We start from the raw sequence: 115343 nt of genomic DNA on the forward strand, positions 1-115343 counted from the left end.
AAAGTCTTCAACAATGACAGCGGGACCATTGGGTGTATCGTAGGTTTTTCCCAAACGATACATTTCGACGTAGCCAGCCATGGAGCTCAGTTTTGGATAGTGTTGGGGATGGTTCTCTCACACGATTGTTTAATTGAGAGCCGAAACTTACGTGCGTTACTTCGCTGCGGTCAAACTGGACACATGCGGCAATTTCATGGCGAGTGGTTCCAGATCCGGCAGTTCCACTTTGGGCGCGGTCGTTGTTGCGGCCTCGTCTTCGCGACTCTTTTGTCGCACAGCCACCAGATAATTGGTCACTGCATTGCGAAGTCCCTTGAATGCATCGCTATGATTCAGCTCCGATGATTTGCGAGGCCGATCCAATTCCACGGTGAACGCCGGTCCCAGTGATGCATTGGGGCCCGGATTGAGCGGCACAATTCGATCCGCCACCAAAATCGCCTCGTCGACGTCATTGGTGATCATCACGCACGTTTGGCGTTCTTCCTCCCAGATTTTCAGAATCTCTTCTTGCAGCACGCTGCGTGTCATCGCATCGAGTGCCGATAGCGGTTCATCCAGTAGCAGGACCTTGGGCTTCATCGCCAGAGTTCGGGCCAGCGAAACGCGTTGACGCATACCGCCAGATAATTCGTGGGGTCGTCGATGGGCTGCGTGAGTCAGCCCGACCATTTCGATAAACTTCTCCACATGATCGGCTCGTTCCCCGCGTCCCCATTTGCGAAAGACACTGTTGACCGACAACGCGATATTTCCTCGGACGGTCAGCCAAGGCAGCAGCGAGTAGTTCTGAAACACCAAACCACGTTCGGGGTTGGGCCCTGTGATTGTTTGACCGTCCATCGTCAGCGTGCCACTGTCGATGGTTTCCAAGCCCGCCAAAAGTTTCATGAACGTGCTCTTTCCGCTTCCTGAAAATCCGACGATCGCTAGAAACTCACCTTCACGAACGTTCAAGTTGATGTTCGTGAGGACTTCATTACGGGTCACACCACTACCAAATCCCTTGCAGACTTCTCGCATCTGAATGATCGGTTGCGGTGCGGAGGATTGCGAAACACGAATCTTTGTCTTTGGGTCGGTTAAAACGGCAGTAGACATGGCGGTGACCCTAGGGTGTAACGAAGCGAATAGAGGTTGTCGAAACTTGTGGCAGGCAATTAGGCCGGAGCGGTGTCTCCAAAACTGACCAGGTTGCGAAGGCAGATCATGATGCGATCAAACACCAACCCGATGGCGCCGATCACGATCACACTGAATGTGATGCGTGCGTAAGAAACCGACGAACCGTTCTGGTACGTATCCCAAACGAACTTTCCCAGACCCGGGTTTTGAGCCAGCATGTCGGCGGCGATTAAAACCATCCAACCAACCCCCAGACTGATGCGGAGCCCGGCGAACATCAGAGGCAGGGAAGCCGGCAAAATGATTTTGTAAAGCTGCTGTGCCCAGGAAAGTTTCAACACGCGAGCAACGTTCAGGTAGTCTTGGTTAACACTAGCGACGCCAAACGTGGTGTTCACCAGAGTGGGCCACAGCGAACATAGACTGACGGTTGCCGCTGAGGTCAAAAACGCTTTGCTGAACAACGCATCCTCAGGATCGGTCCCGGAATACGCCCAAATAATCACAACCGCAGCGATTGGCAACCAAGCCAGTGGACTAACGGGTTTGAAGACTTGAATGAAAGGAGTCATTGCCGCATTCACCCAGGGGCTCATCCCACACATCACACCGATAGGAATCGCGATCGCCGTTGCAATCAAGAATCCGAAAGCCACAGTGACTAGGCTATTGATGATCTGGTCGATAAACGTCGGCGCACTTGATGGCGTGTAGTTCGCTGCCAATACGGCTCGTTTTCGATTCTTCTGTGCTTCAGCGGCATACAAACTCTTCTTTTCTTCGGTCGCTTTGGCAGCCAGTTCATCGAACCCGCGAGCCATTGCCAAACTCTCTACCGCTTCGGTCAACTTCTCTTTTTTCGCATCACGATCAGCTTGGCGTTGGTCGGCGTGCATTTCAAAAAGCTCGATGCCGGCATTCCATGTGGCGGTTGGACTGGGCAATTGAGCGCTGTCGCTAACAATCGTTTTTGCGGCAGCGGACCAGAGGCCGATAAAAAGGGCGATCGCCAAAGCAGGCAGAAGGACAAATTTGGAAATTCCAACCAACTGTTCTTTAACGTCTTCGCCAGCGGCCAAACGGACGAACGGCTCCAGCACGGGCATGCCCGTTACTTTGCAAAACGTCAGTAGTTTTCCGCGCCAGTTCATAGAGTTTCTTGGGGAAAAGGTGTTTCATTCAGTGCAAAAAATAAATCCACGGCTGGGCCGGGCGCAGGTAACCGGACCGTGACGCCCGACCCGTAGCAGCCGCTTCACCTGGTGTGATTGGCCTGAGGCGGTCAGGCAAACCACGGGGTGCGAGGGCTCGCGTTCGACCGGCGCCGGGCTCAGGAAGCACCGGCGTATCGGTCCAGTTACTTCTCTTTGTTGCCGATTTCAAACCCATTGATGTAGGCAATGGGATCTTTAGCGTCGTACGTTTTCCCGTCGATAAAGTCGCTAGTCACTTCACGGTAACCGTCGTAGTCGTCGGCGGGGATTTCGTCCTCAGCCAACAACCCTTCATCAATCAACAACTTGGCTGCTTGCCGATAGATCTCTGGCTGGTAGACCTTTTTGGCTGTTTCGGAATACCATTCAGCAGGCTTGGACTCGGTGACTTGCCCCCATCGCCGCATCTGTGTCAGGAACCAAATGCAATCGCTGTAATGTGGAAAACTGGCGTTGTATTTGAAGAAAACATTGAAATCAGGCATCTCGCGGACGTCGGTCTTTTGGAAGACAAATGTGCCGGTCATCGAGTTGTCGATCACGTCCACATCGGCGCCGACGTAGTTGGGATTGCTCAGAATTTCGCAAGCTTCTTGACGATTGACCAAGACGCCTTTGTCGTCAGTCTCGTCCAACCACTTGCCTGCGCGGATGAGCGCTTTGACAACAGCGAGGTGAGTTTTCGGGTTCTTTTCGTTCCACTGCTTGGTGACGCCAAAGACTTTCTCTGGATTGTTTTTCCAAATGTCGTAGTTTGTCGTCACGGGCACACCGATGCCGGTCACAACCGCTTTTTGGTTCCACGGTTCGCCAACGCAGTAACCCAAAATGGTGCCCTGTTCCATGGTCGAAGGCATTTGCGGCGGCGGCGTCACCGACAGCAGAACGTCGGCGTCCTTGGTTCCGTCCAAGTTGCGATCGTCGTAAAAACCAGGATTGATTCCTGACGCCGCCAACCAATATCGAATCTCATAATTGTGCGTGCTGACGGGGAACACCATCCCCATATTGAAGTCTTTGCCGGCTTGTTTGTATTCGTCGACGATCGGCTTGAGCGACGCAGCCGTAATCGGATGCTCAGGTTTTTCGGCCTTCAACGCAGGGTCGTTTTCCTGCATTTTCTCCCAAATAGCATTGGAAACAGTGATCCCGTTACCGTTGTAGTCCAAGCTGTAAGCGGTGATCACATCGGCTTTGGTGCCAATCCCGATCGTGGCGCCAATCGGCTGCCCCGCCAGCATGTGTGCGCCATCGAGCGAGCGGTTGATGACGGCGTCCAGCAAGTCCTTCCAGTTGGACTGAGCGGCCAGTTCGACATTCAGCCCTTCGTCCTCGAAATAGCCCTTCTCTTTGGCGATCACGAGCGGAGCGCAGTCCGTTAGCTTAATAAATCCAAACTTCAGATCAGGTTTTTCCACGTCCAAACGAACTGTCTTGGAAGCGGATTCGCTATCGAGGCTCTTGGCTAATGAGTCCGTGTCAATTTCGACACTGGCAGCGGCTTTTTCGAGATCTTCCAGCGTGATGTCATCACTACTGCATCCGAGGGCAGTTGCAAACATTGCCACAAACGCGGCACCCAAGAGAAAGCGGAACTTTGCAAGAGTGTGCATCAAAACTTGTCACCTGAATAAGGTCGTGTGAGATAAGAAGGGAGAAAAATCACTTAGTCGACGCGCCTGATTTCGACGAATTGGCTGAACGCAATCCAAGTGCCAAGTTGTCACACTCTTTGCAAATAAATTCGCTAGGTATGCTGCTTTGCTCACTTGCCGATTGCGCGGGGCACGATTTCGCCTTTAGTCAACTTTTGTATTAAAAGAGAAACTTCACAGAACCGTCCGGTTTATTCCGCAGGTGCCTGGATCCCGTGCAGGCATCTGGATCCATTGCCCAAGTTTCTTGCGGGGGGTCCGGATTCAGTGGCCCCCGTCGCAGGCTGAGCCGGTTAAGCGGTAACGACCCTAACGATCATTCGATTCGACGCTTTTTTTAGTGCACAGCCCTCCGAACAGGCCGATGAATGGACCAGCCTCGGGATTGGTGTACCGGCACCAGAACGCGGCATTCCGTTGAAGGATTGACGGAAAGATGTGCGACGAACTTGGCGGGTTCACTACCAGATTCCCCTTCGCCTTCGACCCAACAACTTCGCCAACAAGTTGGCACTTCACTATCGAAAGGATTCGATTCATATGTCCGCCCTCATTACATTGAGACGTCGCGCCTTAGCCGCGGCAATCGTGGCAGCCTCTTTTAGTGGCTCCCACCTTTTCGCTGACCAACCCATCACGGAGTTGTCTGTTGGGCAGCTTCCAAGCGATACTTCTGTTCAACAAGTCGTGCTGCAGGAAGCCGTAGACGTCGCTGCGGAATCGGTTGCTGCCGAGGCAGGCATTCCCCAACCCATCAGCGATGCGACCCCAGTTGCGGTCGAAGCCGAAGCTGTTCAAGCGGCACCTGCACCGCCGCCAGCTTACTACCAGAACAATCCCGTCAACGCGGTGGTGACAGCGGCTCCATCATGTAATTGCTGTACCACCAAGTGCTGTACCAAGAAGAAAAAGGAAGCCGCGACCGCTGCGATGAAAGCGGCTTATGGTGGTCTTTTCTACGGCAATAACTTCAGCTACCTGAACGATCCTTGCTACGATGGCCCGTCGTTCTTGGGTGATTCGCTCAAGGGACTTGCTGGTGGCAAACTGGACATCGGCGGCGAAGCTCGCGTTCGCTACCACAGCGAAAACAACATCCGTGCTCGCGTTCCCGGACTTCGCGGTACAGGCCCCAGCGGCCTTGGGCTGACCAACAACGATGACGAGTTCTTTCTGACTCGTGTTCGTCTGTTTGCCAACTACCGCATGACTGACAACATTCGCGTTTACGGCGAATACTTGTACGCGGACTCCGGCGGTGAAGATTTTGGCAATCGTCCAATCGAAGAGAACCGTGGCGAAATCCAGAACCTGTTCATCGACGCCAAGTTGACGGACAACCTGACCGCACGCGTCGGACGCCAAGAATTGCTCTACGGATCACAGCGTCTGATCAGCCCATTGGACTGGGCCAATACACGCCGAACATTTGATGGTGCGCGTGGTCTGTACTCCAACGGCGACTTTAGCCTTGATGGTTTCTTCGTTCATCCGGTAAATCGAAATACAGCCACCGAATCCAAAATCGACGATGCTGACGAAAACCAAGACTTCTACGGCGTCTATGGTTCGCAGAAGGGCTTGGGAATCGGAAACGTCGATGCCTACTATCTTGGTTACGAAAACCAAACAGTGGACTTCAGCTATCACACCATCGGGTCCCGCGTTTATGGAAAGACCGATGGCGGTATGCTTTATGAAACCGAAGGTGGCTTTCAGTTTGGCGACAACGCCCCCGGCTTAGGCAGTCACTCAGCCAATTTCTTTACGGCCGGTTTAGGTCGTCAGCTCGAAATCGGTGACTGGAAACCAACGGTTTGGATGTGGTACGACACCGCATCTGGTGAGAAAGACTTCGCCGACGTAAATCGCGGTGACGACGGATTTGATCACTTGCAACCGTTGGCACACAAAGTCCTTGGATTCATGGACTTGTTCGGTCGCCGAAATATCCAAGACATCAACATGCAGTTCATTACTCCTGTGATGGGCCCGAAAGTCAAGCTGCTGTTGTGGTACCACTACCTGCGACTGAACGAGGCAACCACGCCTTACGACGTTGTCTTGCAGCCGTACAACACTAACACCGCTGCAGGCGACAAGGAGTTGGGTCACGAAATCGATGTGCTGTTCAATATCAACTTGAATCCGCGCAACAACGTGCTCTTGGGATACTCACACTTTGCAGCCGGTGACTACTACGACACCACCGCGGGCGTTCCCAACAACGACGCGGATTTCTTCTATGCTCAGTTCCAAACTCGTTTTTAAACCAAACGTGATTTGAATCGAAAACGTCGCGGCCCGGTTGCATTGCAATCGGGCCGTGTTTCATAGCGTTACGCCGCTTGGCTTCGTTGGCTCATGGCTTCACTAACGTTGATCGCTTGGTCGGCGCTTTGCATAAAGACCAAGGGAACGTTGCCATAGAAAGATGCCCAATGTGTGTAGGTGCTAGGCGGTCCGATCAACAGATCCGCCTGTGCAAAGCTGTACATGTCTTCGACGATGTGACCAGGGCCGTAGTGAACGTTCAGGCCATCGAAATCATTGGGATGAATCTTGGCGTTGCTGCAAACCAGGAACGCAACTCGCTGGGCCGGAAACTGAGCTTCGATGCTTCGCATCGCCGCAGCATACTGCGAAACAGGGTAGAAATATTTGCCACCCAAGTAAGTCGCGTAATCACCGTGGCGGATGTGAACTCCCACGACAATGTCGACGCCCTGTCGCGCTTTGGAAATGACTTGGTCGACGTTCTGCTGATGCGCTGGCTGAATCTGAAAATGCTCGCGAACAACAGCGGCGTGCTTGTGCAACAACGGCTCACTTCGAAAGAGCCAACCGTCCGCCAAGATCGTGCGACCGCTACGCAGCGAGTTGCCGAAACGGCCACCTTCCAGATCGCATGCCTCGGAACCTCGCAAACGAATCACTTCGTAGCGAGATTTCATCGCGCCGGTCACGCCCAACAACCGGCCGCCCAAGTACGCTGCCTGCGAGAGATAACGTCGGCGCCTTGCCGATGGCTGGGATGCGTCGGATTCAACGACGGGATAACGGCACCACAGATCACTGGCCGTGGAAGGGAAGAGGTGCGCGTATTCGGCAAAGCAAGGATTGGCGAGCGAAACACCGTATTCATGTGCTGCCGCAATGAAGTGCGCGTACAAAAACAGGCGGTTGCCTAGCTGTCCGTAGCTGCGTGCAATGATGATTTGCGAAGATGACATAAGGCTGTCCATAGCCAAACCGTGGAATTTCGCACGAGAGACAGGGGGTCTGAGAGTCGAGCGATCCCACAGAGTAGCGAAAGAGGGAGTCTGGAATCAAGATCGCCCCGAAAACCTGCCTTTTGTAGTCTCCCATGTCGTTGCGTTTGGCGGCCTGTCCAGGTGTGCCTGCCAGATGCTGTCAGCTCCAGTGATTGCCATCCGCTCCACGGAACCCCCTCGGCATGTTCCCGACAGAGACCTCATCTATAGTAAGCGGTTGTTGGCGATCAACCTGCCGAGGAAACAAGATGAAAACAATTAGCCCGATCGACGATAGCATTGTTTGGAAAGGGAGTGAAACCGATGCCGCCGATGTGCCGCAAATCATGCAGCGAGCGGATCAGGCGGGCCGGCTTTGGAGACGCGTCGGCGTTGAACGTCGGATCGAGATTGTCCAAAAGTACGCGTCTTATTTGACGGACAATCGCGATGAGATAACGCAACTGATCGTTCACGAAGTCGGCAAACTATCCTGGGATGCCGCGGGCGAAGTCAGCGCGTCGATCGCCAAAGCTGCTGTTTCAATTGAAGCGATGCAACAACGACGATTCGGCGCGGTCGTCGACCAGGGTCCGCCGCGACGAACCATTCGGTACCAACCTCTGGGAGTCGCCGTTGTGCTGGGACCGTTCAATTTCCCATTGCACTTGCCCGGCGGCCAAGTCATTCCCGCCTTGCTATCGGGAAATGCCGTGGTCATGAAACCAAGCGAACAGGCGACCGCCGTGGGTTTTTGGATGGCCAATGCGTGGCAAGCAGCCGGACTGCCAGAGGACGTTTTCAACTTGATTATTGGTCGCGTTGAGCCAGCCACCGCCGCAATCGATTCGCCGTTTACCAAGGGCGTCTTCCTCACTGGCGGCCAAGCTGCTGGACAAGCGATTCATCGCCAACTGGCCGGCCGGTACGACGTACTGCTGGCGCTGGAGTTGGGAGGCAACAATCCTATCGTTGTGATGGGGGACGTTGAAGCAAAAGCTACGTCGATGACGGTCAGTTTTTCTGCATTCATTTCCGCAGGACAACGTTGCACCTGTGCCCGGCGAGCCTACTTCGTGGCAGGCAAAGAAACGGATGATCAGATTTCCGAGCTTGTGTCCAGAACCGAAAGTCTCCGCGTGGGATTGCCTGGCGACCAGCCGCCCGCAGAAATTGGCCCCGTCATCTCAGCTGAAGCCGCACATTCGCTGCGCGAAACTTATGATCAATTGATCCGCCTAGGCTGCAAATCACTGGTCCCATGGAAAGATGATCCGCGTCGAAAGAACTTAGTGCATCCGATGATCTTGGACGCCAGCGAAGTGCCCGAGAGTGCAATGTCGCAGCTAGTAGCACTGGAATGGTTTGGACCGCTATTGGTGATTCATCGCGTCGAGACTTTTGACGACGCATTGGAGGCCGCCGCCGCAACGCCCTATGGTTTGTCAGCAGCTTTGCTGGGGGGCGACCAAAATCGATTCGATCGATTTGTAAACGAAGTCGGCGCGGGCGTTGTCAACTGGAACCGAGCGACGACTGGTGCTGCCGGCACGTTACCGTTTGGCGGATTGGGTCAAAGCGGAAACCACCGCCCAGCAGGATTTCACGCGATCGATTTTTGCAGCGACCCGGTTGCATCTATCGAGTCCGCAACGATCGACGAATCAGATCCTTGGAGTATGGCCCAATGACGCTAGTCGAAGCACAAATCGATCGGATCGTCGGCCCCACTCATCATTTCGGTGGGCTGGGGGTCGGGAACATCGCCTCCCAACAACACCAAGGACAAACCTCCAATCCTCGTGCTGCAGCACTGCAAGGCCTAGACAAAATGCGAACAGTCGCCAGTCTGGGAGTGCCACAAGTGATTTTGCCGCCACAGATTCGTCCTCCTATCGATCTCCTGCATGACCTTGGGTTCACCGGCTCGCTGACAGAAATTTTGCCGCAAGTTGCAAACGATGCCCCCGAGCTGCTTTCGGCGGTGATGAGCAGCTCCGCGATGTGGACAGCCAATGCCGCCACGGTGACCGCAAGCGTGGACTCAGCTCACGGTACCCCTACGATGACGGTCGCAAACTTGAGTAGCAGTTTGCACCGCGCGATCGAACCTCAGCAGACTCTTTGCGACTTACAGCGATTGTTTGCATCATTCGCAACGATCATCGCACCGCTGCCAGGCGGAGCGGCAATGCGAGATGAAGGGGCCGCCAATCATATGAGGCTTGGATCAGATTTGGAATCGCCGGGGATTCATATTTTTGTCTATGGCGACCAAGCTCCCTTGCCTCACAGGTTTTGGCCTCGGCAAACACTTGCTGCTTGCCAAGCCGTCGCCAGACAACATGGACTGCCGCCGGAAAACACCTTCTTTCTGAAACAGCACCCTGAAACAATCGACGCCGGCGCATTTCACAATGATGTGGTGGCAGCGAGTCATCACAACTTGTTTTTGCACCATGCATCGGCGTACTACCGCGCCGACGACACACTGGCACAGATCCAAAGACGTTTTGATGATCTGCATGCTGATGGCCTGCGCAGAATTGAAATTCCCGAATCGGAGCTGTCCCGGACTGATGCGATTAGCACCTATTTGTTTAACAGCCAAATCGTGAGCTCGTCGACTGACCAACGACCGACGCTGCTGTGTCCGATGCAAGTCGCAGAAAACTCATGCGCAGCCAGCATTGTGCAGCGTTGGATCGACGAGGGCTTGTTTGCGGATGCCAAGTTTCTTGAACTGCGACAGAGCATGTCCGGCGGCGGCGGTCCGGCCTGCCTGCGTCTCCGCGTACCGATGAAAACCCGCGAACTATCGGACTTGAAAACGAGCTGCCAGTGGTCCGCCAGTTTAGATCGCGCATTGCGGCAAGTGATCCAGGAAGACTACCCCGAATCACTTGACCGCGATGATCTAACAAATTGGCAGATCGCTGAAAAATGCTTGGCAGCCGCCCGACGAATCCAGGACCTACTTGCCCCGACCCGTTAGTCGTGCGGCCAGTCGAAATCATGCAGACAAAAATCCGAATGGTTCGCCTGGGTCGGTTGCAGCTAGACGGCGTTCGACGCTATCGACATCCAGGTCATCGGTAATGAAATCCTCCGTGTTTGCGAACAAAGTATCAGTGCCAGATTCTCCATCCAACATGGTACGATTTTTGACCACCGAACCAAAAACAAACACTTCGTCATTGCCGTTTCCTAAATCAACGATGGCGTCATCGCTGACGTAAGAACGATTCGCAAACAGATTGTCGTTGCCGTTTCCACCGTAGAAAAAGAGGTCGTTGCGAACCTGACTGCGTTCAAGTCGCAAATCATCATTTCCGCTTTCGCCGTAGACTTTCAGGTTCTCTTTGACCGTCGAGCGAGTCATGTCGAACACGTCATCACCGCCACCAAGTTTTGCGATGATGTGACCGCCAACGTAGGTTTGGTCAAGATAGACAACGTCATCGCCGCCGCCAAAATCGACTTGCAGCAAATCGTCGATCCGGCTGTAGTTTTGAAGATACACCTGACTGTCCCCGGAGCCACTATCGATCAACAGATCATCTTTCACGCGCGTGCTGTCCAACACAATCACATTGTCGTTGCCGGTCAGGTGAAGCTTCATGTCGTTTTCGATGATCAATCCCGTCATCGAAAGAAAGTTATTGGATCCGGAAACCGTCAACGTGACATTTTGAGGCGCTACGTTTAGAACCTCCTGTGCAAGGACTGTTCCGTCGAAGTCAAATACCCGGACAAGAACGGTGCCGTCGCTTTGAGCGTCGACAGCAATATCAGCATCGCTTTCGCTAAGTGTCAGCGCCAACGAGCTTCCCGAAAATCCAGCCAGCGAAGTTCCGAAGAAGCTTTGCATTGCGTCGCCCGATACGGGACTCATCGAATCCGAACCGGTCGATGAATCTACAATGACAACCGTTTCAGTTGATGAAAAACTGTCTAAATCAAATCCGCTGCCTTCGGAAATCGAAACCGAAAAATCTTCGCTCCCCGATTCCGTAAGCAAGTCGGCAACCGCCGTGATCGAAACCACGACCTCCGAGGCACCGGCAGGGAATGTCACCGTGCCCTCAAGCGAGTCGCCGACTTCGCTGAGCGAAATGTTCTCGGTCGTATTGATGGTCACGTCATCCAAGTCTGCTTGGCCGGTAACCGTCACGGGAACCGTTAGCTCTGAAGTCGTGGCTCCCGTCCGAGCAAACGTCAGTGTCATCGAATCGCCCTCGTTGACACTCTCAGTACTGCCGTCGACCGTCACGGTGGGTATCATCGGAATATCCTCGCCCTGAGCCAGATGATTTAGCACCATCAAGATGTCGGCGGGGCTTACTTCGGAATCGCCATTCGCATCGGGATAGACTTTGATCTCCGCTGCGCTCTCGCCTTGAGCGGCACCATTAATCCGAGCGCTCAGGTCATTGATGACGGCCAACGCGTCGCCTGGAGTGACACTGCCATCGGCGTTGACGTCGACCGGGTTGTCAACATTCATCAAATCGGCGGCCAGTAGCTGACGCGCGTCGAGCTTTTGAAACCGTAAACTTCGTGTGGCTTTGCGAGCTTTCCGCGAGGTTGGTTTGGTTTTAACGGGCAACAGTGTTCTCAAGGTGTTTCTCATAGCGTCAGTCCCTTTACTCATGGCATTTTTTGAAACCAATCCCCCCTGCGAAGACTGGAGCATTGGGTAGAGTACGGTGACCCGACCCCCACCGAAATAGTGGCCAAACATCCACCAGAGGGGGACAACACGCTGTTTAGCTCGGTGGATCGAGAATGCCACCGTAAAACTGCGGGCAGCGATCTTTGAAACGATCGATCACATGAGCATCCTTGGTGCGTTCGATCCGTTTGTTCCTCGCATTTGCGACGTCGACTTCCGCGTACAAGATGGTTTCCGAATCGTCATCGGACTTCGCTAAGATCGCGCCATCCGGGCCACAGATTGAACTGCACCCGCAAAAACCAAAACCGTTTTCCTCGCCGACTCGATTGGCCGCGACAAAAAACAGATGATTTTCCATGCTGCGTGCTGGCGGCACGACGGTAGCTGTGTGCGACGCTCCGTTGGGCCAATTGGTGCCAAGGGCAATGACGTCGGCGCCCGCCAGAGCAAGGACCCGCATCGGTTCGGGGAACGAACTGTCGTAGCAAATTGCCAGACCAACATTTGCCGTCCCGGTGGATAAAGTTCGGTAAGGAATATCACCGCGATCGACGAAGCGGTCGATTCCCAAGTGGGGAAGATGGATTTTTCGATAGTGTCCCACCACGCCCTGCGGCCCAATCATCGCAGCCGAATTGTAAAGCTTGTCTTGATTCTTTTCCAAGAACCCAAGTGTGACATGCAGATCGTACGTCGCTGCGGCAGCTGAAATTTGGTCGAATACGTCATCGTCCAGCGCAATCGCCTGGGCCAAACCGGCTTCACGCGAATCGTACGCATAGCCGCTGAGCATGCATTCGGGCATCACGACCAAATCGGCATTCGCATCGCCGGCTTGCTGGATTAGCTCGATCACACGCTTTAAATTGGCCTCAATGTCAGCAAAAACCACATCGGTCTGGACGCAGGCGATCAACATCGTAAAACCTTCTTTTGAGATAGTTCCGCAAATCGTTCTAGCAAAGACCGCGAATCGAATATGACTGACAAAAAATTTGACTACGACCTGTTCGTCATTGGCACCGGCCCCGGAGGCGAAGGCGCTGCCATGCAGGCCGCCAAGGGCGGAATGCGAGTAGGAGTAGCTGAAAGATACACTCAGATCGGCGGCGGTTGCACCCACTGGGGAACCATCCCTAGCAAAGCTCTGCGAAACACGATCACCGCCACAACCCGGGCTCTACGAAATCCTGTGTTTCGCGAAATGGGCATCAATGTCAGCCCCACCTTGGAGCAGCTCAAACGCGGCACCCAAACTATCATCGCACAACAGGTCAACATGCGGCAGTCGTTTTACGACCGCAACCAAGTGCCCGTGCATTTCGGTGACGCAAAATTTGTCGACCAGCACACCGTCACTGTCGGCACCGACTGCGACCCAATCCGTTCCAAGCACTTTGTGATTGCGACTGGTACGCGGCCCTACCACCCCGAGTTTGTTGATTTTGATCATCCGCGGATCTACGACAGCGACACGGTCCTGGATATGGAGAAGAAACCAGCCACGCTTTCGGTATACGGTGCAGGTGTGATCGGTACCGAATACGCCTCCATGTTTCGCAACTTGGGCGTCAAAGTAAACTTGGTCAACACGCGTGACAAACTTCTTGAATTCTTGGACGACGAAATCACCGATGCGCTGTCGTATTCGCTTCGTGAACAAGGCGTGATGATTCGGCACAACGAAACGGTCGACCGAATCGAAGGCCTCGACGACGGAGTTATCCTTCATCTTAAGAGCGGCAAGCAAGTCAAAACCGAAGCATTGCTGTGGGCCAATGGACGTAGCGGTAACACCGAAAACCTAGGCCTGGAAAATGTTGGCTTGGAACCCAATAGCCGCGGACAACTGGAAGTCGACGAACAATTCCAAACCAAAGTGACCAACATTTACGCTGTGGGCGACGTCATCGGCTATCCATCGCTGGCCAGCGCAGCCTACACCCAAGGTCGCGCAGCAGGCATGCACTTGCTGGGACAGCGTGATGGCAATTTGCGGATCCACGACATTCCGACCGGGATCTACACCAGCCCTGAAATCAGCTCGGTTGGCAAAACGGAACGTGAACTGACCGAAGCCTGTGTGCCCTACGAGATCGGACAGAGCCAATTCAAGAGTCTTGCCCGTGCTCAAATCACAGGCGAAACAACCGGGATGCTTAAGATCCTGTTCCATCGCGAAACGCTACAGATCCTGGGCGTGCATTGCTTTGGTGCCAACGCGTCGGAGATCGTCCACATCGGCCAAGCGATCATGCATCAACCCGAAGGCCAGAACACCTTGGAGTATTTCGTCGACACAACGTTCAACTACCCTACCATGGCCGAAGCCTACCGAGTCGCGGCGCTCAACGGATACAACCGCTTGTTCTAGCGTGAACAAGTCCATCAACTCGTTCCCGCTTGCTTAGCGGGAACGAGGAATGAAGTGCGTCCTACGAATCGATTTCGACTCGTTCGCCGCTTCCGTCGCGGCAATCCATTTCCAGGTGCTCGGGATACAACCCTTCGCTACCTAGAATCTGAACTGTCATACCGCCAGCGTCTTCCATCTCCATCACGCTGCGGCGTTTCTTGTTGTTCAAGTGAGCCGCGACTTCATCGTTGACCCGAACCGTAACACGTTCGATGTGCTTATTCTTGACCGCAAGCGCCAGTTTTCGCACGACTTCGATCGACATCGATTCGGCCGTTTTAACGAGCCCGCGACCTTCGCAACAAGGACAGTCTTGGTAGATGCTGCGTTTGAGACTCGGGCGAATCCGCTGGCGAGTCATTTCGATCAAACCAAACGGGCTGATGCGAAGAATCTTGGTCCGTGCACGATCATTTGCCATCGCATCACGAAGCGCTCGTTCGACCTTGCGACGATGACTCTCTTTTCGCATGTCGATAAAATCATTGACGATCACACCGCCCAAGTCACGCAGACGCAGCTGGCGAGCGATTTCTTTTGCGGCGGCCAAGTTCAGACGGAACGCGTTTTCTTCGGCTGAATTATCACCGCGGAAATTACCGCTATTCACATCGATCGCGACCAAGGCTTCGGTCGGGTCGATCACGATCGATCCACCGTCAGGAAGTTTGACCTGACGCTGATTGATTTTGATGATCTCCTCTTCCAACTTGTATTTGTGAAAGAGCGGTTCTGCGCCTTCATACAACTTCAATCGATCAACCACGCGTGGCATGACCATCTTTAAGAAGTCGCGAGCTTTGTCGAAGGATTCTTTTTCATCGATCAGAATATGATCGATCTCGTCCGAGAAAATATCTCGAATCGTACGAATGATCAGATCGCTTTCGGCATAAATTTCGCCGGGTTCGTCCGTCTCTTTGACTCGCTTGACAATTGCTTTCCAAAGCCGCAGTAGATAGTCCATATCCCGCTGCAGTTCTTGCTCTTTGCGTCCGGCACCGGCGGTACGAACGATAAAGCCAACCCCTTTAGGCGGATTGAGCGCGTTGAGACAACGCTTCAGACGCTTGCGATCGTCTTCATCTTCGATTTTGCGGCTGACTCCGACGCGTCCAAGCGCTGGCATCAAGACCAAGTAACGACCCGGGATCGAAATGTACGTGCTGAGCGTGGGACCTTTAGTGCCGATGCCTTCCTTGATCACTTGAACCAGGACTTCATCACCACGTTTAAAAATCTCCTGAATCGGAGGCTTCACACGAGGGCGACCGCCTTTGAAAACACGTTTACTACCGCGGCCTGATTCGCGTGCTCGCTTGGCGGCAGCTTCGGCCATCTCGTCTGATTCGCGCATGACCTCGGCCGGATCGTAACCGCCCTGACGAAAGTACTGCGGTTCGACATCACTAATATGCAGGAATCCATTTCGCCCCACGCCAAAGTCGACGAACGCCGCTTGGATACTGGGCTCTAAGTTGACGATCTTGCCACGATAGATATTTCCGGCGTATGCCTCGACACTTTTGCGTTCGACATACAGTTCGTCCAATCGATTGTTTTCAAGGATTGCAATCCGACTTTCTTCGGGTTGCAACACATTGATTAGCATTTCTCGTTTCATAAATTTCACCTCGGGGGTGTTGAGCGAGCTGGATGCTACGAGTAGTTCGCAGCATGGACGCACGCGTGATAATGTTCGGTAATGTGTTTTTGTCGGATCACGACGTTGGCTCACTTGGACACTGGCCAGGGAGAGCTGTCGCGATGATGGCTGGATCGCTACTTTCAAATTCTTTTTGCAACACGACTCGCGTGCGACTGATCACCGAGCCTTTTTCAATCCAGTCGCTGGCATCAATCAGATCAAGCACATCGCCAGGGCGCAGCGACGCAGACTGGCTGGCTGCGAGCGAAAGCCTTAACTCGTCGCCATGGATCTCGATCTTCGGTATCTGTGACGTATCGACCGTCACCGTTTTATTTTTGCGTTCGAAGGAGACGGAGTCCTTGGCTTTCAGCTGCTTAATGGCCAGTTGCGCGGCATCGACATCGACCGTGTCTGGAACCGTGATGATGTAGTCGGCGCGGCTCAGCTGTGCTTTCCCAAACCCCTCCGGCAACAACATGACACTCTTGATAGCCAAACCAGGCTGATTGTCGTCACACAAACGCTGAAACAATTCAGCCACGGGCATCCGTTCGGCCAATTCCAATTCAACCACTTCATCCAGTCCGTTTACGCCCAGTGCGAGCGCCGACGGAAAGCCGACTCGTGGCTTGGGGTGAAAACCTTCGGTCATCGAAAGTTTTAAGTTCGCACGACGAACAATGCGTTCCCACAATCGGGCTAGGTCGCGGTGACTGGTCCAACGCAACAAACCCGCTTTCGCAAAACGAACCCGGTACCGCTCCCTGATCACCGGAGTCGGTGCAGTTGTCGTGCTATCGGTCGTGTCGTTCGGGGTGGTCAAGGTTTTGAAATGGTTGAGTGATTCAAGCGACTACTTCACGATCAGTTCAGGAACGAGGTCACCAAGTCGATCCAACAGGTAAAGGTCGACATCGCGAGCGGCTTCAAGAGTCATCACCCGCTGGGCAATCTCTTTGCACTGCTGAATCGAAACACTGCGGATCGCTTTTTTAACGCGTGGTAACAACGATGGCGGCACGCTCAAGTGGCGAACCCCCAACCCCAACAGCAACAGTGCACGTCCCGGGTTGCTGCTCATTTCGCCGCACACCGAGATCGGTATTTCGTTCTTGTCTGCAACCGTGACGCTCTGTTTGATCAATCGCAACACAGCGGGGTCACTGGACTGATAGAGATCAGCGACGTATTCGTTGCTCCGGTCGACCGCCAACGTGTACTGAGCCAAATCGTTGGTGCCGATGCTCAGAAAGTCGACTTCGCGGACAAAGTGCTCCAACATCACCACGGCGGCGGGGACTTCGACCATCATGCCGACCGGGATGTCGCTGCGGTGCGCGATCCCAGAGTCCTTTAAATCCTCCGCGACCACATTGAGCAGCATTCTTGCCTGACGAAGTTCACCGATCGTCGTGATCAACGGAAACATCAATCGGATGTCACCGTGAACGGCTGCGCGAAGCACGGCGCGAAGCTGCGGCCGAAAGACATCCAAATTCCGAAGCGATAGCCGAATACTGCGCAGACCCAAGAAAGGATTGTGCTCGTGTTCGGCCAACGGACGGTGCCCCATTTTGTCGGCACCCAAGTCCAACGTACGAATCACGACCGGACGACCATTCATCTCACGGACGACTTGGCTGTAGGCTTCGTAATGATCTTCTTCGCTGGGTTCTTGCTGACTGGAGAGGTAAAGAAATTCGGTGCGGTACAGACCAATGCCGTCAGCGCCTCGCTCCAACGCGGCCGCCGTTTCGTACGGAAATTCGATGTTAGCACTTAGCCGAATCCGCGTGCCATCGACCGTTTCGGCTGGCAAGTCACGCAGCTCAGCCAAGCGTGCTGTAAGACTGCGACGCCGTTGCGCTCGCTGTTCGTAACTTTCAAGGGTTGCCTTGTCCGGGTCGATAATCACCTTGCCGCGATCACCATCGACAATCACCTGCGAAGCCGCGCCGATGCCATCCATGAAAGCACCGATGCCGACGACGGCAGGAATCTCCAACCCTTTGGCTACAATCGACGTGTGTCCGCCGGCGCCACCCGTTTCGGTACAGAACCCGCGAACGTAGCGGCGATCCAAATTAGCCGTCTCACTGGGCGTCAACACATGCGAGAGCACGATGACCGGTTCGCTCAGCTCAGAGAGCGGTTGCTTGGCCACAGCCCCCAGCTGCATCAGGAGTTGCTTTTCGATGTCCAAAACATCTTCGGCTCGGTCAGCCAAGACAGGATTGGACAACCGACGCAGGGCAGATGCGTAATGGTGCAAAACTCGAGTGACGGCATAAGGTGCCGACTGAAGCTGATCCTTGATTCGTCGGCGCAGTTCACTGTGCAGACGCGGATCATGCAGCATCTGTAGCTGCGCGGCAAAAATGTCGCCGGTCTCTTCGCCTGCGACGGCCGTGGTTTCGAGCCGGCTGGTTTCTAAATGAGCGGAGACAGCATCGACTGCTGTCCGCAGGCGCGCGTATTCACTCTCTGCGTCTTCCGCAGCAACGAGACAGCGTGGAATGCGATATCCATCCGCGTCCAGAACTAGTGCTGGACCGATCGCGACTCCAGGCGACACGGGAATGCCTTGCAGTTCGACCATAGTTGGCCGACGAATCGTGGTTCACGAGTCCACACAGCGAATCGCATCAGCAACGTATTGCCAACGAATTCACCGATCAGACGCGCTGTGATGCCGCCGCGATTGATTAATCAATCGACGGCCTGGCAACAAGCAACGTGATAGGCGATCCATCTAAGTTTGTATTTCTGTGGTGGTAGGGCAAACAGGAAGCCGTCATCGGCTAGCCACATACACTCGTCAGAATCGAATCGAGCCTACGAATCAGAAGCCGCTTCGGCACCCAATTCATTGGCTTCATCGAACCCTGCCTCAAACAGCTCTTCGATCGAATGCAACGCGGAATCCGCGTCATCACCTTCAGCTGAAATCAGCAGTTCGGTGCCTTGAGCAGCACCCAGCGTCAGCAATGACAAGATGCTTTTGCAGTCGACCAGTTCGCCGCCTTTGCCGATCATGATCGCCGATTCAAAGCGGCTGGCCAGACGGACCAGCGTATCAGCAGGTCGCGCATGCAGCCCCTGCGGATTTTTGACGACGACGGTACGAGTTAGCGGAGAATTATTCATCAGCCCGATGCGAATTGATTGTCGTCAGCTTCTTGTAACAATTGACTAATGTCCGGACCGGACTTGCTTTGCTTCAAGAATCGGCAGAACGTTTCGTCACGCAGTTGTCGTGAGATGTTTTCCAGCGCACGCAAGTGATCGCCGGGGCGCTCCGGTGGACTGATCAGCAGAAAGAAGAGCTGGACACGTTCGCCGTCCAACGAATCAAAATCGACGCCTTCTTCGCTGACGCCGACGGTTCCAACCAGCTTTTGGACACTGGGATGTTTGGTGTGCGGAACGGCCACGCCACGGCCGATGCCGGTGCTCCCCAGTTCTTCGCGTTTCATGATTGCAGCGACGATATCGTCGTGCTGATCAGCGTTAATTTCGCCTGCATCGAGCAAGCTTTGGACCAATTCACGAATGGCTTCGTCCTTGGTCTGTGCCTTCAATTCAGCTTTGATTGATTTGGCACTGATAAAATCGGAGAACTTCATTTTCGATACGATTCCTCTTGGATGACGTTGCTGCCGCCAACCCACCTACCGTTCAAACCATCTCAAGTGTGCCTGCGAAAAGATCGCTGCAGTGCACTGGGCTGATTGGATCGTCAACTTGCAAAGTTGAACTGTGGGGCTGGCCGTCAGTCATCCGACAAAACGTCATGATCAACGACCAGCAGCGACAATTTCATTGCCGAAACGATTTACTCTTCGTTGTCCGCAACCGGGGTGTCGATGTGTTTATGTGCAGTGGCCCGATGGCCGGTTTTCTTCTCTTTAAGTCGGCGAAGCTGCTGTTCAATTTTGGGGATGACCGTATCAAGGGCGGCAATCACATTTGAACCCTCTGCCGTTGCTACGCAATCGTCAGAGTGCTCCACCGAAACTTGGATTTCCACAGACGGTTTTTCCAGGTGTTTCAGATCCACAGTGACTTCGATGGCGTTGACCCGATCATATAGGCGCCGCAACTTGGTTGCCTTTTCTTCGATCAGACCTTGGTCTCCAGGCTGAAGGCTGCCGTGACGCGCTGAAACATTTACCTGCATGTGAGCTTTCTCCGTCGCTGTATGGTTATCGTCGAATTCGAGATACGAGTTTGAATCATCGCGGCCCTTGTGGGAACCGTTAGCCGTTTATCAAACCTGCTATCCGACTATGGAACAGCATACGCGAGATAGCTCGGTGCGAACAGCGATCCTTTTGCAGCATTTGGCAGGGAAAATGCCGGACACTTCACTTTTCAGGCCGGCTTGCAAAACCTAGCCCAGGGCACCGATTCCGGCCGGAATTCCCGTTCGCCTCCCAAGTTCGCAGCTCAGCACGCCCCACCACCCGTAGCGACCAATAACGACGCCCAAGTCCCCCGAGTTGAACTTTTATGCCAATCCACGACTGAAAAGCCGCCGGCGGAGACAAATTCGTTTCCGCCCATCAAAAATTTTGCCCACGCGAATCTGAACGGATGCCAATCTCGCTTGAGAATGCCGTTGACCCCATCAATTCGCAGCGAAAGAGGTCCTGGCGTGACCAGACACTCACGGCAAAAGAAATGGTCACCCAGCCATCGCGTCGCACAACGCCCCTGCCGATAACTGGTCCCAAACGCTCCGAACACTTCAAAAAAGTACTCGTAGGCTTGGGTGTTGTCCCCGTGACAATATGGGTTACCTAGTGGTATTCTGTTAGGTTCAACCGACCAGCGAAGGCGTCTTGCGACGTTGCTGGAACGCCGACTGCGAACGAATCGATCGTCTTGCCAGTTGGCCCAAATTGTCGTCCTTTCTATTTCTCTCTCACAAACCCCCGCTCGTTGCATGGCCCGAAAGGTCGTAAATCGTAAGGAAAAAGCTGCCGAAGCTGAGGCCGCTGAACTGCTCTTGATGGCCAAGAAGAAGAAGTCTGGCAAGCGAAAAGGGAAGACGGCCGAGAATGTTCGACTGCGACTTTATTGGGGTGTGTTTAGCCAAAACCTCAAGCGTGTCGCTGTTTACGAATTCGATCAGCAAAAAGAGGCGGAAAAACGCGCCAAAGAGCTGAGCAAAAACGGCAAGAGCCCACACTTTGTCCAAAAGGTCAAAGAAGAAATCAAATCAGCTGAATAGCTCGAATTGGTTGCGCGGTGATTGATCAAGCCAACCAGTTTGATTCAATCACCCTCCTGGGACCTACGCCAACACGCTTGCGCAGAGGTCACCAACACGCTCACGCTAAGCCCGGCCTCATCCGGTTCTAGACGCCCAACAAACCTGCCCGACAATTCGACTTGGGCACCTTCGGTTTCACAGGAGAGATCGCATGGCGGATGCTGGTGTAGTCATTTCTTTTCGGTTCTGTTCCGGCACACTACTGCTGGCCATCTTGCTGAGCGCAACTGCGATGCTTTTGCCGACGGAATCGTTTGCCGATGATCCCGACAAAGCGGCTCTTCTTGCCCTGTACCAGCGCCAGAGTTTCCAAGCCGACGCGGGCGTGCTGCCCTATCGTCTGCTGGCACCTGCCAAAGTCGAACCGGGAAAGAAATACCCGCTTGTGTTGTTTCTACACGGAGCAGGAGAACGAGGCGAAGACAACGAAAGTCAGTTGGTCCACGGGGCCAGCGAATTCGCAAAGCCCGATCGTCGCAATCAGTACCCCGCGTACGTCGTGTTTCCTCAGTGCCCCAAAGAACAGCGTTGGGTCGAATCCGACTGGGATCTGAAAAGCGGTGAAGGTCAGTTTCCAAGCAAACCATCCCTCCCCATGCAGCTTGCCTTGGGACTGGTTGACCAATTGATTGACGAACAACCTGTCGATTCAAACCGCTGCTATGTCACCGGTCTTTCGATGGGCGGAATGGGAACTTGGTTCGCCGCGGCAAGCGAACCCAAACGGTTTGCGGCAATGCTGGAAGTCTGCGGCGGTGGCGATCCTAGCTGGGCCAATCGCTACCAAGGCATCCCGATCTGGTGCTTCCACGGGCAATCCGACCGAGTCGTCCCCGTCGAACGTGGCCGGGAAATGATCGTCGCGTTGACGCTGTCGGGACAGGCTCCGGAAATTCGCTATGTCGAATACCCTGGCGTTGGGCACAATAGCTGGACGCAGACGTTTGCCCGTGACGACATTTACGATTGGCTGTTTGCACAAGAGCGAAAACAAAAGTGACTGCGTTTGTTTCAACGATGCGTTTGCCTGCCGAATGGGAAACGCCTGCTGCAATCTGGATCGCGTGGCCACACAATCGCGAAACTTGGCCGGGAAATTTTGAGCCGATCCCCGAGTTCTTTGCCGCTTGGGCGCGAACGATCGCCGAAGACACTCCCGTGCGGATCTTGGCCCAAGGCGACGTCGCGCAATCGGCCAAAAACGCGCTGGGGACATTGCCAGCCAATCTTGAGATCGTATCGATCAAAACCAATGACAGCTGGATTCGCGACTACGGCCCCAGCTTTGTCCACAACTCCGACACCAATCAGATCGAAGCAATCGACTGGCAGTACAACGCTTGGGGCGGCAAGTATCCGCCCTGGGATGCGGATGATCGGGCCGCAGCGCAAATCGCCCAGCACCTTGGCGTAACGTCGCATCGATCCAATTTGTGTATAGAAGGCGGCGCGATCGAAACCGATGGCCAAGGGCGCATGGTGGCGTTTCGAGACTGCATCGAAACCGATACCCGCAATCCTGACTGGTCCGAACAAGCCATCGCAAACGAACTCTATCACCGCTTGGGCATCACCGAAATCGTGTGGCTCGATGGCGGTGGATTGCAAGGCGATGACACCGACGGCCATATCGACCAACTGGCTCGCTTTGTTGATTCACGCAACATCGTCGCGTCCATTTGCGACGACCACTCCGATTCCAATGCTGCAGGACTGATCGCCAACAAGCGGCAACTAAAACTCTGGTCAGGACAAACCGATCCTGGTGTCATCGTTCACGAACTGCCAATTCCACCGGCCCGCTACGTCAACGAAACTCGCGTCCCGGAAAGCTACTGCAACTTTTTGCGAATCGGTTCCTCCCACATGTTGGTACCTACTTTTGGCTCCAAAATGTCGGACGATCGAGCGATTGGAATCCTCCGCGATTTGTGCCCTGGCTGTGACGTGACAGGAATCGACTGTCGTGACATTGCCTGGGGACTCGGAGCGCTTCACTGCGCAAGTTTAAACCAACCCTCGCCAGCTTAAATCAAGACTCGCTTTGCTAGCGGAATGGCGACTTGAGCCAAACTGCTCTTGATTTCAAATATTTTTTGTTCCTACTGTTCTCAGGCTGAATAGTTTTCCAGCCAAAGCCCGTTGGTTTTTGCCATCGGTGCGAACAGGGAACCGGAATGTCGTTGCTGCACCAAAATTTGAACCTCTCAGCCTTGATGGTTGCTGCGCTGCTGATCGGCACCCCGTTTGTGACCGGCTGCAGCCAAAATCCGTACCTAGCGACACCGGGTTCCAACGTGACTTGGCAAGCCCAGGGCCCCAACTATGCGCCCGGGACGGCGCCTCCTGGTGTCAATCCAGCGATCAATCCGGGCATGAACCCCAACGATGCGCGAATTGCTGAACTGAATCGCCGAGTGCAATTGCTAGATGACAACAATCGTCAGCTTCACACTCAGCTGGCGCAAAGCGCACAGCAAAGCCAAGTCTACAAAGACGAATTGAAAGTGATTCGCGACCAACTTGCCGAAACCACTCAGCAATTCGAATCAACGCGATTGGCAGCTCGTAACGCTCAGTCGCGAATGCAAAACGCGGAATCTCAAGTCCGTGGCATGCAAGCATCCAGCCAAAATCGTGGTGGCGCACTGATCCGCGCCAACACCAACTTGAAACAACTGATCGGGCGGCTCAACTTGAAAGGCGTCCCTGTCCAACAAGACGGCGATGTGATTCGGATTGTCGTTCCGGCCGACCAATTGTTTCAGCCAGGAACGGCGCAGCCTCATCAACAAGCAACGCTCACCCTGGATCCGATTGTTGCTCAATTGCGAAGCGTTTTTCCTCAGCAACGCATCGGCATCGAAGGCTACACCGACAATTCGGCTTTGTATGGCGGTCAAGTCGCCACCAGTCACCAGCTCGCATCGGCACAAGCAGCAGCAGTCTTGGACATCATGACTCGCCGCGGCGGCATGCCCATGAATCAACTGTTCACAGTCGCTCAGGGATCGAACAATCCTCGCCAGCCCAACAGTACCGCTGCGGGACGTGCCGCCAATCGCCGCGTCGAACTGGTCATCTATCCAGAAACTTTCTAGATCGGCTTACTTGGTGACTTTGCTCGCCCCCGGCATCTCTCCCGATCGCCCAGTTCCTCTAGAGTTAGGTTATGACCAGCAAGCCAACGCCGCATGGTGCGTAGGTCACTCGCTTTCAGCGTGCCTGACGCAATTTCCTGAGCGTATCCAATCACTTGCGTAGCATTTATGATGGAGACGGCTTTGAAATGGGCACCGCATAGACACGCGTCGCCAGTTCAAACCGATTCGAAGCACGCTGCCAACGCATTGCCTCAGCAGCCCGATTGCTTTGGCGACTTCGCGAATCATGATTCTTCACAGCTCTCTCGATTGCCTCTACGCTCAAATGTCTCGATTCATTCCCATCGTGTACTCGACTTTGCTTGGAACTCTTTTGGTCGCTGGTGCAACGGTCGCCGACGACCCACCAGCAAAGAAAAAGTCTGGTGAAGCGACAACGCAAAAAGACGACCAGCCTTCTTTCAAACTCAGCAAAGACGTCGAAGAAGTGCTGCTGCCGCTGTTCAGATCGATCGCCAAAGCGGACGTTTCGCGAGCAACCGTCGAACTCAACGCCGAAACGTTTTCCAATGGTTCGGTCGTGGACCGAAAAAAATCGACGTACCAAATCGCTTCGACGCACCCTAACAAGTTCACCGTCTACCTGAAGCAGCCCGATCAACGGACGCGATTGTATTGCGACGGAAAAGACTTCTTTGCTGCGGTCGCTCCCGATGCCTTTTTCAGATTGCCCGAACCCATCGATCTTTTCAACGCGGTGTTTGAAATGCCGGTTCCGATGGGCCCGTATCCAGAAGCCGTGTTTGCGTTGACTTTTGCAGGAGCGGACCCCGCGCTTTCGCTTCTGGGAGGCATGGAGTCGGTTGAAATTGTCGACCGCGGCAAGTTCCGTGGTTCCATCCCGGCCGTTCACTTGAAGGGCGTCCAGGACGATGGCGTTGTCTGGGATTTTTGGATCTCGCAAGAGAAGGAACCCAAGCCGCTTCGACTGTCCGTCAACCTGACACGCATGCTACGCGACAACGCGCAAATGCGAATGGAACAGGGTGTCAGTTATGAACTGCGATACGATTTTTTGACTTGGCGCGTCTCCGGCAAAGTCGACGAAAAACTGTTCAAGTACGATCCCCCCAAAGACGCCACCGAATTTAAATCGCTGGACGATTACTACGCCAAAATCGCCCAAGACAACAGCCGGCACCCCTTACTGGGCAAGAAAGCGCCTCAGTTCGAAGCAGAACTTCTAAACGGCAAAGTGCTTGGCCCCAAACAACTTCAGGGCAAAGTAGTCGTCATTGATTTCTGGGCCACCTGGTGCTCACCCTGCGTGGAAGCCATGCCGGTGCTGCAACAAGTCTGCGATGAATTTGCAGACAAAGACGTCGTGCTGTTAGCCATCAATGTGGGCGAAGACACCAAGAAGATCAAAGAGTTCGTCAAAAAACAGGGTTGGAAACTCAACGTCGTCTTGGATGACCAAATGGAAGTCTCCAAGGGTTTCAATGCCGAAGTCATCCCATTAACCATGTTGGTCAGCAAAGCCGGGATCGTCGAATCAATGCACTTTGGCTTTCCCGGTGCCGAACCGCTAAAGCAGCGATTGACGGACGAACTGGAGGTTCTGACGCTGGGCGGAGTCATCGAAACCGCGACTCCCCAGGAAAAGAAAAAGAAGGCAGCGGACGGAAAGGCCGCCCAAACCAAAAAGGCTGCGTCTACCCCGGCTCGCAAAACAACCGCCAAGAAAAAGTAGCCTGAGAGGTACGTGACCAAACGTGTCCCGTGCACTCCCGATGATGCGTCTCGTTAGACGTCACGACGGCGAAATGAATGCACCAGCCCAGAGCTGGAATCATTTTGCTCGATTTACATCATCAAAGGAGTGTTCCAGTTATGGTCGAAACCAATTTTTCCGATGCTCAGATCGATTCCGCCCTTTCGCTCATTCCTCCAGCAAAGAACCGCTCCGCGGATTTTGATCCTTCGGGCGTCGAGCGTTTAGCGCCAGGCATTGACGGCGCCCTGCGAGCCTTTCTGGCCGTTTGTGATGTGCAACCGCGTCCTTATCAAAGTCGGATCATCCAGTCAGCGATTCGCATGTTCGCGGGAACACGCATCGGTCGAAATGGGCAAGCTTCGCCAGCTGCTAAAAGCGTCTTGATCGAAAGCCCCACCGGCAGCGGCAAGACAGTGATGGGACTAGCGACTGCCGCATTGATCCAGCGAGTCACCGGAGCCCGCGTGGGGTGGGTCGCGATGCGACGCAACTTGCTTGCCCAAGCCCAGGCCGAAAATTTGGCCCGCGGCTTTGGACTGCAAATGCATCCGATCAGCATGTTTGACAAGAATCCACCCGACGTGGATTTGTTGGTCGTCGATGAAGCCCAGCACGATGCCGCCACCAGCATGGCCAACTTGCACAGCCAGATTCGGCCGACCTGGACGCTTGGCCTGTCAGCGACGCCCTATCGTACCGACCGAATCAAACTGTGTTTTGACCAAGTCATCCGAGACGCTGGCATCGCTTCCTTGATCGCCGACGGATACCTGAGCCACTATCACCATTACACGATCCCCGAACACACGCCGGCGCGGATCGCGCAGTTGCTGGTAGACGATCCCAAGCGATGGGGAAAATCGTTGGTGTTCTTTCATCGGCGGAGCGAATGCGATCTGCTGTATCTGCTGCTGGATCAAGCGGACATACGGTCCGAAGTCGTGACGGCATCCAGCAATCGCGAACGACAGATCGCGGACTTCACAGAGGGCCGATTGGATGTATTGATCAACATGGCCATCCTGACAGAAGGATTCGATTGCCCGGAACTTCAAACCGTGTTCTGTCGCCCCAGCGGCAAGGGCTGCACGATTCAAATGTCGGGCCGCGTGTTGCGAACCTGCCACGCTGTTCCAAACAAGCAAATTGTTCAGTGCCGTAAAACTCCGTTTCCAATGCTTCGCATGGCCATGCCCGCAGAGCAATACCTTTGGACTGACGATGGCTGGCGAAGCATTCGCGCGAACAAGCAACTTGACGCGATGACACACATGGCACGCCAACGAGTGGCAAAGGCAGAAGTTCAGTTGCCCAAACTCGTTTCGATCCATCGGTCACGAGCGACCAGCGCATGGGTCTCTCAAAGCCAATCGTAGTGCACCGCAGTCTATCGTCGCAGAAACAAAACTCTTCCCAGCCACAATCTTATGATCACCGAAACTCCCAGCTTGCCGGTTGCGCAATCGGCGTCACTTCCGTCGTTCACCTATGGCCATTCAATGGTCGCAAATTTACAAGTGCGTAAAGTTGAGCGAACCGAAAGCGGTCGTGTCACGCTGAAAGATCTCGTCATCGACGGCCAAAGCGTCACAGCAACCCGTCGATTTTGGCGATCGTTCTTCACTCGTTTTGGAATCGCCGAAAACGTCTTTCGGTATTTCTCACCCGAAGAAGTCTTCAGCCGAATCAGTGCCATGAATCCAGACGATTCGTTTCGATTCTGCATTTCCAATCAGCAGATCGGTGGTGTGTCGACACGTCGCCTGCTGGCCGTGACCAGCTTGAAACGGCCCGTGATTCGCTATGACGAAGTCGCCGACATACTGTCGCGTTACGGAGGCACTGGAATCAGCTACCGCGATGGACTGGTCACCAGCTTTCATGCCCCACGCGGTGGATCACGCGAATTTCAGATCGGCGGCGATCAGTTTCGTGATCGGTTTTGCATGGAAACTCCGGTCGACGGCTATGGCCATCCCAGACTGTTTTTGTCGATGCTGCGTCTAGTCTGCGCCAACGGCATGGTGGGCTACTCCCGCGCCTTTCGCAGCGACATCTCCGTCGGCAAAAAAATGGACCACTGCATCGCTCGTGCTCTGGAATCGTTTGACAACGGCGATGGCTACACAGCCCTGCGACAGCGATTCGAATCCAGTCAAACATCCTGGGCATCCGTCCATGATTGTCTGCAACTTGGTGCCGTTCTGGAAAAGTTACAGCGTGACAACCAGACGACCACCAAAGGACTCTTAGCAAGATTTCGCAGTATCGCTGGAAACATGTGCGAACTTTACGGACTGGCCAATCTGGAAGCACTCAGCGACAAACGCAAACGCATCTTGCCCAGTAAAGCCCGCGTGTACGACCTTATCAACTTCGCCAGCGAAGTCGCGACCCATCATTCATTGCCCGATGGAACCAACCGCATGCAGGCATACATTGGATCGCTGATCTCCGACGAATTTGATCTTGAGGGAACCGTCAAAGACGCGCCAGAGTTCGATGCGTTTTTCTTGGATGACTCCGATGCGGTCGTTCGCCAGAGCGTGAACTAAGGCATGCAAGTCCGCTACTTCAGACCGTCAATCAATTTTGGCATCTGACGGACGATGTAACGCGGCAACAACAACAACGCCTTCTGACTGTCGTCGTCGATCGAAATCTTCACTTCGTCGGTGCCACTGACCTGGTCGATACGGCGAACGAATTCGTCCTGTGATGGACCTAACGCTTCGGTCCAAACGATGACAGGGAATCGGTCGTATGTCGCTTCGGTGCCAACCCACCAATGGTGATCATCGACTCGCCGGACATGCAGTTCGTAAGGTTTCAACGTCGTTTTTAAAACCTCACCGGCATTCGGGCCCATGAACGGCATCACCAACTGCTGCGGAGCCATTCCACGTCGATTGGCATCGTGCCAGTTCACGAAACACGTGGAATCGTTTTCGCGGCTGATACGCCGCAGTAGTCCAGCCATGGTCAGCGGCGAGACCAGAGGACTGCCAGCATTGCCTCCACTGACGATCTCCCAATCGAGCCGAGGGTTGCTGGCGGACTGCGCCCACCGCGACAGGACCTGGTCGCTGACTTTGCCTTTCAATCCACGCATACGCCGCATCGCTTCCACCGCCAACGCTGCGACCTGTTGCTCGTGCCGCTCGTCACCGACTTTGATCAGCTTGGCATTGGCCCCCGGCTGGCCTGCTCCCACTAGGAATGCATTGATCGTTGCAGTGGCGGTTGATTGACCGGGACCAAAGTCGCTGACGTCCAGCAGACCTGCAAGCTTTTCTTTAAACGCATCGTCACTGGGCGCCAACGTAATCAAGGCTTCGCTTCTGATGACTTCGCCGTTCAGCGACGCGGCCGTCAGTTCCAGCAGTTCACCGACGCTCTTCCAACCAGCGGTTTTCAATCCCTTTACTCCGTCGCGAATAGGGATCCCCGTCAAATCAAACGAGACCCAGTCGATTTGAATCGGGACTCCTGACACTTGGCTAAGCAGCATCATCAGATCGCTCAGCGGATACTCGTCGTTTTTCGTCGGAGCCAGAAACAATTTCATTGCCAACGCACGTTTGAAATTGATCGGCTCGGGCGGATTAGCAATCATCATCGGATCGATGTTTTCGTTGATCGGTCCTTCGATCTTGATTTCGTCCATCGTCGCAGGAGCATCCAGTTTGGGTGCGTCCATGCCGCCTTCCAGATTCAAGATGCCTGCAAAGAGTCTGGCTTCGGCCGGCAGATCGATCGGGCCATCCTGATCCGTTTCCTTCTTGTCTGGATTCGCAGGAAACGAAGTGTCTTTGCTCAAAGTGTCCTTGCTCCGAGCGTCCAGCCCCAACGGGTCCAACATGGACGACGGTATCAAGTCGCTAGGAATGCCGGTCGGCGCACCTGATGCGGTGATCGTTGATTCCGGTGGCTTCGACGATTGATTCGCTGGGACAACGGGTGCCAAAGGATCTGCCGTGGCGGATTCTCCCATTGAGGGATCGCTTGGCTTTGGCAGCGCTGGGTTAGGTTCCGTTTCACCGACGCCGACTGTTTCCCCAGTCAGCTGATCTTGATTCTGCAGATCAGTTCCTTGCTGGTCCGTTGGTGACTGATCCGTCGACTCCGGGTCGGCAGCATTGTTGACCGAGTCTACGGTCGTTTCTTGGGCGACTGTTTCGGTAGTCGACTCTGATTCTGCGGACCAGTTTTTGACAAACCAACCAAACATCAACACCGCCGCGATCAAACCCGATCCAGCCAATGCGACGACCAGAGCGATCTGCCGGGAACGTTGACTCCGCGAACTTTGCCAAGCTGGCGGCAACGGACCCACACCGGAATCAAGGTCCTCACTGGTGGAATCAGGAACCTCGCCGCCAAATCCTCGCGGTACTTCGATCGGATCACCGTCGTCCGTGGCATCGGCTGCAATCGCTTCTTCAGTGATCGCTTCGCTGTCGATCTCAGGCGCACCTACCGCAACTTGTTGACGCCGTGGGGGAGGCTGTACCTCTACCATCGAATTGCACTTGGGACAATTGGCAATCGTCCCGATGACAGCAGGATCGGAGACCCGCAATCGGCTAGCGCACGTGGTGCATTGAACGGCGTACGGCTCGAACGTCAACGGAGCATTCTCACAAAAGACAGGCCTAAGATTAGGAGCAAAGCAGCGTGATCGAACACACGAGAACTAAACAACGCAGTCGGAGCTTCTCTTCGCTCTCCATCATCATGAGCGTTTTTTATCGACGCTCCAAGCATGATGCGGACTTTTTCATGCTAATCCGGCTGCCAGATGCAAAAAGGGCAAGGAATTGCTTCCCTGCCCTTTGAATATCGATCTGTGATTACACGTTTTGACTCCGCGGAGCAAACCTGGCTGTGCTACTTAACCGTTAAGGTCTAGCAAATCATCGGCCAGCAGATTCAATAATTCGTTGTCCTCATCGGCGTCTGTTTCGCCATCGGCGATCGAAATCGACGCGAGCGACCCTACAGCTGTGTCACCCACGCTGGCATCGACAACAGGACCTTCTTTCAGTTCGGCAAACACCGAATCCGATGCAACAGAACTGCTGTCTGTGCCCAACTGCGTCGTCGAACTATCCAGGATATCGCTTACCAATTCACCCTGACCGCTTTGGGCATTTGCACGTGCATCGGCTAATGCGTTAAGAACCATCAAGGCATCCAACGGTGATAGGTCGCCGTTACCACTGACGTCCAAGTAGTGGCCATTGTTCGAAGCGGATTCGCCCTGAACATTTTGAGCTTCGGATGAAAGTCGGTTCAGAACCAGCAAAGCATCCAGCGGGCTAATGTCGCCGTCGTTATTCACGTCAGCAGCCAAGGTTGGGTTCTGAATGAACTCGCCTTGCGGACCGGTGATATTGAATTCCAGAACGTCGTACCGAATTTGACTGACTGGAACCGGATCGTTCTCACGTGACAGCAATGTGTCTTGGAACGGGAAACTGTCCGCAGGACTACCCACGACACGGGCCGTACCGCTCGCAATCGCTTCGAAGTAAATCGTTGCCATCAAGTTACCGTTCGGAGCCGTCAGATTTTCGGCCACGTCCTGAATCAGGAAGGAACCAAATTCATCGATGATTCCTGGTCGCTGAGCATTTCCAACAGCTGCGTCGACGCGGAAACCCTGTTGAGGGTCTACCTGGAAAGTAACGTCAAAGTCAAAGAAGTCTTGGCTGACTTGGTTGCGGCTAGCTGTCGTCGTGTCGGTTGTCGCGATCAATCCATTGTCGTAGAGAACATCCAAGTATCCGGCGAAGACCGACGTGTTCACAATCGCACTTGGGCGAATGTCTTTCAAGTTGACTTGGACACCAAAGGTGTCGCCCACTGAAACGCCGTTGTTCAGATCCAATGGTGCACCAGCTTCGTCGACCAAGACAAAATTAATGTCAACCAAATCTCGGTCGGCATCGTTGATAATCTGATCTTTGTTGATCGCCAACGTGACTTCGGCCGTGCTGCGGATACCGTCTGCGGTCAGAATGAAGTAGGTAAACGATTCAAACCCAACGGCTCCATTATTGGGCACGTAATCGATGTAGTCGTCATTCAAGTTCTTGAACGTGCTTGGATCATCTGGATCAACCACTGTTCCGTTGTCATTGAACGTTGCTTGACCAAGACCGCCTTCGGTCAGAATCTGACGCGAGATGATTCTGTCTGTCGGGCCCAGATTGTCGTTCGCAAGAACATTCAACCGGTAGGATGTGACAGAGCTGTCACCGAATGACCTCTCCAGGGAGTCCAAGTTGTCTGGGAAAGAATCATCGATCGCTGAACTGGTTTCGGTACCGCCTGGCAGTATTTCAAGCTCCGCCGCACCGAATAACAGACGATTGACTGGCACGATTTCGTCCGAACCAACCACAACCGTTTCGCTGATAATGTTGTTCGCTGGGTCACCTTGGAAGACCGCAATGCCCGGCTGAGCAGCGACCATGCCGATGGTCAACAGCTCTGTACGGACGTCGTGAGTCGCATTTGGGATCGTGGTCTGCAGGGCACCGATTTCGTTCAAAATCCCCGGTACTTGCGAGTTTCCTTGTCGGAACGGATTGGTATCGGAGGGATCCGTTGTGTCGAAGTCGTTGACGACAACTCCTTGGAACAATTCGCCGAAATCGATGTCGAAATCAAACGCCGATGTCGAACCCTCGGGCTTAGGAAGCACGTTGACTTGCTGGTCGCTATAGAGCAGGTCCAAGAAGGCTGATGCGACACCATCTGGAATTCCATCATCGAGGTCTTCCACAAACACTCGCACATAGAACTCGGTGCCCACAGGAACCGCTGATGGGAGCGGCTGATAGTTTCGGTCCAGCAGTTCGATGCTGAATTCGACATCGTAGTCGCCCAATACCACACGTTGCTCTCGGCCAACGTCAACCGACACCGTCGCGGAAGTGACTTTTCCGTCATTGTCTTGAACATTGTAGACAAACTGTTCCGTCCCAATGAATCCAACCTGCGGCGTGTAACGCAATGACTGGCCGCCACCGATAATCGTAATGTTGCCACCGCGATCACCTGGCAACGCACTGATGATCGACAAACCACCAGCGCGGCTGGGCAAATCATTGTCCAGCACGTTGAGAGCGCGATCAGAAGAACCGCGAGGCACGGTAAAGAAATCGTCGACTGCAATCGGATTGTCCGAAAGAAATTCGATGCTCAAGGTCACGATCGCCGAAGCGACTCGGTCGAAGCCGTCTTGGACGGTGTAGATAAACTTGTCTTCACCGAACTCGCCAGTGACAGGCGTATAGAAGATCCGACCGTTATTGAGGCGTACCTGACCTTTGGTATCCACGGTCAGCTTAACATCGTCCAGGCCCGCATTGGGGTCCACCACTGTCTGGATCCCGATGATCGTCAGACCATTGTCTGCAAAGTCGTTTGCCAAAATCTGATCCGTCACATCAAACGCTACTGCGTTGCGTTCGACGGGCACAATGTCGTTGTTCGCAATCTTGGAATCGCCCAAGATTGTAAATGCGTAATCTTCGACTTCTCCGGAATCAGCTCCACCGAACCAATCCAAATTACTATCGTAGCTGTAGCGGAATCGAGCGTAAGTCGTCCCGATCACGGCGTCCGTGGGAACGTCGACTGACAAGTCAAATGTTCCTGAACCCAACTGGACATTCTTGGCGATCTGTTCGCTGTCGTCAAACACACCATCAGCGTTGAAATCCATCCACGCTTGCAGATAAGCCGATGTGCCTGTCGTGTTGTTGGCCACTACTTGGATGACATTGGTATCGCCCACTGCGAACGGCGTGGTCAAAGTCCCCACGCCATCTTCATCATCCAGCACCGAACCATCCGTCTGGATTGAGCCGTTAGTGTCATCCCCTAACGCATCGATGCTGGGCTGACCCGCAACGTCGCGGTCCACTTCAATCCCCAGCGAAAGTCCATCGACGATTCCGTGGCTGGTATCCAACGTGCGGTAGCCAAATGTCGCACCACTGGATGATGTGCCTGTAACAGGAGCGTCACCGTAGTCGCGTGAGGGCGAATTACCGAAGTTGACGCCGACCAATGAAGTTCCTTGGCTGACCACATCGGCAGTCGCATAAGCGAACCAGTTGGTCCCGTTGGAAACCACTGCTTCGCCAGGGGCAACTGGGAACGTTTGCGAAGGCACGATCCGCGTCGGCCCATCGATTGCCGTGAACGTGGTTCCGTCGTAGATGACCGTGAACTCGCCCGATACCGGCAATGTCTGCGTGAAACCTGGTTCGGCAACTTCACGAATCGCAAAAGTTCCTGGTCCAGGGAAATTGATCGAATAGGTTCCGTCCGCTCCGGTGATTGCAGCGGGTTCACCCAAGTCAGGTCGATCATCACCATCTAGATCAAGGTAAATGTAAACTCCACCAATCGCGTTTTCGTTTGCATCTGGAATCGCGTTTTCATTCAAATCCGAAAACTTGAAACCCGTTACGTCGGGATTGACTTGGGCAAATCCAAACTGGACTGAACTGGCTCCACCACCAAAGGCTACGCTCACGGAGGTAGACGTTGTTTCGACAAACGCATCCGGTCGGATCGCGACGACATTCGCTGATCCGTTTGCCGCGCTCAGCGTAAAGGTGCCATCAAAGGCTGACAGAGTGGACGATTCGCCTGGATTGAGGACTCCGTCGCCGTTGCTGTCGACGAACACGGTCACACCAGGAATGCCAGCGTCATTGGTGCCATTGCCATCGCGACCAAGGTCATTGAAAACCCGACCGTTCACAGATCCGCCAACGGTACCGGTGACCAACGTATTGGCCAACCCATTGGTGACGTATTGGGTTCCTAAGATGCCTTCAGCAGGATCAAATACATCGTCGATAAAATCAACATTGACGTCGTCGGGTGTTCCGTAGATTCCATCGACCCCGACACCCAAATCCTGAGCGTCGTTCACTTGGCCATCGATGATCGAAACAATGTTGTTCGCTCTCAAAGTGTGGCGCAGACCGAATGAGTGGCCAAGTTCATGAGAGATTGTCAGCGCGGTCAGATCGGCCGCAGCTTCCAGCACACTCGCTGAAGGTGAAATCGGCACACCCAACGTTGCGCTCACGGCAAGCGCGTCGAACACAGTGAACACTGTGTCGCTCATGCCAAAGTTACCCACGTCAATCGTCTGCGAAATTCCGAACAGACCTGCAGGCCCGTTGATATCTCCGGAAACTCCGCCGACAGCCACTCGCGTCACCAAAGGATGATTTCCTGGATCAACGTGGTCACGACTGTTAAGGATGGTGACACCATAATCGCCCGGAACTCCGGTCTGATCAAAGTCGCCCGCATTGCCACTGACGCCCAGATAATCGAACTGTCGCTCCAGTTCTTCCAGCGTCAGATCAACAAGCCGGTTATAGGCAACGGTGTCGTTAGCCGGTAGTCCCAAGACAGGAAGCGTCTCCAACAGGCTGGGAACTCGAAAGACTTCAACCTGTGGGATCCCGGTGCCGTCATTCAATATCGTCTGAGAATAGATCCCGCCGTCTAGCTCCAAGAAAACGTACTGCTGCGCGCCGATCGGCAACGATTCCACTGCGGGACGATAAACTCGCAAGCCGACCGTGTAACTGCTTTGCGTGTTGTTAGGCGCAATCGCAACCGTGTAACGACCGTCTTCTGGGATGACCTGTGCGTAGGCCGCATTGCCTAACGTCTGAAGAGGCGAATTGACGGGGTAGAACACGCCACCGCCAGCAGCTTGGTTGTCCGTGATGGCATACCAAACGGATCCGTCTGGATTGAAGAGCGTGAAGGAACCTGCCGCACTGAGCGTGGCAATATCAAGGATGTCGCCAGCCCGCAAATCGAAATTGAAGTAATCGATGTCGGCCGAAAACGATTGAGGAATCACCGTGCCGTCCGGCAAACTGATCGGTGGCCGAACCGTCGTGAAGGGCAGGGCACCGGTGATGTCGATCGTGTCTTGCTGACCCGATCCTGTTCCCAACGGAACAAAGTCGGCGGTTTGAAGCGAATCGTTTTCGCCAAACGAAGTCCCAGTTTCGGACTCGATGTAGGAAAAGGCTTGGACGGTACCGATGTCGCGGGATTGCTCGTAAGTCGGCAGCGTTACCGCTGGCAGATCCACAATCTCTGCGGCCAAGAGTTGCCGCTGCTCCAAGCTTTCCATCATCATGCGACGACGTTTGGAGATGCCGCGCTTTTTGTCGCGACGTTGCTTCGATGGAGTGTTCGATTCAGTTCGTTTGATCATCGAGAGTCTCTACCAGCGTTGGCAATTCGGGGGGAGAAAAGAAATGGCCAACCAAGTGGGCGGTTTAACGGCAGGGTTTATGTTTCTGGCTACCCATCCAAAGCTGGGATCACCAATTGTCGATCCGCCGACTCACAAGCCAGCGAGACGCACCTTTTCTTGCATCGGCCAAAATCTCGTTTGGCCCTTGCAAAATAGGATACGCCAGCCCATTCGAATATGTGGAAAGCTAGGAAGAATGCAGCGAATGAACAGGATCTGACAGCGATTCTAGTTGCACCCCGATAGGTGTCAACGAAACGCACCTTCTCTGACGTCAAGCACAAGTCAAAGTTCCCACAGGACCGGCAAATCCGGCTTTTGCCGGCCTGACCTGCAAATCCGACGCGGCAACCGACGACCGTCAACCCGCAGATCTGGGACGGGGGGTGTCGAGTCAGAATTGCTCTCAAAGACGGGTTTTCAGCGGAAATATTCTTCGCAAAGTCGTCGATGGGGCTGTCGTCACGATCAAAACGACCGTCATAACCGGACCCTTCAAGCTCCGATCCGTAGCCGATCGCTCTGAATCGGATGGCGATTCAACTCAAACCAGAATGACTTATTGCAGCGCAATCTGGATTGTGGTGAGTGAAAATTCGGACAGCTATGATGTTTTTTTGCGGTAGTCTCAATCGTTGGCTCTTTGTAGGTCGCGGTGCCAATCTGATCGGCGCGGTACCTGACTACGTGCCAAGCCAACGGCTGAGACTGGACCGTTTACCAGCCGATACTCGATCGCCCTTGCGGCGGGAGTCCGTCGATGCACCGTCTTTTTGGTTTGGCTACACGTCCCTTGATGGGCTTGGCACTGCTAGCCGGCCTTGTTGTTGGCAAAGCACCGAATCAAGTTTTTGCTGACACTGCGAAGCCACGCCCGAACGTGGTTTTGATCATGACCGACAATCACGGCGCCTGGACGCTTGGTTGCTACGGAAATAATGAAATTCGCACCCCGCACATTGATGCGTTGGCGACGCAGGGAACTTTGTTCACGCAGGCGTTTGCATCCAACCCAGTCTGTTCGCCCACGCGCGCGACCTGCCTGACAGGCCTGATGCCATCGCAACACGGCGTGCACTCTTTTCTTTCGGGCGGCCGGCTACAAACCGGCCCCGACGCCAGGTGCACGTTGGACACGCTGACGTCCCTCCCCGAGATCCTTCGCGACGAAGGCTACGCCTGTGGATTAGTCGGAAAATGGCACCTCGGCGGCAATGCCAAACCGCAAGAAGGATTCGACGACTATTGGATCACCATGCCCCACGGCGGAACCAGCACGTTCTATGGAGCCAAGGTGATCCAGGACGGCCAGCAGCGGACCGAGCCAAAGTACCTGACGGACTTCTGGACCGACCACGCGGTAGAGTTCATTTCAGAACAAGCCAAATCGGACGATCCTTTCTTTTTGTTCTTGGCCTACAACGGCCCTTACGCGTTGAGCCGCCTGTTGCTTCGCGAAGGCCAGAATCGACACGCAGCTTACTATCGCGACAAACCGATGACGACGTTTCCCAACCAGCCAACGCATCCCTGGCAATTCAGCAACCGCGACTACATCAACAATCCGATTTCAAATCGGCGAGTCGCCACGGAAGTCAGCGGCGTCGATGACGGTGTCGGTACCGTCATGCAGACGCTCCAAGACGCGGGCATCGACGACAACACGATCATAATCTTCGTCGCGGACCAAGGCTGGGTTGGCGGCCACGGCGGGTTTTACGGCATGGGCGACCACACTCGTCCATTGACCGCGCGGGATGGCATGATGCGAATCCCTTTGATTTTTCGTCACCCTGGCAAGATCACAGCCAACCAGAGGTCGTCTCAAATGATCGCCAACTACGACCTAATGCCAACGCTGCTGGGGCACCTGGGTTTGAGCGAAAAAGTTCCGGCCGCGCCGCAATCGCCCGGCATCGACTTGTCGCACCTTCTGCGTGGCAGCAAAGCTCAAGTTCCGCGCGCGATTTACTACGAATACGAAAATCTGCGTTGTGTTCGTACGGAGAACATGAAGTACGTGCATCGGCACCCCAATGGTCCGCATGAACTTTACAATTTGAAGAACGACGCGGAAGAATTTAACAATTTGATCCAAGATGCCAATTACGAACACACTCGCTTCAGAATGCAGCAGCAGCTCCAGGGTTTCTTTGATCGTCACTCGGTTCCCAAGTACGACATGTACAACGGCGGCACTTCTCAGGTTCGAATCCACGCTGGCATCGACGAAGAAATCTCGCAGCTGACCGCCGTGCAGCCGCCGCCTTTGCCAGACGGTTTCAAGCCACCACCTTTCTCCCTCCCCGATGGATACTCGGCCGAACTGGTAGCCGGACCACCGTTGGTCACCCATCCAACGCTGGGATGTTTCGACGACGACGGGCATCTCTTTATCTGCAACAACTCGGGCGTGAACCTAACCAACCATGAACTGGAAGAACAACTTCCCAATGCGATTCATCGTTTGACCGACAGCGACGGCGATGGCCGATTCGATTCGTCGACCGTCTTTGCAGACAAAATGACGTTTCCCATGGGCGGAGCCTGGCATGATGGTTCGCTGTATGTCGCGTCACCGCCTTGTATCTGGAAGCTGACCGATACAAACAATGATGGTGTCGCGGATCAACGAAAAGCAATCGTCAGAGAGTTTGGCTACAACGGAAACGCAGCCAGTATTCACGGATGCTTCTTCGGACCCGATGGCCGCATGTATTGGTGCGACGGATTTCATGGCCACGAATTCAAAGACAAAGCAGGCGTGGTGGTCAGCCAACGCGAAGGATCGTACATCTTTTCTTGCTTGCCTGACGGATCGGATGTGCAAATCTTGGCCGGCGGTGGCATGGACAATCCGGTCGAAGTCGACTGGATGGATTCCGGCGACGTGCTGGGAACCGTCAACATCATGTACACCCGGCCGCGAGTGGATTGTTTGACTCACTGGTTACACGGCGGAGCCTATCCGCATCGCGAAAAAGTCCGCGACGAACTTAAAACGACCGGCGAATTCCTGGGGCCAGCGCATCGTTTTGGGCACGTCGCCATTTCGGGCATGACACGCTACCGAAGCGGAGTCATGGACCACACTTGGAAAGACAATCTGTTCGCGACGTTCTTTAATCATGGCAAAGTCGTCCGCCTTCAGATGCAGCGAGACGGATCAACTTGGTCAGCGACGCAACAAGAATTCCTCTCATCGACGAGCCGCGACTTTCATCCGACCGATGTGATCGAAGACGCCGATGGTAGCCTGCTGGTGGTCGACACGGGCGGTTGGTTTTATCGCGGCTGCCCGACTTCTCAGTTTGCCAAACCCGAGTTGCAAGGCGGCATCTACCGCATTCGCCGCGATGGCATGACGCCAATGGTTGACCCACGTGGTTCACAAATCGACTGGGGTTCAAAGACAGACCTGGAAATGGCACGTCTGCTCAATGACACTCGGTTTGCCGTTCGCCAGAAAGCGATCGAAGAATGCGTCCGGCGTGGTGCGGCGTTCTTGCCAACTCTGAAAAACTACGTCGTGCGAGCCGACATTCGCGTTCGGATGAATTGTCTGAAAGTACTCTTGCGATTGTCGCAGCGTGACGAAACTTCCGTTCAAGCAACCGCGGCGATTGTCCCAGCACTCCAGGACAAAATCGCCAACATTCGGCAGTTCGCCTGTCGCGCGTTGGGACAAGCAAAGTGCAAAGTGGACAATACAGTTCTATTCGCACTTCTAAAAGACTCCTCTCCAGCGGTTCGACGCGAAGCCGCTGCCACGCTTGGTCAACTGGGCGACCAGAAAGCACTCGAACCGCTGCTTCACGCATTGAAAAACTCAGTCGATCGCAGTGAAGAACACGCGTGCATCTATGCATTGATTCAGCTCAATCGCCCTCAGGAACTTTCGTCAGCGATCACATTGACGGCGGCCCAGACGGATCCTCAACTCGCTCGACGTGCGTTGATCGCGATCGACCAATCCGACGACGGAGAACTGTCGCAGCAGCAAGTTGTGCCACTGCTGGAGTCGAACGACGCATCGCTGCGATCCCTGGCACTCCAAATCACGACCGATCACCCCGACTGGGCCATCCAGACGAAGTCTCTCTTGCTGAATTGGCTCGCAAACGAAACACAACTGATCCAACGACCTGAAATCGCCACCGCTCTGATTGCTCGATTAGCCAATGACTCGGACGTCGCCAAAGCATTAGGAGAACGAATTCACTCGACCCGTTCACCGGAGATCCAGCGACTCTGTTTTGAAGGTCTGGCGAAAACGCCCGGTCTGAAACTTCACATTAGCTGGCAACCCGAACTGCGACGCGAGCTGGCCGCCGATGACCCGACGCGGATCCGCCGAGCGTTAGATGTGATCAACGCCTTAAGTACCAATCAGTTCGACGATCAGCTCACCGCTTTATCCAACGACAGTCGCCATCGCCCAGCACTTCGCTTGGCGGCACTGCGTGCAATGCAGACCCAACCTGCGCCGCCGACACCGGCGATGATGTCGCTTGTGAATCAAATTCTGGCGGATTCCACGATGCCCAACGATGCAGTCACCGTCGCTCAGTGGCTACCGACCGCACGCGTGCCCCCCGCTCAACTGATCGAACTCACTCCACATTTCGCCAAAGCGCCACCGCAATTGCTGCGAGAATTGATCCGACCGTACGGCCGGATTCGCAACGCCGAATCAATCGCGAAATTCCTAGAAACGCTCAGCAAAGCCGACTCGTTTTTAACGTTGCCCGAAAACGAAGTGAGCGATGTGGTCAAACGGTTTCCTCCGGAGACTCTAACGTCAGCCAACGGTTTGCTAGATCGGCTGAAAATGCACCGTCAACTTAAACAGGACCAACTATCACTGTTCGCCAAGAATCTCCATCAGGGCGATGCGGATCGTGGTCGCACCGTCTTCTTTTCAGACAAAGCCAAATGCGGCACCTGTCACCGCGTTGGCGATCAGGGAAAACGCATTGGCCCCGACTTGACCACGATCGGAGCAAACCGCAGTGCGTCGGATTTGCTTGAGTCAATCGTGCTGCCGTCCTCCAGCATCGTCCGCGACTACGGAACCTTGAACGTACTGACCGACGATGGCAAAAGTATCGTCGGACTGCTTACAAAAGAAACGTCCAGCACGATGACAATTCAGCAATCCACGGGGGAACTGATCGACATCCAGCGTGACGAAATCGAACAAGTTCAACCCAGCAGCGTTTCGATCATGCCCAAGGGACTCGACGACGCTCTCAGCAAAGACGAACTAGCCGACGTCGTCATGTTTTTACGCAGCCTTAAGTAGCGGACGCCCCTACCAGAGCAGCAAGATTCCCGACTGGCGGCCAACCCTGCTGGCTGATTCAGTGAATCCAGTCCTGCCTACTTTGCGACGCCAAACCGGTGCACTGTGGTTTCGGTGAGCGTTTCGCCAGGGCTTAGCAACGTCGTTGGAAAACTTGGTTTGTTGGGTGCGTCGGGATAGTGCTGCGTCTCCAAACAAAACGCATCATGTCCGCCAGCGCCGGCGGATTTTTCGTTGCCTGGCAAGTGGTTGGCCGTATACAACTGCATGCCGCACTGGGTCGTTTCGATTTCCAACATACGCCCCGAATCAGGGTCCACTACCGAAGCTGCCGGTCGCAATTGACCAAAGTCACCATCGACCACATAGCAGTGATCGTATCCTTTGGTCGCAGGCAATTGTTCAACCCGATCGCCCAACGCAGTCGGCTTGCGGAAATCAAACACTGTGCCGTCAACGCTGTTTAGCTTACCTGTCGGAATCAAGTCATCGTCGACATCCAGCAGTTCCTGGGCATGAATCGTCGCCACGTGGTCCATGGCCGAACCGCTCCCAATGCCGCCAAGATTCCAGTAGCTATGGTTCGTCAAATTGACGTGAGTCGGCGCGTCCGTCGTCGCCGAAAACTGGATCGTCAGTTCGTTGTCATCGTTCCAACTGTAATCACAGACAGTTTGCAGCGTTCCTGGAAAACCTTCGTGCCCATCCAGACTGGTCAACCGAAAACGAACTCCAATGCGATCGTCGGATTCGTACGTCTCGCCTTCCCAATACTGGTACGCAAAGTTGGCTTTACCGCCATGCAAAATGTGCTTGCCGTGATTCACCGTCAGCGGAAATTCTTTGCCATCGATCGTAAATTTGGCGTTGCCAATGCGATTGCAAAAGCGACCGACCGTGCTTCCAAAATAAGGATGACCATCCAGATAGGGCTGCAATTCGTCAAAGCACCAATTCACGTTAGCCAGCTCGCCAGCTCGGTCAGGAACATTGACATCCAATAGCGTGGCACCAAAATTCATGACCGAAACACTATGACCATGGGAATTGGTCAGTGTATAGCGGCTGACCTTCTGGCCATCGGGGGTCGTTCCGAAAGGACTGGTGGAAATCTGCATAGGAGGCTCGGCATGGACGCTTGTCACGGGAGTCGCAATCGCGAACAACATCGCAATCGCAAAAGTTTTCAGTTTGTACATAATGCCGTTTTTTGCTCCGCTGGTGTACCGTACCTGTTTCTTCACGCCAATTCATTCACGCTTTCATTCTTTTCGCCGCAGCCTTCGCCAGACCGATGACCACCGCGTTCCAAATCAAACCACTACAAATTGGCAATATCACGATCGGATTCCCCGTCGTGCAAGCAGCGTTGTCGGGCTACAGCGATTTGCCGATGCGACTTATCGCTACACGACATGGCGCAGACTACACGATTTGCGAAGTCATGTTGGACCAGTTCTTGCTGGCGCTCAGCAAACGGCAAAAGACAAAGCACTTTCTGGACATCCATCCCGACGAACACCCCGTCGGTGGCCAATTGATGGGCGCCGAACCGGAACAGTTTTCGGCGGGAGCACTTAAACTGGTCGAAGCCGGTTTTGACATTATCGATGTCAATTTCGGATGTCCCGTCAAAAAAGTGCTCGGTCGGTGCCGCGGCGGATTTCATCTGTCTCAGCCAGAAGTAGCGGTCGAAATCTTGCGTCGAACACGCGATGTCGTGCCCGACGAAATTCCCGTGACCGTCAAAATGCGACGCGGAATCGACGACACGCAGCAGTCACGTGACCAGTTTTTTCAAATTTTGGATGGTGCCGTCGATGCGGGACTGGCCGCCGCAACCGTTCACGGCCGAACCGTCCAGCAACGCTACGTTGGTCCGAGTCGCTGGGAGTTTTTGACGGAAGTCAAACAACACGTTGGCGATCAAATCAATATCCTGGGCAGCGGCGACTTGTTTTCCGCCGCCGACGCGCTGCGAATGATCCAGCAGACCGGAGTCGATGGGGTGACTGTTGCCCGAGGCGCAATCGGCAACCCTTGGATATTTCAACAGGCAAGAGCATTGGCCAAAGGCGATCCGTTGCCAGCCCCGCCGTCGCTGCACCAACAAGCCGCTGTCATGCGCGAGCATTTCCTGCTCTGCGAAGAAACGTACACGGCAGAGCGAGCCCCATTGCTGATGCGAAAATTTTGCATCAAGTACTCACAGTGTCATTGCGATTTTGAAACCGTCCGTCTGGGCTTCACCAGAATGCGAACTCGCGAAGACTTTGAATCCGTGATCGCCGAGCACTACGCCGTCGACGCTCCCGGCCGTTACATCCCGCGTGAATGCCACGGATCGCAGGAAGAGTGCTAACACTCGCTGCCCGCCTCGATCACTGCATCTCACTCGCCAGCTGCACTCGATTCGCCAGCCTGCATAGCCAATCGAATCGGTAATATCACTCGGCAGCCGCGGCTGCGTCGTCTTCGTCTTTCTTGTATTGGTCCAACCGACGATACAGCGTGCGGGCACCAATCCCCAGCATCTTGGCAGCTTCCTCGCGATTGTCGCCGGTCAGCTTCAACGTTTCTTCGATGGCCCATTTTTCGATCACGCTCAGCGACTGGCCAACCAAGTCTGATTCGCCCGCCAAAGGCAAGACTGTGACGCTTTCGTCATCACTGGATTCATCAGCCAATTCCGGGGGCAAATCATCGATGTCTAACTTTCCATCGATATCCAAAACGATCATGGTTTCGACAAAGTTACGAAGCTGCCTCACGTTGCCGGGCCATTCGTAGCCAAAGAACCGCTTGGTCACGGCCGGCGTAAAATGCGCCGCCGATTTGTCGTGACGCTTCAAAAACATTTTGCGAAAGTGATCCATCAACGGCACAACGTCTTCGGCGCGATTGCGAAGCGACGGCAACTCAACGGTCACGACTTTCAATCGATGATACAGGTCTTCGCGAAACTTGCCCTCCTTGATCATGTCTTCCAGCGGCCGATTGGTGGCCGAAATCACACGCACATTGACCTTGATCGGTTTGTTGTCACCGACGCGGGTGATTTGGTTCTGTTCCAACACTCGCAGCAGTTTGATCTGCGTGCTCATTGGCATGTCGCCGACTTCGTCCAAAAAAAGTGTTCCGCCATTGGCGTACTGAAACGCGCCCTCTCGGTCTGAATCGGCGCCCGTGAAGGATCCTTTGACGTGCCCAAACAACTCACTCTCGACCAAATTTTCGGCGATCGCACCGGTGTTCATCGCACGCATGCGTTTGCTGCGCCGCGGACTGTTTTGATGGATCGCCTGAGCGATGACTTCTTTGCCAGTGCCATTCTCGCCAGTGATCAACACGGTCGCGTCCGTTGATGCGATGCGGCGCAGTCGGTCCACTAGTATCTGCATCTTTTTGCTAGTGTAGATCAGCCCTTCAAAACCAAACCGTTCATCCAGACGCTGATGCAGTTCGGTATTCTCACGACGGAGAGAGACCGAATCGGCTGCCTTGTCGACGATCGCACGCAGTCGCTTGGGCGTGATGGGTTTTTCTAAAAAGTTAAACGCCCCTGACTGCATCGCCTCCACCGCCACCGGAACCGTCGCGTGCCCCGTCACCATCACCACTTCGCAGTCCGGCAGACGCTCACGTGCCAGCTTAAGCACCTTCATTCCGTCAACTTCGTTCATCACCATGTCAGTGATAATGATGTCGTAGGTTTCCTGCTCGATTAGCTTCGCCGCTTGCGGACCACTCGTTGCGACTTGGCAGGAATAGCCAATTTTTTCCAGACTCTCCGTCATCGCGTGCGCGTGAGCCGCTTCGTTGTCGACGACCAATAGGCGGAGCGATTCGCGAGCAGAAACCGGTTCACCGTCGGCAGAAGGGTCACTCAAAGTAGTCATGCCTAGTTCACTCAATACTGGGGCATACCGATGTTGGTATGCCGCGATGGAGGGGAAGTGCTGTCGATTGTTGGACTGCGGTTCAAACGAAACCGTCACCGGAAAAGCTATTCCATTTGATGCATCTCAGCTAGCCAACCGACGGATACGTCCAAATGACCCGCTCGCCAAATTTGGCATCCACGGAAGCAATACTAAATCGGGAAACCGAGCCACAGCGATTCAAACAACTCATTGCGATTTGATCGCCCACGGTGCGATCCCCGCTGCAACGAACGACAAAACGGAGACACTGTGCACAGAGAACCCGACCGGATTTTCGAGCCATCGCTTTGCTACGAAAACGGCTCACCAGGACAACCTGTTTGTACACCGCCACTCTGAGACCGCCCCTTCCCCCCAGGAGATAAGGGCGGAAATGTGCCATGAAATGATGGTTTGTTCTAGTTACGGATGCCTTGCGGGTCTCCAAAGCAGGTTCGCCGAACAATGCCGAAAAGATTGCCTGCTAAAAGCCTGAAAGCGTCGTTTTTTTTGATCACGAAGCATTGCATCCGAGAACGACACAGCTATATTTCAATCAGACGAGTGAGCGACCTGCGAAAGCTTGGCTCTCACCGTCTCATTCCAAATCACTCGAAGGGGCTCTGCCCCGCTCCTTCGTGTTGCTGAGCTCCTGCGGTTTGCTGCCCCATCCGCAGGGGCTCTCTTTTTGCGCCGATTGCCTCTGCTTGGCATCTGCGTGTCCCCCGAGCGACGAAGTCTTGCGGCAATTCCGGGAAGCTCGCAACATCCGATGGCGACTCTGCCGACAGCTCGACGCGCACACACCAACCGGCGGCCCGTCGATAAGAAATGGCTGGATAGAATCCCGATTCAGAATCCCAGCTCATCGGAGTCCTAGCCTAGCGCGCACGTGCAAAACACGATACGCGCATCTGCTCGCCAAGGCCTTGCCCTTAGTTTGCTTCCTGATAACGACTCTGCAGCGACTGCACTTCCATAGGCGCTTCACGCATGGCTCGCATCGCATTGACGGCGGCGTCCGCCGCAGCAAGTGTCGTAATACAGGGCACGCCAAACTGAACCGCAGCAGCACGAATTTTCCCTTCGTCGGTTCGTGCTCCTTTGCCGCTCGGCGTATTCAAAATCAACTGAACTTCACCATTCTTCAGATGGTCGATCAAGTTGGGGTGGCCCTCAGCAATCTTCTTCACACGCGTGACTTCGACTCCGCCAGCTTCCAACCGTTCAGCAGTCCCAGCGGTCGCCAGTAGATTGAACCCTAGTTCCTTCAAACTCTTCCCCAGCTGGAGCGCGGCTTCTTTATGCCGCGACGTCAAACTGATGAAAATGTTGCCCGATTCGGGAAGCACAGCGCCGGCAGCGATCTGGCTTTTTGCAAACGCGATCGAGAACAGTTCGCTGATGCCCATCACTTCTCCCGTGCTACGCATCTCGGGGCCAAGCACAATGTCGACGCCGGCAAACTTGCGAAACGGGAACACGCTTTCTTTGATCGACACGTGTCGTGGAATGGGCTCTTCCGTGACGCCGAGCTCCTTGAGCGTCTTTCCAGCCATCACTTTCGTCGCGATGTTTGCCACCGCTACTCCGGTCGCCTTGGCAACGAATGGCACCGTCCGGCTGGCGCGAGGATTCACTTCCAAAACGTACAGCGATGGCTTGCCATCTTCGATCTTGATCGCAAACTGTATGTTCATCAGTCCCACCACTTTCAATCGATTGGCAAGCTTGACGGTCGATTCACGAATCTCTTTGAGCGAATCCTGAGTAAGACTAAACGGGGGAATCGCACAGGCCGAGTCACCCGAGTGAACCCCCGCCTCTTCGATGTGCTCCATGATGCCCATGATGACACAATCCGTTCCGTCGGAGACAGCATCAACGTCGACTTCCGTCGCGTCTTCCAAGAATCGGTCGATCAGAACAGGCTGTCCATCGGCGACGATGAATGCTTCAGCGACGTATCGATCAAACTGCGTTTTGTCGTAGCAAATTTCCATCGCACGACCGCCCAACACAAAGCTGGGTCGGACAAGTGCCGGAAATCCGATGCGTTTCACTTCGCGGCGGGCTTCGTCCATATTCCGGGCGATGCCACTGGGCGGCTGCTTCAGCCCCAGTTCATCAATCAGCTGCTGAAACTGCTCGCGGTCTTCGGCCGCTTCGATGGTGTCTACGCTGGTACCGATAATGGGAACACCCGCATCCTGCAGACCCCGCGCTAAATTCAACGGCGTCTGACCACCAAACTGTGCGATCACCCCATCCGGCTGAGTCGCATCGCAGACATTCAGCACGTCCTCGATCGTCAACGGTTCAAAAAACAGGATGTCTGACGTGTCGTAGTCGGTACTGACTGTCTCCGGATTGCTGTTGATCATAATGCTTTCGATGCCGATTTCGCGAAGTGCAAAACTGGCGTGGCAACAGCAATAGTCAAACTCGATTCCTTGCCCGATCCGATTGGGGCCACCACCCAAAATAATGACTCGCTTCTTGTCGCCCTTGGGTCGGATCTCCGTTTCTTCTTCATAAGTGCTGTAGAAATACGGCGTGTACGCCTCGAACTCAGCCGCACACGTATCCACGCTCTTAAAGACCGGCTTGATGCCCAACTGCAAACGATGCGATCGAACTGCCATTTCGTCCGAGCCAAAAATCTTTGCCAGCTGACGATCCGAAAAACCATTGCGTTTGGCAGCCAGCAAATCCTCTTTGCTCAGCTTGGCCAAATCTCCAATCGCGATCATCTCGTTTTCCTGCTCCACGATCTGAAACATGTGGTCCAAGAACCAGCGATCGATGTTGGTCAACTCAAAAATCTCGTCCATCGTCATTCCGGACTTCATCGCATAACGCATGTAAAAAATCCGCTCGGCACCGGGCGTGCTCAATCGCGCCCGAATCGTGTCATGATCCGGCTGGTCGTCACGTCCCCATGCATCACGGCCATCGCTGCCTAATCCAAACGCGCCAACTTCCAAACCTCGCATGGCTTTCTGAAGCGACTCTCGAAACGTCCGACCAATCGCCATCGTCTCCCCAACGCTCTTCATCTGCGTCGTCAAAGTCGCGTCGGCTTCGGGAAATTTCTCAAACGCAAACCGTGGCATCTTCGTCACGACATAGTCGATCGACGGCTCAAAACACGCTTTGGTTTCCTTGGTGATATCGTTGGGCAATTCCCAGAGCCGGTACCCGACTGCCAACTTCGCGGCGATCTTGGCAATCGGAAAACCCGTCGCCTTACTGGCCAGGGCACTGGACCGACTAACCCGCGGATTCATCTCGATCACAATCATGCGACCAGTCTTTGGCTCCACCGCAAACTGAATGTTACTGCCGCCCGTTTCGACACCAATCTCGCGAATCACCGCGATCGAAGCATCACGCATGCGCTGATACTCTTTGTCCGTCAGCGTTTGCGCCGGCGCGACCGTGATCGAATCACCCGTGTGCACGCCCATGGCGTCGAAGTTCTCGATGCTACAAATGATGACCACGTTGTCATCATGGTCGCGCATCACTTCCATTTCGTATTCTTTCCAGCCGATGATCGATTCTTCGATCAAGACTTCCGTCACCGGCGATTGGTCCAAACCATTTTGCACCAACGCGTCGAAGTCATCTTTGTTGTACGCAATCGCACTTCCCGATCCGCCCATCGTAAAACTAGGGCGAACGACAGCCGGCAGGCCAACTAGTTTCAGTGCTTTGCGAGCCTGCTCAAGCGTCTGAACCGTTTCGCCCAGGCAGACATCCAAGCCGATCTTTTCCATCGCGAGTTTGAATTTGTCGCGTTCTTCTGCTTTGGCAATGACGTCGGCGCGAGCACCAATCATTTCGACGCCGTATTTTTCCAATACCCCGTTCGCTTCCAAATCCATCGCCGCATTCAACCCCGTCTGACCACCCAGTGTTGGCAGCAACGCGTCGGGTCGTTCCTTGGCGATAATCTTTTCGATCATCTGCCAAGTCAGCGGTTCGATATAAGTCGAATCGGCCGTGCTCGGATCGGTCATGATCGTCGCGGGATTACTGTTGACCAACACAACTTCATAGCCCTCCTCGCGAAGCGCTTTGCAGGCCTGAGTCCCCGAGTAATCGAATTCACAAGCTTGGCCGATCACAATGGGACCGCTACCAATGAGCATGATTTTTTTGATGTCGTCGCGACGTGGCACGGAGCTATTCCAGCAGTAGATAAAGGGGCAAAAATCGCAGAATTCAGTCAATCCCAACCGCCACAGTCTCAGGCCAATAGCCCAGCGGTTCAAATTGCCGCAGAGAATAGCAAAAAACCAGCACAGCGCAGAGGACGCTAATTCGCGATTTGTCACAACGCCCACGAACTGCCGCTCAATCAACGCCAAACAGATCGCACCGGCTTAGCGAAAGGACTCGCCCCAACCAGCCCGCTTGGGAAAAAGAGAATGCGGAAAGACACCCCGCAGGCCGTCCTGGCTGCCAAATCCCGCCTAAAAATAAGTCACTAGGCTCAATTCAACACCGAGCTAGATCACCACCACTCTGGCAGAACCAACAGCCCACCACGGCAATGCCTTCTCTCATTCCATCCGCCAGATTTCTGCAGCAGCCAGATTCCTAGAGCGGCCAAACTCGATACAGCCATGACGAAGCGGACGCCGAGGGAAACGCCGCTAGCGCCGACACGACGCTGATACCCAGCAACGCGATCACCAAAACGCGGCGATGACGCGACCCTTCAAACTGCTCGATCAACGGCGTGATCATCAACAGCCACAACGGTGTCATCCAGATCAACTGACTGGGATAGATCTGCGGCAAGCGACTCTCACTTCCAAAGACCAGCGCTGCGATACAAAACAAAAGACAAGTCAGTGACACGACGGCCACTGCGAATGCGAGCACCTGAAACTCGGACGGTTCAAAACGAATTCCCGCCACCAACGCGATCGGCAACAACAACCACAACGGTGTCAACGAAAACAGTCCATGATGCCCACCTATCGCATGAAAGATACTCTCGACAACCGACAGACTCTCGCGCAAATCGGCAGCAGTCGCTGGCACCTCAGCGTCGGCCGCGCGACTGACATTCGCAATCTCCTGCATCGACAATGATTGACCTTGATCCGTAGCCATTGGATGCGCCGACGTTTGCCCCAAGCCGGCTTGTCCGACCGCGGCCCGATGCACTGTAACTTCGTGCACGGCAGTTTCGTGTACCGCAGTTTCGTGTACCGCAGTTTCGTGTACCGCAGCTTGATGAACTGGCGACTGATCGACCAACGTAAAGTACACGATCCAACTGCAAACAAAAAATGCTCCCGCAATCGCACTCCCCGTCAGGAAGCGACGTATCTCTTCGTGATCAAGACGACCAAACAGCAATAGCCAAGGCACCAACATCAGCGCCGCCGAAAACTGAAAAGCAGCTGCCATCGTAGCCGTGAATCCAGCAGCAACCCAAATCCGGTGCGATGGCTGATAAGAATGCTCCAGACGATCGGAAACGTGCATGTACAACCAAAGCGTTGCCGCCGTCGCGGCAGCTGCCGGCAGCTGATAGTTCAGCGAAGCAGACAGAGGCAACAACATGGTCGCAAAACAAGTCGCTGCAGCCGCCGTGAACCGAGACCATTTCGTACAACCGACTCGGTCGATCGTAAAAATCGTCGCTGCAAAAAAGACTGCCAGCAGCGGCAGATTCACCAACGCCAACACAATCCGTGTCGTCACAACGGATTGATCGTCAAGTGAAAACCGAAACGCTTTCTTTACCACCTGATAGGAAGCCGCAACCATGCTGGCGAAAGGCGACGGGGAATCCTGCGATTCAACGCATGCCGGTTCTGCAGCGACCTCCTGCCAGGCATCGCTCTTGGTTGCATCAACACCGTCAGCCATCACGCTCACGGTTGACCACAGTCCGCGCTCGTTGGCATTTAAAAACGAAGCTTCGTTGCTAGGCACGTCAACCGTGACGATTCCGATGAACGCAAACAAAAGCGCAGCCGTCGCCATCGATAAATAAACAGCCTGGCGCTTTCGTCGTTTGATCGTGTGTTTTCTCAATCGCCTACACCCTCATTTGCCGACGGCATCCGTCGATGCGTTTCTACCCTCTTGGCCGCTAGCAGCACCTCTGCGTGCGAAGTGCACTAAGCATGCGAAGTTCTGCATGCGCCGTGGTGCACCGCCGGCCCAATGCCTGACTAGCAATACGCATAAGAAACTAGTCCCTTGCCCCCCGTAAAAACAAGAGTCTAATCCTGTTTTCTTTCCCATCAGGGTGGAAAAGTCGCAGCGCGTGGTTCAATTGCGATCCTGCCTTTTTGAGCGACGCTTGAAAAGCGACCGCGATGACCGATCGAGCACTAAAAACCAATGTTTTAAGCATCTTGTCCTATTCAGCCGCACGATCACACCGGCGAATTAAACGAGTCCAGCTAGCGTCGGTGCCAGACTGCATGCCCCGCAACTCCGCCACAAAACGAGCCAACGACACCACCCGAGGGGATCCGTTCTCTTAGGTCGCACTTCCCGTCAGGAGGACACCGAAGCCCGACACGGACGCCGCGGCAAGACTGCCGCGCCGCATGATGGCAGTGCTACGCCACTGCAATTTGCCGTCTATCACGGCTTTATCAGCATGCTGCTCCGCCAGATCGGCGAACAGCTTAACACCCGGATTTCAGCTCGCCGCCCCACACTGGCGGACTTCTACGACGTAATCCAAATCGCACCCAACTCCATTCAGGGGATCCTCTGACGAGCTGACCACCCAGCCCTCATCTGAAACGCGTTCACACCATCGAATCCAACACCTAGGGAGACAACATCTACCCACGCGTGGCCCCTCTCTTATTTCCGGAACGTCGTTTCCATGGCAGATCCGCCAATTAAACCAACCAATCCACATCCACATCCAGACCACCCCGACGGATCGCCCGGCCCCACCGAAAAACCAAATCCGGCCTCCAGCCAGTGTTCAAACATACATTTTACGTTCGTCCACTGGTTTTTGATCACTTCTCTGGCATAGCTCCGTTGGTGAGACACCTGGCGCGGCTACCCCCAAAACTACAGCCTTAACTATTTTAACGATTTCACGATGCAGCTTATTGAATGGGGGGTACCACCGGTCTATATTCTGAACCACTACATACACCCCCCCCGCACTCAATTGGAAGCAAACTTCTCTTTTTAGAATCTTTGCATTCCATTGTCCCCCCCTCACTAACGAACACCAATTCCACTTCCCCCGCCATCGAAACCCACTCGGGTGTCACTCCAGATGTGCTTGTGGCACCCACCCGAAACCCAACCTGCGCCACCACTCGAGAACGATTGATCGAACGCAGAAATGCCCATTCGGTCACACCCAACCCTCAGCTGTTCCGACGACCGACCAACGGAAATCGGGCCCCTTCATCCAAGTCATCGCTTTACCCAGGTCACCGCGTTTCAAGAGCCGTTAAGAGCTTTCGATCCTGCTTGACTCAAGATTTATCTAGGTAACTTTATTATGTCGATTCGCCGCAACCACCGTGCTACTGCTGGACAAACCCCCAACCTTTCGCGTACGCAAAAGCTTCGTCAGCGAGCTTTGGCTTGGTCGACGAAAATCGAAGAGCGTCGTCAAAGCTGGATGGAAAAGCGAGCCGCCCGAATCGAGCGATACAAAGCCGCCTTCCGAGGAAGCTGGATCAGCAAGATTGGCTATGGCTTGGTCGCCCTGCTGACCGCGATTGTCGCCAAGTCGCCGTTCACGATCCAGTACAACGCGCGGCCCGTCGCACCATTCATGATGATGCTGCCCTTCGGCTTCCGTCGCAAGAAACGAAAGAACAAAAAGAACAAGCGACGCAGCACCAACGCCCGCTTCGCCCGACCTGAAGGTGCCAAGCTTATTGCTGAGTCTCTCGAGCGACGAGAGTTGTTGGCAGCGGATATTGGTTCGATGACTAACGACAATGGCTTGGCCCCGAACGATTTCATTACGAACACGGGCAATTTCTCGATTGAGGGCACAACCGATCAGATTGGTGGGACGTTCATTAGTATTGGTGGCGCAGCTTCAGGCGGTACGTTTTCCGATGGCATCGCACCGCCGAACAATGCATGGTCTTTCCCTGTTTCTGTAGCTGAAGGTTCGCATACGTTCACAGCGGACGATACTCCTGGCGGTTCAGTTGATGATTCCCAAACGGTGATCGTGGACACGACCACCCCGACGGGCGTATCAATCTCAGGTGCCCCAGGTGCTGCAATTGACGAGGGTACCCCCGTTACGTTGATGGCAAACGCGACCGACCTGGTCAGTGGCGGTGTGGCGAGCGGATTTGACGAGTCTCTTGGGTCATATGCATGGTCAGTGACCAAGGGCGGAAGTCCTTTCGTGACAGGCTCGACCCAGAGCTTTACATTCACTCCCGACGATGAAGGAACATACGTTGCGACTTTGACTGTGACGGACGTCGCCGGCAATGCATCGGCTCCGGTCACCCAGTCAATCACCGTCACGAATGTTGCTCCGACTCTGACGATTTCTGGCGCTGCCACTGTTGATGAAGGGGCTACTTATACGCTGAACCTTGCGTCGTCCGATCCTGGCGATGACACGATTACCCAATGGGACATCAATTGGGGCGATGGCAGTCCCGTTGAAACGGTTGCAGGCGACCCGTCGACCGCTACTCACGTGTTCGCCGACGGCGCGAATTCGTATTCAATCTCGGCGACTGCCACCGACGAAGACGGAACGTTCAGCGCAACAGCGCCCGTTGCTGTCACGATCAACAATGTTGCTCCGACAATCGCTTTGACCGGTGCGGCAAGTGTTGATGAAGGCTCCGTCTACACGTTGAACTTTGGCGCGGTCACTGACCCAGGCACTGATACCCCAACGAACTACATCGTTGACTGGAACGATGGAAGTCCGGCTGAGACTTTTGCAGCTGGTACTGCCAGCGCTACGCACACCTTTGCAGACGGGGCTGCGACGCCAACGATCTCAGTCTCGGTTGTAGACGAAGACGGCACACATGCCGCGGCAGGAACACTGGCCGTCACAGTCGATAATGTTGCTCCGACAATCGCTTTGACCGGTGCGGCAAGTGTTGATGAAGGCTCCGTCTACACGTTGAACTTTGGCGCGGTCACTGACCCAGGCACTGATACCCCAACGAACTACATCGTTGACTGGAACGATGGAAGTCCGGCTGAGACTTTTGCAGCTGGTACTGCCAGCGCTACGCACACCTTTGCAGACGGGGCTGCGACGCCAACGATCTCAGTCTCGGTTGTAGACGAAGACGGCACACATGCCGCGGCAGGAACACTGGCCGTCACAGTCGATAATGTTGCTCCGACTCTGACGATTTCTGGCGCTGCCACTGTTGATGAAGGGGCTACTTATACGCTGAACCTTGCGTCGTCCGATCCTGGCGATGACACGATTACCCAATGGGACATCAATTGGGGCGATGGCAGTCCCGTTGAAACGGTTGCAGGCGACCCGTCGACCGCTACTCACGTGTTCGCCGACGGCGCGAATTCGTATTCAATCTCGGCGACTGCCACCGACGAAGACGGCACACATGCCGCGGCAGGAACACTGGCCGTCACAGTCGATAATGTTGCTCCGACAATCGCTTTGACCGGTGCGGCAAGTGTTGATGAAGGCTCCGTCTACACGTTGAACTTTGGCGCGGTCACTGACCCAGGCACTGATACCCCAACGAACTACATCGTTGACTGGAACGATGGAAGTCCGGCTGAGACTTTTGCAGCTGGTACTGCCAGCGCTACGCACACCTTTGCAGACGGGGCTGCGACGCCAACGATCTCAGTCTCGGTTGTAGACGAAGACGGCACACATGCCGCGGCAGGAACACTGGCCGTCACAGTCGATAATGTTGCTCCGACAATCGCTTTGACCGGTGCGGCAAGTGTTGATGAAGGCTCCGTCTACACGTTGAACTTTGGCGCGGTCACTGACCCAGGCACTGATACCCCAACGAACTACATCGTTGACTGGAACGATGGAAGTCCGGCTGAGACTTTTGCAGCTGGTACTGCCAGCGCTACGCACACCTTTGCAGACGGGGCTGCGACGCCAACGATCTCAGTCTCGGTTGTAGACGAAGACGGCACACATGCCGCGGCAGGAACACTGGCCGTCACAGTCGATAATGTTGCTCCGACAATCGCTTTGACCGGTGCGGCAAGTGTTGATGAAGGCTCCGTCTACACGTTGAACTTTGGCGCGGTCACTGACCCAGGCACTGATACCCCAACGAACTACATCGTTGACTGGAACGATGGAAGTCCGGCTGAGACTTTTGCAGCTGGTACTGCCAGCGCTACGCACACCTTTGCAGACGGGGCTGCGACGCCAACGATCTCAGTCTCGGTTGTAGACGAAGACGGCACACATGCCGCGGCAGGAACACTGGCCGTCACAGTCGATAATGTTGCTCCGACTCTGACGATTTCTGGCGCTGCCACTGTTGATGAAGGGGCTACTTATACGCTGAACCTTGCGTCGTCCGATCCTGGCGATGACACGATTACCCAATGGGACATCAATTGGGGCGATGGCAGTCCCGTTGAAACGGTTGCAGGCGACCCGTCGACCGCTACTCACGTGTTCGCCGACGGCGCGAATTCGTATTCAATCTCGGCGACTGCCACCGACGAAGACGGCACACATGCCGCGGCAGGAACACTGGCCGTCACAGTCGATAATGTTGCTCCGACAATCGCTTTGACCGGTGCGGCAAGTGTTGATGAAGGCTCCGTCTACACGTTGAACTTTGGCGCGGTCACTGACCCAGGCACTGATACCCCAACGAACTACATCGTTGACTGGAACGATGGAAGTCCGGCTGAGACTTTTGCAGCTGGTACTGCCAGCGCTACGCACACCTTTGCAGACGGGGCTGCGACGCCAACGATCTCAGTCTCGGTTGTAGACGAAGACGGCACACATGCCGCGGCAGGAACACTGGCCGTCACAGTCGATAATGTTGCTCCGACAATCGCTTTGACCGGTGCGGCAAGTGTTGATGAAGGCTCCGTCTACACGTTGAACTTTGGCGCGGTCACTGACCCAGGCACTGATACCCCAACGAACTACATCGTTGACTGGAACGATGGAAGTCCGGCTGAGACTTTTGCAGCTGGTACTGCCAGCGCTACGCACACCTTTGCAGACGGGGCTGCGACGCCAACGATCTCAGTCTCGGTTGTAGACGAAGACGGCACACATGCCGCGGCAGGAACACTGGCCGTCACAGTCGATAATGTTGCTCCGACAATCGCTTTGACCGGTGCGGCAAGTGTTGATGAAGGCTCCGTCTACACGTTGAACTTTGGCGCGGTCACTGACCCAGGCACTGATACCCCAACGAACTACATCGTTGACTGGAACGATGGAAGTCCGGCTGAGACTTTTGCAGCTGGTACTGCCAGCGCTACGCACACCTTTGCAGACGGGGCTGCGACGCCAACGATCTCAGTCTCGGTTGTAGACGAAGACGGCACACATGCCGCGGCAGGAACACTGGCCGTCACGGTTAATAATGTTGCCCCAACGCTGACAAATGTCGCGTTGACGCCTGGAGCAATTGCAGAGGGTGATACCGCAACGTTGACTGGAGACATTGCGGACCCAAGTCCAACTGACACATTTGATATCGACGTCACTTGGGGTGATGGAACAACATCAACGCATGCGATAGCTGCCGGTGCAACTTCGTTTTCGATTGATCACATCTACGAGGATGACAATCCAACTGCCACAAGCGTAGACGTGAATGCTGTCTCATTGACAATCACAGATGATGATGGCGGGACGGATTCAGCTTCGGCCGGGAATATTTTTGTTAGCAATGTTGCCCCGACGGTGAGCGGTTTCTCGACCTTGCCTTTGACGATCGACGAAGGTGGGACGGTAGGCCTAGTCGGAGCGATCATCGAACCAGGCACTGAAGATTCAATCCTGACTGTCAATTGGGGAGACGGTTCGACTGACGTCTTCACCATTCCAGCAGGGACGGCGACTATTGAATCTCTTGGAACAGTCGTGCACACCTATGCAGACGACACTCCAAGCGGGTCACCATCGGATGTGATCCCAATCAACGCAACAATTGCTGATGACGACGGAGGCACGACAGCGTTGGCGACTTCGGTCACTGTCAACAATGTCGCGCCTGTGCTCGCTTTGAATCCTGTTGTCGCGATAAATGAAGGCGGGGCAGCAACGCTCAGCGGTACGATCACTGACCCCGGCACTCTAGATACGTTCACTTTGGATGTTGATTGGGGTGACGGTAGCCCCGTGGAAACGTTCACTTATGCTGCTGGAACGACGGCCTTTAGCGAGACTCACACCTATGTCGACGATGATCCAACGGCTACTCCGAGTGATAATTACACCATCAGTGCGACGCTGACCGATGATGACACCGGCACGGATATGGCGACCGATACGGTCACTGTCAACAATGTCGCACCATCGCTAAGCCTATCTGTTGGTGGGATCAATGAAGCTGGGACGGCAACTTTGACTGGAACGTACTCGGATCCAGGGACCGCAGATACGCACTTGGTCGACATCGATTGGGGTGATGGAACAGTTCAAGCAGGCGTTAGCGTTAGCGGTGGATCGTTCACCGCTACTCACTCTTATGCTGATGACGATCCAACTGGTACACCAAGTGACAGCTACTCCATCAGCGTTACGATCGCCGATGACGACGCAGGAAGCGTGACGACTGCTGCAACCGTCTTGGTCAGCAACGTGGCTCCAACCATCACGGTGAATCCGGTTGCCGACATTGACGAAAACGGCACTGCCACACTCAGCGGTACTTACGCCGACGCCGGTCCAAATGACACGCACGTTCTGGATGTCGTCTGGGGTGATGGTGCTACTGAATCGGTAACGGTCACCGGCGGTACGTTCTCACTAACGCACACTTATGTCGATGACGATCCAACGGCGACTGCCAGCGACACTTACAACATTGGCCTGACGCTGACCGACGATGACACTGGGTCAGTCACTGCTGCTGCGACCGTCTTGGTCAGCAACGTGGCTCCTACAATCGTGGTCGATCCGGTTGCTGACATTGATGAAAACGGTGTTGCCACTCTCAGCGGAACTTACGCCGACGCAGGTCCAAATGACACTCATGTTCTGGACGTCGTCTGGGGTGACGGTGCTACTGAATCGGTAACGGTCACCGGCGGTACGTTCTCACTAACGCACACTTATGTCGATGACAATCCAACGGCGACTGCCAGCGACACTTACAACATTGGCCTGACACTGACTGACGATGACACTGGATCAGTCACTGCTGGTGCGACCGTCTTGGTCAGCAACGTGGCTCCTACTATCGTGGTCGATCCGGTTGCTGACATTGATGAAAATGGCGTTGCCACTCTCAGCGGTACTTACGCCGACGCCGGTCCGAATGACACGCACGTTCTGGATGTCGTCTGGGGTGATGGCGCGACTGAATCGGTAACGGTCACCGGCGGTACGTTCTCACTAACGCACACTTATGTCGATGACGATCCAACGGCGACTGCCAGCGACACTTACAACATTGGCCTGACGCTGACCGACGATGACACTGGGTCAGTCACTGCTGCTGCGACCGTCTTGGTCAGCAACGTGGCTCCTACAATCGTGGTCGATCCGGTTGCTGACATTGATGAAAACGGTGTTGCCACTCTCAGCGGAACTTACGCCGACGCAGGTCCAAATGACACTCATGTTCTGGACGTCGTCTGGGGTGACGGTGCTACTGAATCGGTAACGGTCACCGGCGGTACGTTCTCACTAACGCACACTTATGTCGATGACAATCCAACGGCGACTGCCAGCGACACTTACAACATTGGCCTGACACTGACTGACGATGACACTGGATCAGTTACTGCAGCGGCAACCGTCTTGGTTAGCAACGTTGCTCCAACGATCATGGTCGATCCGGTTGCTGACATTGATGAAAATGGCGTTGCCACTCTCAGCGGTACTTACGCCGACGCCGGTCCGAATGACACGCACGTTCTGGATGTCGTCTGGGGTGATGGCGCGACTGAATCGGTAACGGTCACCGGCGGTACGTTCTCACTAACGCACACTTATGTCGATGACGATCCAACGGCGACTGCCAGCGACACTTACAACATTGGCCTGACGCTGACCGACGATGACACTGGGTCAGTCACTGCTGCTGCGACCGTCTTGGTCAGCAACGTGGCTCCTACAATCGTGGTCGATCCGGTTGCTGACATTGATGAAAACGGTGTTGCCACTCTCAGCGGAACTTACGCCGACGCAGGTCCAAATGACACTCATGTTCTGGACGTCGTCTGGGGTGACGGTGCTACTGAATCGGTAACGGTCACCGGCGGTACGTTCTCACTAACGCACACTTATGTCGATGACAATCCAACGGCGACTGCCAGCGACACTTACAACATTGGCCTGACACTGACTGACGATGACACTGGATCAGTCACTGCTGGTGCGACCGTCTTGGTCAGCAACGTGGCTCCTACTATCGTGGTCGATCCGGTTGCTGACATTGATGAAAATGGCGTTGCCACTCTCAGCGGTACTTACGCCGACGCCGGTCCGAATGACACGCACGTTCTGGATGTCGTCTGGGGTGATGGCGCGACTGAATCGGTAACGGTCACCGGCGGTACGTTCTCACTAACGCACACTTATGTCGATGACGATCCAACGGCGACTGCCAGCGACACTTACAACATTGGCCTGACGCTGACCGACGATGACACTGGGTCAGTCACTGCTGCTGCGACCGTCTTGGTCAGCAACGTGGCTCCTACAATCGTGGTCGATCCGGTTGCTGACATTGATGAAAACGGTGTTGCCACTCTCAGCGGAACTTACGCCGACGCAGGTCCAAATGACACTCATGTTCTGGACGTCGTCTGGGGTGACGGTGCTACTGAATCGGTAACGGTCACCGGCGGTACGTTCTCACTAACGCACACTTATGTCGATGACAATCCAACGGCGACTGCCAGCGACACTTACAACATTGGCCTGACACTGACTGACGATGACACTGGATCAGTTACTGCAGCGGCAACCGTCTTGGTTAGCAACGTTGCTCCAACGATCATGGTCGATCCGGTTGCTGACATTGATGAAAATGGCGTTGCCACTCTCAGCGGTACTTACGCCGACGCCGGTCCGAATGACACGCACGTTCTGGATGTCGTCTGGGGTGATGGCGCGACTGAATCGGTAACGGTCACCGGCGGTACGTTCTCACTAACGCACACTTATGTCGATGACGATCCAACGGCGACTGCCAGCGACACTTACAACATTGGCCTGACGCTGACCGACGATGACACTGGGTCAGTCACTGCTGCTGCGACCGTCTTGGTCAGCAACGTGGCTCCTACAATCGTGGTCGATCCGGTTGCTGACATTGATGAAAACGGTGTTGCCACTCTCAGCGGAACTTACGCCGACGCAGGTCCAAATGACACTCATGTTCTGGACGTCGTCTGGGGTGACGGTGCTACTGAATCGGTAACGGTCACCGGCGGTACGTTCTCACTAACGCACACTTATGTCGATGACAATCCAACGGCGACTGCCAGCGACACTTACAACATTGGCCTGACACTGACTGACGATGACACTGGATCAGTCACTGCTGGTGCGACCGTCTTGGTCAGCAACGTGGCTCCTACTATCGTGGTCGATCCGGTTGCTGACATTGATGAAAATGGCGTTGCCACTCTCAGCGGTACTTACGCCGACGCCGGTCCGAATGACACGCACGTTCTGGATGTCGTCTGGGGTGATGGTGCTACTGAATCGGTAACGGTCACCGGCGGTACGTTCTCACTAACGCACACTTATGTCGATGACGATCCAACGGCGACTGCCAGCGACACTTACAACATTGGCCTGACGCTGACCGACGATGACACTGGGTCAGTCACTGCTGCTGCGACCGTCTTGGTCAGCAACGTGGCTCCTACAATCGTGGTCGATCCGGTTGCTGACATTGATGAAAACGGTGTTGCCACTCTCAGCGGAACTTACGCCGACGCAGGTCCAAATGACACTCATGTTCTGGACGTCGTCTGGGGTGACGGTGCTACTGAATCGGTAACGGTCACCGGCGGTACGTTCTCACTAACGCACACTTATGTCGATGACAATCCAACGGCGACTGCCAGCGACACTTACAACATTGGCCTGACACTGACTGACGATGACACTGGATCAGTCACTGCTGGTGCGACCGTCTTGGTCAGCAACGTGGCTCCTACTATCGTGGTCGATCCGGTTGCTGACATTGATGAAAATGGCGTTGCCACTCTCAGCGGAACTTACGCCGACGCAGGTCCAAATGACACTCATGTTCTGGACGTCGTCTGGGGTGACGGTGCTACTGAATCGGTAACGGTCACCGGCGGTACGTTCTCACTAACGCACACTTATGTCGATGACGATCCAACGGCGACTGCCAGCGACACTTACAACATTGGCCTGACGCTGACCGACGATGACACTGGGTCAGTCACTGCTGCTGCGACCGTCTTGGTCAGCAACGTGGCTCCTACTATTGCGACGAACGCTGGCGATCCGGGTGTCGAGATTCCTGCGGCCTCGTCGTTGGTTATTAACAGCTCCGTTCTGGACGCGGCGGATGTTGGTACTCTGGACACACATTCGTATGCATTCAGCACTCCGTCTCGTGGTCAAATTTTGGTTGCTGGTGTTCCAGCGACCAGCTTCACTCAGGCACAGGTTAATGCAGGCGACGTGACGTATGTCCACAACGGACTGAACGTGCTCGATGAAAATCTGACGTTCACTTTGAGCGACGATGACACTGGCACTGTAACCGGCGACTTCAACATCACGTTCTCCCAAGCGACAGTTGAGTTGAAGGACGGCAACCTGTTGCCGAATGAAAACGCTGCAATGGAAGCGGATACTAATTCGCTCGATGCACCAATGATTGGAGTATTGGGCAACCTGACTGGTGTTCCGGCTGCATTCCGTACCGTTGACCTGTCGCTGACTCTCAGTTCCGAAGCGAGCCTTGATGATGTCGATTCGGTTTCGCCAATCGTGATCCCTGAGGGCAATTACACGACTCTCACCTACTTCAATCTGTTCACTGACTTCAACACGACGGATCCAGCTACACCGCAGAACATCACGGTAGCGGACGACGCTTTGCTGGAAGGTGATGAGACGTTCCAAGTGGTGATTGCTAACCCAACAACTGGCCTGACATTGGGCAACTTGGCTGGTGCTGGTACACGTACTCAAGTGAACCACACCATCATTGACGACGAAACGGGAACGTTTGTCTTCAAGACTGATGTGTCGGGAACAGAAGTCACCGAGGGCAATTCGATTGTCGTTGAAGTCGAATTGGTAACAACCTCCACTATCGCGAACCCCGATGACGGTGGGAACTTTACGGCGACGTTGGTCGCTGATGCCGAGGTCGACGTGGTGGTCGATGGCACCGCGACTCAGGTTGCCGTCAGTGGTTCCGATTACACCGGAATCGGTGCCGGGCAGACGGTTAAGTTCGATGCCGGTGCGACCGGTGGTGTCGAAACGGTTTCCATCTCTGCCAGCACAGACGGTGTTCTTGAAGGCGACGAAGACTTTGTCCTCGGATTTGCCAACATTGATGACAATCGAACCTTGTCGCCAAACACCAACGATGCTGATGGTCAGCTGATCGCGGGTGCATCCCAGACGTACACGATCCTCGACGATGTCACGGCGGTTTTGGCAATCAGCCAAACTGCGACATCGACGCTTAGTAGTCCAACCGAGGTGCAGATCAACGAGAGCGAAGCGATTAGCTATACGATCTCGGTAACGGATGGCACTGCTGGTCCGATTGTTTTGGCAAGTGGCCAAACACTGACTGTCGATGTTTCCGAAGCCGGGACTGCGACCCCTGGAATCGATGTCGACGATTTGGATGCGGCTCTGACAGCGGCCGTCGCAAGCCTCGCTGATGTCACTTACAACGCTGGCACTGGAACGTTGACGTTCACCGGCGACGGCGTGGCCGCCGCTTCGGCCGTTGCCTTCTCAGTGACTGCACCACGCGATGCAAACAATGGTGAAGGTGACGAGACATACACCATCCAGCTTGCCACCATCGGTGGCGGAGCAGCGACTAGTGCTGACTTGTCTTCCACCGCCAACACGACGGCCGATTCGGACGACGCAGCCAGTGTGACCGGAATCATTGATGACAACGACGCTCCGGTCGCAGTCGTCGATACCGTGACGACAACGGAAGATGGGGGTACTGTTTCCATCAACCCAGCTTCTAACGACACGGACATCGATCCGAATGACGTGCTGTCGGCTCCAACGGTCACCTACGACCCAACCGGCTTGCATGACCACTTGAATGTCGGCGATATGGAAGTCGTGTCGATTCCGTACACCGTGACGGATATCGACGGCCTAATGGATACCGGAACCGTCCAGATCACCGTGACTGGTGTGAATGACCCTGCTGTGATCACAGGTGACACCACGGGTACTGCCGTTGAAGCCGGTGGACTGGCGAACGCTACTGTCGGTTCAACTGCGACCGGTGACCTGGATCACACCGATGTTGACAACACCAATGATGCCTGGAACATCACGAGCCCAACCGCTGGCACCTACGGAGCGTTGACTATCGACGCGACTGGTAACTGGGAGTACACAGTCGATGACAGTAACGGCGCAGTCCAAGCTCTCAACGTCGGCGATTCGCTAATGGACACGATCACGGTCGCGACCGAAGACGGTACCACGGAAGACATCGTCGTCACCATCAATGGTGCCAACGACGATGCGATCATCGTCGGTGACACCACGGGTACTGCCGTTGAAGCCGGTGGACTGGCGAACGCTACTGTCGGTTCAACTGCGACCGGTGACCTGGATCACACCGATGTTGACAACACCAATGATGCCTGGAACATCACGAGCCCAACCGCTGGCACCTACGGAGCGTTGACTATCGACGCGACTGGTAACTGGGAGTACACAGTCGATGACAGTAACGGCGCAGTCCAAGCTCTCAACGTCGGCGATTCGCTAATGGACACGATCACGGTCGCGACCGAAGACGGTACCACGGAAGACATCGTCGTCACCATCAATGGTGCCAACGACGATGCGATCATCGTCGGTGACACCACGGGTACTGCCGTTGAAGCCGGTGGACTGGCGAACGCTACTGTCGGTTCAACTGCGACCGGTGACCTGGATCACACCGATGTTGACAATACCAATGATGCCTGGAACATCACGAGCCCAACCGCTGGCACCTACGGAGCGTTGACTATCGACGCGACTGGTAACTGGGAGTACACAGTCGATGACAGTAACGGCGCAGTCCAAGCTCTCAACGTCGGCGATTCGCTAATGGACACGATCACGGTCGCGACCGAAGACGGTACCACGGAAGACATCGTCGTCACCATCAATGGTGCCAACGACGATGCGATCATCGTCGGTGACACCACGGGTACTGCCGTTGAAGCCGGTGGACTGGCGAACGCTACTGTCGGTTCAACTGCGACCGGTGACCTGGATCACACCGATGTTGACAACACCAATGATGCCTGGAACATCACGAGCCCAACCGCTGGCACCTACGGAGCGTTGACTATCGACGCGACTGGTAACTGGGAGTACACAGTCGATGACAGTAACGGCGCAGTCCAAGCTCTCAACGTCGGCGATTCGCTAATGGACACGATCACGGTCGCGACCGAAGACGGTACCACGGAAGACATCGTCGTCACCATCAATGGTGCCAACGACGATGCGATCATCGTCGGTGACACCACGGGTACTGCCGTTGAAGCCGGTGGACTGGCGAACGCTACTGTCGGTTCAACTGCGACCGGTGACCTGGATCACACCGATGTTGACAACACCAATGATGCCTGGAACATCACGAGCCCAACCGCTGGCACCTACGGAGCGTTGACTATCGACGCGACTGGTAACTGGGAGTACACAGTCGATGACAGTAACGGCGCAGTCCAAGCTCTCAACGTCGGCGATTCGCTAATGGACACGATCACGGTCGCGACCGAAGACGGTACCACGGAAGACATCGTCGTCACCATCAATGGTGCCAACGACAATCCAGTTGCAACAGACGTTGACTACTCGGCCGCTGTTGTCGACGAAGACTCACCAATCATCTTTGGTGCACTGGATAATGACAACTCGGATGGAGTGATCATTAGCGACTTTGCAACGGACGTGGACAACACACTGACCGCGGCATCCTTCAGTTTTGATTCCGCAGTTGTCACGATCGGCGGGGTTGTAACCAGCTTTGCAAGCGTGACCGACATCGGACTCGTCTATAATTCCACGACGGGAGCATTCTCCTTCGATCCGACTGGCGTCGCGATCTTCCAGGAAATGCAACCAGGTGCAACTGCCAACGTCGATGTTGACTTCACCGTCGACGACGGAACAGCATCCGACGCAGGTGTCGTCAGCTTCAACGTCAACTACGCTGCTGGACCTCAATACGACTGGTCAATCGACCAAGACGCATCGACGGTCGACGAAGGCACGTCGAACGATTACACGATCTCGCTAGACGGTCCTGTTCAGGAGCACGAGGAAGTTTCGGTGGTCGTCTCGTTTGACTTTGACGAAACCGAGGCTGCTGACTTTGCTGCCTTCACCGATTTTGTTGCGGAACTCAATGCGATCACTGGTGCCAACTACGTCGGCGATGGCACTCTGACCTTCACTCCATCGGGAACCACCGGCGGAACTCTGACATACACCGGTGGTGCTGGTAGCACGACGATGAGCGACTTGGTGGTCAGCTTGACACCAGACGCTGATGGCTTGGTCGAACCGAGCGAGAACTTCAATATCGCTCTTTCCGCACCAACAACCACAACGGGTGCCGTTGTTGGGATTGCAAGCGGACAGGACCAAGTTGAAACAACCATCAACAATCTTGACCTGTCAACCATCTCGATTGCGGTCAACCAGAACGGTGACGAAGAGGGTGAAGTCAACGGTATTTTTGATGTCACACTGAGCAATCCGTCCGCGACGGCCACCACGATCTCGTTCTCGTTGCCTTATCCATCAGGTTCAACGACACGGGCTCAAAACGGAGTCGATTACACGGTTGCGACGGTCGAGATTCCAGCAATGTCAACGACCGGCCAATTGGTCATTGATGTAATTGACGACAACATCATCGAAAACACCGAAGCGGTTGTCGCCGAAGTGACTGGCAGTAGCAATCCGCTGATCACGCCGAACTTCTCAGCCAACATGGCAACCTTGACGATCGCAGATAATGACGAAGGTTTTGTTCGCATTCGCGGAATCCAGGATGGTGAAGAACAGGGCCCCGTGGTTGGATTGTTTGTGGTTGAGTTGGTTGACATCAATGGTGACTTGATCACGGCGTCGACCGACGTGTTGGTCAACTACGGTGTTGGCGGCGATGCGACTGAGGGAGGCGTCAATGCTGACTTCCCATCGCTTAGCAACAACCTAACGATCATCGCAGGTGACTCCGATCAGGGAATCACGATCAGCACGATTGATGACACGTTGCCCGAGGGCACCGAACAAGTCGAGATCACGCTGACTTCGCTTGGCGCGGGTACCGACAACGAGATAAGTCTGGCTGCCGGAGGAACCGAAGGTGACAAAGTCGATTCAGTCAACATCATTGACAATGATGGCGGCTTGATCGTTTCGATCGACGATGCGGTGGTGACCGAGGGTGACTCGGGAACAGCGAACCTTGAATTTGCCGTTTCGCTTAACCAGGTCGCTGGACAGGACGTTACTGTGGAAATTACGACGGTCGGCAATACCGCCACCGTTGGTACTGACTATGCCGCTGACGTAACCAGCCAGCTTGTGACGATCCCAGCTGGATCACTGTCAACAGACGTCACGCTGACAGTCAATGGCGACAATTTGGTCGAAGCGAATGAGACGATCGGTGCCACGATCGACATTCCGCAACTTGGCGGCAGCACTGTGGCGAACACCGTACTGGACATCGGAGACGGTGTAGCAGTGGGAACGATCACGGATGATGACAGTGCGACCGTTTCGATCAGTAATGTGACCATGGCCGAAGGCAGTGGCGGTGGCACAACCGACTTTGTCTTCACGGTCTCACTGGACGCTCCGGTTGACGCGGTAGTCGGAGTCGATGTCGACCTGGCCGCTGATACAGATCAAGGCGGCGTCGATGAGACGCTCAGCTTCCCAGCCGGTGCTGCTGGTACGCAAACGGTAACCGTTTCGGTGAACGCCGATGATACGGTCGAACTGGATGAACTGTTTGATGTCTTGCTCAGCAACCCAACGGCTGGTGGGCTGGACGTATCACTTGATAACACTGGCGGCCTGGGCGAAATCACCAATGATGATTCGGCGACGATTACGATCTCAGACACAAACGCAGATGAAGGTTCGCCGCTGGCGTTTGTTGTCACGCTTAGCAACCCGGTTGACGTTGACGTCTTGGCCGACATCGCGACGGCTGATGGCACTGCGACAACGGGCGACAACGACTACACAGCGATTTCTGCCGATGATGCGACGTTGTTCGCAACGGGAGGATCGTTGACGACGACCATCAATGTGGCGACGATTTCTGACACAACTGTCGAACTGGCCGAAACGTTGCAATTGATCCTGTCAGACCTGGGCGTTAGCGGTCGAGATGTGACATTCGATCCGGCTGGATCGACTCTTTCGGCAACCGGCACGATCGACAACGAGGACACCGCGGTGACCTTTGACCCGACCACGGCGCTGGTTCAAGCAGAGGCACAAGACACACCAAGTGCGACGACCGATTACACATTTACGATCACGCGTACGGGTGACTTGAGCGACGACACGACCGTCAACTACCAAGTTCTAGCGGGAGCCACCAACCCAGTCGACGGATTGGACTTTGGTGGAACATTGGTGACCGACGCATTGCCAAGCGGTTCCATCACTTTCACCGGCGGTGCTACCAGCCAGGACATCGTGGTCAGTGTATCGAATGATTCCGAGGTCGAATTCGACGAAAACTTCAGCGTCGAAATCACGAGCGTGGTCGGCGGCAATGCGTTGTTGACCACTCGCGACGCTGTCATCCAAAACGATGACATCAGTGTTTCGCTTGGCGCAGGTGTTTCATCTGACCCGCTCAATAAAGAAGGTGACAGCGGCGACGCGACCACATACACGTTCACCGTAACGCGAACCGGATTGGACACGGGTGTCACGACAGTGCCATGGGAGGTTACCCCAACCGCTGGCAGTGACGTCAGCCCCGACGACTTCGCTGGTGGAGTTCTCCCGAGTGGGACTGCAACATTCGCCAGCGGTGTCAACACGTATGACATCGTCATCGAATTGAATGAAGAATCGTTGGTCGAGCCGGACGAGAGTTTCGATGTTACGTTAGGTGCTGTGGGCAGTCACACTCCCGACGCTCTCGCGGTAGCGGCAGATTCGATCGACATCGATCCGACAATACGAACCGCCACGATCGTCAATGACGACACCGCGACCTTGACGGTAGGTGACGTTGAAATATTCGAAGGCACGGCGAGTGCCACAACGACTGCTTCTGTTCCCGTCACACTTAGCAATCCGGTTCAAGGTGGTTTGAGTATCGACTTCGATACAATGGATATCACACCGTCAGGCCCCAACACCGCGACTGCGGGAACGGACTACACCTCGGTCGCAGGCGGCACGCTAACATTCCCCGAGACTGGATCGCTGACTCAGGATGCGACAGTGGACGTCACCGGAGACATCGGCGCCGAAGATGACGAAGACTTCAAGGTTGTCCTTGACGGTTCGTCGCTGGTCGCTGCGGGGCTGGGACCGATCAGCACGACGGCAGGAGTCAGCTTCGTCATTGATGGTGACACATTCACCGACAGTGCTCCAACAGTACCAGCCAGCGGTGATTTGGCACTCGACAGCGCAACTGTTTCGGCGACACCAGGCACCAACGATGCGGTTGTTCTGAGAGACAAAGTACTGGGGCTTGGCGTCTCAATCCTCGGTACAACACTAGCTCCCAACTACTCCGACGCAGGTTTCGCGGCAGGCACGCCTGTCTATGCCGCCGACACCTTTAGCTCTGGGTTTGATGCGACTGGAATCGACAACGGGATCGTACTCAGTACAGTCGAGGCTGGACGAGTCGCGGACACAAATACCAGTTCGCCACCGGGATCGAGTCCTGCCACGGCTGGCGACCCAACTATCCTCTCGTTTGACTTTGAGATGGATGCTGATGGACCGTTGACATTCGACTACGTGTTTGCGTCGGATTCGACAACGAACGTGGACTCTCTTGAGATTCGCTTGGACGGCAACCTTGTCGTAACTCTGGATTCGGACGATGCGAGCTTGTCCAATACGACACCAATTGTTGCTCCGGACAACACCCTGATGTCGCTTGATCGGTACACAAACGTGACCACGTTCGTTTCTGCTTCGACAGTGCCACCGGGAAACCACACTATCGAGTTTCGAGTGATTCCGTCGGCGGCATTCCCTGGGGACGAAGACTCAGCTGTGTTCATTCGTGGCGGTAGTTTTGGAATTGCGGCACCCGCTCCAACGGCTGATCCGTTTGTCGTCGACAACACCTCATCAAGCGGTGTGACAATCACCGACATTTCACTTGACCTGACAACGCTGGCGACCGCTCACGAGTTCGACGTCAGCGGTCCACTGAGCCTTCCGTTTACGCCACAAGGTGGCTCCGAAGTTACGACCGGACAGACAAGCTCATCGATCACGGGCAGCAACAAGCTGGACTTGGTCTTTACCGACTTCGACTCGGGTGAAACGTTCAGCTTCGCTATCGATGTTGATGAAGCCGGAATCGATGGCGTCGTCAATGGAAACGATCTGATTGGTGCTGAGGTGACCGTCACATTCAGCGATTCACAGACGCTGACGGGTCTCTTGGTCGCCGTGCCAGGTGACGTCGAAGGCGACGCTGCACATTTCGTCGCGACCAATACCGTTACGAATCCGTCGCCGATCAGCATCGTCAATGATGGAACGGTGCGAATTCTCAACGACGACATTGAGTTGTCACTGGAACTTGATTCCGGATCAACTGCTTCACAGAACGAGGGCAACCCTGGCCCTGTCACGTCCTACACGTTCAACGTGAATCGCAATGGCACGATCAGCGAGCCAGGCGATCTGACCGACCTGAATGACGATACCGAATCGACCGAACCAACAACGGTTGATTGGGAAATCGACTTCATGAGTTCAACGGCGGCACTTGATGATTTTGTCGCTACAAGTGGTTCGGTATCGTTCGGACCAGGCGAATTTTCCAAGCCGGTCACGGTCACGATCGCTGACGATGCAGATGTCGAGCTTGACGAAGACTTTACGGTCAAGCTGGTGACTTCAAGCCCTGCCAATACAAATCCTAATTTGGATACGATCACGATCACTGACGGTGTTGAATCCGCCACGATCTTGAACGATGACTCGTTAGCCATCAGTGTTGGTGACGCAACGGCCGTTGCCGAAGGTAATGGTGGCACCACGAACGCAAGTTTCGACATCACGCTCAGTGGATCGTCGACAGAGACAATCTCGGTCTCGTACACGACCGCAGATGATTCAGCGTCTGCTCCAAATGATTACGCCACTCAGAGTAACGTGGTGACGTTCCTTCCTGGAGAGACCACTAAGACGATTGATGTGGTTGTCAATGGCGACACTGACATTGAGGCCGACGAGAGCTTCTTCGTGAATCTCAGCACTCCGCTGGTCAATGGTGTTGCCAACGCGGATGTGACAATTGATGACGGACAAGGTGTCGGATCGATCACAGACGACCCCGACGAAGGTGTTATTTCGCTGACGGCAGGGACCAGTGTTGGTTCCGAAGCAGGGCCTGTGAGTGCATCGTTCGATCTCAGTTTGTTTGAGACGGACGGCACGACTCCAGTCACCAGCAGCACGGACACCATCGTTGACTTCACCGTTACCGTTGATACGCCAAGCACAACAGGGTTGAATGCGGTCCGAGGAACCGACTACGACATTTACGTCGGCGGGACCGGAGGAACTGGAGGAACCTTGGTCACTGGCAATCAGTTGACGCTGCCTGCTGACACGGCTGCGATTTCTATCGAGATCCGTGTGCTGAGCGATGCGATCGTCGAACCAATCGAAGAGGTCACGCTGACGTTGACCAACGTTGATCCGGCCAGCGACGACGACATCACGCTAAGTGCGAATGTGACGGACACGGTTACAATTACCAGTGATGACTTTGCCTACGTCGTCATTCGTCAAGCAGATACGACAGATGGATCCGAAGCGGCACCACCGAACTCGCTTCCAAACGCAACCACGCCTGGTGAATTCATCGTTTCACTTAACTCGCAGTCGGATGGCGAAGGCGTACCAGTCACACTGAGCGAATCGGCTACCATCCAATATGGTACAGACGTATCTTCCACAGCATCGAATGACGCGTTGGATCTTGACTACACAGCACTCATCGGGACGGTGAACTTCGGCATTGGACAGAGTGAAGCACCGATTTCGGTGATCGTGCAACAAGACACGCTTGTAGAGGGCACAGAGACAGTGGTCATTACCGCGGAAGGGATCCAGGACAATCCAGCAGGAGTGGCACTTGGTGACGTAGCGGTCCGCACTGCAACCGTCAACATCCTTGATGACGATGGCGTTGTTGACACCATAGCGCCAACGGTGACATCGGTCAAAGCTGGCTCGTCGGCCTGGTCAGCGGCTTTCTTGGCGGAAGTGGATCCTGGTAGCAGCCAAGGTTACACGATTCCCGACGGTGCATCGCAATTGACCACGCTACCTTGGAACAACCTAAATCGACTCTATGTCGAATTCAGCGAGGATGTCGGAGCGAGCTTGGACACCGGTGACTTTGGTCTCGTTGGAGTCAACACGCTTCCAAACACGTTGGTTTCGTACAGCAATGCCGGTGGTGCCTACATAGCGACGTTCACATTCGACGCTTTCCTAGGCGCGAACGCGATTGACTTAACGCTCCAGTCCGCTGGCATTTCGGATGCCGCTGGCAATCAATTGGACGGATTCTGGACTAACGGCGGAGACGCTTTCCCATCGGGTGACAGCTCGAACGATGATAATTTTGTGTATCGGATCAACGTGCTGCCAGGTGACTCAACTGGTGACGGTGCAGTCAATATCTTCGATCTACTGGATGTTCGTGGACGTCAGGGAAGTACGACGACTTCCGGATCTTATGAAGTTAGAGCTGACATCACCGGGGACGCCGCAGTCAACATATTTGATCTCTTGGCGACTCGGGGTGCTCAAGGAACTGTCTTACCTAGCGGTGCTGCTGCAAGCTCGGCGAACTTGAATTTCATTTCACCTTCGATGTTCAGTTCGAGTACTGCGAATGAATCATCGGACACTGAGGACGCTGAAACCATGGATTCGCTGTCAAGTGAGCAGTCGATTCAAAATTATGAGGAGGAAGTTGACCAAATTTTTAGCGATTTCTAAGCCCCCCCCTAAAGAACCGAACTATACTGACCCCCCCACACACTAACAAACCAGGAACACCATGATGTACTGCCGTTTTCTGTGTAGCTTTTCAGTGCTTATAGCGCTAGCTACCAACAACGCTAATGCTGCTATCGTCATCAATATTGACGGTAGTTCTACCGCCCCGGTACCGACAATGGGGACAACTCCGATCGACGTGGCAATCAGCTACACGATCTCCGCTCCGACGGACAACATCGCTGCGATGAATCTCTCATTTGACCTTGTCCCACTCGGTACTGCGTTGCCGACTGGCGTTACCTTCAATTCGCTCACCGGTTTAACGGACATGAGCACAGACTATAGCTTCTCGATTACGCCCGTCGCTGACAATGACTTTCTGGTAACCGCTCTGTCGGATGCCGGGGCAGGCGCAACCGTATCGCCCGGCACCTTCGACCTGTTTACGCTCACATTTGATGTGGATTCTTCAGCTGCTGACGGCTTCTACGGGCTGAGGATCGATGATGCACCCAATACGACGTTCTTTACTGCGGTTGGGAATGCCGGGGTAATACCGATTTCGGCCACAACCACAGGGGGATTTACCCTGACGGCAGTACCAGAACCTAGTAGTTTTGCAATCTGCGGACTATTGCTGGGAGCAGTCACGATGCGACGGCGCCGTCGCTCGAAAGCATAGTCGCTGGAAACGCACCTTGAGGTTTTGTGATCATACGAAGCCGCTCGCATAAACTGCGAGCGGCTTTTTTCGCAGATCCGCGGAGCCAGCGTGCAAGACTGTGCTTAGAGGCGATGATCGTCGCGCAACCTGGTCATGACGAATTTTGAAATCGCACGTGGAGCAGACGACCTAGCTACAAATTGGTCACCACGGAACTGCTTGAATTGGCCTTGGATCAAAATGATATTACGACAACAATTCGCTCCTACATTTGTTCTCTTGATCGCTTTCAATTCGTCTTCACTCGGCGCGATGGTGACGACGAACGAATCGGGTATCGACACAATTTTTTCGCAGGCGACGTTTGGCACGACTCCCATCGACGTTCGGTTCGATCCAGTCTTTACAATCATCAACGATGATGCGCTGAACATCGACTCGGGTTTTGATTTTTTTGCTCTGATTGACCTTGCGCCGAATCCGGATTCGCACGTGAATTTGTTCTTCATCGATTCAATCACGTGGTGTGGTGGCAACAATCCAGCAATCGTTGGGTGTGGCACGACGCCAGGCGACGTGATTGCCGTTGAATCGGTCATAGCGGCGGGTACTTTCGGCGCGGAGCTGATTGCACACGAAATGAGTCATAATTTGGGGCTAGGCCATAGCGGGGCCGGACTGATGGGATCGACGCTCAACGGCAACACATCGCTTACCGCAAGCGAAGTGAACACGATCCGAAACAGCTCTTTGGTTCAGACGGATGCGTCGGGCTCATTCATTAATGTCACCCCAATACTGGTGACTGCAACGGCAGTGCCTGAGCCCAGTGCTATGGGCTTCTTTGCGATATTTTCGGCTGGGCTAGTGCTTCGGCGACGACGGCCTAAGTCGGTCACATCTTAGTGACGACGCCGGCGAATTTGTTAGCCGCTGGCGCTAGCCACGGGCATTGACCCAGCATTCAAAAGCCGGATTTCGACGAACGTTGGTATCGGACTTGCGCCGAGACTTCTACTCGCGGCCGTCGCAAATTGGAGGTTGCGGTTGAGCACCTCTGAAACGTCGAGACCGTTTGCCTTTGAGCGGTAGTCGGAATGATCCACAAGGATGTTTTGATTGTCGACGATGTGAGAGACTCTCGCTTTTTTCACGAGCGCCATGTTCTCAATGCGCACTCTCCGGTCAACTGACCACCTCAATCATGCTTGGTCGCTGAGCCTTGATTCAGGGTTTGTCGCCAAAGGAGTTTGCTCGGCAGTGGGGCAGGTTGCAGCCCGAAGACTTGAGCATGGGTATGAAGCGATTTTGTGAGATCGGTGCGATTGCCCAAACTGAATCTCTTTGACAAAACGGCGCCGCGCACAGTCGTTGGTGCATTCTTGGTTGGTGATCACGCTGACAGAAACCACTGAGCTTTGAAACGGGATCTGATTGCTGAGAAACTCGCTATCTGTGTCGATCGACGGTCGATCTGACACGAGTGCCGAGATCGAAAAGACAGAAATTTCGATGATTTTCTCAGGCGGTTCGACGAGCCGCTGGCTCGGACCGAATGCGTTGCGCTGCCCCCCTCGGACGGATTGCCACCAGTGTGATATTGGCTGCGCGGTGCCCCCACTTCTGGGTCCGCTTGCGGTCTGTTTCGCTCTAGCGGGACTCGGTCTTGAACGGAAACGCTGGCGTTCTCAATCGACACAAATGCGGATTTCATTAACGGTAATGTTGGTTCAAATTGTTTGACTACTTGCGTGCAAGGCGGGCGGGTATACGCGAAATCCGCATACGGCTTCCCACCATTTTCGCCCCCCCAATTCGTTGAACATTGGCGTGCTAAAGGGCAACGTCTTCGCGGTCGATCGGATGCGCAAGGACGAAGACGGATTCGGCAAGCCGAAAAATAGAAACTACCTATTTGCGTTGGTCTGCACTTCTCTGAAAACGGCAAGTACGATGATCGCCGAAGTCCGAATGACGTTCTTCATAAAATTGTGGCTGAGCTGATTCGCTTAGCAGCGTTGGTTGGCAGATCAAACGCTTTAAAAGTTCAATTCTTTTCTTTAGGGGCACCAATGAATCATTCTAATTTTTCTCGCGTCGTCGAGTGCATTGCAAAGACAACTCGCTATCCAGTTGAGTTGCTTACGCCAGATGCGGACCTGGAGAACGATCTTGGCATCGACTCGGTCAAGCGTCTTGAAATCGTGGTGGCATTAAGTGATGAGTTTGGGTTGCGATTGGATTTGGAAGAACGCAGCGCGGCGATACGCACGATTCAGCACGTCGCGACTTGGGTGGAAGACATCGCTCGTCGCGAAGGATCGTCCGACGCACCGGAGAGCGACAAGGAAACGACCAACGGGGCCGCCAGCGAATCCACTACCGGGGCCGCCGAATCGGATGGGCACAGCGAATCGAATGGGCACGCCGGTTCGAACGGGCGCAGCGGCTCGAATGGGTACGAAAGCTCGGGCACGACCAACCATGATGCTCCCGCGAATCGCGTGACCAGTTTCTTGCCGCCGTCAGAGCGCGATCCGGTCGCGCCACCCAGCGGTCTCGGTGAACCAAGCGGTCACAGTGAACCAAAGGGGCGCAGTGAACCAAACGGGCATGGCAATTCAAACGTTCACAGTGAATCCAACGCCCACAGTGAACAGCCACCGATTGTCCACGCAGCAAATCCGTCGTCGGTTCCACAACCTCACTTTGGAAATGGTTCCAACGGCGTCGCCCAACCTGCCGTTGGAACGAACACTGCGAAACCGCTCGCCGGCCGAGTCGCCTTGGTGACAGGTTCTGGACGTGGCGTCGGACAAACCATCGCAAGATTGTTGGCGTCGCGAGGCGCGACCGTGGTCATCAATTCGTTTCATTCACGAGAACAGGGCGAGCAAACTGCTGCTGAGATCAATCAGTCAGGCGGATCGGCGATTCATCTGTGGGGATCGGTCGCCAACCCACGGCACGTGGACCAGATCTTTGAACAAATTGAACAGCAGTTTGGCCGACTTGATATTTTGATCTGCAACGCTTCGGACGGACGCATCGGGCCGTTCATGGAACTGACGCTGGACGATTGGGACAAGGCTTTTCGGACCAATGTCACGGGCCATCATCAATGTGCGGTGAAAGCAACGCCGTTGATGCGGGCAAGTGGTGGCGGCTCGATCGTGACAATGTCAGCGGTTGGATCCAATGGCTTCATCGATGGACTAGGCAGCCAGGGTGTTGTGAAAGCGGCCGTCGAGACGATGACGCGTTACTTAGCGTGCGAGTTGGGCCAATTCGGGATTCGCGTCAACTGTGTTGCCGGCGGTCCAGTCTACGGCGATCTGCTTTCCAAGTTTCCTGATGCTCGCGCGACTCAAGATCATTGGGAGTCGATCACGCCTGACGGGCAACTTTGCAGTCCTATGGACTTGGCCAAAGCGATCGCCTTTCTGGTCGGCGATGAAGCGAAGGGGATCAACGGATCGGTGTGGATGGTGGATCACGGTTTCTCCGCGATGGCGGATGGTAGACCGTTGCGAGCTACCGCGCGAGAGAACGAGAGCGAAAGAGAACGCGTGATTTTTGCGACCTAGCGGCGCGTCGATCACGACCAGATTCTTTTCATCGTTGTTCGTTTTCTCTTTTTGGCAGATGTCTGATGGCATTTTTTGCAACCGACTACACGATCCATTTCGATGACACGATGGCCTACGGTGGCCATCATTTTTTGACGTCATTTAAATTCCAATGTGCGGCCCGCGAATCTTTTCTGTTCGGCGAGCGGATCTTTGACGTCCCGGGCGTACGAGACGCGCTGGATCAAGTGCATTTGTTGACGTCGGATGCCTATGCCCGCAATCTTCATTCAACTCAATTGGGCGACCGGGTCGCGATTTTGTTGACGCTTGAAGAGTGGGGCCGCGTGAGCGCGAGATTCTGTTACCGCGTCTTTGATGTTCAAGGACGCAGAGTTTGCGCTGGTTTCCAGACATTGATCGTTGCCGATGCCAAAACTGGCAACCCCATGCCGATGCCTCCAGCGCTGCGCGAAGCGATGGATGCGATGCGTGAGATCGAAGAGGCGCCGTCGGAGAAATCCTTTCGCGATCGCATCTTGTCGGGCGGCGGGGACCTGGACGCATTGTTTGCCGACGAGTACCGAGACGCAGCGGTTCAGTTTCTTGCCCAGCGATATCCCAGCCCGCAAGTCATCGGCCCGCAAGTGATTGGTCTGCAGGTGGTTCGTCCGCAGGCTATCGCTTCGCCGTTTGAAACAGTCTCATCCGATTCAGTCGCCCCAGCAGAACAAAACTCCGACCGCTCCGAGGCATGGTTGTTTTCCGGGCAGGGTGCGTTCAACGCGACGTTGTTTTGCCAGAGAGTCAATGAGTTTCGGAATCTCACATCGTCGGCTCAGAATGAACTAGCTCAGTGCGCCTTGATCGCAGGCGAAATCCTGGGTGGCGATTCGCAAGCACTTTGCTCCGGTTCGGTCGAACTCTGCGAGCAGGCAGTGAATGCCACGCCGACGCTGTCGCAGGTGGCGATTCATCTTCAAAACGTCTTAGGGACGAGGCTCCGGCAAGCACGCGGTTTCGACCCGAGCATGTTGATCGGGCACAGCTTTGGCGAAATCGCAGCGTTTCAGACGGCAGGGTGCTTTGACCTGCTGACCGGTGTCCGCATCGTATGTTTCAGAGCTCGCGCCGTTCAAAAGCACGCGCCGGCTGACGGAGGATTGCTCGTCGTTTTTGCGCCGCGTCATCGAATCGAAACCGAGATTGAAATGCTCGGTCTGGATCAAGTTTGCGTGGCAGGCCGAAACCATGAGCATCAAACCGTGGCCTCCGGTCCGGTGAACCAACTAGCTGAGCTAAGTGAGTTCTTCAAGAGTGCTGGTGTCAGTACGGTCCGCGTTCCCAGCCCCACTTCGTTTCATCATCCGCAATTGCAAACCGCAGCAGCCAGTTGGCTTGCCGACCTTCGTGGGCTCGATTTTCAACCACCAAAGCGTTCGGTCTATTCGCCCATTGGTCGGCGATTTGTAACTGAGAATGACGACATCGCGGCAGTGCTTGCGGGCCAATTGCTTCGTCCGTTTGATTTCCAGGGTGCAATTTCTGATGCGGTCAAAGCCGGCGTCGCCAACTTCGTCGATTGCGGATCCACCGGCTCGCTCGCGGGCTTGATCACGAAAGCTTTGCCCGCCGCTCCTCAGGAAAACGACCACGCAAACGAACAGCCAACCAGCCCGCCCCAGCACGAAGTTCTTTGTCTTGCCGACAAAGAAACATTGCCCGGCTCCGGATCACGACCGAAGGTAGAGCTCGACAAAAAAAGCCATCCGCTGCCTCCGCATGAAACGCAAGAAGTCAAATCCCGAACCGCAGCCGCAGCCAGGACCAGCGACGCGTCAGGCCAACTGCCCAGATTGAAACGGCGGGGCGTGTCGCCGGTGTCGATTGTCGGCTGCGGTTGCATTCTGCCCGGCGGCGCCAGTTCGCCCGACCAACTTTTTGCCGCGATCACTCAGCAACAAATGGGGATCATTGACCAGCGTGACTTTGATCCGCACTGGTCCGAGGATTTCTACTCAGAAACTCTCGTTGCTGATCGATCGACTTCGCACTTGTCAGGCAGAGTCAACGACGCGGATATTTCGGTGCCCGCCGGCGTCTCGGCAAGTGTCTTTGAAAAATGGACGCGATCACAACAATTGCTTAGCATCGCGTTGTCCCCCTGCGTGGAATCGCTCGGCGGTGCCCAACGCGTGGTGTGCTTGATCGGAGCGACCGCGGATGGATTTGAGGATCAAGACGAAGTGTCGTCGCTCCTTTACGCTGGAATCGACCCGCGAGATCCTGATGTTGATCGAAGAATGAACACCGCCAGATCGTTTGGACGCACGCCACACAATGCGGTGCAGGAAGTCTTTGATCGGATGGTGCGTCCGGGGCTGGAAGTCACTTTGCTGGACGCCGCGTGCGCCTCTTCTCTTTACACCGTCGCGCTGGGCATGCGGTTACTTGAGAGCGGACAGGCGGACGCCGTCATCGCAGGTGGCAGTTTCTGCCCCGGACTTGGCAACAGTTGTTTGTTTTCGCAGTTTCGCGGAACGACCTCCACTGGGTGCCGACCGTTTGACGCCGGCGCCGACGGAGTGGTGTTTTCCGAAGGTGCTGCAATCGTCACGCTCCGGCGTACCGAGGACGCCGAACGACGGGGGCTAACCATCCATGCGAATTTGCGAGGCGCAGGACTTTCCAGCGACGGCCGAAGCCCTTCGGCCAATGTCCCGCAATCAAGCGGACAAATTCTTTCGCTCCAACGATGCTATGCCGACTACGGAATCGACCCTGCGTCGATACACGCGGTCGAGGCACACGGCACTTCGACGCCGGTAGGCGATTCGACCGAGGTGGAAACATTGCGACGTTTCTTTGTCGACCAGTTAGATGCGCCGATCCCCATTCACAGTTTGAAAAGCACCCTTGGCCATACGGGATGGGCAGCGGGAACCGCGTCGATCATCGCGGCAATCCAGTACATGAAACGTGGCATCTTTCCTGCTCAAGCGTTTCACCAGCAACCATCGACGGCGGTGGAGAATGCTACGGGCACTCTGGATGTGCCTCATGATCCCGTTCCACTTAGCCAAACTCAACTTCGGATAGCAGTCGATGGGTTTGGGTTTGGCGGCGCCAATGCCCACATGGTTTTGGAAAGCCCCACACCAGTGTCGTCGCCCAGCAACTCCGACGTCGGCAGCCAGACTGTATCGGAAAACGACAGCGAAGAACTGGTGTTCGTTGCCTGCCAGCAAATCGCACCCGAAATCGAAACATACCAGGGATTCCGATTCGATCGAAACAAGAGAGCATTGCCCAAAGGAATGCTGGTGCTGCCCGAGTTGGCCGACGACATGGATATCAGCCAGTCGCTAGCGATTAACTTGGCCAGCCAAGTTGTCTCGCAACTGCCAAACTTCGACGACCAACTGCGAAAAGAAACCAGCATGGTCTTGGCGATGAGCGGCAAGAGTGAACGGGGCATTGAAGCCACCACTCGAATCAGGACTCAGCGTTTTCGCCGTCAGCTCAGCGGACACGATCGACTGCTGTCTGCGTTGGACACCGCCTACATGCGGGCGAGACCTTCGCGTTCCTACACGCTGCAGTGCATGATGCCTAATGTGGCTGCCGGTCGCGCCGCACTGCTACTAAATATTAATGGCCCGAATTTCGTGGTCGACGCCGGTGCGAATTCGTTGGAAGCAGCGATTTCGTCAGCCACCTTGTTGCTTCAGGGGGGGCGTCAGGCAGGCACAAACTTGGCCCTCGTTGCGGCCGTCGAAGCGAATTCGCAAAGCCGACCGGACGGACGATCCAGTGTGTCCGACAACCCGGATCAACGAACCGACGAGTATGCTGCCGCGTTTGGCATGACGACCAAGACAGTCGCGAAGCAGCAAGGATGGAAAGTTCTGTCCGGTGTCACTGAAGCACTCGCGAAGCTGAACCAAGTCGCCGACCAATTCGATTCTACAACGGCCGATCCAGCGGGCGCCTGCAACCAAAAAGCCCAAAAGCTGATCGAAATACTTGGTCAACAAAGCGACACCGCTGAAACTAAAAAGGCTCCACCGGCAGCAACGTCTCAGGCGTCTGCGTCGACGGATGCAGAATGTCAAATTCATGCACCGGTGTGGGTGGAAAAACCTGCCAAGCCGATCAACTGGGAAACAGCCAGCAATCGGACCGATTCGTTCGTTGTGATCGTGCCATCTGACGCCGACCTGGTCGCCGAATTAATCGACATTTTGCCTGGGTACTGCTCGCGTGGTTTGGTCGTCGTAGTGGGCCAATCGTCGGAAAGCGTGATCGCCGGTTTTGATACTTCCAACCTAGTCGCGGTCGATTTGGATAACGATGCGTCACGGGGAAATGCGTTGGATGCGATTAGCGCATTCCAAGCTGACGTCATCACGGCGGTCCAAACGATTTCATCCTGGGAGCGATCGAAGACACTCGACAATGTCGCTGGTGACAACGATTTGTGCGAGCTGCTGTTTCTTGTGGCCCAGCGATACCTTGAACGACTGGACGATGCTAGAACCGAGCTATGGGGATTGTTCGTCGGAGGATGGAACGGCGTCGTTCATCCTCGGTCAGGATCGGTCGCAGGACTGCTGAAATCGATCCATCGCGAGATCCCCTCTTCTCGGCTCGGCACCCTTTGCACACGGCGTGGCGGGCTAGCCGGCGCGATGCAGGCGTTTGCGTTGGAACGCGGGCAGACGGAACTAGAACAGGAAACCATTTACGATGGAAACACGCGTCTTGTCCGGCGACTGCGTCCGACGCCAATCCGACAGAACAGCACGCCGCAGGTTGCGCTAAACAAAGACTCCGTCGTGGTTGCCTCCGGCGGCGCCCGCGGCGTGACGGCGGTGATGCTGGAATCGCTTGTTCGCGACTATCAGTGCACGGTCATCGCACTGGGTCGCAGTCCTCTGGAAGCAGGCCCGGACAATCCGGACGCCCCTTCGGTTGAACAAGAATTCTATCGTGACTATGTCGCCCAGAATCCCGGTTCATCGGTGGTCGAAATGAAACGCCGTTTCGAATCGACGCGTGCCCGTTGGGAAGCACACCAAACAATGGAATCGCTCCGTCGGATGGGCGGTCGTGTTGAATACCATGTCGTCGATGTCACAGCGGCGAATGATGTTGCGAAAGTCGTCAAACAGATAGCAGCTCGTTTTGGCAAAGTCGATCTATTGATTCACGGCGCGGGGGTTCAGTTTTCAAAACGCTTGCAAGATCGCACGTTATCTGAATTCAGAAAAACCTACCAAGTCAAAGTTGCCGGACTAAACCATTTGGTCGATTCGTGCCAGCGTCAATTTGGCAAACCCGTTGCCACCCACGTGCTGACATCAGCGTACAGCGTCTTTGGCAACGATGGGCAGCACGATTACGGTGCGGCGAACGAGACGATGGATCGGCTTTGCGCGATGAACTCCGATGGTGATCCGGCTCGATGGACAAGTCTGGCTTGGTTGGCTTGGGACGGAATCGGAATGACGCGAGGCAGCGAGTACCGTGCCCTGTCGAAACAACGCAGTCTGTCTGGGATTACGCCGGAAATCGGGCAACAACTTTTTCGCGATGTCTTAGGCGGTCGCACAGGATCGGCGATCAATGTGCCCGTGTCCGCATCGGAGCATGTGAAGTATCAGTTAGAAACGGTGCCACTGCAGCTTGCGTCCCCGAACTCTCTTTCGCAGGGGGTCAGCGCAGGCAGCCCCCGTATGCTTGAACGATCGATCGAACTATCAAAAGTGGAGTGCCTTGAATTTCATCGGGTTCGCAACACGTCGACTTTGCCAGGCGCTTGGGTCACCGACAGTTTGGTAGGCACGGCCATGCAGCTTTATCCCGATTCTGGCCGCATCGTCGATGTGACCATCGAGGACATGACGTTCATGCGATTTGTTCGCCAAACTGGGGACTGCGATCCAAATCTACGCATTTTGGTCGAACAGATGGGAGACTCCGTCAATGCTTGGATGATTTGCGACGTGCTGCATCCAACAGGCCGCGTGCTATCGAAGGACGTGGTTTGTGCGTCGGCAAGATTGACGTTTCGCTGGGAAGCAAATGCGCTTCGTTCCTGCGAGGAATCGTTTCAGCCTGACGTTTCCTCGTCCAATGGCTCCACGTTGGTCGACCCGTATTGCCAAGGGCATCATTCGAACGTGGATCTGTCGGGTGCGTTTGATTGCTTGAAAGGAATTCAGATCCGCGATCGCGACCGCAACGCAATTTTTCGGCCGGACCCCAAGTGCCAGTGGTTTGGGTCGGTTCCAGCGCTGTTGCTTGATGCGGCTTGGCGAGTTGGCGCGATGTACGCCGACGGTGACCACGAACGGCTGTTTGTTCCAGTCAAGATTGGTCGCATGACGTTGCCCGTCAACGCGGACATGCTATTTACCGAGATGTCGGGATGGACGATTCGATCGACTGCACCAACACTTGCCGACACTCAAGCGAACTGGGGGCGAACGGAGATAGCTGACGAAAGTGGCACTCTCCGAATCCTGGTCGAAGACGCCTCCGCGGTCGAACTCAGTTAGCAAAAGTCGAGTTAGCGATCGATGGATGCATTGGACTTTGCTTTGGACCTCAACGATGCGGATTCGTTTACCATCGTAAAAAACGGAACTGCTTCGTCAGGTAAGACCGGCCGACTGAAATAGTAACCTTGGTATTCGTTACAGTCTTGATAGTGCAGGAAGTCAAGTTGCTGCTTCGTTTCAACGCCTTCGGCCAGTACTTTAAGTCCCAGCGACTTTGCCAGCACAATGATACTGTTGGCGATCATTCCATCATCGGCGTCTGGAAAGTCCTTGATGAAAGCGCGATCAATTTTCAGGCGATCGATCGGCAATTGACGCAGGTATGCGAGCGAAGAATAGCCCGTTCCGAAATCATCAATGCTGATGCTCGCTCCGAGAACTTTGAGCTGGTTTAGTTTTTCAACCGCTGCTTCGATGTCGTCGATCAACAAGCCTTCGGTAATTTCAAAATCCAGTTGTTTTGGATCGACCCCGTAAGTTTGAATGGCGTTTTGCACGGTCGACAAGAAATCTGGATCGGCAAATTGCAAAGCACTGACATTGACTGACATGCTGATGGAAAATCCTTCCGCATCCCACTGTGCCAATTGGCAACAGGCTTGCTGAATGATCCAGTTGCTGACAGGCAGAATTTCGCGACTTCGTTCCAACAAATGAATGAATCGCACAGGTGACACGATCTCCCCGTCGCTTCTCCAACGCAGCAGAGCCTCGACGCCGGTGACGACTTCGGTTTCCAAACAAACTTGTGGCTGATAAACCAGAAAGAACTCGGCGCGTTCGAGAGCCAGCGAAAGCTTCTCTTGGACGGTCCGGTATTCAACCAGTTTTTCTGTCATTTCGCGTTCATAGCACGCATATCCGAGCCGATGTTCTTTGGCGTGGAACATGGCGGTGTCCGCGAAAGCGAGCACGTCCTTGTCCGTCGTAGCGTGTTCAGGCACCCGACAATAGCCCACGCTGGCACTCAGCGGAAAACTGGTGTCCGCCAAAACACATCGATGCGTCAACAATTCAAGGACCGCTTGAGCGATCGCATCGGCATCATCGGGGCTACCTACGTTGGTCTTGATCAGGCAGAACTCGTCGCCGCCCAGTCTTGCCACCTCCGCGTCGCCGCCAAATTCCGCGTGCAACAGATTGGCGATCGACACCAACGCTTCGTCGCCCACGGGATGTCCCAGCGTATCATTGATCTCTTTGAATCCATCCATGTCGATCAGGTAGAGAGCCATTGGAATCGATGTTTCGATCGACTCTTGGACCGTTTCGCGAAGTCGTTCTTGAAACTGAAAACGGTTTACCAATCCGGTCAGCGCGTCGGTAGTCGCGAGCGTATGGAGCGTTTCGCTTTTGGCCTGAAGGTCTTGGCTGAGATCGATCAGCCCGTCAGTTCGCCGGCGATAGTACTCTTCACCTTGATGACAACAAAAATAGACGCAGGCAGCGACTCCCAACAGCAAAACCAGTTCATCAAGTCTGTTGGTGGAGAACAGAACGTCAACTCCGTCAATCCACAAAAAGAACCCGGTCATGACCACCAGATTGATGCAGAACCAGACGAAGGCAGAACGTACGCCCAGCAACTGCGACGAAACTAGGATCGAAACGGGATAGAAAAGCATCGTCCCGTGCATCGCGGGATCACTGACTGAAACACAAAACAACCCCACCGCACTGGTTGCGAGATTCAGATTCATGATGCGACTGAAATTGTCGCTGTTTCGATACAGAAAATTGATCAGAGAAATCGTTAGGAAAGCACCGACGCAGGCTTGTGCCGCAACTGAAAATTGGCGCCACCAAAGAAAGATTGCAAAGAAGAGCCAAGTCGCGCTCATCACTGAAGCGAAAAGCCAAACTCGCTGCGCACGAAGATCCCCCGTGTTTGTCGATTCAACAAACACCTCGTCGGTTTGTGTTGGCTTGCCCCAGTCATTCATTTATAAGTCCAGTAGCTACATCGGTAGATATGCGACGAGCAATTCTAAGACGCTGTTACTGTACCTTCGGCACATCGCCAGCCCGAACCAGCAAATTGCGGGAAAACACACGCCGATACGGGGTTCCGTCATCGTCGAGTGCTGTCGCTGAACCCTCTCTGGAGCGGGGCTGTGGAGTCAGTTATTGCGATCGAAAGGTTGACGGACGCCCGCAGAATCTCCCTAAGCGTTAGCACACTGCGACATGCTCCGATCTGAACGCATCCGAGCTTTATTTAGTGGGTCTGATCTCATTTCGTGACCGATGTGCCAGTTGTCGGAGTTAAAGGGGCCATGGAGGGCAATCAGTCCGGCATAACTTCTAGGGGGCAAGCAAAGTGGCATTCAGGTACAGACACGTCGTTTTCATTCTGATGGCGGCAATGATTTCGCAGCAAGCGTACTCGCAGGGAATCATCATCTCCGCCGGTGGACCCGTTCACCGATCAATGGGGGGGGCATCGACCGCGGCACCGACCAGCGCCATTGGCGCGCTGTATTGGAATCCCGCAACCATTAGCGGCATGGAAAAGGGTGAACTAGAAGTGGGCCTCGACTTGTTGTCCACCGATCACCAAGTGCAGTCCACTTTCGGTCCATTTGAAGGTTCAACCGATGCGGATCCCGGCGTGCTGCCCGTGCCTAATTTTGGCTGGGTGCACCCGATCCTAGGTTCACGATGGACGCTTGGTTTGGGCGTCAATTCTGTCGCCGGATTCAAGACCAGTCTCTCAGCCGATCCGACCAACCCAGTCTTGGCCCCGCAACCGACTGGGTTAGGTGGCGTCAATTCCGAAGCAACGTTCCTGCAAATCACACCGGTGTTGTCGTATGCAGCAACCGATCGGCTTTCGTTCGCAGCCGGGCCGCTGATCACCACTGGGCAACTTGGTATCGATCCGTTTGTGTTTGACGGCGTCAATGCTGACTCGACTTACTCCTCAGGTCGCGCCGCGAAATACCACTGGGGCGGCGGCTTTCAAGCCGGTGCATTTTACACTGGACAAAACGGCGTCAATTTGGGTGCTTCGATCAAGAGTCCGACGTGGATGGAACAGTTTGAATTTCAAGGCAAAGACGAAAACGGTTTGCCTCGAACCCTCACCGCTGATTTCGATTTGCCTTTGATCGTTTCGGTAGGTGCCGCTTTGACGTCTTACCAAGACTGGTTGTTCGCAGTGGATGCCCGATTCATCGACTATGCCAACACGGATGGCCTGGGAGACTCCGCCACTTTCCAAGCAGACGGCAGCCTCAAGGGGCTCGACTGGAGCAGCATCTTCGCGCTTTCGATGGGAGCCCAACGCCGCATCAACGAACGCATACAGCTTCGCTGCGGCTACACCTTCAACCAGAATCCGATTCGAAACAGCGAGTCGTTTTACAATGTCGCCTCACCGCTGATCTATCAGCACCTGCTAAGCGTCGGAGCGTCCTACAACCTCTGTCGTGATGTCTCCATCAATACTGCCTACTCGCACTACTTCGAAAACACCCGCGAAGGGCCAATCGTGTCACCAGCGTCTGGACCAGTCGCCGGCACCTCCGTGACAAACCGATTGAGTGCGGACGTCTTCAGTTTTGGGGTCACGATGCGGCACTAATGCCAATCGCGGTCGGCCGTGGTGCTGGGTCTTGTTTTGGATCATCGTTGCAATCCACGCCTCGCCCTCGTCATCGGTACAGCCAGGGGTGAGGCGACAAACTGAGGCGCGGCGACAACGGACAAGAAGTTGGACGCGAACCATGCCAGCCACCATTGGAGAACGCACCGGAAACCTCGCGTCGATGATGCCTGGCCGAAAGGGTAGGACAACCTTCGCTTTGCGCGAGCTACTTCGGACACTGATCAAATTTCCAGCTATCGCGCGGTCATCTTCCGAGATGGCTGCCATGGGTCCCAAACGGCGCTAATCAATGATCGCGCCGTTGATGGTGCCCCGTCCGTTGATGGTGCCCCTGGCGTGACCGCTCTGGGGCATCCGGTGTAGAGACAATCATCCCAGGCATATCAGGCTCCTATCGCTAGCATTTTGGGAAGATTCCCAAACCGAAGTGACAGCAAAACTGTACGGCGAGAAGCCAGAAATGAAAAAAGCCCCGTCATAGACGGGGCTTTCAAAAGCGACGCGGACGGGACTCGAACCCGCAACCTCCGGATCGACAGTCCGGTACTTCAACCTAATCAGCTAAGCGAAGAATGCGCCGTAACTTGTTGTTGTAAATGCACTTGTGGATGATGGGGTAACGAAGTATTCCGTCGCCAACAGTCCAGATTTTACAATGTTTTCGGACGAGTACCAAGAGTTCTCGGACAATTCTCGGACATTCCTGTCTTCCGAATGGGATTGCTCGCGAGTTCCGGCTCGCCCGACCGTCAGCGGCTCGACCAGCGAGGGGAAAGCTGCAATCAGCTCGTCGCCACCCATGCGTCGTACCGAATCGAACGGCCAGTGATCAGGGTCGAAACTCTTCGGCCCACCAATAGTTTACTGTTAAAGCGGATGTAGAATTGTTAAGCTATGGCGTCAAAACCCCTGAAATACCTATGCTCCGAGGCTAGAACATGGTCCAACTTGCTGGCGATCAATCGTCGCCGACGGTCAATCGTGTGGCTTCGGAATTAGATCGCGAGACAACGGAGGTTTCGCGTTCTAACGGTGCGTTGTTCACTATCGACGAATTGGCGAAGCAACGTCTGGCGAATGGTTTGGCGGGTGAATTATGGTCTCGACTCCCATTTTCCCGAGCCGGTGCAGCTTCGGGCGATCGTGGTATCGATCACACGATTCGGATTGTCACGGCGAGCACTTCGCAGATTCAGCAATGGTATCGCGAGCTAAGCGACTTCGTCCCAGCAATTGCGAAGGCTGCGATCGAGTTTCGTGGCGATGCATTGACGGCTGAATTGCAGGGTGAGTTGGCTGCTGAGATGGAAAGCCAGATGGTGGAGCAGGTTCGCTTCCCGTTTCCGACTCGCTCGTTTGTTGACTTCAAATATGCCGATCTCTCTCCCGCTGATGCGTGGTCTGACGGTCGGCGGCGTCTCGAAGATGCTTGTCTGAAATTCGCAAACGATGTGCTGGCACTATTTGACTCTCTTCAGCAAGAGCATTTGATTGGTCAGATTCAAGAAGCATCAACGACTTGTCGTTTTGCCTATTTTCGTCGCGTCGCTGTTGTTGAGCTGGCAGGAATGAGGAAGAAAGAGCGAATCGCAGATGAGCCGAGCGAACGTATGTTTCAAATTGGTTACATGGTTGAGACGCTCCGGGTGTCTGACTACGACATTCAGCACCGACAAGCTCACCACGTCCATCATGTTCGCCAACCAACTCTGAATGAGCCAGGCTCTACGGTTCATCCGTTGCCACCAAAATACAGCGATTTGATCGAACATTGCCCGGATTGGCTTCGTGGGCAACTACGTATTCTCGAAGGTGAGTTGTTCCGCCACGAATGCGTCGAGTGGGACTTGTTCACCGAAAAACGAAGCGCTGAAAAAGTGACCGAACGCGTCCGCCGCGACCCAGCGGTGTTGATAGGCCCCTACGTCCTTGCAGGTTGGGGTGAGGATGCCATCAAGGTCGAAGAACACCGACAACTGGAAATTAAGAACGCAGCAGATCGGAAGAAAGCTGCAAGTGCATCGTTGATTCATCACATTTTGTCGGTCGGCATCGCCTCACTTGCAGTCGCAGTCGTTGCGATTCCTACCTCTGCGATCGCATTGCTGGCTTCGCTTGGAATCGTGCTCGGTTTGGTTGCTATGGGCGTCGCTGGGTACGCCGCCCATTTGGCTTATATCGCTAACAGCGATTTCGCTGCGAAACCGGTCGTGCTTCACGCGACCATGGTTGGCGCCACTGTTTTTGCCATCCAAGGAATCTTATTCGGTATTCTGCAATGGTCGCTTCCTGCATTTGTTATCAGTGCAGTCTTGGCGATTGTCGCGGCGATGGCATTCAACGCCAACCGTGCAGCTACGGAGTTGGACGAATCTAGTGTCGGCTGATCTGAGTGCCACAAATGAATCGTCGACACCTTCTCTTTCAGTCGAGCAGCGACGGAGACGAGAAAAGCGGCATTGGTGGCTTTCGACTGCACTCGTTCCCCTACTGTTTTTCTGTCTTGCTTCTGGAGTTACTGCGGGTGCCCTACTTTTGCACTATTGGCCAGTCATCCCTCCGGAACCGGATCCAGATCCTGTACCAACGCCACTCGATACGAACTTTTCGGAGATCAAAACTCAACTGCAACAGTTATCTTTTGAGGTCAGCTTGGCTCAAGCAAAACAAAGTCTCCGTCATCTTGAATCTGCAGAGACTGGGTGGTCGACGCTGCTGGACGAAACCCTGCACGACACGGCTGGAAAACAGATTGCTGGAGGCGAAAGACTACTATTGCATTTCATCGCTCTGCGTAAACTCCCCCTACCGTTTCAATCGCAGGTGACCGCTGCTGACTTACAAAATCAAATTGAAGGCCTCATAAAACCTTCAAGCGCAGATAACGTCGAATCGCTGACTCGCAACATGGAAATAGCTGAGAGGACTGGCGAATACGCTTTGGTTCTCTTCGCGTTTCATCAAGCACGCGTGGATCAACTGAAAGAGCTTCGAGACTCCGCTCGGTCAGTCCCTCCAGGCGAATACGACTTGTTCGCGAAGTACTCAATGCGAGCGGCTGCTCTCACAAATAGTGTGAACGCCGCCGCTGAGAAGGCAAAGAACGAAACGGAAGCGTTGCTCGAAAAAGAATTAAACGAACTCAAAAATGGGCGTGACAACGAAGTCGCTATGGTTGCCCACCTGCAACTGCAACTGGCCCGCGTCCAAAAAGGCGATTCCCTGACCTCGTCAACTGAGAAGGAAGCACCCGTCCCGTTGGCAACGCGGCAAGACTACCAAAGAGAATCCGATCGAATCCGTACCGACCTCGTTGCATTCATAACGCCCGGATACGCTCAACCGAAATCGGCTGACCAAATCGTCCACCAAAACACCAAGCAGCCGGTTTCGTACTCTGCACTTCAACGCGTCGGTGCGTTGGAAAATTCGGAGAAGGGACTCGCCATATTGCTTCGCATCGGCGGCTCAAAGTCGGCGACTCAACGGAATGATCGCCCCCTTGGCAGCTTCCCAAGATTGAATTCAATCGCGGAGCTTCGTAAACCAAGTGTTCGTGGTCGCGTGAAAGAAGCACAGCGACTATTGCGTGACTACGGCCCTATTCTCGTTGAGGATGGCCTCCTCGCTCCCTGAATGCTCATGTCGAAGTTATCACCGTATCAAAGGTCAACGATCGAGATTGGCCGTCATCGAATCGTCACCGTGATTTTCTTGGTCGTGGGTGAGGTGGTCTTCCTCGCTGCCACTTGGATTCCAGACTCAGATCCGTCCGACAGGAAACGCAACTCTCTGTCGCAAGACGGTCAAACCGACAGGGACGATGAAAAGCCGGCTACATCTAATCACAAGGCCGAGTATAGCGTTGCCAATGATTGGGAAGCAAAGGTTGGCAAAGTTGAGCAGGCATTTCCTGGGTCAAAGACGCCAGAGATGGCAAGAATTCGTGAGCGACTTAAGTTCCTGTCTCAAAACTTAACGCGTAGCGAATTGTCGGAAGATGCATGTGCCAAGATCGTCCAATCACTTGATGCACTTCAGCAGCAGGCGGCAAAGCTGAGTGCGATTTCAAAAAGGCCATCGATCAACGCGGAAGGAATTGACGAAGCTATAGCGGCAAGCGCCCAGTCGCTTCAAATAGCCGAGCAGGAAACAACTCGACTTGCCCGCGAACAAGCTGAGCGAATTGTTAGGCGAGAGAGGGAGCCGGTGATCCGCCGAATACGGCTGGCAAAGCAAGACCAACTGGATCAAGCGATTGAATTGCGACGTCGAATTGCTGAGATGCAGCGTGAGCGGGAGGAATCATCAGCGAAGTCTGCAAGAGAAAACGCCTTGCAAAATGAGATGCGTGATGTTGAGAAGTTCCTACAACCCTTCACTGCTCCCGGTAATCTCCAGCCAAACAGCGACAGCAACCCTTGGGACGTCGAGCGGACATTCGATTCAAAGCCGGTTTCACTGGCACGGCTTCAAAGACTCGGAGCACTCGAACAGACGATGGAAGGCCTTGAAAGGCTCTATATTTTCGGCGGTGGAAAAAACCCGACCGTCAACAATCCACGCCCGCTCGGTTCATTCCCTGAGTATTGGGCACAAAAGCTGAAGAAACCGCATATTTTGCAGCCGGTAAAACGTGCCCAACAACTTCTGAGGGATCATGGACAAGCGTTGGTCGAACAACAACTGCTCTCTCCCTAGTTCAAGTCGGAACACACAATGAGAAACAACAGCGATTGCCTTGCGAAGCCAATACATCGGAAACACTTTTGTAGCCGCTGGCCATTCTATGTCATCGTCATGACTCTACAGCTCGCATACGGTTCACCTCGAACGTTCTTTTTCAACGGAGTTGGTGTAGTCGGCAGCTTGGTTTCGGCTGATGAGCCGCAGGGAACCGTCATCCAAACCCAGGCAACTCCTGGCGAAGAAACGGGCGAGTCGGCTCCCAACATTTTCTCGATGGTTACCCCAAAAGCGAAGGAGTACAACCCAGCGGTTCTTAATGCTCTGCAGCGAAGGCAAACGAAGCTCAAAGCAATAATGGCGAAGCTCGATGACAGCAGAACTGGCCTCGGAAAAGAAGGCGAACAAACGTGGCAAAAAGTAGAGAAGCTCGCTGAGTCTGCGTTTGAGACGGAAAATCCAAGTCTCGCCTCAAAACATGCACAGCAGGCGATCGAACTTCTTACTGCACTCGAAACTGATCTCACCTACGCGAACTTCCGTGCCGAGATTCAGGGCAAGGATTCTCGTGAAATTCTGTCCGCGCTCGTCACCTTTTCCATCTCTCATCCGGAACATCCACGGCTAGACGAGTTGGAACGGTCTTTGAAAAGACTGACTCACGACAAATGGCTGTCGAAGGCGTCACGTGAATTAAAGACGGCGGCTCCAAATGATTCTGGATTCTCTGAGGGGTGGTTACCGATCGCATCGGCTTGGCAATTAGTTGGCAACGAACCCGAAGCACGCGACGCGATGCGTCAGGCCATTGCCGCACTGCCACGCATGACGAATCCCTCTCGAGCAGTCGAATCAATTATCGATCTCTGCCAGCATGAGTCGTTCAATCCTGCGTTGGGAAAACAACTGCTCGAAGATGCGGAAGCATCCTGCACACAAATTTCGCACATGCAGATTCGTAGCAACCACCTCGCAAACCTAGCGGGCCTGGCTGCGAAGCTTGGGCACGCCTCGCACAGTGAAAGGCTGCTTCAGCTCTCGATTTCGCCGGCAAACCTGAAGATTGAGTTTGGCGAAACCGAAAGGCAAATTCTCAACCAGAGGGCACGGGCTGCCTCTTGGACGGAATCGCCAGAAACCGTATTTGCCATGTGCGAAAAGATGGAGAAGCTGAAATACCCTAAAGCTCTCATCAATGCGAATGCCTACGGCCACGCCGCAATCGCGGCGGCTCGACGTAACAACCGTCCCCAGTTTTACAGGGCGATGCTCCGTACCGAGAACGCTCTGGCACCGGTCCAAATCCGGGACTTCCCAGGTTATCTCTATACGCTCCGGCTTGCCGAAGCCAACATCCTGCAGCGCCGTTGGACGTCCGCTGTCACTGTTGCAAATAACATTCCCGACCCATATCTCCGGGCGTCCGTCTTATTCCGAGTTATGAAGGGTGCTCCACAAAAAGTTCGTGGCAATAATCTGCCGGAGCTATTCGAGCGGTTTGCGGAACAACGATGGTCGGCTCCCGCATGTGCAAGCTACGTTGAGCATCGCATTCGATCCGGCGACAGCTTGTTGTCTCTCGTTCAATGGTCGATGTCGCTTCCGATGGCTTCACAAAGAGCCGCAGCGTTTGCGGGAATTGCACGTTCGGTCGGTACAGCGACCGGCGTGAGCGATTCAGGCGACAAAGAGCCGGTTGTCGTTCCAGTTGACATCGTCGATATGGCCTCACTCATGAACAAGGCCGAAGAAACTGCGTTTCAAATCCAAGAACCGCTTAAATCGGCGTCGGTCTGGATACAGATAGCGCGGACTTGGAATCTGTTGGGTAAGAATCAGCGATACCAGCAAGCCATCACCAACTACGACGAACAGATTTTCGACGCATGGTCGGATATCTGGCGGCGGCGACCAGCCGTCAAGAGGTCCTACAACGGCTCATACGTCTATGCAAGTACTGGACATCGTGCCGATGAAAAACTCACGATTCAAAGGATCATCACGTATCACCGACATCTTGCAACAATGCAAACTGACTTGGGAGACTCAAGCGGAGCGATGGAGACATGCCTCAATCTGGCGAATGCGGCCGGTTTTCTGAACTCCAAAGCTACGTTTGATGAGCAAAACTTTCTTTACATCAAAGCTCTGCTAAACCGGCTTTATGGAGATACAAACGTTGGACCGGAGGCGATTCTCCTCGTCAAATATCGTTCTTACGGTTACAACCGATCGTTGATGGCAGCTTGGGCCAAAGATCTTCCGGGCCTACAGGGAGCAGTCGTTGACCTCGTGAAGAATTCGCAACGCAGGGGCAACACTGCTAGAGAACGGGCACAGGCAGCCAGGGGATTCGGAGAACTGGCGATCCTCAACGCTGAACGCGGCAACTTGGCTGACTATCGCGACGCGCGTCGTTCCGCTCAAAGTCGAATTGACCAAGGACATGGTGGCTCGGAAATGAAGAACGTGCTGGCAACGGCTGATGCGTTAGCCGGGGAGTTTGCCCTCGCTGAGGCAAACCTTGTTCGCGGAACGGTAGCTTGGTTTGGCGATGCAAACCGCCCCCGCAAACAACTCGCAATCTCTTTGGCAGCGAAGGGACGCTGGCGAGACGCAGCGGAACAAGCCTCGAAAGTTTCCAACTCCCAAGCGTTGTATCGTGCGGAAGCATGGACGTCCGTTGCGGAAGCCCGGCTGACTGATGGTTCTGAGTCCAAACCGCAAATTCTTGACTGGGCAAACTCTGTGCATCCGCAGGTTGACCGAGTGGCAGTTTTCTGCGGCTTGGCGTTGGCAGCCGCCCGTCGTTAGTCAATGGCGTCGAACCCAAACTCCGACACTCTCCAAAGAAAGCGGTTGTGGCAGACTTCGGAAGGCTGTTGTCGCGATAGCCGCTGTCCTCTGCGCCAATCATCGTCGGGGCGGGGCCGGGTGAACCCAACGATGACCGGCTCCGAGGAAAGCGGCCTCGATTTGATTTTGTTTCTTGAAAAGATGTACCTTTTCGATTCGATGTGCTATTTGTGAATCATGAACGATTCTTGGATAGCGGTGGTGAATGCAGACGGACTTTGCTGGCTTGAGGCGGAGACAGAGCACAGTCTTATCTTCGCTCGGCGACGAGCCTCGCTGCGAAATGGTGAATGTTTCTGGGCAGTTCTACAGCCCGAGCATGCAAGATTCATCCGCACACAACTCGGCGAGCGACAGTGGTCTGTCAGTCTGCAATGGCTCCAATGTCTCGCCGTCTCAGGTGGCCATATCGTCCGCCAACGGACTGACGCTCCAGACTGGATCTCGGAGCACGTGACTATTCCTGATTTACATGATAGGGAATTGGTCTATTGACCGAGCAGTTCCTTCCCAATCCATACCGGTAATCAAAAACATCACTTCTCTTTTGACGACTTCCGTCAGCCGTACATGCCGTCAAGAGAGGTCGGTGGTCAAAAGGTTTTTATGACTTGCTGAGCAACTGCGTCGTTGCCAGCCCAGCGATCGTCCCTCGGGGCAATCTCTTTGCTGGGCTGCGTCGGCCTAGCAATTTTTCTTTCCTTTACCGAAGGGTATTTTGCGATGGCCACACTAACAAAGGCTCACAACGAACTGTTCCGGCGTTCCCCTGATGAATCTTACGATTCGTTCGACAAGTTGTACGAACACTGCTCGAAACAACGGTTGCAATCGGAGGATCTATGGGAACGCCCCCAGGATCTGACGCTGACACACGATATGACGTTGTGTACCGGCGATGGAAACGAACTGCACCTGAATGACTGGTCATTCTCGCAGATGTGCCGCATGGCTGGTGTGAGCAAGGAGACCGTCAATCGGCTGTCCCATCGAACCGCCAGCAAGGTGTTTGATGAAACGTTGCCGCACGCTGAAAAGCCGTTGCAAGTTTTGACGACGGGCAGCAATGTTCGCAGCGTTCACGGCGTCGCTTACACGCGACTGTGGAATGCGGATCTTCTGGATGTCGTCAACGAGTTCGCTTCTGATTTCACTCCGCCGCAAACCGCGATGGATGGAACAAGCACGGGACTCTACTGCGGTGAACAGGATTTGTTCGCTTTCATGATCGACCCCACTGGCTGGGCTGAGATCGACGGGCAGGCATTCGCTCCAGGCTTTTTCGTCTGGAATAGCGAAGTCGGCAAACGCTCGCTCGGCATTCAAACTTTCTGGTTTCAGAAGATCTGCCAGAACCACATTGTCTGGGATGCGACCGAAGTTGTTGACTTCAGCCGCAAGCACACGGCCAATGTTCGTGAAGGACTCGGCGAAATTCGTTCGATCCTTGAAAGACTGGTCGCTCGTCGCGATGAGCGCCGTGATTCGTTCGCTGCCGTGATGAAGAAGGCGATGAGCGAGAAGCTTGGCAATGATGAAGAAGAGGTGACAAAAGTGTTGTCTGCCGAAAAGATTCCTCGCGGTCTGATCAAAGACGCGATGGAGATTGCCCGGCAACAAGGCGGATTTACGATCTTTGCACTGGTTGATGCTCTGACAAAACTGAGCCAGAAGGTCAACTACGTAGGCGACCGTACGGAGCTGGATGCCAGAGTCGGCCAGTTGCTCGCATTGGCGGCTTAGTCATGGATCCGCAAGCAACTTGGGAGTCGCTCCTTGCCGAATGGCAAGCCGGCAATTGGCTGGAAGTATTTGAGCTAGCCGAAGCTCTGCTTGGGTGGCTTCAAAAGGATGGCTTTGCACCCGAAACGATGGGTAGGCTCCGGCTTGGCGATGACTGGAATAGAACGCTGGCTACTGCAATGGCAACATTTGCTTTGCAGCGAGCCAACGAGGTCCTGGACAATCTGGCCGGAATTCCCGACTCGGTCCCGTTCACCCTTTCTTGTGCGAAGTGCAACAACGAAGGACCGTCAACTGTTTGCGAAGCTCTCGAAGAGGGCTGGTCTCATTTTCAGTACTTTCCAGCGGGGATATCTGAAAACTTTCTTGGTTACTGTCCTGTCTGTCGCAAGAGAGATTTGGATCCGTGACCTGTCTGACGATGTTCGTCAGCGAATTACTTGGTTCCTTTTAGGAGAAGTCTGTTATGGCTACCGCCACACAGCGTAAGCAATTGAAGAAGTCCCCCACTCGCCCCGTTCAAGAATTTCGTCTGGGACGAATTCGAGCGGCGATTTGGGAAAACGAAACGACGAACGGAACACTTTACAACGTGACCGTCAGTCGGCTGTACAAGGACGATGACACTTGGAAGGATTCCAGTTCGTTCGGACGAGACGACTTGCCATTGGTTGCAAAAATCGTCGACCGTTGCCACACTTGGATTTTCACCCAGAGCAGCGGCGAGTCCAACGAAGAAGGTGACAGCAACACGCCCTTCTGATTCACTTCGCATTGCAAGAAGCCAGTCGGTAAACCGCGTTCCAAAAGCGTAAGCTGAAAGAACGGATGGTGACTACGGTTCAAAATCAGGTTTTCAAGACCGCTGGCCACCACAAATTTCACGTTGTTCTTTCGCATTCCATTCACGCACGTACCTCGCTCGTTTCAGTTTGACATTCCGTGTCATACGGAAGTGATGCGATGCCGAAAGGTTTTCTTTTGTTTTCGACTCCTATTCGCCTTGCGAACCTGACTGTCCCGCGTCGCAATTGACGACTGCTGGACGAGACGGCCCGGAAGGCCAACGGGGAATAGTGGGCCTACTGACATTCTTGACATTGTGAGCCGATTCACCCACTGAAATCTAACGAACGGGTTGAAACATGTTGTCCGGTAGCGATCATCCTGCACTCCGGCATCATCAGCCAAGGTTTGTCATACCGCATCGCTTCCGGTCTACGTGCAACCGTGGAATTCTCGTTGACTTGCTAACCAATCGCCGGTGAAGGATCTTGTGGCAAATACAAGTTCAGGAAAGCCAATTCTACTTTTTCAATGCAAGAGCGGCCCGGTTCGAGCAACCGTGTACGGCCCCGAAATCGGTTTTCGTTGGACCAGAACAAGCTACTTCCGCTGGGTGCGTAGCACCAAAACGCCGGGCGAATGGGAGCAACGACAGCCTGATCGTGAACAAGATCAAATTCACGTCAAGAAATGTAATCAGTTGGTGATGGACTGGTTCAGGCAACGATGATCATAGGTCGGCACCTGATCACAGCTACTTTCGACGCTTGTCATCGGTGCCAAACTGTCGTACGGTTGGCCACATGGAAAAACCCGCTCAAATCAGCCCTTCTCAATGGTGGTTGCCCGCCAGTGTGGCCATTGCAGGCTGCCTATTGTCGGTGGGCGTTGCGTGGTTGGACTCACGGTTTCTCACGCTGACATTTTTCGGAACAATGGCAAGTCTTTGTTTGGGTCTGCTGCTGATGCGATCGCGAGAAAACAGATCTCGCGATCCCACGCTGCTTGAGACTCCGTTTTTCCTCGCGCATGACGCAGAAGTATTCAAACGTTATCGGGCGATATCGCACCAGATGGTTCGTGTCAGCGGACGAGTCGAGCCCAACTATCGAAAGTCGGCGATGCGTGAATTGGATGTCGCTGTCGAAAAACTCACTGAGATAGGAGACGGCAAAATCGTTTTCCAGGGTACTGAGGCTTGGCGGCTTGTTTACGAACAATTGCTGCGTGATCCGAGCGTGCTCGTCTATCGGTCGGTTGCTCTGGTGAAGAATACGTCGTACTGGCAAGACGGAGCTGGATTGCAGAGCATGCAACTGAACTTCGACCTCATTGCTCGCTCCGTCGTCACGATCGAGCGAACAGTCATCGTGACGAATGAGCTTTGGCCACCTGATGATGAACTGCCAACGGAAATGCTCAGGCAATGGATTCACGAGCAATCGGTCAATGGAGTTTTTATTCGTTTGGTGCGTAAGTCCGATTTGCTAGACGAGCCAGAGTTACTACGCGACATCGGCATCTATGGTTTCACGGCCACAGGAACCCAGGAATTCGACGATTCCGATCGTCGAACAAGCAAGTTCACGCTGGACTTCGATTTCGATTCTGTTCGCGCCGCGGAGGCGAACTGGAACAGATTAAACGTCTACGCGACCCCTTACGCGGAAATACTGGATCGTTTCAGCCTGGGCGAGTAGGATCTAAAGAACGCAACGCAAAGGTACTCTCTGTGTCAGTTCTTTACTTAGACACCGCGAGGCTGGGCAGGACGTGTGCGTCCGCATCTCAGGCTCAGCTCGACGTAAATCGGCTTCTGGTCGACGATCCGTCGCTGTACTGCGAGAATCTCTTCAGAAATGGAGCTGACGCCTGGCCGGAGGAACGCCTTGCTCAATATCCTTCGTTTCAGCATTGGCATGGGCTCCAGTCGCTTCAGCGTGAATTCGCCAAACACTTTTCGATTTCCGATCCGGAGAACGTCTTTCTTGCGAGCCGATCAGTTCAGCTTGTGAGGATTGCTTCTCGCATCATGTTTCGAGCGTGCCGTAACGTGCTGACCTGCGACATGAATTGGCCACACTGGCAACATGTCGTCGCCGACGAAGCTGCCCGAAGTGGTCAGGGAGTGTCTGTCGCGGAAGTCCATTCGGCGGTTTTCGACAAAGGACTCTCGGCTGAATCGCTCATAGAAACGCTTGCGGCCGCATTTCTTGATCGAGACTGCGACGGCATTTTCCTCCCGGCAGTGACCAATCTAGGAATTCGCCTGCCAATTTCGGACCTCCTTTCACGATTAAAACCGAGCGGTCGACTCCGTTTCGTTCTCGTTGATGCAGCTCAAAGTTTTTGCCAGCTACCTGAACCATCACCCACGAAACACGTTGATATGACGATTACAGGATGTCACAAGTGGCTCGGAGGCGGGAATCCACTTGGCGTAGCGATCTGCGGACGTCCTATCGTCGCTGAGCAGTTTCGCCAAATCCTTCAATCAGGACATTGCCCTGAACTCGAAGATCCCTTGCTGAGATTCAGCCAACAGATCGGCGGAAACTCCGTGAGTCGGTACTTGGAGACTGTGAATGTCACTCCACTCTTCACTGTGAATGCGGCAATCCAAGAACAACGAACGAAACGCAAGCATCTGCAAGAACAACTCGAGCGTCAGCAAGGGAACCTCGATACCGTTGAGCAATGCGTCGACGGCACGCCGTGGAACTTGCTGGGTATTGATGAGTCACTCCGCAGCGGGATTCTGTTGCTCCAATCGCAAGACCCGCTGCATCGAGAAGCGGATTGTCAATCGCTCGGAGATCGGTTCCGGAAACACGGCGTTGCGTTCAGCAGCTACCCCCAAGGAGTCATCCGGATATCGACACCGAAATCGCTCGCGTCCAATCACGCGACGAATGTGATGGAGCAAGCCTTTCAATGTGTTGCCTAGCCCATTTCAATCGCTGACATACTGAAAACATTTAATGCATGACAAAGGACGTTATTGTGCGTTACCGTCCACCGGTGGGGAAATCATTGATTCGCAATTCCCGAACAAGTCCATGCGTGAAACAAATGCCCGTTTTCGCAGTCGATGCTTGAATAGCCAAGGGGGTGCATGAGCGCTGAAGCAGTTGAAAACGAACAAAAATCCGGGATCGTAACGACGGTGCCGACTGGCGGCCTCGTAACGGGAAATCACGGCCCGTTGCCGAATTTAATTGCGGCGTCCGGCTCCGCCGCCGCGTTTGCTTGGGAAGAGTTCATCTTTGGGAAGATTCGCAATGCGAACACAAGAGCCGCCTACGAACACGCCATACGGAAATTCCTGAACCACTGCGAGTCCCTGGGAAGGCAACTGACGTCAATCTCGCCTGCGGACATTGGTCTTTATCTCGACGCACTACCGTACGCTCCAGCGACGAAGAAACTGCACCTGTCTGCGCTCCGTCACGTTTTCGATTCGCTTGTCAGTCGGCACGTCCTGATGCTCAATCCTGCCGCTTCCGTACGTGGCGAGCGTCTGACCGTCGTGGAGGGAAAAACGCCCGAGATTTCGATTCAACAAGCAAGGCAATTGTTGGAGTCGATCTGCGACTCAAACATCATCGGGCTTCGCGATCATGCGATCGTTTGCGTGATGATTTACACCGCCGCTCGAGTTGGCGCGGTTGCAAAGTTGCAACGTCGTGATTTCTATGACCTTGGCGGTCAACACTGCTTGAGATTCCAAGAGAAGGGAGGAAAGTCTCGCGAGATTCCCGTTAGGCATGACCTTCAGCAAATCATTCACAACTACCTATCCAAGGCCGGTTTGGAATTCGCTGACAAATTGACGCCGCTTTTCCGAACGACCGTCAGAAGAACTCGACAATTAACGCCGAACGGAATGACGCCTGGCGACATGGCCCGAATGGTCAAACGCAAGCTGCGAGTAGCGGGCCTACCTTCGCAGCTATCACCGCACTCCTTTCGAGTGACAACGATCACTGATTTGCTCAGCCAGGGCGTACCGCTTGAAGATGTTCAAAACCTTGCAGGTCACGCCGATCCACGTACCACTAGGCTTTACGACAGACGGAATCGCAAAGTCACCCGCAACATCGTGGAACGAATCTCAGTGTAGAAGCCAGCTGAATCGCGATGTCGTATTGACCCTTGACGGTGAAATAGCACTCTAGAGCGTCACTTGGTGGCAAGGCTTTATCAGAGAATGAATCGCAGTCTTATTTGCCTTGCGGGCACACAACGACAGAAACACTGAAATCGTGATCTTCCGACGCGAGATCCTTCTCAAGTGCTACTGCGTTTTTTAGTCGGAGTTCGGGATCGTAAACGAAACAGATTAGATGTGTGTAGTCAGTTTCGTGTCGGTAGTAGCGTGAGTCAATGATGAGTTGATCGGCAACGTGACGCTGAGTTAGGCGACTACCAGTGTGCTTAACCTCAATGGCGATCTTGTGATCGGGAAGCACGAAGTCGATCCGGTTTTGATTGCCGGCGTATGATGGCGTCCAGGGCTCAGCACGCACATCGTCGAAGAACAGTCGCAAGATCGCATGGAACGCATCTTGAACGTCGTACTCATCAACCATTTCAATTGTTGATCGAGGAAGCCTTTCCGTTGTGCCAGTCTGCTTCACATCTTTTCGACGTTTTTGAAGTTGACGAGCGAACAACGGAAAGTTGCGGCATAGCCGCTCAATCAACCGTAAAGCGTCACGATTCGTAGCAGGAACGATTGACGTCTCATTGAGACGAGACCGAAGTCGGCGTTCGATGCTGTGCTCCAAAGAACTTAGCAGAATAGTGGCGTCTGCAGCATTCTGAAACTCGAACTTTCCGATAGCGACGTCCTTTAGGATTTTGTCCTCGACGGCTAGGACGAGGTCAGGGTCAATCGGCGCTACAACTGATTGCTGCATGGCGAGCCACTTGACGGTCGCTGCTACGTCCAACGTCAAACTGTCATCTGAAAGTCTTGGCATTTCGCAAGGCGTGTCATCAAGCAGCATTTCCGCAAAGCGATAAAGCCAGCGAGACTTCACATCGTCGTTGGCCTTCGTCAAACAGTTGCGGACCGTTGCAAGGAAAGTCGCATGAAGCGGGCTTGCCGGCCCAGCCAGTCGCTTGATGCCATATGCGATACCAAGCACCTCGATTGGTCGAAACGTAAATGATTGCCGATCAATCGGAAATAGGTCTCGACTAAGAACAGACTCGCAGGCAGTTGGCCATTCGCTATGGAGCCTCTGTTGGTACTCTGGATCAATCGCCAATAGAAACCCAAAACAAGCAAGAGTCTGCGGGTACTTGAAATTTGTATCCGATGGCCAGGGCGGAAGCGGAGCGTTGCCCGTGCGGTCGTCGACATTCAGTGAACGCAAGAAGAGCGAAAACCCGGATTCTGGATTCGGCAGTGGGCAATTCTGCTCCACGAACATGCGAAGATCAGCGGCGGTTTTTGCGAAGCTCTGTGACAAACGCTCATCCATTACAGAAACCACTTACTGTTTCGGAGTTTCGTATTCAATACCGCTGGTGACCAATCGTCGATGGACTTCAACCGTGCGAGTAATTCAGCTATCAGCGATGAGTAAAGGATGGTGACAGGTTTTTCAGACGGCAACGTCGATCTCCACGAAAGCGTTGTGAAGTTCAGCACCTGTTCTGAAAGGTAGGACAAATCGCGGTAGGTCGACTGTTTGTGAAGGTGGATTAGCAAAGGCCTTGGCAACGCGAGATTCGCGCGTTTGACCATATGCGGTCCAGTGGTTGTGACCAACCGCGTGTAGCGTCCAACCTGGGCTGTCAGTCCTCGCCGAGGAACGTAGACGCCCTTCGTTTGGTTCTTTCTAGTGATGCCTCGCTGGGCTAAGTCGAGCAAGGTGAATGAGTGGTCAAGCGACACGTTCAAAAAAGCGAACTCGATCGTCTGCTCGCTACCGACCTCTTTGACACTGGAAGCGATTATGTCCGCAACCTCAACATTTTTCAGCGGCTTGAACGCATGAAAAACGATCCTCACTGTTTGTCCGGGCAGCCAGTTGTTTCGTTGTTTGACTTCGCGAAGGACCGCGATCGTCGATTCGCGAAGCACGTCGGGGTAGTCTTCGTATTTGCACTCTTTAGAAAGGTTCGAGAGAAGGTAGTTGCCGTCACCACGAAATACCGTCGTGATTCCGATATGACGTTGCCGTTTCTCGAATCGGCTGCCAGAGAGTTCGGCGTTCCCAATTCCCACGACCAATTCGTCATCGACCGTTTCACCGTGATCGACCGTCCACGGAACGCCACCCATCTTTGCATAGAGCGCCGTGGCAAGATTTCTGAACGTGTACTGCAGCGAGTACTCATTCGCGGTTAAAGTCGACACTCTGGCTTCCTGCACAGGAATGCCGTGCGATAGCAGAATGGACTTTGCAACCAAATACGGGTTCTGAGCGTCAGGCAAGCCAGCATGCTCGTCGTGCAATATGTTGAAAGCTGCGTCGAAGTTGCCATCGCGTGTCAGGCGTTCTTCGATGGCTTTGCGATAGACCTTCGCGACATCGGAACGATCAACGTCCTGTAATCTGACCGAAAGCGGGAAAAACGTTGGATTCGCGAGATGGAATGTGTCGGTGAAACCGTCGTACTTACTGTCCTTACTCGATCCAAACCCGTCGCGAAACTTCTTGAGAGCCTGACTAATCTTGCCTGCAACCGTGTCGGGAGCAACCAGCAGAATGCGAGGTGAGCGCGTAGGAAAACTTCCTCGATCAAATGGCCCAAACCTCGCAAGTCCCTCCCACGCATACTGATGCAATTTCGTGCGTGACCGATCGAAACAATACTTGCTTGGCGGCAGTTCGATAACGGTCTTGTAGCTCGATTGATTTTTGAGTTGGACTCGTTCGCCGATGGTAACTTCGATACCGCCGTGTAACTTGACTGGGCTTTTTCCCTTTAGAAATCCAAGCATCCTTTGCAATTCGCGGTCCGATCCGGCACCCCCGCATAGTTTCCCATATTCGTCGTCGACCGAATAGAAAAAGCCGTCGTATCGGCCGCCGAGCAATCGACGCAAACACGTTGCAAAGACTTCTTTTGATCCTTCGACTCGCACGTCTGTTGCGGCAACCTTATTGTCATCACCGTACGCGTCTTTCAATAAAACGACATCACCCTCAAGCCTGTCGAAAGTCCCCACTAGTCTTCGCTGGCCAGGTTCGGTCTTCTTTCGGATCAGGTGCATTCCTTGGACGGGAATACTTGCGTCGATCAGCTCTTTGACGCGGGCGGTGCAGATCCAACGAGTAGTCACATTGAGCGCGAGCATCAGTTCTAGTTCGCCGGGTCGAAATTCAACCAGCTTAGCTTCCAGTTCGTACTTTGGGCGAATTTCAAACTTGGAAAGCAAGTCAGGCTTTGAGTCCAATTTCTTGGCAGCTAGCTCGACCAGATCGACCTTATGAGCAAGGAATGTAAACGGACGTTCTCGTACTGGGTCGTATTGATCAAAGACGCCCCGCATCGCTTGATCTAGCATGGTCTTAACGAAGCGAAGCCCAAGATGGTCGGAGAGCACCAGGAGATCGGATTCGCCGACACCACCCGATGAATCCTGATTCTTTGCAAGCGAGTAAAGATGCCCTTCGTGGTACATCGTGAACCAAGCGTCACCTAGAGAACGTCGCGTTTCCTTGACGTCCGTTGGTGCGATCTTTGCCTTCAGCACGGTCAGCGACCCGCCGGTGATCTCCGTCGAAAATCCGTTTAGTTGCAGCATGAGTACTAGACGTGCCTTTGATCTTGGTAGCGGCTCTGGTTACTTGGACAATATTGCGACCGCTTCGATCGCCTTTTCGAGCTCAGGTACCAGCGATTCTTTTGACTTGACGATTGCCTCTCGCAACGCCCCGATGTGGGGCACAGCGTCAATGCGTTCCTCGATGCTGCACTCGACAAGTGGCTTCCAGTCGATTGTTTCGTCCGGATAGCTATAGTGCTCGTGATCGTGGGCGTAACAAAGCCGCCAGCCGCCTTTGAGCTTAATCATACCGACATACCAGTTGATTTCCCCGATGCAATTACGCTGGTCATCTTCCATCGTGTGGGAGCGGTAGGCGTGTTTGGCATCGCGAGCAGGCTTCATCGCTTTGAATTGCTTCTCGTGCTCCTCGATCGCCGCTTTCAGTTGTTCCAAGCGAGCCGTCAAGGCTTCGTTGAGTTCTTCATTGCGTTCATCAATTGTCATTTCAGGTTTCTCCAGCATTTGGAAGGCTCCGATGTAGAAGCCGTTGATGCGGTTAAATGGCATGAGACATCTCCGACGCCTGCGATTGAACGCGGGCGAAGAAAGTGTGGGCCTTGGGGACATAAGAGAACCGTTCCCTCGTCGCTGTCAGGCAAACTCGTAATCAAACGAACTGCATACGGGCTATCGACCCGGCGAGCAGAAAAACCGCCATCACAGCGGCGTGGGGATGGCGTCAACCAACGTCCACATTGAAAGAGTCACGCATGCTGATCACTTCGTCAATCCCCGTTCTTGAAGATTTCGCCGATCGGAAAAAATGATTGCGTCAGGGCCAAGGCTACCGCGAAGCTTCCTCAAACAATTCGGCGACTTCGTCGGCCGTCGTCCAGAACCATTCTTTGCCAGGCGATCCTTCAACCCGACCGCCTCGTTTTTTGAGCGTTTTGTGGATCTTGCCTTCGATTGCTCGGCCGTTGTCGCATCGGCCGATGAATTGAATGTGGGCGTCGTGTGCGATCGCCGATGGGAACTGAGACGCGACGCGTTGCACGGCTCCGTCGAGACCGCCTGTGTATCCAACTTTCATGGGGTAGCCGCGATGTTCGCCAGCGGCTGACTGTTCGACGGCTGCGCGATAGGTGTAGGCGTAGACCTCGTCTAGGCCGTGGCCAACTATCCTGCAATCGGTTTCTTTGAAGAAAGGAAGGTCGAGCATCCACTTCGCCGCCGCGTCGGGATTTGGATCAAATGGGGTATCACGAAAGCTCTCGACGATTTTGCTGGAAAGTTCATCGGCGAGTTCTTCGCGGATGAAGTCGATCCAATAGATGTCGATGTCTAAGCTGAAGCCAGAGTCGAACTCGACCGCTACTTGAAGGCTCGTCCGACCGGGTTTAATTGAAAAGCCAGTCTCGGGAACCGTCCATCCAATCTGGCCTTTGAACAAAGACGAATCGACGCGTCGCAAATCCTCACGCAGGATGATTCGCTCTCGGCACGGCTGCGCTCCGGTTCCGCCGGCACGAAGATGCTTCTTCATCTCGTAAGCCCACTTTCCCTGCCGCATCGGCGAAACGTGCTCGTGCTCGATCTCGTAGCCAGGAAACGGATCGCTCGGCAAATCGTTCAGCGATATTGAGACCGATGCCGAAGCAGGCGGCGACGTCGGAACGAATCTCGGCGTTGGGCCTTCCTCGATGATCTGGAAAGCATCCATGACTTCGGCAATCTGGCTGTCGTACCAGACTTCGTGATCGTCTTCTGTTCCAACCAAGACAGGCTGGCTGCGGTTAGCCAGCGCTCGATGCACTTCTCGCCACACGAAGGGGCCATTGCTTGTCGACAGCACAGCAAGGAGCTGCACCGGCTCGACCAGTCCAGTCGGGTCGGCAGAGAAACGTGTCCGCAGGTGTCCAATCGCCGGTTCCTCGTCCGACATGAAGGACGGAAAGTGAATTCCGAATCGAAAGCAAAGCGGATAAGTCGCTGCAGGGTCGATGGTTGCCCGACGGGTGAAACGCCCAAATGAGTACACGGCGATTTCATGTTTGCCGTCGCCAGCGAAACGGCACGTCGACGCGTCGATCAAGAATTCATCCTGCTGGTCAATGCCGTAGGTCGGCCACTTCTCCGAGATTCGATGCCAATTCGCGTGCATTTTAGTATTCGTCACTGTCGCCAGGGATTTTTGAATTCGATATTCTACCGGTCATGCCATTCCTGCAACACATATACGCACTGGCCGACCCGCTTCAGCCGGAACTCGTTCGCTATGTCGGACGAACCAACAATCTTGATCTACGTTTTCGCATGCACCTATCTGAGGCCGAATCCGGTTTCACCATCAAGGATGTTTGGCTCATGTACCTTCGCTATGAGGGCCGAGAGCCGATCATTTCTGTTCTTGAGCAATCTGAGTTCAGCGATTCAGCGGTTGCTGAGAAATGGGCCAAGACACAGGAGAAGGTTTGGATTAAAGAAATGGCGGCGAAAGAACCGTCGCTTTTGAATGGCTCGAGATGGGCTAGTCACCCCGACCGAAAGGCGATCCCGAAAGGTGTCAAGACAGCATGGTGCGAGACACACGTGCTTCTTTGGGCGATTGATCGAAGCTGGCAAGACGAGCATAAACTGCTGACGCATTTGAACGATCGTTTCGGTTCTATCACGCGTGAATCGCGTCAGCCAAACGGTTCAACGATCTGTGAGTCCATGGCAGAACTTTCGCTCGCACAATCGCAATACGAAGGGAAACGTTTTCGCGTGTGTTCTATCCTTCGTGCCCTCTCGCAGGCACACACACAGTTAGAAGTTGGCAGTCTGGAAACGTTAGTCGAGTACGAGTGCCCGGTGACATGAAAGTTTGGACGCATCATCCCAGCACCTTCCCGATCACCTCGCCGGACTTGACAGTCGATGCGACGCTGAGTGTTTACTACCGAAGCCGGGAATACCGCGACGCGATCCACGAACTGCACCGCCACTTAAAGGGTGAGACTCAGTTCTTGTGGTGTCTCACTACGCGAAATACTTTTGAACGCCACAGTGAATCCATTGACTTGATCGAGTGGGAACTCGACGTACCAATATCACAAATTCTCGCATTCTATCGAGAGGATGTTTGGGGAGAAATATACAATGGCCGCTCAAAAGATTGGGCAGCCTTGATAACGAGCTCCGTTTCCGAAAACGTCGGCGCACTCGTGCGAGTACCGATTGATCCGTCGTGGGCAACACCTCATCCAATTCCTGTGAAGTACAAGAGTCGATAATGCCTCCGCCCTCAGAACGCCGGCGGTGTGATGCCCTGGGCTTTCAGGGCGGCGAGGTATTTGTCAGGTTCGGCGGTTAGCTTTTTGGCACAGCCGGGGCAACAGATGTAGATGGCTTTTCCGTTCACGTTCACTTTGCCTGGGACGCCCATGCCGCCCAGCGGTTCGTCCATCACCGGACAGGTTTTCTGTGCGGCGATTGCTGCAGCATCGGCAAGCGTGGATTTGAAGACGCCTTGGCGGACTTGTTCACCTTTGGCGGTGTAGTACTTGGTGAGGTACTGGTCGGGTGAGGCTTCGACTTTCTTGGTGCAGCCGGCACAACAGACGAAGAGAGACTTATCACCGATTGTGATCTTGGGTGGCGTACCCATCGAGCCAAGCGGTTGGCCGCTAACGGGGCACGTGGCTTGAAGGCTGATGAGCAGTTCATCGGATAGTTTGCCGCTGGAGAGTTTTCCCATCGCGTGGAAGACCAGCGGTTCGCTGCCGATGTTGGTGATCTCGACGTTCATGTGCAACGGTTGATTGACGACCTTGGAGAGATCAACGCCGACGCCAATCGCGAGGTTCTTCAGCGTTTTGAGTTGGTAGGTGTATTCTTTTTTGCTGTCGCCGACACGCAGTTTCAAGGTGCCAGTCGCATCTGGTGGTGCGATCGGTTGGTCGTTCTTGCCAAGGATCATGAACATGATGCCTTTGTCGGCGATCACGGTTTCAACCCGTCGCTCGCCAACGGTTTGTACTGTTCCACCGTGCGGGCCTGTGGTTGCGTCGGCGGCGTGTTGGTGAGCCGCGTGGTCGTGCCCGGCGTGGTCGTGCGGTGTGGCTGCTTCCTGGGCAGACACGACCATGGGTGTTGCCAACAGTGCGGCGGTACATACGGTGGCGAAGAATTGACGTCTCATGGAATGTTCCGTTGAGGAGGGAATTGAGAGAAAGGCGATCCGTCGTGGGTTAGCTGACGTGGTGATACACGTGGAAGACAGCCGATCCGTACTTGTAAATCAGGGATTGCTCGAAGTACTCGTCGTCGGTCAACAACTCTGGGAACCGAAATTCGTCGATGATCAAACAGAGGTCTCGCGGGTGCTCTTTGAGCGAAGCCCGGATCATTTCGAGGAAGCGATCGGTCACTGGGTAGTCGAACGGTGAATACAGAAAGAAGACGGTTTCGTTGCCGGCCATCTGATAGTCGAGAATGTTGGTGCAGATGACTTTGATCGAACCGGCATTGGGGCAAACCTTGCCGAAGGCTTCGACGTTTCGTTCCGCGATCCGGCACAACGCTGGTGAGATTTCCAAGCCAAGGACTTGATCGAAACCGTGCTCCGCAGCGAGCAACAAGACTCGGCCCTTGCCGCATCCAACGTCGACAAACACGCCCCCACCAGGGAGTTCGACCTTTTCCATGATCTTGCGAAAGTACCTCGCTCGCGTTGGTTTGTACTTATCAGCGTGCTGTTTGTCATCCTCGCTGATATCCAAGTCGTTGATCGCGACCTCGATTCGGGTATCAAGCTCGTAGCGTTTGTCGAACATGAAGTCGTCGGCAACACTCAATGCACTCTGGAGCGTCGTTGTCGGTCTCGTGGAGAAAATCCGTTTCAGGAAATCGGTCGTAGCCATCGGTACTTTCGGCAGTAGGTCTTGTTGGTATCGGTTACTTCAATTTGGCGAGGTATTTGTCCGGGTCGGCGAGCAGCTTTTCTTTGCAACCGTCACAGCAAATCCACACAGACTTGCCGTTCACATCGACTTTCTCGGGGGCTCCCATCGTGCCGAGCATCTCGTCGCTGACGGGGCACATGTGCTGGGCCATCGCGGACTTGTAGTCTTCCGGCGAAAGCTCTTTCAGGCCCGGCATCATCTTTGCCATTGGCGAATCGGAATCGGCGGTGGCGTGGTCGCCGTGATCGTGTTCGGCGTGGTCCTCGGCCGTGTCGCTGGCGGGAGTCGCGGGTGGCGTCATTGTATCGGACTCGGGCGTATTGCAGCCGTAGAGCCCCAAAACGAACAGACCGCCGAGCAGGATCGGCAGGGATTTTGTGAGTCGCATAGGGTTTTGCCTTCGCGGATTGGGAGGGCGGTTTGATGGATGAACGCGGGTTTGGATGCGTGGAAGGTCGCTTTCTTCACGAATGGTGAAAAGAATTCGGCTAATTCGTTTAAATGCGTGAAGAAGCAAGCACTTCAGGCATCCAAACGGACATCACCAGAAGCATCCAGCGGAGAATGCAAGGCCCATGTCATCCAGCGATTGCAATACAGTTCGTTCTCATCTGTCGGCTTACCACGACGGTGAGTTGTCGGCTGAACTGGCGGCAACGGTCGCGAAGCACATTGAATCGTGCGAGTCCTGTGCGGCGGAACTGAGTGCGTTTGAATCAATCGGGTCGGCTTTCGCTCAAACGCAAATGCCAGCGAAGCCTTCTGATTTGTGGCAGCGGATCGAACGCGAATTGCCAATGACCGCGGAAGCGGTGACGTTGTCAAAGCGGTTTGGTGTTTGGGTTCGCGAGTCACCTTACGGAGCGGGGCTGGTGTCGATGGCAGCGTCCGTCTTGGTGCTGCTGGGGGCGGGGCTTTGGTACGGCGGGAACAATGGCGACATGGCGGGCGGTGGAGCGATGGCGATGCACGGCAGCGACGGGCATTCGCATGACGGCGAGATGTCGGCCGAACACATGGCTGAGTTTGCCGGGGTGATGGATGAATATTTGCAGAAATTGCCAAGCGACCCGGACGCAGCGGAACGGATGCTGCTTGCAAAGTACAACGGCGAGAAAGTCGACTCGGACGGAGCCGTCAAATTGGTCGGCTATCGACCGATCATCTCCGGTGAATTGCCCGAAGGCTATTCGTTGGCGTCGACCAGCGTGTTGAAGATGCCTTGTTGTACTTGCGTTAAAGCGGTTTGCAAACGCAGCGACGGTTCGACGCTGGTTCTCTTTGAACACGACGATGACGAGGCGGCTTGGTTCGGCGATCGGCCATCAAGCATGGCGATGTGCGGCGACAAGGATTGCTGCCTCGTCGATCTTGATTCCAGCATCGCGGCGACTTGGAAACAAGGTTCGCGAAGCGTTACAGCCGTCGGCGTTCGCGACCAAAACGAAGTTGCGACGCTGGTCAATTGGCTAGACAAATCCTAAAGCGAACTCATGAACGAATTCATCAAACAACACCGCGGAAAACTCTGGATTGCACAAGCGGTGGCGTTTGTGTTGCTGGGTGGGTTCGTTGCGTCTTGGTTTGGCGGCGGATCAAACGGGCCGGCGGTCTCGACGACGTCCACGACGTCGGACTCTGGGGAGATGCAGAGCAAGCCGACGATTTGGACGTGCTCGATGCACCCTCAAATTCGTCGCGACGGTCCGGGGGCGTGTCCGATCTGCGGGATGGACTTTGTCCCGGTCAGAGAATCGGCCGATGGAGTTCGCACGGTTTCGATCAGTTCTGAAATCAAGAGCTTGATGAACGTGCAGGTCAGTCCCGTTCGCCGGCAATATGTGACGGCTGAGGTTCGCATGGTTGGCAAGGTCGACTACGACGAAACACGGTTGGCTCACATCACCGCTTGGGTTCCGGGTCGCTTGGAACGAATGTTCGTTGATTTCACCGGCGTCGAAGTCAATCAAGGCGATCACATGGTTCAGATCTACAGCGAGGCTCTCTACACCGCTCAAGAGGAATTACTCGCCGTCACCAAGCGCGATCGACCGCCGAGTTCATCTCGCTTCATCGAACCGCTTGATCTGGCCGAGTCGGCTCGCGAGAAGTTGCGTTTGCTTGGTTTGACGCCAGAGCAGATTCAAACCATTGAACAACGCGGCAGGTCTTCCGAAACGGTCACGATTTACTCGCCCGCTGGCGGCGTGGTGGTTGCGAAGAATAAGCAAGAAGGCGATCGCGTTCAAACGGGCGACCGTATCTACACCGTCGCGGACTTAAAGGTCTTATGGGTTCAGATGGACGCTTACGAATCAGACTTGGCGTGGTTGCGTTACGGGCAAGATGTCGAGTTCACGACGGAAGCGTATCCAGGCGAAGTGTTCCGTGGCCGAATCGCGTTCATTGATCCAGTGCTAAACGAGGACACGCGGACGGTGAAGGTGCGAGTCAACGTGCCGAACGAGGATGGTCGCTTGAAACCCGAAATGTTCGTGCGAGCGGTCGTGCAGAGCAACATCGCGGCGGGCGGTCGAGTGCTCAACGCTTCGCTGGCGGGAAAGTGGATCAGCCCGATGCACCCGGAAATCATTAAAGACCAGCCAGGCGATTGTGACATTTGCGGTATGCCGTTGGTGCGAGCTGAGTCGCTCGGTTACGTGACGGCGGAGCCGACGAGTGCAGCGAAGCCGTTGATCGTGCCGGTAAAGGCAGTGTTGCTGACTGGAACGCGAGCGATCGTCTACGTTCAGATTCCCGATGCGGAAAAGCCGACTTACGAGGGTCGCGAGATCGTGATCGGTCCGCGAGCAGGAGACTTCTATCTCGTGAAGTCCGGACTCAAGGAAGGCGACTTGGTGGTGACCAACGGCAACTTCAAGCTCGACAGTGCGCTACAGATTTCAGCGAAGCCTTCGATGATGACGCCGCAAGGTGGCGGCGGTGGTGGACACAATCACGGTGGCATGGAAATGCCGAAGGCAGACGAAGGCGTGACAATGGACGCGAGTCCGATGGAGTTGGTGCCAGCGGTACGTGATGCGATGCAAGGCATTGTTGAGCAATACAAAACGATTCAAGTAAAGGTCGAAGCGGCGAACCTCGCCGAGATGCGTGCCGGCTACGACGAACTGGGTAAAGCTGTCGAGGCGGTGCCGGCGGACTTGATCGGTCCTCAGATGCGACCACAGTGGTTCGAGGTCGCGATGCTATTGAGGAACGATGTCACCGAAGGCCGCGAGATCAAATCCATGCGTGAAGCTGATCGGGTGTTCGCATTGACTCGCCAGCACGTCAATCAGATGAAGGCTCAGTTCCCATTGCCGATGTCGCATGACGATATGCGGATGCCGGCAATGGCGAACATGGACGCCTCGCCTGAAGTGAGCGAGCAGTTGGACGGTTTCGTCGGTCCGTATTTGCAGCTTAGTCAAGCACTCGCGGCCGACGATTTGGATACAGCGAGGCAAGCTGTCGAACCGTTGCATCAACGTTTGGCCGGTTTGCTACCGATCGTGTCTGAATCCAAAGCGGTCGAAATCTGGAGCAAGGAGAAACGCGACATGTCGGAGATCATTGCGAGATTGCAAAAAGCGAACGACCTGGCCACCATGCGGAGCGGCTTCGCGTTGCTGTCCGAACAGATGCTGAGTCTGGAGCGGATGTTCGGACTGCCCAACGACACAGGACTTTACGAGCTTCATTGTCCGATGGCCTTTGAGGGCCGCGGTGCGTCGTGGCTTCAATCCGACGACGCGGTTCGCAATCCGTACTATGGCGCTTCGATGCTGAAGTGTGCCGACAAAGTCGAAAAGCTGTAGGCCAAGTAATCCAACATGACAAACAACGATGAGACCATTGAAAACGCGAAACGCTCAATCCTCGGCCGACTGATTTGGTTCTGCTTGACCAACAAGCTGGTCATCATGTTGTTGGTCATTGCGACGATGGGTTGGGGCGTGATGGTCGCTCCATTCGATTGGGACACCGGAGCGTTGCCTCGCGATCCCGTTCCCGTCGATGCGATTCCCGACATCGGCGAAAACCAACAGATCGTGTTCACGCAGTGGATGGGACGCAGCCCACAAGACGTCGAAGACCAGATCGGTTATCCGCTGACGGTCGCGCTGCTGGGAATCCCCGAGGTCAAGACGATCCGCAGCTATTCGATGTTCGGCTTCTCGTCGATCTACATCATCTTTGGCGAAGACGCGGACTTCTATTGGTCGCGAACGCGGGTACTTGAAAAGCTGAACAGTCTGCCGGCCGGCACTTTGCCAGATAGTGTGCAACCGACGCTGGGACCAGACGCGACGGCACTCGGACAGATTTATCTCTATACGCTCGAAGGCCGCGATCCTGATGGAAAACCGACCGGTGGTTGGGATTTGCGAGAACTGCGAACGATCCAGGATTACTACGTTCGTTATTCGTTGACGTCGGCCGAAGGCATCAGCGAAGTCGCTTCGATTGGCGGCTTTGTTCAGGAATACCAAATCGACGTCGACCCTGACGCGATGAGGGCTGCTGGCGTGACGCTGGCCAATGTGTTCGAGTCGATTCGCATGACGAACGTCGACGTCGGTGCTCGGACGATTGAACTGAATAAGGCTGAATACGTCATCCGTGGTCTCGGCTTTATCGAGAGCATTGAAGACATTGAAAAGACGGTCGTGAAGGTGACGGATAACGTTCCGATCACGGTGGCCGACGTTGGCAACGTGTCGCTAGGTCCGGCACTGCGGCGTGGTGCTCTCGACAAAGCCGGTGCCGAAGCCGTCGGCGGCGTCGCGGTCGTGCGTTACGGGTACAACCCGTTGGCGGCGATCAAGAACATC

Annotated in this window: 60 protein-coding genes (2 of these 60 cut by a window edge); 33 read left to right on the plus strand and 27 right to left on the minus strand. The window is 54.5% G+C overall.

Annotated elements, in window-relative coordinates; genetic code table 11:
- The 4 genes from K239x_RS25350 to K239x_RS25365 all read right to left on the minus strand — a co-directional run.
- On the minus strand, window positions 1-81 hold the start of the coding sequence (locus K239x_RS25350; protein WP_145421095.1) for an ABC transporter ATP-binding protein. Its footprint begins 777 nt before the window's first position; the window shows 81 of its 858 coding nt (coding positions 1-81); the start codon lies at window positions 79-81; the stop codon falls past the left edge of the window.
- A gap of 75 nt (window positions 82-156) precedes the next feature.
- Entirely contained in the window at window positions 157-1104 is a 948-nt protein-coding gene (locus K239x_RS25355; protein WP_145421096.1) for an ABC transporter ATP-binding protein, read from the minus strand.
- A 59-nt stretch (window positions 1105-1163) separates the two neighbouring features.
- The gene (locus K239x_RS25360) at window positions 1164-2279 is read right to left on the minus strand and encodes an ABC transporter permease (RefSeq protein ID WP_145421097.1); all 1116 of its coding nucleotides are present in this window, start codon (window positions 2277-2279) and stop codon (window positions 1164-1166) included.
- Between the two features lie 206 nt (window positions 2280-2485).
- A complete protein-coding gene (locus tag K239x_RS25365; protein ID WP_145421098.1) occupies window positions 2486-3955 on the minus strand; it encodes a CmpA/NrtA family ABC transporter substrate-binding protein in 1470 nt (489 codons plus the stop codon).
- A gap of 630 nt (window positions 3956-4585) precedes the next feature.
- Between K239x_RS25365 and K239x_RS25370 the strand changes: the two genes are divergently transcribed.
- Window positions 4586-6268 (plus strand): alginate export family protein, encoded by a 1683-nt coding sequence (locus K239x_RS25370; protein ID WP_419189383.1) that lies wholly within the window; start codon window positions 4586-4588, stop codon window positions 6266-6268.
- A 68-nt stretch (window positions 6269-6336) separates the two neighbouring features.
- Here K239x_RS25370 and K239x_RS25375 read toward each other — a convergent pair whose 3' ends face one another.
- Window positions 6337-7230, minus strand: coding sequence for an O-fucosyltransferase family protein (locus K239x_RS25375; RefSeq protein WP_145421100.1), 894 nt, complete (start codon window positions 7228-7230; stop codon window positions 6337-6339).
- Window positions 7231-7520: 290 nt separating this feature from the next.
- Here K239x_RS25375 and K239x_RS25380 point away from each other — a divergent pair, with 290 nt between their 5' ends.
- On the plus strand, window positions 7521-8942 hold the full coding sequence (locus tag K239x_RS25380; RefSeq protein ID WP_419189384.1) for an aldehyde dehydrogenase family protein: 1422 nt from the start codon (window positions 7521-7523) through the stop codon (window positions 8940-8942).
- A complete protein-coding gene (locus K239x_RS25385) occupies window positions 8939-10246 on the plus strand; it encodes an N-succinylarginine dihydrolase (RefSeq protein ID WP_145421102.1) in 1308 nt (435 codons plus the stop codon). Before K239x_RS25380 ends, K239x_RS25385 begins: the two co-directional genes overlap by 4 nt.
- Before the next feature lie 18 nt (window positions 10247-10264).
- On the opposite strand, the gene K239x_RS25390 is transcribed toward K239x_RS25385, so the two are convergent.
- A complete protein-coding gene (locus K239x_RS25390; protein WP_145421103.1) occupies window positions 10265-11884 on the minus strand; it encodes a dockerin type I domain-containing protein in 1620 nt (539 codons plus the stop codon).
- Window positions 11885-12020: 136 nt separating this feature from the next.
- The gene (locus K239x_RS25395; RefSeq protein ID WP_145421104.1) at window positions 12021-12848 is read right to left on the minus strand and encodes a carbon-nitrogen hydrolase family protein; all 828 of its coding nucleotides are present in this window, start codon (window positions 12846-12848) and stop codon (window positions 12021-12023) included.
- A gap of 60 nt (window positions 12849-12908) precedes the next feature.
- Between K239x_RS25395 and sthA the strand changes: the two genes are divergently transcribed.
- A complete protein-coding gene (sthA, locus tag K239x_RS25400; protein WP_145421105.1) occupies window positions 12909-14303 on the plus strand; it encodes a Si-specific NAD(P)(+) transhydrogenase in 1395 nt (464 codons plus the stop codon).
- Window positions 14304-14364: 61 nt separating this feature from the next.
- On the opposite strand, the gene K239x_RS25405 is transcribed toward sthA, so the two are convergent.
- The 6 genes from K239x_RS25405 to hpf form a co-directional block, all read right to left on the minus strand.
- Window positions 14365-15969, minus strand: coding sequence for an Rne/Rng family ribonuclease (locus tag K239x_RS25405; RefSeq protein WP_145421106.1), 1605 nt, complete (start codon window positions 15967-15969; stop codon window positions 14365-14367).
- Window positions 15970-16066: 97 nt separating this feature from the next.
- Window positions 16067-16819: a TIGR03936 family radical SAM-associated protein gene (locus K239x_RS25410; RefSeq protein WP_419189385.1), complete on the minus strand. Its 753-nt coding sequence runs from the start codon at window positions 16817-16819 to the stop codon at window positions 16067-16069.
- Window positions 16820-16849: 30 nt separating this feature from the next.
- Window positions 16850-18595: a phosphoenolpyruvate--protein phosphotransferase gene (gene ptsP / locus K239x_RS25415; RefSeq protein ID WP_145421107.1), complete on the minus strand. Its 1746-nt coding sequence runs from the start codon at window positions 18593-18595 to the stop codon at window positions 16850-16852.
- A gap of 236 nt (window positions 18596-18831) precedes the next feature.
- Complete coding sequence (locus tag K239x_RS25420) at window positions 18832-19143, minus strand: HPr family phosphocarrier protein (RefSeq protein ID WP_145421108.1); 312 nt, start codon at window positions 19141-19143, stop codon at window positions 18832-18834.
- Window positions 19143-19622, minus strand: a complete 480-nt coding sequence (locus tag K239x_RS25425; RefSeq protein WP_145421109.1) for a PTS sugar transporter subunit IIA — start codon at window positions 19620-19622, stop codon at window positions 19143-19145. Before K239x_RS25425 ends, K239x_RS25420 begins: the two co-directional genes overlap by 1 nt.
- Window positions 19623-19831: 209 nt before the next feature.
- Window positions 19832-20176: a ribosome hibernation-promoting factor, HPF/YfiA family gene (gene hpf / locus K239x_RS25430; protein WP_145421110.1), complete on the minus strand. Its 345-nt coding sequence runs from the start codon at window positions 20174-20176 to the stop codon at window positions 19832-19834.
- A 768-nt stretch (window positions 20177-20944) separates the two neighbouring features.
- On the opposite strand from hpf, the gene K239x_RS25435 reads away from it, so the two are divergent.
- From K239x_RS25435 to K239x_RS25465, 7 genes are all read left to right on the plus strand, one after another.
- Window positions 20945-21232: a hypothetical protein gene (locus K239x_RS25435; RefSeq protein ID WP_145421111.1), complete on the plus strand. Its 288-nt coding sequence runs from the start codon at window positions 20945-20947 to the stop codon at window positions 21230-21232.
- A 193-nt stretch (window positions 21233-21425) separates the two neighbouring features.
- A complete protein-coding gene (locus tag K239x_RS25440) occupies window positions 21426-22274 on the plus strand; it encodes a carboxylesterase family protein (protein ID WP_145421112.1) in 849 nt (282 codons plus the stop codon).
- Window positions 22271-23305 carry an agmatine deiminase family protein gene (locus K239x_RS25445; RefSeq protein WP_419189386.1) on the plus strand — a complete coding sequence of 345 codons (1035 nt, stop codon included), beginning with the start codon at window positions 22271-22273 and terminating at the stop codon, window positions 23303-23305. Before K239x_RS25440 ends, K239x_RS25445 begins: the two co-directional genes overlap by 4 nt.
- A gap of 146 nt (window positions 23306-23451) precedes the next feature.
- Window positions 23452-24375 (plus strand): OmpA/MotB family protein, encoded by a 924-nt coding sequence (locus K239x_RS25450; RefSeq protein WP_145421113.1) that lies wholly within the window; start codon window positions 23452-23454, stop codon window positions 24373-24375.
- Window positions 24376-24703: 328 nt separating this feature from the next.
- Window positions 24704-26131 (plus strand): redoxin domain-containing protein, encoded by a 1428-nt coding sequence (locus K239x_RS25455; protein WP_145421114.1) that lies wholly within the window; start codon window positions 24704-24706, stop codon window positions 26129-26131.
- A 140-nt stretch (window positions 26132-26271) separates the two neighbouring features.
- Complete coding sequence (locus tag K239x_RS25460) at window positions 26272-27531, plus strand: DEAD/DEAH box helicase (RefSeq protein ID WP_145421115.1); 1260 nt, start codon at window positions 26272-26274, stop codon at window positions 27529-27531.
- A gap of 51 nt (window positions 27532-27582) precedes the next feature.
- A complete protein-coding gene (locus tag K239x_RS25465) occupies window positions 27583-28710 on the plus strand; it encodes a DUF932 domain-containing protein (RefSeq protein WP_419189387.1) in 1128 nt (375 codons plus the stop codon).
- Window positions 28711-28724: 14 nt separating this feature from the next.
- Here the strand turns inward: K239x_RS25465 and K239x_RS25470 are convergent, their stop codons facing one another.
- Complete coding sequence (locus tag K239x_RS25470; RefSeq protein ID WP_145421116.1) at window positions 28725-30677, minus strand: hypothetical protein; 1953 nt, start codon at window positions 30675-30677, stop codon at window positions 28725-28727.
- Window positions 30678-31049: 372 nt separating this feature from the next.
- The gene (locus K239x_RS25475) at window positions 31050-36434 is read right to left on the minus strand and encodes a M57 family metalloprotease (RefSeq protein WP_145421117.1); all 5385 of its coding nucleotides are present in this window, start codon (window positions 36432-36434) and stop codon (window positions 31050-31052) included.
- A gap of 802 nt (window positions 36435-37236) precedes the next feature.
- Between K239x_RS25475 and K239x_RS25480 the strand changes: the two genes are divergently transcribed.
- On the plus strand, window positions 37237-41781 hold the full coding sequence (locus K239x_RS25480; protein WP_145421118.1) for a PVC-type heme-binding CxxCH protein: 4545 nt from the start codon (window positions 37237-37239) through the stop codon (window positions 41779-41781).
- Between the two features lie 77 nt (window positions 41782-41858).
- On the opposite strand, the gene K239x_RS25485 is transcribed toward K239x_RS25480, so the two are convergent.
- Window positions 41859-43025 carry an aldose epimerase family protein gene (locus K239x_RS25485; RefSeq protein ID WP_473163552.1) on the minus strand — a complete coding sequence of 389 codons (1167 nt, stop codon included), beginning with the start codon at window positions 43023-43025 and terminating at the stop codon, window positions 41859-41861.
- 50 nt (window positions 43026-43075) lie between these two features.
- Between K239x_RS25485 and K239x_RS25490 the strand changes: the two genes are divergently transcribed.
- On the plus strand, window positions 43076-44143 hold the full coding sequence (locus K239x_RS25490) for a tRNA dihydrouridine synthase (RefSeq protein ID WP_145421119.1): 1068 nt from the start codon (window positions 43076-43078) through the stop codon (window positions 44141-44143).
- Window positions 44144-44228: 85 nt separating this feature from the next.
- Here the strand turns inward: K239x_RS25490 and K239x_RS25495 are convergent, their stop codons facing one another.
- The 3 genes from K239x_RS25495 to K239x_RS25505 form a co-directional block, all read right to left on the minus strand.
- Window positions 44229-45680, minus strand: coding sequence for a sigma-54-dependent transcriptional regulator (locus tag K239x_RS25495; RefSeq protein WP_145421120.1), 1452 nt, complete (start codon window positions 45678-45680; stop codon window positions 44229-44231).
- A gap of 959 nt (window positions 45681-46639) precedes the next feature.
- On the minus strand, window positions 46640-49891 hold the full coding sequence (gene carB / locus K239x_RS25500; protein WP_145421121.1) for a carbamoyl-phosphate synthase large subunit: 3252 nt from the start codon (window positions 49889-49891) through the stop codon (window positions 46640-46642).
- Window positions 49892-50312: 421 nt separating this feature from the next.
- Window positions 50313-51716 carry a hypothetical protein gene (locus K239x_RS25505; RefSeq protein WP_145421122.1) on the minus strand — a complete coding sequence of 468 codons (1404 nt, stop codon included), beginning with the start codon at window positions 51714-51716 and terminating at the stop codon, window positions 50313-50315.
- A gap of 1504 nt (window positions 51717-53220) precedes the next feature.
- Between K239x_RS25505 and K239x_RS25510 the strand changes: the two genes are divergently transcribed.
- From K239x_RS25510 to K239x_RS25530, 5 genes are all read left to right on the plus strand, one after another.
- Window positions 53221-73341 carry a VCBS domain-containing protein gene (locus K239x_RS25510; protein ID WP_145421123.1) on the plus strand — a complete coding sequence of 6707 codons (20121 nt, stop codon included), beginning with the start codon at window positions 53221-53223 and terminating at the stop codon, window positions 73339-73341.
- A gap of 94 nt (window positions 73342-73435) precedes the next feature.
- Complete coding sequence (locus K239x_RS25515) at window positions 73436-74026, plus strand: PEP-CTERM sorting domain-containing protein (RefSeq protein ID WP_419189388.1); 591 nt, start codon at window positions 73436-73438, stop codon at window positions 74024-74026.
- A gap of 222 nt (window positions 74027-74248) precedes the next feature.
- Window positions 74249-74914, plus strand: coding sequence for a PEP-CTERM sorting domain-containing protein (locus K239x_RS25520; RefSeq protein WP_145421125.1), 666 nt, complete (start codon window positions 74249-74251; stop codon window positions 74912-74914).
- A 1166-nt stretch (window positions 74915-76080) separates the two neighbouring features.
- Window positions 76081-77595: an SDR family oxidoreductase gene (locus tag K239x_RS28955; protein ID WP_419189389.1), complete on the plus strand. Its 1515-nt coding sequence runs from the start codon at window positions 76081-76083 to the stop codon at window positions 77593-77595.
- A 65-nt stretch (window positions 77596-77660) separates the two neighbouring features.
- The gene (locus tag K239x_RS25530) at window positions 77661-84140 is read left to right on the plus strand and encodes a type I polyketide synthase (RefSeq protein WP_145421126.1); all 6480 of its coding nucleotides are present in this window, start codon (window positions 77661-77663) and stop codon (window positions 84138-84140) included.
- 11 nt (window positions 84141-84151) lie between these two features.
- Here K239x_RS25530 and K239x_RS25535 read toward each other — a convergent pair whose 3' ends face one another.
- On the minus strand, window positions 84152-86086 hold the full coding sequence (locus tag K239x_RS25535; RefSeq protein WP_145421127.1) for a putative bifunctional diguanylate cyclase/phosphodiesterase: 1935 nt from the start codon (window positions 86084-86086) through the stop codon (window positions 84152-84154).
- Window positions 86087-86508: 422 nt separating this feature from the next.
- Here K239x_RS25535 and K239x_RS25540 point away from each other — a divergent pair, with 422 nt between their 5' ends.
- The 11 genes from K239x_RS25540 (at window position 86509) to K239x_RS25595 (ending at window position 101947) form a co-directional block, all read left to right on the plus strand.
- Entirely contained in the window at window positions 86509-87729 is a 1221-nt protein-coding gene (locus K239x_RS25540) for an OmpP1/FadL family transporter (protein ID WP_419189390.1), read from the plus strand.
- Between the two features lie 962 nt (window positions 87730-88691).
- On the plus strand, window positions 88692-90140 hold the full coding sequence (locus K239x_RS25550) for a hypothetical protein (RefSeq protein ID WP_145421129.1): 1449 nt from the start codon (window positions 88692-88694) through the stop codon (window positions 90138-90140).
- A 265-nt stretch (window positions 90141-90405) separates the two neighbouring features.
- Window positions 90406-91389 carry a hypothetical protein gene (locus K239x_RS25555; RefSeq protein ID WP_145421130.1) on the plus strand — a complete coding sequence of 328 codons (984 nt, stop codon included), beginning with the start codon at window positions 90406-90408 and terminating at the stop codon, window positions 91387-91389.
- A gap of 69 nt (window positions 91390-91458) precedes the next feature.
- Window positions 91459-92454: a hypothetical protein gene (locus K239x_RS25560; protein WP_145421131.1), complete on the plus strand. Its 996-nt coding sequence runs from the start codon at window positions 91459-91461 to the stop codon at window positions 92452-92454.
- Window positions 92455-92553: 99 nt separating this feature from the next.
- Complete coding sequence (locus tag K239x_RS25565) at window positions 92554-95253, plus strand: hypothetical protein (protein ID WP_145421132.1); 2700 nt, start codon at window positions 92554-92556, stop codon at window positions 95251-95253.
- Window positions 95254-96018: 765 nt separating this feature from the next.
- The gene (locus K239x_RS25570; protein ID WP_145421133.1) at window positions 96019-97038 is read left to right on the plus strand and encodes a DUF932 domain-containing protein; all 1020 of its coding nucleotides are present in this window, start codon (window positions 96019-96021) and stop codon (window positions 97036-97038) included.
- A gap of 2 nt (window positions 97039-97040) precedes the next feature.
- On the plus strand, window positions 97041-97448 hold the full coding sequence (locus tag K239x_RS25575; RefSeq protein WP_145421134.1) for a hypothetical protein: 408 nt from the start codon (window positions 97041-97043) through the stop codon (window positions 97446-97448).
- Between the two features lie 56 nt (window positions 97449-97504).
- On the plus strand, window positions 97505-97801 hold the full coding sequence (locus K239x_RS25580; protein WP_145421135.1) for a hypothetical protein: 297 nt from the start codon (window positions 97505-97507) through the stop codon (window positions 97799-97801).
- Between the two features lie 826 nt (window positions 97802-98627).
- Window positions 98628-99524, plus strand: a complete 897-nt coding sequence (locus tag K239x_RS25585) for a hypothetical protein (RefSeq protein ID WP_145421136.1) — start codon at window positions 98628-98630, stop codon at window positions 99522-99524.
- A 332-nt stretch (window positions 99525-99856) separates the two neighbouring features.
- Complete coding sequence (locus K239x_RS25590) at window positions 99857-100771, plus strand: aminotransferase class V-fold PLP-dependent enzyme (RefSeq protein ID WP_145421137.1); 915 nt, start codon at window positions 99857-99859, stop codon at window positions 100769-100771.
- A 168-nt stretch (window positions 100772-100939) separates the two neighbouring features.
- Entirely contained in the window at window positions 100940-101947 is a 1008-nt protein-coding gene (locus tag K239x_RS25595) for a tyrosine-type recombinase/integrase (RefSeq protein ID WP_145421138.1), read from the plus strand.
- Between the two features lie 100 nt (window positions 101948-102047).
- Here K239x_RS25595 and K239x_RS25600 read toward each other — a convergent pair whose 3' ends face one another.
- The 4 genes from K239x_RS25600 to K239x_RS25615 form a co-directional block, all read right to left on the minus strand.
- The gene (locus tag K239x_RS25600) at window positions 102048-103316 is read right to left on the minus strand and encodes a PD-(D/E)XK nuclease domain-containing protein (protein ID WP_145421139.1); all 1269 of its coding nucleotides are present in this window, start codon (window positions 103314-103316) and stop codon (window positions 102048-102050) included.
- Entirely contained in the window at window positions 103316-105592 is a 2277-nt protein-coding gene (ago, locus tag K239x_RS25605; protein WP_145421140.1) for a protein argonaute, read from the minus strand. The genes K239x_RS25600 and ago overlap by 1 nt, the downstream gene beginning before the upstream one ends.
- Before the next feature lie 39 nt (window positions 105593-105631).
- Window positions 105632-106123, minus strand: a complete 492-nt coding sequence (locus K239x_RS25610; RefSeq protein WP_145421141.1) for a hypothetical protein — start codon at window positions 106121-106123, stop codon at window positions 105632-105634.
- Between the two features lie 277 nt (window positions 106124-106400).
- Entirely contained in the window at window positions 106401-107735 is a 1335-nt protein-coding gene (locus K239x_RS25615) for a GIY-YIG nuclease family protein (RefSeq protein ID WP_145421142.1), read from the minus strand.
- A gap of 38 nt (window positions 107736-107773) precedes the next feature.
- Here K239x_RS25615 and K239x_RS25620 point away from each other — a divergent pair, with 38 nt between their 5' ends.
- The gene (locus K239x_RS25620; protein ID WP_145421143.1) at window positions 107774-108421 is read left to right on the plus strand and encodes a GIY-YIG nuclease family protein; all 648 of its coding nucleotides are present in this window, start codon (window positions 107774-107776) and stop codon (window positions 108419-108421) included.
- A 424-nt stretch (window positions 108422-108845) separates the two neighbouring features.
- On the opposite strand, the gene K239x_RS25630 is transcribed toward K239x_RS25620, so the two are convergent.
- The 3 genes from K239x_RS25630 to K239x_RS25640 form a co-directional block, all read right to left on the minus strand.
- Window positions 108846-109688, minus strand: coding sequence for a hypothetical protein (locus tag K239x_RS25630; protein ID WP_419190119.1), 843 nt, complete (start codon window positions 109686-109688; stop codon window positions 108846-108848).
- A gap of 103 nt (window positions 109689-109791) precedes the next feature.
- The gene (locus K239x_RS25635; RefSeq protein WP_145421146.1) at window positions 109792-110463 is read right to left on the minus strand and encodes a class I SAM-dependent methyltransferase; all 672 of its coding nucleotides are present in this window, start codon (window positions 110461-110463) and stop codon (window positions 109792-109794) included.
- A 34-nt stretch (window positions 110464-110497) separates the two neighbouring features.
- The gene (locus K239x_RS25640; RefSeq protein ID WP_145421147.1) at window positions 110498-110893 is read right to left on the minus strand and encodes a hypothetical protein; all 396 of its coding nucleotides are present in this window, start codon (window positions 110891-110893) and stop codon (window positions 110498-110500) included.
- A 187-nt stretch (window positions 110894-111080) separates the two neighbouring features.
- On the opposite strand from K239x_RS25640, the gene K239x_RS25645 reads away from it, so the two are divergent.
- The 3 genes in view from K239x_RS25645 to K239x_RS25655 are tightly spaced (at most 15 nt apart) and all read left to right on the plus strand, a layout consistent with a single transcriptional unit that may run on beyond the window.
- Window positions 111081-111989, plus strand: coding sequence for an anti-sigma factor family protein (locus K239x_RS25645; protein ID WP_145421148.1), 909 nt, complete (start codon window positions 111081-111083; stop codon window positions 111987-111989).
- Window positions 111990-111998: 9 nt separating this feature from the next.
- Complete coding sequence (locus K239x_RS25650; protein WP_145421149.1) at window positions 111999-114326, plus strand: heavy metal-binding domain-containing protein; 2328 nt, start codon at window positions 111999-112001, stop codon at window positions 114324-114326.
- A 15-nt stretch (window positions 114327-114341) separates the two neighbouring features.
- On the plus strand, window positions 114342-115343 hold the beginning of the coding sequence (locus tag K239x_RS25655) for an efflux RND transporter permease subunit (RefSeq protein ID WP_145421150.1). 2976 nt of this gene lie beyond the right edge of the window; only the first 1002 of its 3978 coding nucleotides appear in the window; the start codon lies at window positions 114342-114344; its stop codon lies beyond the right edge, outside the window.

The sequence above is a fragment of the Stieleria marina genome, assembly GCA_007741555.1.
GTDB lineage: Bacteria > Planctomycetota > Planctomycetia > Pirellulales > Pirellulaceae > K23-9.

Excerpts from the sequence above, each read along its gene's own strand:
- K239x_RS25565 (WP_145421132.1), top strand. The coding sequence starts at position 92,554 with ATGACTCTACAGCTCGCATACGGTTCACCTCGAACGTTCTTTTTCAAC.
- K239x_RS25435 (WP_145421111.1), top strand. The coding sequence starts at position 20,945 with ATGGCCCGAAAGGTCGTAAATCGTAAGGAAAAAGCTGCCGAAGCTGAG.
- K239x_RS25520 (WP_145421125.1), top strand. The coding sequence starts at position 74,249 with ATGATATTACGACAACAATTCGCTCCTACATTTGTTCTCTTGATCGCT.
- K239x_RS25575 (WP_145421134.1), top strand. The coding sequence starts at position 97,041 with ATGGATCCGCAAGCAACTTGGGAGTCGCTCCTTGCCGAATGGCAAGCC.
- K239x_RS25645 (WP_145421148.1), top strand. The coding sequence starts at position 111,081 with ATGTCATCCAGCGATTGCAATACAGTTCGTTCTCATCTGTCGGCTTAC.
- K239x_RS25420 (WP_145421108.1), bottom strand. The coding sequence starts at position 19,143 with ATGAATAATTCTCCGCTAACTCGTACCGTCGTCGTCAAAAATCCGCAG.
- K239x_RS25425 (WP_145421109.1), bottom strand. The coding sequence starts at position 19,622 with ATGAAGTTCTCCGATTTTATCAGTGCCAAATCAATCAAAGCTGAATTG.
- K239x_RS25595 (WP_145421138.1), top strand. The coding sequence starts at position 100,940 with ATGAGCGCTGAAGCAGTTGAAAACGAACAAAAATCCGGGATCGTAACG.
- K239x_RS25600 (WP_145421139.1), bottom strand. The coding sequence starts at position 103,316 with ATGGATGAGCGTTTGTCACAGAGCTTCGCAAAAACCGCCGCTGATCTT.
- K239x_RS25535 (WP_145421127.1), bottom strand. The coding sequence starts at position 86,086 with ATGAATGACTGGGGCAAGCCAACACAAACCGACGAGGTGTTTGTTGAA.
- K239x_RS25480 (WP_145421118.1), top strand. The coding sequence starts at position 37,237 with ATGCACCGTCTTTTTGGTTTGGCTACACGTCCCTTGATGGGCTTGGCA.
- K239x_RS25510 (WP_145421123.1), top strand. The coding sequence starts at position 53,221 with ATGTCGATTCGCCGCAACCACCGTGCTACTGCTGGACAAACCCCCAAC.
- K239x_RS25440 (WP_145421112.1), top strand. The coding sequence starts at position 21,426 with ATGGCGGATGCTGGTGTAGTCATTTCTTTTCGGTTCTGTTCCGGCACA.
- K239x_RS25375 (WP_145421100.1), bottom strand. The coding sequence starts at position 7,230 with ATGTCATCTTCGCAAATCATCATTGCACGCAGCTACGGACAGCTAGGC.
- K239x_RS25620 (WP_145421143.1), top strand. The coding sequence starts at position 107,774 with ATGCCATTCCTGCAACACATATACGCACTGGCCGACCCGCTTCAGCCG.
- K239x_RS25390 (WP_145421103.1), bottom strand. The coding sequence starts at position 11,884 with ATGAGAAACACCTTGAGAACACTGTTGCCCGTTAAAACCAAACCAACC.
- K239x_RS25630 (WP_419190119.1), bottom strand. The coding sequence starts at position 109,688 with ATGGTCGTGTCTGCCCAGGAAGCAGCCACACCGCACGACCACGCCGGG.
- K239x_RS25530 (WP_145421126.1), top strand. The coding sequence starts at position 77,661 with ATGGCATTTTTTGCAACCGACTACACGATCCATTTCGATGACACGATG.
- K239x_RS25570 (WP_145421133.1), top strand. The coding sequence starts at position 96,019 with ATGGCCACACTAACAAAGGCTCACAACGAACTGTTCCGGCGTTCCCCT.
- K239x_RS25475 (WP_145421117.1), bottom strand. The coding sequence starts at position 36,434 with ATGATCAAACGAACTGAATCGAACACTCCATCGAAGCAACGTCGCGAC.
- K239x_RS25360 (WP_145421097.1), bottom strand. The coding sequence starts at position 2,279 with ATGAACTGGCGCGGAAAACTACTGACGTTTTGCAAAGTAACGGGCATG.
- K239x_RS25580 (WP_145421135.1), top strand. The coding sequence starts at position 97,505 with ATGGCTACCGCCACACAGCGTAAGCAATTGAAGAAGTCCCCCACTCGC.
- K239x_RS25355 (WP_145421096.1), bottom strand. The coding sequence starts at position 1,104 with ATGTCTACTGCCGTTTTAACCGACCCAAAGACAAAGATTCGTGTTTCG.
- K239x_RS25590 (WP_145421137.1), top strand. The coding sequence starts at position 99,857 with ATGTTTCGAGCGTGCCGTAACGTGCTGACCTGCGACATGAATTGGCCA.
- K239x_RS25395 (WP_145421104.1), bottom strand. The coding sequence starts at position 12,848 with ATGTTGATCGCCTGCGTCCAGACCGATGTGGTTTTTGCTGACATTGAG.
- K239x_RS25465 (WP_419189387.1), top strand. The coding sequence starts at position 27,583 with ATGATCACCGAAACTCCCAGCTTGCCGGTTGCGCAATCGGCGTCACTT.
- K239x_RS25385 (WP_145421102.1), top strand. The coding sequence starts at position 8,939 with ATGACGCTAGTCGAAGCACAAATCGATCGGATCGTCGGCCCCACTCAT.
- K239x_RS25455 (WP_145421114.1), top strand. The coding sequence starts at position 24,704 with ATGTCTCGATTCATTCCCATCGTGTACTCGACTTTGCTTGGAACTCTT.
- K239x_RS25550 (WP_145421129.1), top strand. The coding sequence starts at position 88,692 with ATGGTCCAACTTGCTGGCGATCAATCGTCGCCGACGGTCAATCGTGTG.
- K239x_RS25450 (WP_145421113.1), top strand. The coding sequence starts at position 23,452 with ATGTCGTTGCTGCACCAAAATTTGAACCTCTCAGCCTTGATGGTTGCT.
- K239x_RS28955 (WP_419189389.1), top strand. The coding sequence starts at position 76,081 with ATGAATCATTCTAATTTTTCTCGCGTCGTCGAGTGCATTGCAAAGACA.
- K239x_RS25610 (WP_145421141.1), bottom strand. The coding sequence starts at position 106,123 with ATGCCATTTAACCGCATCAACGGCTTCTACATCGGAGCCTTCCAAATG.
- K239x_RS25540 (WP_419189390.1), top strand. The coding sequence starts at position 86,509 with ATGATTTCGCAGCAAGCGTACTCGCAGGGAATCATCATCTCCGCCGGT.
- K239x_RS25470 (WP_145421116.1), bottom strand. The coding sequence starts at position 30,677 with ATGGTAGAGGTACAGCCTCCCCCACGGCGTCAACAAGTTGCGGTAGGT.
- K239x_RS25460 (WP_145421115.1), top strand. The coding sequence starts at position 26,272 with ATGGTCGAAACCAATTTTTCCGATGCTCAGATCGATTCCGCCCTTTCG.
- K239x_RS25635 (WP_145421146.1), bottom strand. The coding sequence starts at position 110,463 with ATGGCTACGACCGATTTCCTGAAACGGATTTTCTCCACGAGACCGACA.
- ago (WP_145421140.1), bottom strand. The coding sequence starts at position 105,592 with ATGCTGCAACTAAACGGATTTTCGACGGAGATCACCGGCGGGTCGCTG.
- sthA (WP_145421105.1), top strand. The coding sequence starts at position 12,909 with ATGACTGACAAAAAATTTGACTACGACCTGTTCGTCATTGGCACCGGC.
- K239x_RS25585 (WP_145421136.1), top strand. The coding sequence starts at position 98,628 with ATGGAAAAACCCGCTCAAATCAGCCCTTCTCAATGGTGGTTGCCCGCC.
- K239x_RS25640 (WP_145421147.1), bottom strand. The coding sequence starts at position 110,893 with ATGCGACTCACAAAATCCCTGCCGATCCTGCTCGGCGGTCTGTTCGTT.
- K239x_RS25365 (WP_145421098.1), bottom strand. The coding sequence starts at position 3,955 with ATGCACACTCTTGCAAAGTTCCGCTTTCTCTTGGGTGCCGCGTTTGTG.
- K239x_RS25650 (WP_145421149.1), top strand. The coding sequence starts at position 111,999 with ATGAACGAATTCATCAAACAACACCGCGGAAAACTCTGGATTGCACAA.
- hpf (WP_145421110.1), bottom strand. The coding sequence starts at position 20,176 with ATGCAGGTAAATGTTTCAGCGCGTCACGGCAGCCTTCAGCCTGGAGAC.
- K239x_RS25405 (WP_145421106.1), bottom strand. The coding sequence starts at position 15,969 with ATGAAACGAGAAATGCTAATCAATGTGTTGCAACCCGAAGAAAGTCGG.
- K239x_RS25490 (WP_145421119.1), top strand. The coding sequence starts at position 43,076 with ATGACCACCGCGTTCCAAATCAAACCACTACAAATTGGCAATATCACG.
- K239x_RS25505 (WP_145421122.1), bottom strand. The coding sequence starts at position 51,716 with ATGGCGACGGCTGCGCTTTTGTTTGCGTTCATCGGAATCGTCACGGTT.
- ptsP (WP_145421107.1), bottom strand. The coding sequence starts at position 18,595 with ATGGTCGAACTGCAAGGCATTCCCGTGTCGCCTGGAGTCGCGATCGGT.
- K239x_RS25495 (WP_145421120.1), bottom strand. The coding sequence starts at position 45,680 with ATGACTACTTTGAGTGACCCTTCTGCCGACGGTGAACCGGTTTCTGCT.
- K239x_RS25380 (WP_419189384.1), top strand. The coding sequence starts at position 7,521 with ATGAAAACAATTAGCCCGATCGACGATAGCATTGTTTGGAAAGGGAGT.